This window comes from Arthrobacter sp. G119Y2, from assembly GCF_038069765.1.
Taxonomy (GTDB): domain Bacteria; phylum Actinomycetota; class Actinomycetes; order Actinomycetales; family Micrococcaceae; genus Arthrobacter_B.
The window spans coordinates 54,995-169,440 of sequence record NZ_JBBPFS010000007.1; the positions used below are offsets into that span (position 1 = coordinate 54,995).

Below are 114,446 nucleotides of genomic sequence, written 5' to 3' on the forward strand. Positions count from 1 at the left end.
GACCCGTCAAAGCCGTCGTTCGCTTCCCGTGTCTTGTCGGCGCGCACCTTCTCCATGGCGACGTCGTTGGCTGCTGCGTCCTTGCGGTTCGGGATGAAGGCGGCCATGCCGCCGATTGCGTGGGCGCCGCGCCGGTGGCAGGCCCGGACCAGCTGCTCGGTGTAGGAGCGCATGAACGGTGCCGTCATGGTGACCAGGTTCCGGTCCGGCAGGACAAACCGGGGGCCGCGGGTACGGAAGTTCTTGATCACGGAGAAGATGTAGTCCCAGCGGCCGGCGTTCAGTCCGGCGGCGTGGTCGCGCAGTTCGTAGAGGATTTCCTCCATCTCGAAAGCGGCGGTGATGGTTTCGATCAGCACCGTCGCGCGGATGGTGCCCTGCGGGATGCCGAGCAGGTCCTGGGCCAGGACAAAGATGTCATTCCACAGCCGGGCCTCGAGGTGGTTTTCGATCTTCGGCAGGTAGAAGTAGGGGCCGCGGCCCTGTGAGATCAGGCGCTGGGCGTTGTGGAAGAAGTACAGGCCGAAGTCCACGATGCCGCCGGCAATCGGAGTGTTGTCCACCAGCATGTGCTTTTCCGGCAGGTGCCAGCCGCGGGGACGCACCACGATGGTGGGCAGGTCGGTGAGCGAGGTGCCCTGCAGCTTGTAGTCCTTGCCCTCGGGAGAGGTGAAGTCAATGCGGCGGTCCAGTGCATCGCGCAGGTTCAGCTGGCCGTTGATCACATTGGCCCACGACGGCGTGGAGGAGTCCTCCATGTCAGCCAGCCACACCTTCGCGCCGGAGTTCAGCGCGTTGATGGTCATCTTGCGGTCCACCGGACCGGTGATTTCCACACGGCGGTCTTCCAGCCCGGGCGCGGTGGGAGCTACACGCCAGGAATCGTCTTCGCGGATGCTGCGGGTTTCGGGCAGGAACGTCGGGTCGGCACCGTTGGAGATCTGCGTCCGGCGGGCCTGGCGCTGCTGCAGGAGTTCCTGCCGGCGGCTGGCCGTGGCCCGGTGCAGCGCCTTGACGAAGTCCAACGCCTGCGGGGTGAGGATTTCCTCCTGCCGCCGCACAGCGGAAGCGGTGAGGGATATACCGTTCAGGGTGATGGGGTCGTTCATGGCGTTCTCCTTCGGGGTCTTTCGAGGCTGGGGGATGGTGCTGCTGCTAAGAATCCGCCGAGATGGCAGAAAGTGCTCTTCTCAGGGCTGGTACGGGAACTTTCTGCCATCTCGCGGGATGGGTTGTGCCGGGGTGTTAGTGGAACTGGGCGGATTCGGTGGAACCGGCCAGCGCCAGGGTGCTGCCGTTCGGGTTCAGCGCGGTGGCGATGGCGTCGAAGTATCCGGTGCCGACCTCGCGCTGGTGCTTGGTGGCCGTGTAGCCGCGGGACTCGGAAGCGAATTCCTTCTCCTGCAGTTCCACATAGGCGCTCATGCCGTTGCGGGCGTAGCCGTGGGCCAGGTCGAACATCGAGTAGTTCAGGGCATGGAAGCCGGCCAGGGTGATGAACTGGAACTTGAAGCCCATGGCGCCCAGTTCGCGCTGGAACTTGGCAATGGTGTCGTCGTCCAGGTGCTTCTTCCAGTTGAACGACGGCGAGCAGTTGTAGGCCAGCATCTGGTCGGGGAACTCAGAGCGGACAGCCTCGGAGAACTTGCGGGCCAGCTCCAGGTCCGGAGTGCCGGTCTCCATCCAGATGAGGTCGGAGTACGGTGCGTAGGCCTTGGCCCGGGCGATGCAGGGTTCAATGCCGTTGCGGACCTTGTAGAAGCCTTCCGCGGTGCGGACGGGCTGTCCGTCTTCACGGAGGATGAATTCGGAGTCACGCTCGTCGACGTCGGACGTGATCAGCGTGGCTGCCTCGGCGTCGGTGCGGGCAATAACGACGGTGGGCGTGCCGGCGACGTCGGCCGCGAGACGGGCGGCGTTCAGGGTGCGGACGTGCTGTGCGGTGGGGATGAGTACCTTGCCGCCCAGGTGGCCGCACTTTTTCTCCGACGCGAGCTGGTCTTCCCAATGAACACCGGCGGCACCGGCCTGGATCATGGACTTCATTAGCTCGTAGGCATTCAGCGGCCCGCCAAAGCCGGCTTCGGCGTCGGCGACGATCGGCACCAAGTAGTCATCAACGCTCTGGATGCCTTCGGCGAATTCGATCTGGTCGGCGCGCATCAGGGCGTTGTTGATGCGGCGCACCACGGTGGGAACCGAGTTGGCCGGGTAAAGGGACTGGTCAGGGTAGGTGTGGCCGGAGTTGTTGGCGTCGGCTGCCACCTGCCAGCCGGAGAGGTAAATGGCCTTCAGCCCGGCCTTGACCTGCTGCACGGCCTGGTTTCCGGTCAGCGCGCCAAGGGCGTTGGTGTAACCGTCGTCGCCGGCGTTGCGCACCTGGTCCCACAGCTTTTCAGCACCGCGGCGGGCCAGCGTGTGCTCCTCGGAGACCCGTCCGCGGAGGCGAACGACGTCGTCGGCCGTGTAGTCGCGCTGGATTCCTTCCCAGCGCGGGTTGGTGGCCCAGTCGGAAGCGAGCTGCTCGGCCGTGGGGGCGGTGTTCTGGTCCTGGGTCATTCGAACGTCTCCTTGAAGGGTTTTCCTGCAACCGCCTGCCGTTTTACCGGGGCGGTTCTTGCTGTGAAACCAACACTGCGGCAAGAACAACCCCCTTTCCAGAGGTTTCCTCTGGCAAGAAACGCACTTCTTCGCATAATCTAAAAATGTGACTGACACAACATGGCACCGGCCCGCTCCGGCACCCCGAAAACCCGTCCCGGGCTCCGACGTCGAGCGGACCGTGGACGTGATCAGCATGGGCCGCCGCATCCGGCACCTGCGCAAAACCAAGGGAATGACGCTGGATGATCTCGGTGCCGCGGTGGGCACGGTGGCCTCCCAGTTGTCACTGATCGAAAACGGCAAGCGTGAGCCCAAGCTGGGCATGATGCAGTCGCTGGCCGCCGCGCTGGACGTGAGCATCGACCAGCTGCTGGGGTCGGAGCCGCCCAGCCGGCGTGCAGCGCTGGAGATCGAGCTCGAGCGGGCCCAGCGCGGACCGCTGTACGCGTCCCTTGGGCTGCCCACGGTTCGGATCAGCTCCCGGCTGCCCACTGACGTGCTCGAATCCCTGGTGGGGCTGCAGTCGGAGCTGGAGCGCCGGCTGAACGAGCAGGTGGCCACCCCCGAAGAGGCCCGCAGGGCCAACGGTGAACTGCGGAAAATGATGCGCGAACGCGACAATTACTTTCCGGAATACGAGGAGGCCGCGCAGCAGGTGCTGGACTCCGTGGGCCATACCTCCGGGCCCCTCTCGCAGCACGTGATCGCCGATATCGCGGCCCACCTGGGCTTTGCCCTGCATCATGTTGCCGACCTGCCGCACTCCACGCGGTCCGTGACCGACCTGAAGAACCGGCGGATCTACCTCACCCAGTCCCAGCGCTCGGACCACGATCCGCGGTCGGTGCTGCTGCAGGCGCTGGGCCACTATGTTTTGGGCCATCAGACGCCGCGCAGCTACGGGGAGTTCCTGAGCCAGCGGGTGGCGACCAACTACTTTGCCGCAGCGCTGCTGCTGCCGCAGAACGCCACCGTCGAGTTCCTGCAGCGGGCCAAGGCAGCCAAGGAGATTGCGGTGGAGGACATCCGCGACGCCTTTGCGGTGTCCTACGAGACGGCCGCCCACCGGTTTACCAATCTGGCCACCCGCCATCTGGGCATCCCCACCCATTTCCAGAAGGTCCACGAGTCCGGCATTGTCTACAAGGCCTATGAGAACGACGGCGTGACGTTTCCGGCCGACCACACCGGCGCCATTGAGGGCCAGCCGATCTGCCGGTACTGGACGTCGCGGGAAGTGTTTGCGGTGCCGGACAAGTTCAGCGCCTTCAACCAGTACACGGACACTCCGGCCGGCACCTATTGGTGCACCGCCCGCACTGAGCGGAGTTCCGGCGGCCTGTTTTCGCTCAGCATCGGCGTGCCGTACGCCCATGTGAAGTGGTTCCGCGGGCGTGACACCACTGCCCGATCCAAGTCCCGCTGCCCGGACCCGGACTGCTGCCGCACGCCTCCCGGCGAGCTGGCTTCGGAATGGTCCGGATTCGCCTGGCCCAGCGCCCGGGCGCACTCGCACCTGCTGGCAGCCCTGCCGCCGGGGGCGTTCCCCGGGGTGGATGAGACCGAGGTGTATTCGTTCCTGCAGTCACATTCCGGGGACTGACCCGGGGGACTGAATCCGGGGACTGACCGAACTCCGGCCAACCGTTAGGGTAGGTCCATGCCAGAGATGCCCGAAGTGCAGGGTCTCGTCGACTTCCTGCGGGAAAAGCTCCTACCGTCCGGCGCTCCGCCGGCTGTCATCTCCGAGGTGGAGGTGTTGTCCTTCGCTGTCCTGAAGACCGCGGACGTGCCGCTGGATGCGCTGCAGTCCGCGCCGGTGTCCGCCGTCGAACGCCGCGGCAAGTTCATTGTCCTCAGTGCCGGCGGGGTGCACCTGGTGATGCATCTGGCCAAGGCAGGCTGGCTGCGGTGGTCCGAAGCGCTGAAACCGGGGCGGCTGCGCCCCGGCAAAGGGCGGATGGCGCTGCGGGTGCGGTTCGCTCCGCGGGAGGGTCCGGACAAAGCAGGGGATGAACCGGGGTTCGACCTCACGGAAGCCGGCACGAAGAAGGCGCTCGCGGTTTATCTGGTGCGGGATCCCTCCGATGTTCCGGGGATCGCCCGGCTGGGGCCGGAGGCGTTCGACGTCGACTTTGACACCTTCGCGGCCCTGGTCGCCGCACACCGGGGCCAGATTAAGGGCCTGCTGCGGGACCAGTCGGTGATTGCCGGGATCGGCAACGCCTACAGCGACGAAATCCTGCACGCCGCCCACCTGTCGCCGTTCGCCACCGCCGCAAAACTGAAACCTGAAGAAGTCTCGCGGCTCTACCAGGCGCTGCGGGCCGTTCTCGAGTCCGCGAACGCCAACGCGGCCGGCCGGCCGGCGGCCGAGCTGAAGGACTCCAAGCGGCGGGCCATGCGGGTTCATGCCCGCACGGGAGAGCCCTGCCCCGTCTGCGGGGACACGGTCCGTGAAGTCTCCTTCGCCGATTCATCGCTGCAGTACTGTCCCACCTGCCAGACGGGCGGGAAACTCCTTGCGGACCGGAGGCTGTCCAGGCTCCTGAAGTAAGGATTACGGCGGGAGACGCCGCCGGTCTCCACACAGAAGAGCAGGCCACACAGAAGAGCAGGTCCCGGATTCCTCCGGGACCTGCTCTTTGCCGTGCTGGTGGTTACTGCGTTTCGGAACTAGGTCCTTTCGGAACTAGAAGGAATTGCAGCCGCCGTTGTCCTTGTTGTAGGTGTCCAGGCGGTGGATGAACGCCGCCATGGCTTCACGGGACACATTCTCGTACGGGTGGAAGCTGGCATCCGGGTAACCGGTGGAAACACCGGAATCCTTCATCCACGAGATTTCCTTGTGGAACTGGTTGTCCGCAGGAACGTCGGTGAACGATGCCGTACTCGGTGCCTGGTAACCCATGGCACCTTCAATGGAGCACTGCTCGGCGGCGAACCGGTTCATGAAGGCGGCCATTGCATCACGGGCCACCGGGGCGACCGGGCGGAACGTTCCGTCCGGGTAGCCGGTGGAGATTTCCGTTGACGCGAGCCAGGAGATTTCCTTGTAGAACTGGGCATCCGGTGCAATGTCCGTGAAGGGGGATACATCCGGTGCGTCGAATGCCGGGGAGCCGGCCAGTCGGTACAGGAATGCAGCCATGGCGTCACGGTTGACGGAACCGGCGGGGCGGTACGTGCCGTCGGGGTAACCGGTGGTCAGGTCCTCGTCAGCCATCCAGTTGATGTCATCTTCGAACATGCTGCCCGGAACGTCTTGGAAGCGCTTCGGGCCGATTTCAATCTCGGCCACCTGGTCCTTGACGCCTTCGGCGTTGTGGTGGTGCAGGAACAGCGCCTTTACCACCCCCATGCCTCGTCCATACCAGTTGACCGCCAGGCTGGCGGCGTCGGCGCTTACGAAGGTGCTGGCCGATTCGGTGCCCGGGGCGCCCTGGAACCAAATGGCCGGATCCGCGACGTTGAAGCCAATCCAGCGGGTGGAATCCACCGGAACGCTCTGGCCGCTTTCATCGACGCTGAAGGCGTTGGAGGTGGTCACCCTGTAGTCGACAATAGACAGGTTGGGGTCGGTCAGGTCCAAGCCGAGGAGCGCTACCGGGATCGGCAGGGTCAGCACGTTGGTGTCGAAGTTGTTGGTATCCACATCTCCAAGCCGGCCGTTCACCGGAAAGATGCCCATCGATTTTCCAACTTCTCCGTTGACCACCGGGTAGAGCGCGAAAACCAGCTGATCCAGCCCGGAGGCCATACTCGTGGCTGCCAGGAAATCGGCCATCCCGTCCATGTTGGTGTCCAGTTCAACGGCAACTTCGCTATTGCTGTTCAGCGACGCCCAGTTCTCCCAGGTGCTGATTCCAATAGTCAGGGTGGAGTCCTTCAGATCACCCTTGGCGGCAACGAGTGCCGGAACATTGGTGGAAGCGCCCACGTTCCGCAGGTCCAGGGAGTACAGGGACTCAAGCGCCAAACCAGTCCGGCGCTCGCTCTCTTCACCAAGTACCAGCGGGGTCACCAATGAACGGTAGGCTTCACTGTCCTTGCCCTGGTCAAGGCCACGGCCGCTGAAGGTGGTCAGCGTGGAGAATGTTGAGTGATCGGCGAAGGTGATCTTGGAGCTGGCCTTGATGTTGGCGGTCGGCTTGGGAGCGGAGTACACCGGTACCCGGAGCGTCTCGGACGTCTCGCTCATCAGCTGCAGCCGCCCGGAGGCCTCTGCAATGTACTGGCGCGCGTTGCCGCCCTGCATCTTCTCGGCTGCCGGGTCGATCGTCTTGGTCAGCGCCGCTGGATCGGCGATGCTGAGCGTTACGGGGACCTTGGCCGTGCCGTTGGCGGGAACAGAGAAGGCTGCAGTGTCAGTACTGATGACTACGCCGGGAATCTTGGTGGCGGCCAGGTATTCAGCGGTGAACGTCTGCGGGGAATCTCCCTTGTTCTCCACTGTGACTGAGCGGGTGACCTCGATCGGCTTGGCGCCGAGTTCCAGGACACCGAAGTTCACCGAAGTGAGGCGCGGGTTCTCGGAATCGTAGGCCAGGACCGAGGTCTCCAGGGCATCGAGGGCGTCAACACGTCCCGAACCAACACGGTTCGGGCCGTAGACAACGCCGTCAGCCGTCAGAAGATCATGGGTGGCCGTGTTCATGATGATCGACTTGACCTCATAAGGGTTGTAGTCGGTTGCAGCAATCACCAGGGCCGCAATGCCGGCAACATTCGGAGCCGCCATTGACGTTCCGCTCTTGATGGAAGCGCCGGTTCCGGTGCCCACCTGTGCGGACTTGATCTGCGTACCCGGAGCAGCAACGTCAGGCTTGATGACGCCGTTGGAGCCGTGGACGCCGCGCGAAGAGCTGGCGTTCAGGGTGTCCAGTGCGCCGGACTGGCCGGTCACTGTGCCCACGAGCGCGGGGGACAGCTCGAGTTCGAGCGTTCCTGCCTCGGCAGCGGAGCGCAGTTCCTCGGAGGAATCAGCCGTCAGCTGGATGCCGGGGATCAGCGCGTTGCCGCCCACGCCGGCATCAAAGCCGTTGAGGGTGGAATCGACGACGACGCCGGCGTAGCCGGCCTTCTCGGCGTTGTCCCAGCGGACCTTGGAACCGCATTCGCGGGTGCTGGAGTCATCATCCCAGGTGAGCCACACCCACTTGCCGGCATTGTCGCCGGCGTCAAGGGGAGCACATCCGTCGGAGTTGTCCCCGTCCGGGCCCATGACAACGGTGCCGGTGAGGGCGTCCGCCGGGGCGGCGGCATAGTTGAAGCTGGCCGTGTACTGGCCGGACGCGGTTCCTGCCGTGGGGGCAAGGACGTTGGCGGCGTCCAGCGTGGTCTGCGAGCCGACACTGTTGGCTACGGTCAGTGCTGTTTCAGCGCTGCCCGGCGAGCCGCCGATGTCGTAGATGTCGCCGGAGTTGCCCGAGGAAACGACAGACAGGATGCCCTGCGCGGTCAGCGCGTTGACAATGTCGTTTTCCGGGTCGTCGTAAGCGGGAAAGCTGGAACCCAGCGACATGTTGACCACCTGGGCGCGGTCGCTGAAGTCGCCGTCGCCGTTCGGGTCCAGGACGTAGTCCAGTGCCTGGCCGACAACCTCGGAGGAGCCTTCGCAGCCGAAAACGCGGACGCTGACGATCTTGGCTTTGGGAGCGGTGCCCGGGCCGATGCCCATGGCATTTACAGTGTCTGCGGTAAGGGTCGAGTAGTCGCCCCTGAACGTGGTGCCGTCGGCGTTGGTGCCGTAGCCCGCGGCGGTGCCGGCTACGTGCGAGCCGTGGCTCTGGCAGTCCAGCGGGTTCGCGTCGGGCTTCGGGATGGGGTTGTACAGCTCCGGGTCGGAGGGGTCGGCGTTGTAGTCGTCGCCCACCAGGTCCCAGCCGCCGGCAAACTTCTCCGGGTCGTAGAGACCTGAATCCGGCGCCGGCATGGAATCCGAAGCCTGCGCCTGGGCGAAGGCTTCCAGGGTGCCCGGACCGCCGAAGTCGGCGTGCGTGTAATCCAGTCCGGTGTCCAGGACGGCGATAGTGACGCCCTCACCGGTCTGGTTCCTCTGAACCCACGAATCGAGGGCGCGGACATCAATGTCCCCGCCCTTGTTTTCATGGGTCTTTGGCACGATGCCGGTGATCTTAGCTACGTCGCCGCGGGATGCCAGGGCCCTGATGGCCTCTGCATCACCGTTGATGGCAACACCGGGAATGGTGTTGGTGGTGGTGTAAAGGATGCTGGAGGAAGCCTGTGCGGCAACTTCCCCAGCCTGTGCTTCAATCGAGGCGCGGATCTGCTGCACCTCGGCCGACTTGTTCTGCGGTGCGGCAAGCCCGTCACGGACTTCCTGCGGCTGAGTCTGTTCAAAGGCGCCTTTGCCGGTGAACTGAACGAACACTGAGACCGGGCCCTGCTTTGTGGACAAGTCAGTGGAGACCTTGAGATCAGGCGTCACGCGGGCAAGGCCCTGTGCCGTCGGATCACCCTGCGTGTTCCCCTCCACGGCCGAAGCCGGGGTCCACATACTGGAGACCAAGGCCAGGCCGGCAAGTGTTGCCAGCGTGGCCCTTCCTGATCTCCGATGGTTTGGATTGTTCATACTTCTCCTTATTTAAAAGAGGATGCCGGAGCCTGGGGCCGGAATCTTTGATCCCGAATCCCACCGACCGAGACTGGGCAATGAGGTATTGACTAAAGACGAGCTGGGTAGTTCCGCGATTTTTTGGTCAGGAACAATCGGGGCGCTACCTGTACCTTTGTTCCTTCATAAACAGATGTCAACAGTAAAGACGAATCGTTTTATTGGGCAGGTGCAGCGCAGTGCGGCGGCACCTGCCGGCACGGTAATAAGGGCACCATGGACTCCCGGTATCGTGGGAACTGAAGCGGAGCCAACCCCGGGAGCCAAGTGTCAGCGCCAGTACCACCGTCCGTAGCCGTCATCGTGAGGACCAAGGACCGTCCAAAACTCCTGCAGCGAGCACTCAGGGACATCTTTGCCCAGACCTACAGCGACTTTCGGGTAGTTGTCGTCAATGACGGGGGCCGCCCCGAAGAGGTCCGCTCAGTGCTTGATCTGCTTCCGGAAGCCTCCCGGGCATTGGTCGCGGTGGTGGACCACGAGCAGAGCCGCGGAATGGAAGCAGCGTCCAACGCCGGCATCCGCAGCTGTGACTCCAAGTACATTGCCATTCATGACGACGACGACCTCTGGCACCCTGAATTTCTCCAGCGGACAGTCCACTATTTGGAAAACTGCTCCGACGCGGGGGTTGTCGTCCGGACGAACATACGCTATGAAGAAATCGTCGGGGATGAAATCCGGGAGACCGGTTCTGAACCTTTCTGGGGGGATATTCAGCAAATATCGCTCGGCGAGATGCTGCAGATTAATCGGGCCGTCCCCATTTCCTTCCTCTACCGCCGTTCCCTGCATGAGGAGCTTGGTTACTACGACGAAAGAATGGACGTCTGCGGCGATTGGGAATTCAACATCCGGGTCCTGTCTCGCCAGCCGATCGGGTTCCTCGACGGGGAACCGCTTGCGTTCTGGAGCCAGCGCCCTGCCGCCAGCGGTGCCGACGCGAACAGCATCTTTGACAAGTCGGAGGATCACCGGCGTTTTGACCGCCGTGTTCGGGACGAGTACCTGCGGCAGGACCTGGCCAAGGGCGGTCTGGGAATCCTGTTGGAAGTGAGCCGCCTGATGGAGGACCAGAAAGAGCTGCTGCTGGAGAACCAGCGGCGCATGGACGCGATGCAGGCGCAGCTCAATGATGCCATTGCGCGGTTGGAGGACACGGTTACGCACAGAACGAGTTTCAGCAGCATCCTGCGGCGGGGGAGCGCGGCAGCGTCAGCCCTCCGGGCGGCCCGGCGCGGGAAGCGCCGCGAATGACCGCCCGTCTTGCCGTCCTGGCGGACCTTGGACAGGACGTCTACCACGCAGGCGACGAGGCGATGGGGCATGCCGCTGCGGACGAACTGCGCTGCAGGGGGCTGGAAGTGCTGCTGCTTTCCCGGAACCCGGAACAGACGGAGCTGTTGTTTGGCTGCGCTGCAGCAGCAACGCTGCCCTTTCCCTGGCCGCCGGTTGAACGCGAGGCTTACCTGCAGCAGATCCGCAGCCATCTGGACGGCACGGCCGAGCTGCCTGCCGGGGATCCGGCCCGAGCCCTGATCGGCGTGCTGTCCGAGTGCGACGGCGTGGTGGTTGCCGGAGGCGGCAACCTGAACTCGCGGTACGGCTGGCTGCTGTATGAGCGGGCTGCTGTCGTGGCGGTTGCCCGGGCGCTCGGAAAACCGGTGGTCATTTCGGGTCAGACACTCGGCCCGCAGCTGACGGCTCCGGACACCATCGCGTTGGCCGGGATGCTTGAATCGGCGGAGCTGAATTCCATGCGGGAGCCGGCATCCCTGCAGCTGGCCCGCAGCCTGGGCGTGGCTGCCGTTGCCGGTTTGGACGATGCTTCCTTCCTGGCGGCTGAAGAACCGGCGATCCACGAACCGGCGATCCACAATCCGACGCTTCATGAACCCGAGCCCGTCGCACCGGCGCGAGCCCGGGCGGAGGCCCTGGCTGAAAGGTTGCCGGAAAACGGCTATGTGGCCGTGACCGTCTCACCTTCGTCCGAGGTGCCCGATGATTTCGGAGCCCGGCTCGGCGAACAGCTGGACGTCCTGTACCGGCAGACCGGATTACCGGCAGTTTTTATCCCCCATATGGGCATCGGCGCGGACCGCGGCTGGGACATCGACTCGCATGCCGGAATCGCCGCTGCCATGACCACACCGTCCCTGCAGCTGCCGGTCCTCCCGGCGCGGCAGGTTGCTGCGCTGACAGCCGGCGCCTCCCTGGTCTTCACCTCCCGCTACCACCCGGCGGTCTTCGCACTGTCAGCGGGAGTTCCCGTCCTGGGGCTGGCCACGGACACCTATAGCGGAGTCCGGCTTGCCGGGGCTATGGAAAACTGGGGTCTGGCGGACTATGTCCTGCCGCTTCCCGCGCTGCGCGAGGGACTGCTGGGCCCGGCCCTGGCAGAAATCTGGCAGCGCCGCACTGATATTTCCGCCCATTTGGCAGCGGTACTGCCGTCCCGGTCTGCCTGGAGCAGTTCCTGGTGGGACGCTGTGGCAGCCGTTTTTTCGGCGCAGCCGCCGGCACACGGGTCCGTTGCGGACCTGCCGGGGGCACCGCCGTTTGGTGCAAGCGGGCTGTGGCTGGCCGCAGCGCAGCGGTGTGCGGCAGCTTTTTATCCGCGGTCGCGGATGGAGGCACAGGCCGACGTGGAAGAGGACAGGATTCGGTCGTATACGGAACGACAGGGCCATGAACTTGCGGACCTGCAGTCCGAGCACCGGCGCCTGCTCTCCTCACGGACGGTCACGGGCGCCTTGTCCCTGCAACGGGCGTACGCACGGCTCTTTCGGCGCTAGGACACCTGAGGCTTAGCCCGGTGCGCGGCTATCCGGGACTGGCTTGCGTTCAACACGTCAACCCAGCCGCACTGCCGGCCGTACCCAGCCGGCCGGTCAGCCGCACTGCCGGCCGTACCCAGCCGGCCGGTCAGCGGCACCGCCGCACGATCAGCCGCACCGCCGCACGGTCAGCCGTACCCGCCGCACGGTCAGCGGCGGCGGGTACGGGTCCCGGACCCACGGGTCCCGGAACGAGAGGGATCCCGCAGTGGAAGGTTCCCGGACTAGAGGGCGGGGCCGTTGCCGGCGTTGCCCTGCCACAGGGCGTCGAAGGGTGTGTGCGAGGAGACCCGGTTGCGGATGCCTTCGGTGACGAAGGCCTTGGCGGTCCGGGCAGCAGCCAGCGGGGTGGCGCCCTTGGCGAGTTCCGCGGTGATCGCGGCGGCAAGAGTGCAGCCGGCGCCGCTGACGGCGACGTCGCCTACCTTGGGCGCCCGGAGCACCTCCATGGTCTCGCCGTCGTAGAACACATCCACGGCGTCATCGCCTTCAAGCCGGACTCCGCCCTTGGCGAGAACCACGGCACCGGAAGCTTCGTGGATGCGGCGGGCAGCTTCCTGGAGGTCCTCCACACTTTCAATGGCGTCCATTCCAGCCAGCGACATGGACTCGAAGTGGTTGGGGGTAACGAAGGTTGCCAGCGGAAGGATCTGTGCCTTCAGCGCCTGATCGGTGTCCAGTGCAGCGCCGGGTTCCTGGCCCTTGCAGATGAGGACCGGGTCCAGGACGATATTCGTCCACGCCTGGCTCTGGAGCGCCTTGGCTACGGTGTCAATGGTGGCAGGGGTGCCCAGCATGCCCAGCTTGACCGTCGTCAGGTCATAAGCGGTCTGGATTGCCTCAAGCTGGTCGCTGATTACCTGGGACTCGACGGGTACGAAACGGTGGTTCCAGTTGTCCTTCGGATCAAATGACACGATGCACGTCAGTGCGGCGATCCCGTAGGTTCCCAGTTCCTGGAACGTTTTCAGGTCGGCCTGGGCGCCGGCACCGCCGGTGGCTTCGGAGCCGGCGATGGTCAGGGTGATTGCCGGAGCAGGGGTTCCGGCGGAGTGTGTGTTAACAGACATGACTCCATCTTCCACCCAAAGCGTTCACCGGTGCCAGCGGAACACCGGCACACCCGGCACACCGTTTCCGGCCGCGTGAAGGCGCACCCTCTGCGGGCCGGTCAGGGATAGGCGCGCGCAAGGGGCCAAATGGCAGCCCGGCCGGCAGCCATGGACAGGCCAACAGCTGCACCCATGAGCAGCGGCACCATGGCGGACTGCACGATGAGGCCAATGATGAGCCATGCGATCAGCGTCGGCACCAGGAAGAACGCGAGGACGTGGATGCCCTGGTTCATGACCCGGCGAAGAGACCACCCGAGGATAACGGCAACGGGCAGAGCAGTGAACAGGCCGAGCCCCGCGGCATAAAAAGCGGCGACGATGACGGTCCAGACGTAGCCCCAAAAGTCCCGCGCCGTGCCCCACCCCACTACCGCTGTGGCTATGGAAGCGAGAACCAGGCAGGCAACGGCATAACCGAGGGCGGCAGCCAGCGGCCCGGGAAGCACCCGGCGGGCAGCGCTGCCGGTGTCCGTCGCGGGCAGCGGAAGTGCGACGCCGTCGTCGGCTTTGTCAGTCATCGCGTCTGGCTCCCTGGAATAGGTGGACAACATCTTCCACGATATTGCGCACCACGGGCAGGCGGGAGAGGATGACGAGCTTTGCCGTCAGGGGAGCGACACTGTGTGCGAGCCTGCGGGAACGGGTCTGTCCGGGTGAGCGGTCGTAGATCCAAAACAGGGTAATGCCCATGTGGACCAGCCACAGCAGTTCGGGCAGGTCATCCCGGATGGCCAGCGGGGGCTGCGGACGCGACACGGTGACGGCCTGCCGGAACAGCGCGATTGATTTCGCCCGCCCGACGCCGTCGTCCGCCGTGTTCCGGCGGCTCCGGCGGTCGGCAGCCGACGACGGCGACGGCGGCATTGCCAGCCGAAGGAAATGCGCCCCAAAGTCGTGATAGGGCTCCAGGATGTCCAAGTGGGCCAGCAGGATGAGCTTGAGGTGTTCGCCCAGGTTGTGTCCTTCGCGCAGCAGCGGCAGGGCACGGCTGCGGTGCTCGTCCTGAAGCTGCCGGTACAGCTCGGCCACGAGTTCATCCTTGGACCGGAAATAGTAATAGGCGTTGCCCACCGATACGCCGGCAGCTTCAGCGATGCTTCGCATGGTGGTTTTGGCGTAGCCCTGCGTGCGGAAGAGCTCGAGCGCTGAATCGATCAGTTGCCGCCTGGTCTGTTCGCTCTTGACCGTGGCGGCCATCAACACTCCTTGTGTTCAGTTGTATGCCCTCAATCTGCCCGGCACGCCCGCAAGTACATCACATTTTTGAACGTGTTCAAAAAGATGATGGTGCAGAGCGGTGGTGATCCCGCAAAGGGGCCGCGGCGGTGTTGCGCTCCGGAACGTGGCAGAATTGACGGCGGCCCTGACAGGCCGCCCGGTGCAGCGGGCACAGTGCTAATACAGCCGGAGACAGCTCAGGCGAACCACTACGAAACGGAACTCTCCATGCACACCTCCACCGGCGTCGATCCGGCGCCCGCCCCGGCCTTTGCGGCCCGTGGCAGCTCGCATTACGACATCATCCTGACGCTCATGTGCGTGGTGATTGTTATTTCCAACATCGGGGCAACCAAAGGTGTGGTGCTCGGGCCGATCTTCGGCGACTTCAGCATCGTCACCGACGGCGGCTTCTTCCTCTTTCCGCTGGCGTACATCCTCGGGGACGTCATCAGCGAGGTATACGGCTTCAAGGCCGCACGCCGGGCAATCTTCACCGGATTCGCCGTGTCCGCGGCGGCTGCCCTCAGTTTCGCCGTGATTATTGCGCTGCCCGGATTCGATGATGAGTACGGGCAGGCCAAGCAGGCGGCACTGGAACTGGCGCTGGGGCCGGTCTGGCAAATCGTGGCGGCCAGCCTGCTGGGCTTCCTGGCCGGCCAGACACTGAATTCCTGGGTGCTGGTGAAGATGAAGGAGCGGTTCCGTGAACGGGCCTTGATCGGCCGGCTCATGGCATCCACCGGTGTCGGAGAGTTCGCGGACACCCTGATTTTCTGTGCCATCGCTGCGCCCGTCATTGGCATAACCGATGCCGGCGGGTTCATTAACTACGTGATCTTCGGATTCGTTTACAAGACCCTCATCGAGTTCTTGTTTGTTCCGGTGACCGCTGTGGTTATCAAGGCCATCAAGAAGCGCGAGCCGAGTTACCAGGCCGCTGCAGCTTCTGCTCCGCCTGCCGGGTAAGGGCCCTGCGGTGGGGCGTTAGGCCTCCTGCCGCCTCTAGCGCCTTTGCCGGCTGTACCGGCTGCTGGCTGTACCGCCTGCCGGCTGTACCGGCTGCTGGCTGTACCGCCTGCTGGCTGTACGGCCTGCTGACTGTACCGTCTGCTGCGGCCTGCTGGCTGTACCGGCTGCTGCGGCCTGCTGGACGGCAGCGTTCCTGTCCGGCAGCGGGAGTGGCTCGCCCGGCACGCGATCTTCCCCGTGCCCTTTTGCACCTGCCCTTTTTGCTCTAGCGTCACATCCATCGCCGTGCGGGCGGCAGGATGCTGCTCAGAGTTGGGCAGGGGCACGGCTGTCGGGAAAGACGCGGTTGAGCGACACGCCCCACGACATAGTTGAGGGGCGCGATTGAGCGCCGCGATTGAGGAGGAACGGCATGCAGGACAACGACAACAGCAGCAATGACGGCACCCGGAACGATCCCGCGGCGGAAAAACAGAACAATCCCGCGGTAAAAGATCCTGGACAGGACACCGCCGGACGCGATGCCGCTGGCGCGGCAGGTGCCGGGGAAGCTGCCGACAACGAAGGCTTCCATGCCGGTCCTTCAGCTGACGAGGAATCGGCACCCGGCAGCGGTACCGGTGCTGCCTCCGGCGGGCCGGAAGATCCGCCCGAAACGGAACAGAGTCCGGTCGAAGAACAGGATCCGGACCAGAATCCGCCGCTGCCCCGAACTTGGAACTAGGGGCCCGGCCCCGAAGCTGGAGCTATGGCCCGTCCCCGAAGCTGGAACTAGGGCCCGGCCCCGAAGCCGAACAACCCGAGCACATCAGAACGCACGGCCAAGCCCGGCCAGCCCGGGCACATCAGAACGCACGGCCAAGTCCGGCAAGCCCGGCAAGCCCGAGCACATCAGTACGCCCGGCGCCGGCGTCCGGCTCGCTCTGCTACGCCTTCGCGCTGTAGTACTTCCCGAGGGTCTCGGCCTTGAAGTCGAAGAACGTGCCGTTCTCGATGGCGAGCCGGGCATCGTCAACCAGCTTCACGGTGAACCGCTCGTTGTGGATCGACACCAGAGTGGAGGCCACCATTTCCTTCGCGCGGAACAGGTGGTGGATGTAGGCCTTGGTGTAGTGCGCGCAGGCATAGCAGTCGCACCCCTCCACCAGCGGAGTGAAGTCCTTCTTGAACCGCGCGTTGGACAGGTTCAGCCGCCCGTACGGCGTGTAGAACGCCGAGGTCCGGGCAACCCGGGTGGGGGAGACGCAGTCGAAGGTGTCGGCACCGTTTTCGATCGCGGTGAAGATGTCATCCGGCTCGGAAATGCCGAGCAGGTGGCGGGGCTTGTCCTCGGGCAGTTCCTCCGTGCACCAGCGCACGATGGTTCCGAGGTTCTCCTTCTCCAGCGCTCCGCCTATGCCGAAGCCGTCAAAGTCCATTGATCCCAGATCGCGGGAGGCCTTCCGGCGCAGATCCTCGTACTGTGCGCCCTGCAGCACCCCGAACAGTGCCTGGTACGGCTTGCCGACCCGTTCTTCGGTAAGCCTGCGGTGCTCCGCGATGCAGCGTTCCGCCCACAGACGCGTCCGTTCCAGCGACATCTCCTGGTAGGCGCGCGAGTTCATCAGCGTGGTCAGCTCGTCGAAGGCGAACATGATGTCCGCGCCGATCTGGTGCTGGACCTGCATGGACACCTCGGGAGTGAAGCGGTGCTTGTCGCCGTTCAGGTGGGACTTGAACCACACGCCGTCGTCGTCAATATGCGCGAGGCGTTCCTTGCCGGGCGCGACGGCGTCATCCGCACCGGTGGCGTGGGTGGTGCCGTCCGCGTTCATGTTGATGACCTTCTTAAAACCGGCACCCAGGCTCATGACCTGGAATCCGCCGGAGTCCGTGAAGGTGGGGCCGGACCAGTTCATGAACTTGCCCAGGCCGCCGGCCGCGTCCAGGACGTCGGGACCCGGCTGGAGGTACAGGTGGTACGCGTTGGCCAGCAGCGCCTGCGCACCCAGGTCAGCCATCGACTCGGGCAGCACGGCCTTTACCGTGGCCTTGGTTCCTACGGCAATAAAGGCCGGCGTCGCGATCTCTCCGTGCGGCGTGGTGATGGTGCCGGTGCGGCCCTGGAACTCACCGCCGTTGGCCTGCGTCTGCTCAGCTGTTGGGGCAGTGGTTTCGCGCAGGCGCTTACCGAGGGCAAAGGAGAACGTTGAGGAGGACACCCCTCCATTTTGCCTTACCCGCCGACGAGGGAGGTGCGCTGCCGGATTCAGTGCCCGACGTCGTCGGGCGCTGGGATGCGTGCCACATTTTTCCGGAGGCGGTTATCCACGGGAGTACGGTGGAAAGTGCGGTTTTCGGCCGCAGCCTCCTACTGACCTGAAAGGCCGAGCAGCCTGCCTTGAATCACCTGCGCGATATGTTCCGGATCGCACCTGCCCACAATGACCACCAAGTGGCCATCCGGTGCGGACTCGGCGTTGGCGTTCCCCTGCTCCTGCTGCTGGCGTTCGGCCGGGTAGATCTGGCCATTTTCGCCAGCTTCGGCGCCTTCACCGGCATCTACGGCCGCAACGAGCCGCACCGCCAGCGCTTCGGCCACCAATTGCGGGCGGCAGCGCTCATGCTGGCTGTGATTCTTGCCGGCGCCCTGACCTCACGGCTGGACCCCGGCGCCTGGGACATTGTGGCGGGAACGACGGCGGTGGCCGGGCTCGGGACTCTGGCGACCGGATTCTGGCGGCTGCGCCCGGCGGGATCCCTGTTCCACATCTTTGCCTATGCCGCCATTTCGTCAGTACCGAACCAGCCGCCTCTCTGGCAGGCAATGCTGGTAGCTGCAGGCACTGTGCTCTTTTCCCTGGTGCTGGGACTCTCCGGCTGGTTCCTGCGCCGGTACCGCACGCCCTGGGAAAAGCCCGAGCGCCCCCGTTTCACCTCCGCCCAGCGCAGAGCCATTTATGCCGACGCCGGACAGTACGCTCTGGTGGCTGCGATCGCCGGATCCATTGCAACGGCAATGGGCATTGGCCACAACTACTGGGCCATGGTTGCAGCTACCGTGCCGCTGGTGGGGCTGACCGTGCGCAACCGGATTCACCGGGGGCTGCAGCGCATCCTCGGCACCTTCGGGGGACTGCTCCTCACGGCGCTGATCCTGCTGCCGGGGCTGGAGCCGTGGCAGATGGCGGTGGTCATTGCGCTGCTGCAGTTCGGTGCGGAGATGCTCATCGCCCGGCAGTATGCCCTTGCACAGGTTGTGGTCACACCGCTGGCCCTGGTGAGCACCGAACTGGCGCATCCCGGCGACCCGCTGCTGCTGGTTTCCGACCGGGCCGTGGAAACTGTTATCGGTGCGGCGGTCGGCATGACCATGGTTCTGGCTGTTCACCTGCATAACCGGCGCCTCCGCCGGCGCGCAGCTCCGGATCAGTCCGGAGCTGCTGACTAGAGGTCCGGCCTAGGGCCTGACTAGAGGTCCGGCCTGGGGCCAGCCTCAAGACCCGGCCTTCCTACAGGTCCAGGTTGAGTCCGCGAACGGCAATAAGTTCATTGCGGATGCGGCGGTCCAGTTCACTTTCCGACAGCGTCTGGGAACCGCCGTGGGCCCGCAGGTACAGCAGTGCATCGAGGCGCAGGACGCGCCAGTCGCGTTCGCTGTGTTCATCGCCCGCCTCGGCGGAGCGGTGAATCTCGCGGTCGTAGAGGTTGGGTTCGTTTAACTGCCGCTGCAGCATCTCCGCTGCCAGCTTGGCCTTGAGCGGGTCGCTTTCCGCAGCGTCACCAGCCCGGACTGCCTGGGCGTACGCCGCGGAGGTTTCTTCATCTCCTGACTCGTGCGTGATGTGGGCGGCCAGCGACAGGGCCGCCTGAATCCAGTTCCACCGGCCGAAGTTTCCGTCGAACGGCAGTCCGGTGATGATGTTGCAGACCTGGAGGGCGTTCTCGGAGTCGTCCAGATCCACATACAGCGTGTGCGCCAGATCGCAGACGTCCCGCAGGTTGCTTCCGGATTTCACGTTCAGTCCGCGGCTCAGGCGGGCCGAAATTTCCTGGACCTGGCTGTCCCGCGGGTGTGCGGCGGCAGCGGCGGCAACAACCGCTGCGTAGTTTTCCTCTTCAGCCGGAACCACGCGTACAGCATCGGCCGGCGCGCCGGCCGGGGCCGGAGCCTTCACGCGGACGGACGAACCATACGCCAGCCGCAGCGTCATTCCGTCCTCCAGGACCAGATGGACCAGCGCCGGTACACCGAAGTCGTCGTTCTCCACCGAGCTGTCCCGGACCGGAGCCAGCGAGGTGCTTTCGTGCACCGGAATCTGTCCGGGCGCGAGCAGCTCGGCATTGACCCGGAATGTATAAGACTCCGGTTGGCTCTCTGGCATGGCAGGTTCCTTCTCTTCGGACAATCGGCACCCAGTATATAAAGAAGCGGTAACGGGCGTTTAGCGTCCCCAGCTGGCCGAGGCCAGCGCCTGCCGCAGAAGGTCTCCGCGGCCGCCGGCAAACTCGGCGTAGATTTCCGGGCTCAGGGCCTCTTCCGGCGTCAGCCAGGACAGTTCGAGGGCATCCTGCCGGGGATCGCATTCTCCGGTGACAGGGATGAGATAGGCCAGGGCGACGGCGTGCTGGCGTTCGTCGGTCAGCCCGGACTGGGAGGGCGACGGGAAATACTCGGCAACGGCAAACGGCGTCAGCGCCGGCGGCAGCTGCGGAAAGGCCATGGGACCCAGGTCCTTTTCGAGGTGCCGCAGCAGTGCGGCACGGATGGTTTCCCGGTACATGACCCGTCCGGAGACAAAGGTCCGGACCATCTTGCCTTCGTCGGTGGCCTGCAGCAGCAGGCCCACCTCGGTTACGTAGCCCAGCGGGTCGCATCGGACCGGCACCGCTTCCACGTAGACCATGGGTAGGCGCTGCCTCGCCTCACGCAGGTCATCTTCGGAGAGCCAGCCGGGATAGGGATCAGGGGTACGAACACTCATAGCAGTGTTTTACCGCAAAGCGGCGGGGGCACTGAGCCGACGCGCGGCGCTTTGGCCCTCGGCTGAACTGGCCAACCCCTTTCCGGGGCATGTGCCGGGGGTTTCTGAAGCAGGTGCCGGAGGCATACTCTCTGGACATGGCCGGTACCTCGAAGAAGCCTGCAGGGTCCCGGACGGGACCGAAGGCGCCCCTGCCCGAATTGCTGCTCCCGGATGCCGCAGCCTGGCGGAGCTGGCTGGAATCCCACCACGCCGACTCGCCGGGGGTCCTGCTGGTCCTGGGGCGCAAGGGCGGGACCGTCACCGCGTTGTCGTACAACGGGGCGCTGCAGGAGGCCCTGTGCTTCGGCTGGATTGACGGGCAGGCCAACCGCCGTGATGAGGAAAGCTATCTGCAGCGGTTCACCCCGCGGCGTCCGCGCAGTATCTGGAGCCAGCGGAACGTTGGGTTTGTGGCACGGCTGGAAGCGGAAGGGCGGATGCAGCCGGCGGGGCGTGCCGCCGTCGAGCAGGCGAAAGCGGACGGGCGGTGGGACGCTGCCTATGCGGGCCCGGCAGCAGCGCAGGTTCCCGAGGATCTGCTGGCGGCCATCGCGGAAGTGCCCGCAGCGCAGGCCACATACAGCGTCCTGAACGCGCAGAACCGGTACGCCCTGTACTTCCGCCTCAACGCCCTGCGAACCGCTGCGGCCCGGGAACGGAAAATCGCGGACCTGGTCCGGATGTTGGCGGAAGGCCGGACGCCCTATCCTTAGCCTCCGCTGCCGTCGGGGTGACGGAGCCGTACCCTTGCCTTTGCCCGGGAGCCGCGGGACTCTTGAAGGAGTCTGCAGAGTCAGGGAAACCCGCGGCGGGACTGTGGGCCCGCGGCAAATCCGGGAGGTTCAGTATGTGTCGGCTCTTCGGTATGCACGCCGGGCATCATCCCGTTAAGGCCACCTTCTGGCTCCTCACGGCACCGGACAGCCTGGCGCAGCAGAGCCGGCGGGAAGCAGACGGATTCGGGATAGGCGTGTATGACCGCGAGGGCAGGCCCTCAGTGGTGAAGGCACCCATTGCAGCGTATGAGGACAAGGCATTTGCGGCCGAGGCCAGGGACGTCGAGAGCATCACGTTCATCGCCCATGTGCGGTACGCCAGTACCGGCGGCGACGTGAAAACCAACACCCACCCTTTTGAGCAGGATAACCGCCTTCTGGCCCACAACGGCGTGGTGGAGGATCTGGATTTGCTCGACTCCCGCCTGCAGCAGCTGGGCGTGATGGACCTGGTGAAGGGCGACACGGATTCCGAGCGGGTTTTTGCGCTGATTACTGCAGAAATCCGCACCAACGGCGGTGACGTTGGTGCAGCCATAGCCTCCGCACTGGGGTGGGTTGCTGAGAATTGCCGGCTGTTCGCGGTCAACATCATCCTGACCGATGCTGCCAATCTGTGGGCAGTGCGGTACCCGGACACCCATCCCCTCTACGTGCTGGAGCTCGGCGAGGAGGATCAGCACAGCGGGATGAAGACTCAGCGGATCAGTGTCACGAGCCAGCAGTTGAGTGATGAGCGGCGGGCCGCGGTGCTGCTGGCCACCGAAAGAATGGACGACAATCCGAACTGGCGGCTAATGGATCCCGGAGAAATCCTGCACGTGACTCCCGCGCTGGAAGTTAAGAGCAGCCACCCCCTGCCGCCGTCGCCGCGCCATCGGCTCACTCTCGCTGACCTCGACGAGCGTGCCGCGAGCTCGCAAAGCCCCCAAAGCGCCGGCAGCACGGCCTAGGCAGCACCGCCTAGCAGCGCGGCCCAGCAGCACGGCCTAGGCGCAGAGCGCGTCACTGCAGCCTGAGCAAGCCTGGTGTCAGCCGAGCCCGCGCCGGACCCGGGCCGCCGCTTCCAGAATCATCCACGCCGAAAGCTGGGTGGAGAGGCCGACGCCGGTGCCCGCCGGGTAATGCTGTTCCGCCGGTTCCAGTGGATGCGGGGAAAAGACGGTCCGCTCTCCGCGCTTGGTTCTTCCGGCCCACAGTTCCCGGGCCGTTGCGCCGACGAGTTCTGCTGCCTCCTCGCGCTGCGGCGGGGCAAGGGTTGGTGAGACTGCAGCCAAGGCCAAGTAGCGGCAGAGGATGCCCGTGAACAGCCCTGCGTCGCCGGTGCCGTGCGTGATCAGCACAGCAGTGCCCGGATGGGTCAGCTCCGTCCGGACAGCTCCCACCAGCTCTGCCGCCCGGGCCAGGTTCGCCGGCCCGCCAAGTTCCAGCAGGGCGCCGAGGACGGGACCCTGGTTATAGGTGAAGACGGCTCGTTCCATGACCGGTTCCCCGGAAACTGCCGGCTTGATGCCGTCTAGGTAGAGGCCGCTGTCGGGGTCAAGGAGTACGGAGTTCAACCAATCAACCAGTGACTGGGCCCGCTCACGCTCGCCGCTTCGTGCGAAGTGCAGGGCGGCCGGTGCCGTGGCGGGAGTGTTCTTGAAGGAGCGCCGCCGGTTCCAGTACACCCCGCCGCCCAGGTCCATGGTGTGTGCGGACCTCAGGGCATCCGTGAGTGATGCCAGCATCCGCGGATGCGGCCGCGGTTTCACCGGCCCGGCAGGGTCCTCCTGGTTTTGGTTCCGGACGGGGCGGACGGGCACGAGGGTGTCTAGCCGCCCCACTGCCAGCGCCAGCCAGGCCATGTCGTCGAAGTACCAGTTGGTGGCCCGCAGCCCGTTCCGCAGCCGAATGCTGCGCACCAGCCGATGGGCCTGGCCGAGCGCGTCGGGAGCACCGCGCAGTGCGGCATCCACCAGCGCATCCACGTAGTGCGCCTGCCACCAGTAGTGCCAGGGGCCGGGCAGCAGACTCGGGCGCCGTGGACTCTCGACGGCTGCCAGGGCAGTGCCCGGAAGGCCGAGCAGCGGACGGGTGAAGGCCGCCGTAACGGAAGCGGCGGCGTCGTCGGCGCGGGCCTGGATCTCGTGCAGCGGTTCCTCGGGAAGCATGCGCACCACCCTAGACCTCTCCGTGCCGTCATTACAGCGGCGGTGTTGTGTTCGGGCCAGGAAGCGGGGCCGGCACCCTTCTTCCGGCAGGGAGGGTGCGGGGTGCCGGGCGAAGATGCAGTGTGCGACGGATCACAGTAGGCTCGTCATGCCGCCGCAGGGGCGGCAGCAACTTTACGCAGGAGAATGCAGTGGATATTTCAGGGGCATCGGCACTCGTTACCGGAGGTGCCTCCGGGCTCGGGCGGGCTACTGCCCGCAGACTGTACGACGCCGGCGCATCAGTGATCCTTGTGGATCTTCCGTCTTCCGGCGGGCTGGCTTACGCCGCCGAACTGGGAGACAACGCGCATTTTGTTCCCGGTGATGTCACCGACGCAGATCAAATGGCTGCAGCGGTGGAGGCGGCAATGAATGCGGGCCCGCTGCGCGTGGCCGTGAACTGTGCGGGCATCGCCACCCCCGGGAAGGTGCTGGGCCGCAACGGAGTGCTGCCGCTGGAGGACTTTGCCCGGGTCATTCAGGTGAATCTCATCGGTACCTTCAACGTCAGCCGGCTGGCGGCGCAGGCCATGGCCGAGACGGAGCCGGTGGAAACCGGCGGAACTTCCGAACGCGGAGTCATCATCAATACCGCGTCCGTCGCCGCTTTCGACGGCCAGATCGGGCAGCCTGCCTACTCGGCATCCAAGGGCGGCGTCGCTTCGATGACGCTGCCGCTGGCCCGGGAGCTGGCGCGGCACCTGATCCGCGTGGTGACCATCGCGCCCGGAATCTTCGAAACACCCATGATGGCCGGTCTTCCGCAGGATGCCCAGGACTCACTGGCCAGCCAGGTGCCCCATCCCTCCCGGCTGGGACGGCCGGACGAGTACGCCGCTCTGGCCGTGCACATCATCGAAAACCAGATGCTCAACGGCGAAACCATCCGGCTGGACGGCGCTATCCGGATGGGACCGCGCTGACGTGGCTTCCGATCTTTCGGAGGCTCCTGGCACGCCGGCAGCTCCTGGCACGCCGGCGGCCCCTGACACGCCGGCGGCCCCGGGGCCTACCGCACCCCCGGCCGCCGCTGCATCCCCTGAGGCTGCCCTGAACCTGCCGGATGCCGACTTTTATGCCTTCGAAGACCTGCTCAGCGCCCGGGAACAGCAGAAGCTTGCCGAGCTGCGGACTTTTCTGGCGGAAGAAGTCGCCCCGCATGCCGCCCAGTGGTGGCGGGACGCGTACTTCCCGTCCGAAATCCTGCCCAAGCTGGCCGCACTGGAGCTGTCCACGCCCGTGCAGCAGGGTTACAGCCCGCTGTTTGCCGGGCTGGTCATCGCCGAGATGACCCGGACCGATACGTCCATTGCAACGTTCTTCATGGTCCACCATGACCTCTTCGTGGAAGCCCTGCACGCGTTCGGGTCGGAGGACCAGAAGGACCGCCTGCTCGCCGATGCGCTGTCGCTGCGGATTACCGGCGCCTTCGCTTTGACCGAGCCGGAGCACGGTTCCGACGTCGCCGGGGGCATGGAAACCACGGCTGTCCGGGACGGGAATTCCTGGCTCCTCAACGGCAGCAAGCGGTGGATCGGCAACGGGACGTTCTGCGACTACATGCTGCTGTGGGCCCGTGAACCGGAGAGCGGGAAGGTCCGCGGGTTCCTTCTGGACGCCTCGCTGCCGGGTGTGCAGCGGCGCAGGATCGAAAATAAAACGGCATTGCGCACCGTGCAGAACGCAGACATCACCCTGACGGATGTCCGCGTTTCCGAAGCGGACCGGCTCGCCGGCATCGACAGCTTCGAGGACATCAAGCACCTGCTCCGCGGATCCCGGATCATGGTGGGCTGGCAGGCGGTTGGCGCCCAGCTGGCCGCCGTCGACATCGCCCGTGCCTACGCTGTGGAACGGCAGCAGTTTGGCCGTCCTTTGGCATCGTTCCAGCTCATTACGGAACAGTTGGTGCGGATGCTGGGCAACACCGTGGCGAGCACGGGCATGCTCGCCAGGGTCGCGGAGCTGGAACGCGGCGGTTATCCCTCGGCAGTCGGCCGACGTTCCTCGGACGGAATGGCCCAGGCCGCCCTGGCCAAGTCTTATGCGAGCCGCAAGATGCGCGAGACAGTGGCTTTGGGCCGCAGCATCCTGGGCGGCAACGGAATCGTGACCGATTACCGCATGGCCAAGGTTTTTGCCGATGCCGAAGCCATCTACACCTATGAGGGCTCGTACGAAATCAATTCCCTCATTGTCGGCCGGGACATTACCGGAATTTCGGCGCTGCGTTAGGTCCGCGGTACCCGCCCTCACCGTGAAGCGCCGCCCCGCGACGGCGCCTTCCCGGAAAGCCGCCGCCCTCCCGCGCGGGAGGGCGGCGGCGGTGGCGTCAGCGCCGGAACTGCGCCAGCGGATTGGCAAGGCGGCCGGAGAACTGAAGTCCGCCGGAGGGGTCGCTCAGGTCCAGCATCTGCTGGTTGTTGCGCAGCTGCAGGCGGTTCAGGCAGGACAGTACAAAATCTCCGGCGAACAGGTCGTGGGCGGCGAACTCGTCAGCCAGTTCCGGATGGGCGTCCTGGTATCGGTGCACCACCGACGCCACCGTTTCCCAGAACTGCCGGGTTTCCAGCTGCCCGTCTTCCTCCAGCAACGCCGCCAGGAACCGGAAGATGCAGTCGAACACATCGGTGAAAATGGACAGGATCTTGTCCTCCTGAGGGATTTCGATCCGCACCCTCGCACAGTTCTCGGGCAGCGGGGTGCGGTCACCCATCACCACTATTTCCTCGGCGATGTCCTTCATGATCGTCCGCTGCACCGCTCCGTCCCGGAGCACCAGGATCAGGTTCTCACCGTGCGGCATATAGGCAAGTTCGTAGGCGTAAAAGCAGTGCAGCAGCGGCACGAGGTACGCCTGAAGGTACTGTTCGAGCCAGGCCCGGGCACTGAGACCGGACTGCTCGATGAGTGCTGAAACCAACGGCCGGCCGGCCGAATCGGTGTGCAGCAGCGACGCCATGGTTGCCAGCTGTTCACCGCTGTCCAGCCGGGGGAGCGGGCTTTCCCTCCACAGGGCGGAGAGCATCTTGCGGTAGGGCGATCCCTTGGGTGCGCCGGCTTCAAAGTAACGGTTGGTGTAGCCGACGGCGGCGCTTTCCCGCAGGATGCTGAATCCGGCTGTCTGCAGGGTTTCATCGCTGCGGACCAGTTTGTCCAGCCAGTCGTTGATGTCCGGGGTGGCGAGCATGTATTCGGGGGAGAGTCCGCGCATGAAACCCATGTTGACCACGGACAGGGCTGTTTTCACATAGCAGCGGTCGGGATGGGCCCGGTTGAAGAATGTCCGGATGGACTGCTGCGCCTGATACACATCGGATCCGGTACCCAGCCGGATCAGATGCCCCTGGGCAATCTCTGCGGCAAAGGTGACGGCGAGCTTGTTGGTCCACTGCCACGGGTGCACAGGCATGTAGAGGTAGTCAGCGGGGCTGGCTCCGCGGTCCGCGAGTGCGGCATCGAAGCCGGCGAGGACAGCTGCTCCCAGCTCGCCCTCGAGATGGATGCGGTAGTCCAGTCCGGGCAGGGAAGTGAAGACGGCACGGTCGCGGCGGACGGCTATCCATTCCAGGTGCACCGGCGCTCCGGCTTCCGGCGCGTAGGCCAAATAGTCATCCGAACCGAAGCCCAGGCGTCCGTTGTTGGCGACGAAGCAGGGATGGCCCTCGGTCATGGACTGTTCCACGGCCTGGAAGTCTGCGGCCGGGTCTGCGCCTTCGGTTACGCCGCGGGCCAGAGTCGCCGACGACGGCGCGGCGGGCGAGTTCTTGAAGGCGTGCGAGGCCAGTGTGCTGCTGATCTCCTCCAAATAGACGGGAAGCATCTGCTCGTTGATTCCCAGTGTTTCCGAGAACTCGGTGACGAATACCAGGGCGTCCAGTGCGGTTTCGGTTCCGCCGGCAAACCGGTGAATGCTCGTGCCGGGAATGGACCAGTGATCCAGTTCGAGCAGCCGGGCGCTGAAACGGTACTCGGCTGCGCCGTCGTCGGACACCAGACGGTAATCAGCGGTTTCCTTTGCCGTTGCAGCCGTTGCAGCCGCAGCTGCAGTGATCGGTTCCGGAGTGAAGATGCGTTCATGGGAAAACTCAGCCAGGGCCTTGCGGATCACGTGCCGGTTTGCAGCTTCCCACCGGTCCGGTGTCAGGTGGGCGGTCGTTGCACGGTCCGGCGCAGCGGAGGCGGCGGCCGGGGAAGGAACGGCGCTTGAAGGAACGGTGTCTGAAGAAACGGTGTCTGAAGGAACTGCGCTGGAAGGAACGGCATCTGAACCAGCGGTAGGGGAAAAGATCATGGTCACGGGATTACTCCTGAATGGTGGCGGCGGACGGCGAAGAAGCGGGAGCATCCGGCATGCCGCCGGTTCGCACGTAGTCGGCCCTGGTGCAGAAACTCAGCAGGGCGTCCTTGTCCGGAAGGGAAATGATGCCGGCGGGCACGAAACCCATTCGGGCATTCAGCGCGGCGATCTTGGTGTTGCGGACGTCCGGTTCCACGACAATCCGCTCGGTGTGTTGATCTGCGAAGAGGAAGTCCAGGACGGACCGGAACACGGCAGTGGTGAATCCGGACCGGGGCCGTTCAGCAGGGCCCACGAGCAGGTGCATTCCGGTGTCGCCGGGCTGCACGGAGTAGTGGCCCGCCAGCGGCGAGTGCTCCGGCGCGTAGGACTCGGTTAGAAACGCCGGAGTGCCGTCCTCCAGACCCAGCCAGGCATGGTGGTGCGGATCGGCGGCTATGCGCGCGTATTCGGTTTCCACATCGGACCGGGAAGCGTTGAGCATGCCCCAGAAACGGGCATAGTCGCGGCTCATCCAGCCGTGCAGCAGCGGGGAATCGCGGACGGCGTCCACGGGAACGATGGTGAAGTTCATGCTGATATCCGATCGCCGTCGGGCAGCAGTGACTCGGGGAGGGCGCCCGCAGGTGCCGCGTCCCGGGCAGTGGGCGGTGCTGAGGTCCGGGCCGGGCCGGTCACCGCAGCGTCCTCCGGCTCAACACCGAACTCCTGGAACGCAATGGCGCGTTCCACCCGGTAGTGCTCGCGGCCCAGCATTTCGCGGATGATCACCGAATTGCGGTAGGCCGCCATGCCCAGATCAGGGGTGACGAAACCGTGGGTGTGCAGTTCCGCGTTCTGGACGAAGATCTCACCGTGCGTGGTGCCGATCCCGTAGTTTCGGTCCACATCGAACCGGCCGGCCCGGTCGCGGCGGATGCGCTCGCCGATTCCGGCCAGGAACTCCGGCTCCCGGTAGGCATACCCGGTCCCGAGGACCACGGCGTCGGTCTCCAGGAGGAGTGTCCGGTCCTGCTCGTCGTGATGCAGTGCCAGGGTGTGCCGGCCGGCTTCCGGATCGTACCGTGCTTCCTGCAGCTCCATGTGGGTCAACAGCCGGGTTCGGGGTTTCCCGTCCAGGCTCTGCGCGTACAGGGTGTCATAGATGTGGTTGATCAGCTCCGAATCGATGCCCTTGTACAGGTTCTTTTGGCCGGCCACGAGAGTGTCACGGGTAGTTTCGGGCAGGGCATGGAAATAGTCCACGTACTCGGGAGATGTCATCTCGAGGGTCAGCTTGGTGTATTCCAGCGGGAAGAAACGGCCGGAACGCGTGACCCAGTTCAGCTCATACCCGTGTGCCGGCAGATCCTGCAGGAGATCAAGGTAAATCTCTGCAGCGCTTTGGCCGCTGCCGACCACAGTGATGCTGGAGCTGGACTGCAGCTCGGCTTTGCGGGCCAAGTAGTCCGAGTTGTGCAGCACCAGGCCGCCGGCCCCCATGATTTCCCGGGCTGCCGCAGGCACATGCGGCGAGGTGCCGGTGCCCAGGACCAGACGGCGGCCCAACCGCACCTGTTTGCCGCCGGGGCCGTCGGTTAGCACGGAGTACACGCCGTCGTCGTACCGCACCTCCGTGACGCGCTCGCCGAAGTGCACGTTGGGCAGTGCGTCTGCGACCCACTGGCAGTAGGCGTTGAACTCGGCCCGCAGCGGATAGAAATTCTCCCGGATGTAGAAGCGGTAGAGCCGGCCCGTCTCCTTCAGGAAGTTCAGGAAGGAGTAGGGGGAGGTGGGGTCGGCCAGTGTCACCAGATCCGCCATAAACGGGACCTGAAGATGCGCGGAGTCCAGCATCATGCCCGGGTGCCAGTCGAAGCCCGGGCGCTGGTCAACAAACACGAGGTCAAGATCGGGAATGGGCTCGGCGAGTGCGGCGAGACCGAGGTTAAAGGGCCCGACGCCGATGCCCACGGCGTCATGCACGTGTCCCGGCCGCGGAGGGCCGGCGGCATCGGATGCGGCAACGGCATCGGATGCGGCAACGGTGTCGGTCGCGGCATCGGTCGCGGCAGGAGCGCCGGAGGCGGCGGGACGGCCGGACGCAGCGGCACCGTCGCCGGCGCCGTTGCGGTTTTCGGTCACAGGGGAGGGCTTCATGCGGCTGCTCCTGCCAGGTAGGCGTCTCCGGCAGAGCGGATCAGGGTGAGGATTTCCCGAACATCGTCCACAGTGGTTTCGGCGTTCAGCAGCGTGAATTTAAGGTAGTGGCGGCCGGCCACCGTAGTTCCTGCAATCACTGCCTCTCCCGAGGCAAAGATTTCCTTCCTGATATGCCGGTTGAGGGCGTCGGACCTATCGTCATCCACGCCGGGGGGAAGGTAGCGGAAGACCAGCGTGCTGAGCTGAGCAGGTGCGGCAAGGTCGAAGTCTGGATCATCGGCGAGCACGGCGGAAACCTCGGCAGCCAGATCCACGGCGGCGTCGAGAAGGAGCCCGATGCCGTCGGCGCCCATGAGCCGCAGTGTGAGCCAGAGCTTGAGTGCGTCGAAACGCCGGGTGGTCTGAAGGCTCTTGTCGACTTGGTTCGGAACCCGTTCCCGCGCTGCACTTTCCGGGTTGAGGTAGTCCGAGTAGAGGGTCACGTGTCCAAGCGAGGCCGCGTTCCGAACCAGCAGTGCACTGGAAGAGACCGGCTGGAAAAAGGTCTTGTGGTAATCGACGGTGACTGAATCCGCGGCCTCGATTCCCTCCAGCAGATGCCGGTATCGCAGTGAGGTGATGAGCCCTCCGCCGTACGCGGCATCCACATGCAGCCAGGCCCCGTGCTCACGGGCCAGGGCGGCAACGGCGGCAAGCGGATCAATGCTGCCGAAGTCTGTGGTTCCGGCAGTGGCAACGATGGCCATGGGCGTTTCGCCGCGGCCGGTGCTTTCCGCCAGGGCTGTGCGAAGAGCGGCCGGATCCATCCTTCGGTGAGAATCGCAGGGAATGGGCACGACGGCGTCGTACCCAAGTCCCAGGAGTGACGCGGACTTGGAAATGCTGAAGTGGCTGGCTTCCGAGGTGAAGATGCGCAGGCCGTCCAGCAGTGCCGGGAGCCGCCGGCCGTCATGCCGCGGGTCGAGCCGCAGCTCCTCGACCGCGTGGTTGCGTGCAATCAGCAGGCCCTGCAGGTTGGAGGCGGTGCCGCCGCTGGTGAAAACGCCGTCGGCGCCTGCGCCGAGTCCGAGCCGCTCTGCCGTCCAGTTGATGAGCCGGCGTTCGATCAGTGTGGCCCCGGCGCTTTGGTCCCAGGTGTCGAGGGAAGAATTGACTGCGGAGAGGATCGCTTCGCCGACCAGCGCCGGGATCACCACCGGGCAATTCAGATGGGCGGCGTACTTCGTGTCGTGGAAGTACACCGCATCACGCAGATACACGCCCGCCAGTTCCTCCAGCGCTGCAGCGGTATCCGGCAGCGGCGACTCAAGGTCAACACTGTCCACGGCCGGCAGCAGCCGGGCCGGCGGAATTCCGGTGAATGGCCGGGTGGTCCCGGCAACCGTCTTCGCTACCAGGTCCACGCCCTGCATGACGTCGGCCCTGTAGCGTCCGGTGGTATGAGCGTTGAACAGCTGGCTCGCGGCTGCCATTTCCAGTTCTGCCTGTGAGGCCAGGTCAGAGCGCTCTTCAGTGTGGTGCAGCAAGGTCACTGCGACTCCCTCGGTTTATTCCAAATGGGTAACTCAGGTAACCCTTACTTAGGGTGACCTTTACGTCAAACTAATGTGACGTAATTGGGTCAGCCCCCGACATGCCGCGGAATTTGGCTACAATTGTGCGCGCCGCGCGAGGCGCTTAATCCTCAGGTGGTGCCGGGAAGGGGATATCAGTAGGCTTACTAAAGAGGGTCTGCTGGACCTCCCGGTCTTAAACCCCGGGAACCGGCAGGCAAACGCAGACGGAAAGGCAGAGTTGATGGACGAGCAGAGCATTCCCGATCCCGAGCTGGGCAGCGACCCCGCACTGGCCGACGACATTGCCGACGTAGCGACTCCTGACGAGGTAGCCGCTGTTCCGTTGGAGGATCTGACGGATGCGGATGACCTGAGTAACGTCGACGAGCTGATTGACCCCGAAGACCTGAACTACCCGGGGGCGGCGGAGGATAATCCGGACCGCTGGCAGGAGGACCCGCTGGTGAAGGAAGATCCACTGCTCAACGAACCCGGTGTCCTATCCGACCAGACGCTGCGGGATGAAACCGCCGAAGAACGCTTTGAAGACGGACAGTCCCAGGTTCCTCCGGAAGTGCCCACCATCGGAGAAGCGGCAAGCGATGTCGATTTCGACGACCCAGTCGCTGCGGATGAAGAAGATGGCAGCGACGATCCGGCCCACCTGGGCGGTGACCCTCTGGCTGACTTCAGCCCGGAGGATAACGAGCTCTAATCGGTTGGGCTCCGGTCAAAGCCGTTGGAGCAGCCGTTGAGGCAGGTGCTGTCCGTGAAAGCGGTGACGTACAGCCGCGACGGCTGTCCCGACGGCGTGGTTTGCGGGAGGTGCCGGAGCCCAAAACAGGTCCGGATTCCGTCCTGGTGCAGGTTTTGGTCCTTCCGGCTGAGCACGAAGGGGCACGCAGGCGGGAAAACCGCGGGACCGCGGTAACCGTCTAACCTGTTTTTATGCCTTCTTTCCGAGCCCAGCTGAATATTACGGGGCTGAAACCCGGCACACCCCCTGAAGCAGTGATGGAGACTGCCGTGGCCGCTCTGGCAGCCAGCCACCATGTTGAAGCCAACCAGCTCGACATTGTCAGTGGCATACCGCGCATCACCCTGCGTTTCATGGTGCCGGACAATGAATGGTCGCTGGAGAACTCCCAGGCGAAGCGGGCGGCAGCCAATATGCGTCATGCAGTGGACGGCGTGGCTGAGGCGGAACGCCTGCGCGTCCTGCGCCGGCAGCGGGGACGGTGGGTTCCGCTCTGAGAGGCTCTGTTCCGTGCGACTAGAAGAGCAGCACCAAACGTCCCCGGACTCCACCGGCTTCGAGCCTGCGGTGCGCTTCTGCGGCGTCGTCTGCTGACAGCCGGTCAGCAACCCGGAGAGTCAGTGTGCCGTCTTCCACCAAACGGCGCAGTGCCTCCAGCTTTTGGCCTGAATGGTATTCGTCCCGGACTGCAACCGGATGAACCGTAACTCCGCGGCCGGGGTTTTCCTGCCACCAGCGGAACGTTGCGAAGCCGCCGCCGTCCTTCACTGCCGGCACAGCCTTTTCATTCATGACGGCGGCATCGGCGAGCGCATCAACTCCGTCAGGGAAGAACTCTCTGATGTGCTGTGCGGCATCGTCACCGCGCTCCACCATGTAATCCGGCCCCAGATCGGCAACCAGCGCGCGGTCTTTGCCGGCGGCGTCGGCCACCACCACCAGACCTGCCTGCTTGGCCAGCTGCACCAGATAATTGCCCAGCGTTCCCGCCGCACCCGTTACCGCAAGAGACTGTCCGGGCTGCAGGTTGAGCTTTTCCAGGGTCTGCACTGCAGTCAAGCCGTTCATGGGAAGAGTGGAAGCCTCGGCGAAATCCGTACCATCCGGAATATGTGCCAGAGAGTCTGCCGGCGCAACCAGATATTCGGCATAGGCACCGCCGTGGGCGCCCAGGGGCAGGGCAATAGTCATGACTCTGTCACCGACCTGCCATCCGTCGGCGCCGTTCACCTCGTCAATAATCCCTGCCGCGTCCATTCCGGGAACGGCCGGCATTCCGATATCTCCTTTGCCCTGTCCTCCGGCCCGAAGGACGGTATCCGTCGGACTCACGGCTGCTGCCTTGACGCGAATGCGCACTTCTCCCGGCCCAGCGTGCGGCTCCGGAACCTCCATCGCCGTCAGGGCCTCGGGGCCGCCGAACTTTTCCACACCGATGATCTTCATACCCGGCGGCAACCACTGCCGTCTGCTGGGTATTCCTGCAGGGCGGCTGGCGGGTTGGGGCGGGGAGGGTAAGCCGGGCCGGAGACGGGTAAACCGGGCGGATAAATCGAGGGTGGGTAAATCGAGGGCGGGTAAGCCAGAGCTGGGAGAAGGGACGGGTAAGCCAGGGCTGGGAGAAGGAACAGAACGACACGTCCAAGGCAGGTGGCCGGCTACTGAAGGCGGCGCTCGTTCCTCCGCCGTTCATGGTCCACCTGATGCCGGCGTGAACCAGCCGAGACGAGCACGAGGAAAGCTGCTGCTGCTGCCGCTGCCCCGACAACAGACGATTCCGGTGCCGCGCTAAACCGTTCAACGGCCACGCACCCCAGTGCCCAAACCGCTGCCAACGCCAGGGACAAGTGTCCCCGGTCCGTCATGCATACGATGTTTATTCCCACGGTCACGGTGATCAGCGCGACCGATGCCCAGGTGTTGCCGCCCCATCCGGCCAGATCTGCATCCGAGCGCGTCAGGAGGAACGCAAGGGAAGTGCTGAGTGTGAAGACACCTGCGGCAAGGAACATGCCAAGGGGCACATCGGTCAGGATGCCCTCAGTCCACGTGGGTGCCGGTCTGGCGTTGATGCGGGCAATGCTGAACAGCCCCAGAGCGGTTTGAGCCGCACCGACAATCAGCATGCCGCCGGTTGCTGCCCCGGCAACGGCAGCCAGCAGCCAGCCCAGCGCCAGGATCTCCGCTGCCAGGATCAGCCAGCCGAACCAGGTATGCCGGGGATTCGTACGGTGCCGGGGAAGCCACTGGTACACCGCATACAGGAACCATCCGGCAACCATCGGCAGCCACAGCCACCACACCATGGCGGCCGGTGCCACCAGGGATCCGGCCGGGTTAAGAGCACCCTCGGGATCAAGCGCCGGAAACCGATTGCCTGCGTCAGCTGAAACGATGGCGGAAACGGTGCACGCCACAACCGCTGCAGTCGCTGCGGTAACTGCCGTCCTGCGGATGAGGTCAACCGATGGGGTCGTCCGGTCCGCCGGCTGCGATCCGGGTATTTTGCTCTGCACCGGAGAAGGTGCACCCGATGCTGCGCGCCTCGTCTGTTTGCCGTTCCCCAGCTCGGGAGGCTCCACGGGAGGAGAATGTTGTTGCCGGAGCAGGGAGCGGGGGGAGTTGCCCGCCGCGGGTGCGGAGGCGTGGGGAACCAATGCGGGCTGTTCGGACGGATGAGGCCGGTGCTCGGGTGCTGAGGGCTGAACAACCCTTTTACGGACCGGGTTTGCCCCGGATACGTTCAGGGGCGGAGAGGGGTCCGGACCGTCCTGCAGATCGGGAAACGGCTGGTTGAGATCTGGAGACAGCTGTTTTTCAGCATCTCGCTGCGTTTCCGGAGCATGCTGTTCTCTCGGCCCGCGCTGCGGTCCGGACGGCGTCGTCGGCGGAATCATCAGGGTCCTTCCCCTGCCGGAGACAGCAGGAGCTGCCCGGAAGTTTTCACTCACCCTACCCATAGTCAAGACCGATGGGCAGAAAAACTTTCCCGGGCAGGATTCCGCGACGTGCCGGTTGGTATCGAGTGAGTATTGAATGAGTCGGTTGAATCCGGGTCCGGCTGCTTCCGGTTTAGCTGTTTCCGGGTCAGCCTTCCTGGGGCAAACGGATGTCCCGCGGCTGCGGCGCGCAGGCCAGCGTCAGTCCGCTTCGGTACTGCACGGGTTGCCTCGTCAGCGGGTCGACAAACTCAACAGAACGGGCGAGCAGCTGCAGCGGCCGGGTGTAGTCGTCAGGTGCCTGCGGCAAGAGCTCCGGGTAGAACGAATCGTTCAGGATGCCGATTCCCAGTGAAGCCATATGCACACGCAACTGATGGGTTTTTCCGGTGTGCGGCTGCAGGCGGTACCTGCCCACGCCGTCGTGCGCTTCCAGGAGCTCGACGCGTGTTTCCGCATTCGGTTCGCCCTCCACCTCCTGCGCCAGCAGGTAGGTACGTGACTTGATCATGCGGCTGCGGACGATGCGCGGGAGTTCAAGGTCGGTGCGCACCGGAGCGACAGCCTCGTACTCCTTGGAAATCCGCCGTTTTTCGAAAAGTGTTTGGTACTTTCCACGGGTTTCCGGGTTGGTTGAAAACAGCAGGACTCCGGCCGTCATCCGGTCCAGTCGGTGCATCGGAATGAGGTCCGGAATGTCCAGCTGCACCCGAAGCCGCACCAGCGTGGATTCGGCCACATACATCCCTCCGGGTGTGGTGGGCAGAAAATGCGGTTTGTCGACAACCAGCAGGTTCTCGTCCTGGTGCAGGATGTTGATTTCCACCGGCAGCCGCTTCTCCCGAGGAAGCTCACGGTAATACCAGATGAAGGTGTGCTCGTTCAGGGGTGTGCGTTGCGTCAGCGGAATTCCGCCCACACCTACCACTTCGCCACGGGCAAACCGGTCCACGATTCCGTCCGGATCGACATGGCCGAAGCGGGACAGAACGTACTCCATGGCAGTGTCCCACGGGCCCTCAACCGGCAATCGCAAGCGGGTGGCGTTCACGCCGTTGCGCACGGGGAGCGGAGATTGCATCACCCTTCCAGAGTACCCAGTGCTGGGGGTTGCCTCTGAATGACGACGGCGAGGGCCCAGTTAGCGAACGCTTTGGCCGCTATCGAAGCCGTGGGCGTCAACGGAACCCGAAGGCCTTAGCGAAAGCCGTGGGCGTCAACCAAAACCGAAGCTAGGAGGGGGCGGAGCCGTCGCCGGTGTTCTCTGCGGCTGCTGGTTTTTCATCGACCACATCGGTGAGCCGTTGAAGGAAGCCTGCAACGATCTCCGCTTCATCTGTCGAGAGGGACGCCGCCACGGCCATCATGCGGTGGTGCATCGGACCAAGGAGCTCACGCATTTCGCGGCTCGAGTTTTCCGTGGGAACGAGTTCAAGAGCTCGGCGGTCGGTGGGATGGAGCTGTCGCCGAATGTGTCCGCTGCTCACCAGCCGGTCGATCAGGGCGGTGGTCGACGCGGTGGAAATGGCGAGCAGACGGCTCACCTCTGTGGGTCCCAAGCTGTTTCCCTGCTCGTGTGCCCGCATCAGGTACCGAAGAGCCTGCATGTCCTTCTCATTGATGCCCAGTGAATCGCGTGCCCGCCGGCGCATTTCCTGTTCGGCGGCGCGGTAGTCCCGCAGGGCCTTGAGCACGGTTCTGCCGGGCTCCTGGTCCGGGTCTCCCGAATACCAGAAGCCCGGCACTCCTGAAGAGGCGGTCGGACACATACCGCATATAGTACGGCGAGACCCTAGGCGTCTCCGGTTGTGGCGCGGACATGACACGGACGGGTTTGCCGTGGCGGATGAGGTCGCGCCAGAGGCGCCGGTATGTGCCGGCACGGTTGGGTGGGGGTCGCTTACGCCTGACGGAGCTTTTGATTTACCGGCCGGAGAGCTGTAACGATCTCTACCTGGGCTGCTAAGAGGAAGCCATATGGACAGCGGGCTGGCAGTGCGGACAGTAATAGAGGTCCCGCAGCTCCAGTTCGTTGTCCCCGATCAGTTGGTGCATCACTTTTGTTCCGCAGCGCAGGCACCCCCGGGTATCGCGGTTGTAGACCCACAACGGATCCCGGCCTCTGTTTCCGGTGGTTATCCGGCGGCTGCGCGTTTTATTGGCTTCGAGCAGTCGCTTGGAAAGATCGATGATCCGCGGAAGGTTCTGCACTTCTCCCACCGGTGTCAGCGGATGCACGCCCGCCAGGAAACAGATCTCGCAGCGGTACACGTTTCCGATTCCCGCGAGATTGCGCTGGTCCAGCAGCGCCAGGCCGATAGGCCGTTCGGGAACTGCCCGGATCCGCCGCAGTGCTTCGGTCGCATCCCAGTCCGGCCCGAGCAGATCGGGACCAAGGTATCCCACGGCGTCGTCCTCTTCCGCGCGCGGAAGAACGCGCAGGAAACCAAGATCGAAGCCCACCACCTGTTTTTGAGCCGTTTCGAGGATGCAGCGGGCCTTGAAGGCCGGGCGGCGCCACCGCTCACCGCGGTCGTAAACGTGCCAGAGCCCCTCCATTTTGAGATGGGAATGCAGCAGCCAGCCCGTCTCGGAATTACCCAGCCGGATCAACAGGTGTTTGCCGCGGGAAACAACGTCGGCAACTGTGTGGCCGGAAAAGTCGGTGGTCGCGAACTTCGGTACCCGGATATCGCACCGGGTGACGGTCTGGCCCGCCAGCGCTGCGTTCAGTTCGCGAGCGGCACGCCATACGGTATCTCCTTCAGGCACCGGTACCTCCCGGGTGTGGAACGGTGGGGTGCAGCCAGACCGGGTCAGACACGGTACCGCAGCCCCTTTGGAGTGGTGTAGAAACCGGCGTGAGTCAGCGCCTTGGCGGCGTCCGTATCCAGGATGTCCTGCCCGTTGACCTTCTCGATGGCCATCTTTTCCGCGGCACCGCGCCGGATGATCCCGACCAGTGCTTCGGCGGAGAGTTCAAGCACTGCCGGATCTTCGGTGAAAGAGAGCAGAGTCTTGCCGCCGCGTTCGGCATAAAGCGCCAGGTTTCCGTCCACCAGGACCACCAGCGCACCGGCCTTTCGTCCGGGGCGGTGTCCGCCGTCGAGCGCCGGCCACGGCAGCGCCGCACCGTACGGATTTGCCGGGTCGGTGGCAGCCAGCGCCACTGCTGCGGGCTCCGGCTTCCGAAGTTGTGCGTCCTCGGAGAAGGACCGCAGCCGGTCAACGGTTGCGGGTACGGCGAACTGTGCCGCACCGAGCTGTTCAATGAAGTAACCGCGGCGGCAGCGCCCCATCTCTTCGAGCCGTGCAAGCACCCGGTACAGCAGGCCAAACCCGCCGGGAGTCCCTTCGCTGGCAACAGAGCCGCGGGTCAGGATTCCGTATCGGTCCATGAGCAGCTCTGCCGTTGCGTGTGCGTGGACGGTGGTGTCGGTTTCAACCGCAGGAAGCATGCTCCAGCGTCCGGCGACGAGCTGCGGTGCGTTGCGCAGAGCGGCTTGCTGGTTTCCCGCGGCGAGACGCATGGAACTTCCGGTGAGGGATGCGCCGGGAGCACGGCCGAGCCTGCCAAGCCGGGCGGTACGGGCACGGGGAGTTGCAGCGCGTTGTTTGTGTGCTGTTTTCCCGCCGGACAGCAGGGACCGGACGGGTGTGAAGGTGTCGTTGCTGATCCGGCCGGACCAGACCAAATCCCAGAGGGCACTGATGACATTGGCATCGGACGTTTCAGCGCCCTGCGCGGCCAGCGCATCAACCAGCTGGCGGAAGAAGTAGGCTCCTCCTCCGGACAGGAGGTTCATCAGCTGCAGCTGCAGCTCGGAGGGATCAAAATCATCAGCCGGGTTTAGCGTCAGAGGCGCGTTCTCCGCGAGATGCAGGGCAATCCAGCCGTCATTGCCGGGCAGGGAACCGGTTCCTGACCAGAGGACCTCTCCCGTGGCCGTCAGCTCATCCAGCATTGACGGTGCATAGTTGCGCACCCGGGAGGCCAGAATAAGCGGTTCCCAGGCCGACGCCGGAATAGGAACTCCGGAAAGCTGGTCGATGACGGTAACCACGCCGTCGAGTCCGCGCAGCGAGGATCCGACATTCTGCCAGACGGGCAGGAACCGGGCGAAGGTGGCCGGATCGACCGGCTCCACCTCCGACCGCAGCGCCGCAAGCGAACGTCGGCGCAGGCGGCGCAGGACATCGGCGTCGCACCATTCAGTTCCTCCCGGCGTTCCCGGAACGGTGATAACGGCGCCTGGTGTGGTGTCGACTCCGGCTGAGGCATCCAGAATGGTGGTCTCTGCGGGGCGGAACTCACCTTCAACCACCCGGCCTTCACCGGCGAGCCGCTGCAGGGTGCCGGTGACGACGGCGACACCCAGTCCCAGCCGTGCAGCAGCTTCTGCTGCCGTGAACGGGCCGTGGGTTCGGGCATACCGGCTAACCAGGTCGCCCAGCGGGTCAGCCACCGGCTCAATAAAGGCCAGCGGAACCCCCATCGGGAGCGGAACACCCAGGGCATCGCGCAGACGGGCAGCATCTTCAATCGCCGCATAGCGGGAAAGTCCGGCGACGCCCACCTTCAAAGCACGGTTGCTGCGGACGAGGTCTTCGAGGAGTTCGGCGGCGTACTCCGGGGTGGCGTGCTCTGAAGATGCGGCCGGTCCGGCGCCGTCGTCGGTCTCAATGCCATTGCCGGTCTCAGCCGTGTTGCTGTCGGCCGGCTGCAGGCGAACCGCGGTTTCGGACACCGTAAGCGGTCCCAGCAGCCGGAGCAGGTCCGCCGCGCCCTCGACGCCCCGGACGCGGCGGTCCGCAGCCAGCCGCTGCAGCTCGCGTTCAATCTGCGTGATGATGCGTGCGTCGAGAAGTTCGCGCAGTTCTGCTCTGCCGAGCAGCTCATTGAGCAGTGTCGGATCCAGCGAGAGTGCTGCTGCACGGCGTTCGGCCAGCGGCGAATCACCCTCGTACAGGAACGCGCCGACGTATCCAAAGAGGAGGGACCGCGCGAACGGCGACGGCGAAGGCGTGGTGGTCTCCACGAGCCGAATTTCGCGGCGCTCTATACCGGCGGCGATGTCCTTCAGCGCCGGAAGGTCGTAGACATCCTGCAGGCATTCACGCACGGTCTCGAGCACGATCGGGAAAGTGGGGTACTTTTTGGCCACGTCCAGCAACTGCGCTGATCTCTGCCGCTGCTGCCACAGCGGGCTGCGCTTTCCGGGATTTTGCCTTGGCAGGAGCAAGGCCCGGGCTGCGCATTCCCGGAACCGGGAAGCGAACAGGGCGGATCCGCCCACCTCTGCCGTGACAATGGATTCGAGCTCGTCTGCTTCAAAGATGAACAGTTCGGCACCCGGCGGTTCGTCTTCCATGAGCGGCACCCGCAGTACGATGCCGTCGTCGGACGCCATGGCCGAGCCGTCCAGTCCGTAACGCTGATGCAGGCGGGCTCCGACTGCCAGAGCCCAGGGAGCATGAACCGGCATTCCGTACGGGCTGTGCAGGACAACCCGCCAGTCTCCGAGCTCATCATGGAAACGCTCAACCACCAGCGAGCGGTCGTTCGGCACCACGTCCGTTGCCTGCTGCTGATCACGCAGATACGTGATGAGGTTGTCTGCCGCCCACTCATCGAGCCCGACGGCGGCCAGGCGTTCCCGGGCTTTCGCATCATCGCTTCCGGACATTTCCCGGACGAAAGCCCCGAGCGCACGGCCCAGTTCCACCGGCCGGCCCAGCGAGTCTCCGCGCCAGAAAGGCAGTTTCCCGGGCTGTCCAAAGGCGGGGGAGACCAGCACCCGGTCATGGGTAATGTCCTCAATGCGCCAACTGGTGGCGCCCAGGGCGAATACATCGCCTACCCGGGACTCGTAAACCATTTCCTCGTCGAGTTCACCGACACGCCTGCTGTTTTTGCCTTCGGAATCACCCACGAGGTAAACGCCAAAGAGCCCGCGGTCCGGGATGGTTCCTCCGGAAGTCACTGCAAGGCGCTGCGCACCGGGGCGTCCGGTAATGGTGCCGTCGGTCCGATCCCAGACGATCCGCGGGCGAAGTTCCGCAAACTCGTCGGAAGGGTAGCGGCCTGCCAGCAGATCCAAGGTGGCGTCGAAGGCCGAACGCGGCAGTCCCGCAAATGGTGCGGAGCGGCGGACGACGTCGAACCATTCCTCCACGTCGATCGAACCCAGTGCTGCTGCCGCAACTGTCTGCTGGGCCAGGATGTCCAGCGGATTGGCGGGTATGAAAAGGGGTTCGATTTGTCCGGCAAGCATGCGCTCGGCAACGACGGTGGAATTGAGCAGGTCTCCGCGGTGCTTCGGGAACATGACGCCCTGCGAGGTCTCTCCCACTTGGTGCCCGGCACGTCCGACACGCTGCAGGCCGCTGGCCACTGACGGCGGGGATTCGACCTGGATCACCAGATCCACGGCGCCCATGTCGATACCGAGTTCGAGGGAGCTGGTAGCCACCACGCAGCGCAGGCGTCCGGATTTGAGGTCGTCCTCGATCAGTGCGCGCTGGTCTTTGGACACGGACCCGTGGTGGGCGCGGGCCAGCAAAGTCTCGCTGTCTGCTGGTGAAGGTTCCGTATCTCGGTACCGGATGGAAACTCCGGCTTGTGCCATCAGTTGCGCGGGAGGTCGGGCGGTCGGTATCCCTGCAATTGGGGCCCCATTAGCCGTGCTGCTGCTGGTTCGATTGCCGGTATCGGTATCGGTACCGGTGTCGCTGGAGTCGCGCATACCGGTGCTGACGGTGGTGCCATCCGCGAATGGTGCCCCTGCGGAGTCGTCGGTTCCCGTGGCAGCAGCGGCAGCTGCTTCCGACGCTATCGCCGCCTCTTTCCGGTAGGCATGAATTTCATTTAGCCTGGCAGTCAGCCGTTCCGCCAACCGTCGGGAATTGGCAAACACTATGGTGGAGCGGTTGGCCTCGATGAGGTCGACGATCTTTTCCTCGACGTGCGGCCAGATGCTCGCCTGAGGGGCGTATCCGCCTTCCACCGTGTCTTCAGCAGGAGGTGTGCCGCCCAAGTCCGACATGTCCTCCACCGGAACCGTCACGGTAAGGTTCCAAGATTTAGTGGAAGACGGCGCGACGATCGTGACCGGAGCATTTCCGCCGAGGAACCGGGCAACCGTTTCATGCGGTTCCACCGTTGCAGACAGGCCAATGCGCTGGACGGGTTTGTCCAGCATTGCGTCCAGTCGGGCAAGGGTTACGGCGAGGTGTGCGCCTCTTTTGGTTCCTGCAACGGCGTGCACCTCATCGACGATGACCGTTTCCACTTCCGCGAGAGTTTCCCGTGCCCGTGATGTCAGCATGAGGAACAGTGACTCGGGTGTGGTGATCAGGATGTCCGGGGGCCGGGTCAGCAGTGCCCGGCGTTCATTTTGAGGTGTATCTCCGGAGCGGACCCCAACTGTGATGGCCGGTGTCGACAGGCCCAGGCGTTTTGCCGTTTGGGTGATCCCGATGAGGGGAGAACGCAGGTTCCGTTCGACATCGACGCCGAGTGCCTTCAGCGGTGAAATGTACAGAACCTTGGTTTTGCGTTTCGGTTCCGTGTTTCGTTTACGGCCGGCGGTCTTGGCAGTTTTGCCGGGATTGATCGTGGAAGACGCGTCATTGGAGACAGCCGGAGTCGCTTGGGATGCCGGAGCTGATGCAGATTCCGACGCTGGAGCCGTTTCGAAAGCTGCATCTGTTTCAGAAGTTATGGCCGCGGTAGTGCCGGCGGCTGAGGCAATAAAACTGTCCAGCGCCCACAGGAAGGCCGCGAGCGTTTTACCGGAACCGGTGGGTGCAACCACCAGCGCATTCGATCCTTCAGAGATGGCTTCCCATGCTCCGGTTTGAGCAGGTGTTGGCACATCAAAGGCACCCTCGAACCACTCTCTGGTGGCGGGGGTGAACTTCTGCAGCACCGAAGCTCCCGATGTCATGCGACCTATTCTTCCGCACTGCCCTGACACTTTTGACCCTTGAAGGGGCGGTTTGGCTGGAGGCCGAATCCGGGACTGCAGATCCGTTCACGACACCCGGATCGTTGCGGATGCCTGACCGGAGTATCCAGAGCTCAGCCCGGCACGGAAGAAGGTGTTCCGTAGCGGATTTCGATCGGGATCCACATATGCCGGCGGAACAAACCACGGCACGCCTGACCTCACATCGATGTGCCAGTTTTCCTTATGTACTTCGTGGTGGTGATGCGAACAGAGCAGTACTCCGTTGTCCGTAGAGGTCGGTCCGCCGTGGTTCCAGTGCCGAATGTGGTGGGCTTCAGTCCAAGGTCCTGGAATCGTGCACCCGGGAAAAGCACAGCCGCCGTCTCGGGCATGGAGGGCTTTGCGAAGATGCGGCGGGAATATTCGTTGGGCACGGCCTATGTCCAGAATTCTGCCCTCACCGGAGAGTACGACGGGCAACAGCTCGGCGTCACAGGCGAGCCTGCGAACTGTTGCCGCGCTAACAGGACCGGAGAAGGCAAAGGTTCCGGGTCTGACTGCGTTTCCATGCTCTGCTGGCTGTCCGTAGCCTGCTGTGTGCCCGGGCCCTGCTGGCTGTCCGGGCCCTGCTGTGTGCCCGTATCCCGCTGTGTGCCCGGGCCCTGCTGTCTGTCCGTATCCCGCTGCGGATCCGGATACCGGTGTGTTTTCCGGTCCTGCAGGGGCCTTCGGCTGCGGCTCCGGGCCGTCCATCGGCTTGAGGAGGGAGCCGTAATCGAAGGACTGCAGCAGAGATGCCGAATCGATCGTCACCAGCACCTGCGGACGGAGACCGCCTGAAGCAGGGACGCCGCCTGTCGCGAGGGCGGTTTTCGCTGCATCAACGAGTCCGCCGAGCAGTCGCTGGGGCCGCGTGCGGACATCTGAACGGGAGAAGGTGTCGGGATTAGCTGGTGTGCCGTCTCTGCCCTCGACACCAGCCGGACTGTTGGTGACCCTTCCTTCAGCAGCCATGACATCGCCGCCTTCGCCGCTGTGGGCCGGTCCCTCGCCGTCCCGCCCCGGTGCGGGCGCTTGCTGTATCCGAGGCCCTGCAGCTGCGTTCATCACCGTCAGCAGTGTCTCGTGCTGGTCATCGGTGCAATAGATGCTCAGATGATTGAGGCCGTTCTTTTTTCGGCCGGGAAACACTCCCTGAAAGCGGCGCAGCTCCTCAACCGTTGGCTCCGCTCCGTCCTGGTCAACCAGCAGCACCCATCGGCGGGCTGCTCTGACGAGGAAGTCCGTGTCCTGACGGACAGCAAGGGAAGCGAGATCAGCCTCAACGGTTGAACCCGTCGCGGCATCTGTACGGTGCCGGATTTCATCAACGGCATTGGCGACAATAGCTGCTGCTGCGGAGGACACCAGTCCGCTTGCGGAAGCGTCCGCGAGGACCGGCAGATCGGGCGGGAGAATCTGTCCGCTGGTGCTGCTGGAGGGCACCAGGTATGCGGCCAGCCGAAGACGCCGCTGCGCTTCGGCGCGGCTGATCCGGAGACGGCAGCGCATGTAATCTGCCGTGCTCCGGAATTCAGCACGGACTTTTTCACTATTCCCAAGCTCGCAGGACGGCTCTGATTGTCCCCACGTATTGTTCCATCCGGATAGATCGGCAGAGTGTGCAGACGACGCTTGGCTGTCCGAACCGGAACTGGCCACACCGGCAACTCCTGTACCTGGACGCTCTGCACCCGAAGCCTCCGCGGGGAGACAGTCCGAACAGGAACTGGCCACACCGGTAACTACCGCATCCGAACCTTCTGCACCGAGGGCTTCTCCTCCTGAACCTACCGCGCCGAAGCTGTCGATAACCCGGTGTCTCTCCAGGGCCCCTGCGCAGACTACCTGGAGGTATTCCACCCGCCGTGAAATGGCTTCGATGTCCGCCGCGAGGACCGCTGCTTCTCCCGGGGCCATCATTGCGCTGGCTTGCACGGCGTGACGGCTCAGGTGCTGGACTCTCTCGGACGCTTCTCCCACGGACGCCAGGAAGGTAAGCACTCCCGAAAAGTCGGGATCCTTCATTTCAGCCGCTGTCTGCATGAATCAATTCTTCAGGAAACAGGCGACCATGGCTGGAAGAACTTTTCTATGTGGACAATTCCTTGGGGCAGCCGAGACAAAGGATCCTGTGGAGGAGTACCGCGAATGCCTCGCCCGCAGAACCTACCGCTTCTGGACGGGGCCGACGCTGAGCAGCTCAACGTTCGGGTTGGCGCAGGCAAGAATCTGGTGGTCGATGTTCAGCGACTCAAGGTCGTCCGGCGGATACACGACCAGCTGGGTTGCCTGTTCGGAAACACAATCTTCGCCGTAGTTTTCCGCGCGGGTTTCCTTCAGCTCAGAAACCACGGATTGGTTCGGTTCCAGAAGAAGCGGTTCCCCGGTGACCGGTCCGCCTGAGCGGACAGCGGCTGCTCCCAGCGGCTGGCCGGCGGCATTGATATAGGAAACGCCCGGATAGCCCTGTGCTGCGGCGCAGGGCGCCGCTGAAACGTTGGTGAGGACCAGAGTCCGATAGACGCTGCCGGCAGCACCGCCGCCAATGTTCTCCTCTACCGACCCCGCGAGATCGGCGGCTGAACAGGAAGCGGCCCCGGCTGGTGGAACCGGAGCTGCGGCAGTCTGCGTCGGCACCGCCGTCCCGGGATCAGAAGCTGCGGGGCTGGCCGGTGCGCTCGCACTCGGAGAGACGCTGGACGACGACGACGACGACGACGACGGCGACTCGGACGACGCTGCCTCCCCTCCGCCCGATCCGCAACCGGCGAGAGCTAAAACGGCACCAATGGCCACAGCTGATACTGACGAAGACTTCCACAACCGCATATTCATAGCCTTACCCTGTCCTCAGGGAGGGGGAGCGTCAATTACGAAGCGCCGGAGGCACCGTAAATGACGCCGCAACCGTTACGGTTTCCGCGTCCGGTACAGTGCTGTGGCTCCCAGGACCAGTCCGAGGACGCCGGCACCCAGACCCGCGTAACCGGCAACTGCGGCGGCCTCAATGTCATCCTCGTCCACGGCATCATTGCGGTCCTGGCCGTCTTCCCTGTCCCCGGTGCCGTCTTCCCTATCTCCCGCATCGTCGTGGGACTCTCCGTCATGGGAAGCATCCGAGTCTCCGGAACCTTCCGAGACGGTGAACGCCGGGGCCGGAGACTCAAGATCGGCATCCGGCTGGCCCTCCGCCGGGAGCTGTGCCCAGTCGGTTTCACCCTCGGAACAGGACTGGAGAACGGGGAATGCCAAAGTCTCTCCTGCTGCATCGGGGAGCCGCACGCTGAGCTGGAAGGTGTCCCGGACGCCGTCGGGCAGCGGTTCAACAGCCGTAAAAACCACCTGGCTCGTCCGCGACGCAATGCTCGTTCCGTTCTCCAGCACCCGCGGTTCTGCGAATTCCTCGGTAACTTTGCTGATCGTCCAGCCGGGGTGGGCGGTGGGAGTGGCATCGGTGATCTGTTCCGGCAGAGTGACCGTGACCGCCGTCGTCGGCGAACCCGAGCAGCCGTGGGAGGTCTCAAAGGTGAGGAGCGTTGACTCTCCTGCCTCCGTGGAATCCGGGTGAACATGCACATGTGCAGAGGCAGCACCCATGCCGACAGCCATGAGAACGGCTGCTGCTCCGGCGGACGTCAGGGAACGAAGAACAAGCGAACGCATGGAGAACCTTTCAGAGCGCGGGGCGCGCAGGGCGAAGAGCGACGGCGGAACTTCGCCGCGCGGTGGTGTTTGGGGGCGATTCCACTGTACCGGGAGGGGTATGCAGGGCCCTGGAGGGAAACCATCAGCTATTCGTGGTGGTACGGACGGCCGCCGGCGATCTCCTGCGCGCGGTACACCTGCTCGGCGAGGATGAGGCGAACGAGCTGATGCGGGAAAACCAGAGGTGACAGGGACCAGATGAAATCCGCGCGGGCATGAACGCTTTCATCCACTCCGTACGCTCCACCGATAATCAGCGTGACATTGCGGGAATTGTCGAGGGGCTTCTGCAGCGTCTTCGCCAGAGCCGGAGAGGTGATGGCCTTGCCCCGCTCATCGAGCAGGATGACGTAGTCGTTGCCAAGCTTGGACAACAGGCGCTCCGATTCCTCCTTGCGTGCGGCGTCGCCCTCGCGCGCAGAATGGGGAATGGAGACCCAGGTGAGGTCAAAAGGCTTCTTCAGCCTTTTTTCGTAGCGGCGGATACCGTCCACAACCCAGTCTTCGTGTTTCCGGCCAACCATCAATACACGCAATGCCATGTCTCCATTGAATACCCCGGCACCGTGACACGGAAAAGTTGTGGCGAGCATCACGGGGTGCACGTCTAGACTGCCCGCATGACTAATAAGCATGAGACGCGCGCGGTGGTTCTTGGTGGCGGGGGAGTGGCGGGAATTGCCTGGGAGATGGGTGTTCTGGCTGCCCTGCTGGAGCACGGCATCGAACTGAACGACGCTGACTTGGTGGTGGGCACATCCGCAGGCTCCGTTGTCGGCGCTGCCCTGCGGTTCGGAGTGGTGCGTCAGGTGCTGGCGGCGCAGCTCCGGGAGGACGATTCGGCGGAAACGGCTATGGAGCAGGGGGAGCTGGCGCACTTCAGCACCGACGGGTTTCTGAACATGATGGCCGACGCCGCGCGCGGCCCGGGAGGCGAGCAGGAAGCTCGGGCGCGGCTGGGTGCCCTGGCGCGGGCAGCCGCCAAGGGGCTTTCAGAGGATGCCTGGGTACGCACCATCCGGTCGCTTCTGCCGCAACCGACCTGGCCGCCCAAGCTGCTGAAGGTGACGGCGGTAAATGCCGACGACGGCGCCTTCACAGTTTTCGATGCATCGTCCGGTGTTGAACTGGCCCTCGCGGTGGCCGCCAGCTGCACCGTTCCCGGAGCGTGGCCGCCCGTGTCCATCAACGGCCACCCGTATATGGATGGCGGGATGCGGTCAGCTGTTAATGCAGATGTGGCAACCGGGTGTGACAAGGGTTTGGTCCTCTCCTGTGGGCCGGAAGCTCCTGAGAGTCCCTTTGGCCCCACACTGCCCCAGAGCATGGAGCATCTGTCGGGCCGGGCCGGCACCTTCCTGATAGAGGCCAATGAAGCAAGCCTGGCTGCCTTCGGAACGAACATGCTGCTCGAATCAACGAGACGCCCTTCGGCCGCCGCGGGCTTGGAACAGGGAAAGGCGGTGGCTGACGCGGTAAAGCATTTCTGGGGTGCCTGACTGTTCGGTGCCCGGCCCCCCTTGGCTGCCCCCCTTTGGCCGCCCGCCCCTTGCTCGGCCCCCCTGGCCGCCCGCCCCCCTTGGCCGCCCGCCCTTGGCCGCCCGCACTCCGTTCTGCACCCGTATTCCGAGGGGCGCAGCGGATTCTCGACAACGTGTTGACACGCCGAGCTTTTCCGACATGCTAGTAAGCATGCTTAGTATATTGGGTGATGGTAGGCGAAAGCCTAAGAACCCAGGCTGCAGCAGGCTGCGGCCCCACTCGGAGAGGGGTTAGGCCCCGCCTCGTTGATAACGGCAGATAGGAGAAGCTTAATGGCAACATCGGACCGTACCGGAGTAAGTACCGGGCGCACCAGGGTGCAGACCGCGTCCATGGTCGTGGGTGCAGTTTTCCTGCTGGTCGGGATTTTGGGATTTATCCCGGGCATTACCACCAATTATGATCAACTGACCTTTGCCGGACACCACTCTGAAGCATTGCTGATGGGTGTTTTCCAGGTCTCGATTCTTCATAACATTGTGCATCTGCTCTTTGGGATCTCCGGATTCCTTTTTGCCCGTTCTGTCTCCGGAGCACGGAATTACCTCATCTTTGGGGGCGTCATTTATTTGTTGCTTTGGCTCTATGGCCTGTTTATCGGACATGACTCCAGCGCAAATTTCCTGCCGCTGAACAACGCCGACAACTGGCTGCACCTGGTGCTCGGCCTGGGCATGGTGGCGCTCGGCTACTTCTTGTCCCGCAACCGAAAGTCTCCCCGGACTTCGCAGCCGAGGTAGACCGCAACCGCAGGACTATGTGGACTATAACCAGCACCCTCCGAAGGCAGGCGCGGTTCCCCGCGTCTGCCTTCGGCTGTCTGTGCCCAACATTCAGGGGCCGGTCTCCGGTTGCACGAGTCAGAAGCCCGCTACGGTGCTTTAATCGGAAAGAACAGGCATTTTGCGGTTCCACCCCTCAACGGAAATCGGTGATATGACGAACTACAAGAGCACTTCGACGGACGTGACGGAGTTGGAACCAAGCACGCAGGAGCACAATGAGAGGGACTACTCCGGGCTGCTGCAGGACATGGTCCTGGAAACCGAAGACGTCGAGAGCTTCCTCGAAGATCTGACCCGGCTGACCGTCGACACCCTTTCCGCATCCGGGAAGGAAGTGTTCTGCGGGGTGACCCTGCTGCGGCCAAACCGCGCGGGAACCGTGGCAAGCAGCAGCCCGGAAGCGCTGCAGATGGACGAAGTCCAGTACGAATACGACGACGGCCCGTGCCTGGAAGCCGCCCGCACCAACCACACAGTGCTGGTGCGGGACATGAGCCGGAATCCCCGGTGGCCCCAATACACCCAGGCGATTTCTGAATTTGGGCTGAAATCCGTTCTGGGAGTGCCAATCCCCCTCGACGGAGAAGCGCAGTGCGGCTTGAACATGTATGCGCGGGAAGCCAACGCCTTCACCGACGAAATGGTCCGCGAAGCCGAGGAATTTGCCCGTGGCGCCTCAAAGTCCCTCCGGCTTGCCGTGCGCATAGCGCATCTGACGGAGAGCCGTGACAACCTCAAGGCTGCCATGACGTCCCGAACCACAATCGACCTTGCCGCCGGCATCATCATGGCGCAGAACAGGTGCAGCCAAGACGCCGCGGTGGGCATTCTCAGAGCTGCCTCAAGCGCGAGGAACATGAAGCTACGGGATGTGGCTGCCGCCGTCGTCGCTTCCGTCAGCGGAGCGGAACCGAAGACCCACTTTGTGGATTAGCACTGCGAATTACCGCTGCTAAACGCGCTGGGGAGGAAGTTTAGTCTTGGGTCGTCCCTCGGCCTTGCCGCCTTCAACTCCGCCCACGATGCCGGTCTCGCCAATGTAGCGCCGGCCGGAAACCTCGTTCCAGCGCGAGGCCGAGATTTCCTTTCGGACCAGCCACCGTCCCTCGTCCGCTGCTTCGAGAATGACGAGGGTCCCTCCCCGCGTTACTTGGTATGAGAACTTCAGCTCTTCGGTGTCCTCAAGTTCTTCAGCAGGTCCATCTGCTCTGAGGATGCGCACAGACATTGCGGCCTCCATTGGTTATGCCGGCAATCCGGGGTTGCCGGTCTGCGGCCAAGAATATGTCCCCGTAGTAGTCCTGGGAACAGGTTTTCTTAGGGAAAAGAGCTTTTCGGGCATCAGGCCGCGCGGGCATGCAGGCCGCCGCTGATGCTTCGGGTCCATAATCTTCGGAACTATAATCGGCGTGCGTTACATATCCGGTTCGGGGGAGGCCAAACGATGTCAGCAGCGCAATTTCTGGAGATCAGCATCACCACTGGCATAACCCTGGCAATTGCAGCGGTTGCCTGGTGGGCGCGGAAGTATCCCAACCGGTCCAAGACCCACCCGGAACGTGTCCGGATCCCCAAGGCGGTGCCGATTGTTGGCTGGCTCTTCGTCTCTGTGGGACTCCTGATGGGTCTGTGGGCTTTCACCTCCGCCGACGGCCCTCTCGGTGCCCGGATTGGTTCGACGGCAATAATTATCGGCGGACTGGCCTTCCTCGCTGCGTACCGGAACTTTTACGTGGTTCCGGGTGCCTACGGAATTGCCTTCCGCAGTGTCCTCGGGAATGAGCATGAGCACCTGTACAGCGACATCGTCCACTATTCGGCGGGCGTAACGAAAGGGCAGCGGTTCCTCACCGTAAAGTTCGTTGACGGCGTCAAGCTCAGCCTGAACATCACTGCCTACGACGTGACACCCATGCTCCGGGCCATAGATTTCCACCACGCCACCGGCCGATGGCCTGTCCGCACCGAAGCCCCTCAGCAAGACATCGATCAGCAAGACCTCGATCAGCAACGGGCCAGCTAACGACCAGGCTGGTGCAGTGCGGTTTGCCGAGCCGCACGTCATTATGAGGCGAAGTTCTGCCACCTGTTTCCAGGGCCCGTCCCGCGGGGCACAACAAAAAACCCCGGTTCCCTTTGTTTACAAGGGAACCGGGGTCTTTCTCAATGGCGGTGACGGTGGGATTTGAACCCACGTTGGCTTTCACCAAACAACATTTCGAGTGTTGCACCTTCGGCCGCTCGGACACGTCACCAACGCGTCAACCTTACCGGCTAAAACGCCCTGCCCCAAAACGGCCGGTTGCGAGCCTCGGAGGCCGCGGCGGAACTAGAGGTCGACGACGTCGTTCTTGCCAACATTGGGGGTGCTCCCGGTGACGGCGCTCTTCGCGATCTTGAAGATGCTGGCCACACGGGGCTCGTCGGACGCCCAGTATTCGGCCGTATCCGTGTCGACCTTGATCAGGGCGACCGAGGGATCTTCCCGGCCCTCCTCGAACCACGCAGCTGCAGACGACTTCCACAGCTCGTCAATCTTGCCTTCATCCTTGGTGATCGACGCCGTGCCGCTGATGGAGAGGTAACCCTTGGAATCATGGATGGAGACGTTCACATTGGGGTTGGTCCGGATCTCGTCAGCCTTGGGGGAGGGGTCCTGCGTGAAGAACCAGAGGTTGCCGTCGGAATCCGTCTCCTGCAGCTCCAGTGGACGGCTCACAAGGTGGCCGCTTGCATCCACGGTGGTCAGCTGCGCAATTTTGGCGTGTTCGAGGATTTTGACGACTGTGTCCAGTCCGTCCTGATCTGCACTCATTGAGAAACTCCTTGGGATAACGGGTTCTGAATTAGTAAGCCTACGTAGGGAATTGGCCCGTGTCAGCCTGATCGCCGAGAGCCGAAAAAATCGGTGAGCAGCTTTGCGCACTCCGCTTCCCGTACTTCGGGGAAAACCTCCACCCAATGGTTCAGGCGCCGCTCCCGGAGGATGTCAAAAACCGATCCGGAGGCTCCGGCCTTCTCATCCCAGGCCCCAAACACCACCTTCGGTATCCGTGCCAGCACAATCGCTCCGGCACACATGGCACAGGGCTCAAGGGTGACCACCAGAGTGCATCCTTCGAGACGCCACTCACCTGCAGCGGCTGCAGCTTGGCGGATTGCCACCACTTCGGCGTGGGCCGTGGGGTCGCCACTGGCCTCCCGTTCGTTGCGTCCGGTACCAATTACGGTCCCATCAGGACCGATGACGACGGCGCCGATGGGCACGTCGTCGGTGGAAAGGGCTCCGCGGGCCTCGGCAAGGGCAAGATCCATCCACGCCTCATGCTGCGCTGTTGGGGGCATCATGCTCCCATCTTCCCGCAGAACACGCAGTTCTCCGCAGTCGCCGCCGCCGGGCGGGCAGTTGCTCAGCAGGGGTATCTGTCCCTGCGAATGGTAGTTTTGAAGCATGCGCGTACTTGTAGTGGATCACCCCCTTGTTGCCCACAAACTCACCGTTCTCCGCGATAAAAGCACCCCTTCACCGGTGTTTCGACAGCTCACGGAAGAACTCGTCACCCTTTTGGCTTACGAAGCCACCCGCAACGTTCGCGTTGAGCCCGTCCAGATCGAGACTCCGGTCACGACGGCGGTAGGCACCGGGCTGGTCAAGCCCACCCCGCTGGTGGTGCCGATCCTCCGTGCCGGACTGGGCATGCTTGAGGGCATGACCCGCCTGGTTCCCACCGCCGAGGTCGGATTCCTGGGGATGGCCCGCAACGAGGAAACCCTCGAAGCGATCACTTATGCCGAGAGGCTTCCGGATGACCTCACCGGACGCCAGGTCTTTGTCCTGGACCCCATGCTGGCCACCGGCGGAACCCTCCGCGAAGCCATCAAGTTCCTGTTCAAGCGCGGCGCTGCGGACATCACGTGCATCTGCCTGCTGGCCGCTCCGGAGGGACTGGAAATCCTGCAGCAGGAACTGGCCGACGCGAACGTCACCATTGTGCTGGCTTCGATTGACGAGCGGCTGGACGAAAAGTCCTACATCGTTCCCGGCCTGGGCGACGCCGGTGACCGACTGTACGGCGTCGTCGACTAAAAGCTCCCGGAAGACAAGAGAGGTGTCCAGTATGTGGACACCTCTCGGAGTGCTTGACTCGCACCCGTTTATAAGATCATTTATGGACGGGTGCTTTTTTATGCCCGGCGGCCGTCCTGCGAGCACTCATGGGGGCCCGGCACTGTGGGCCACGCCCCGGAAATGCCTGTTCCCGGGGTGCTGACTGTGAGGTGGGTCAAAAGAGCGCTTTCCACGCCCAATAGTGTGAGGTGTATCACTTTTAGGCCCGAACCGTCCACATGGTGAGACGATCACCGCATTATTACTTGCGCGTACTCCTTTGTTACATGCAATAATCCGTAATGTGAACATCCACACGGCAGCACCTGTCGCAGTCCTTCCCGCCGGCCCCGCCGGCGAGAAGCCGTGCTGTTGTCGAATGCACGCCTGAGTTACCCACCCCCATATCTCAGGCACCACTCAGGCCCAATGACGGGCGAAAACTGCGCCATCTCGACCCGGGCACACCCCCAGCATTCGAGCGTGATGACGGTCATTCACATTGAGGTTGCAACATGTCAGTAGCATCAGGGTACGTACACATTTCACTGCGCAATGCGCAGAACCGGGCCGGCGCGGCCCGGCAGGGCGCAGCAGGGGACTTTCCCCGCCAGTACGGCGGAGCGACGTACGGAGCCCAATATGGAATCCAAGGTTTCGGCCAGCAGCCGCCACGCCCGCTGCAGCCCGTATCTCCGGCCAGCGATGCGGCACCCATGACGGCCCCAACAGCAGTCGTCACGCCCAACGGAATCCCCGGCCCCCAGTCCGTCAGCAACGACACGGTAGCCCGCGGGTTTGTCATCTACGTCGGCCTCGACGAAGACACGGCAGCTGCCAACGGAACATCGCTGACGAAGCTCGCCCAGGAAGTGCGCGCCTACATCCAGACCCTCTGCCCCGGAGCGCAGAGCCATGCCGCAGTGGCGCTGGCACCGGCAGAGGCTCCCGGAGCCGATATCGACGTCGTACGCCAGGCACTCGGTGATCCCACCGCCCAGCGCCGTCCCCGTCCGGAAGCCGCACCGCCCGTGCAGGCGCAGAGCGCCCCGCGTCCGTCCGGAGTCCTGATTGACCTTTCCCGCCGGGAAGTGCACCTTGACGGCGACACCCTGAACCTGACGTTCAAGGAATTCGAACTGCTCAACTACCTGGTGGAGAACGCCACCCGGACCGTGGGCCGCGAGGAACTGCTGGCCGGCCTGTGGCGCAACGCCGAGGAAGTGCCGAACGAGCGGACCATTGACGTGCACATCCGCCGGCTCCGTTCAAAGCTCGGCCGGTTGGCGAACACCGTCCGGACGGTCCGCGGCCAGGGTTACCGCTTCTACGAGCACCCTGAAGTTGTTGTCTGGGCAGCACCCGAATACAGCATCTGACGGGTCGGCGGTGCCGGTGCCGGAATTCCGGCGCCGGCACCGCCGATAGACTGGGCCAATGAGCGGCCACCACCTAAAAAAGCTGATGCTCCTGCGGCACGCGAAGGCGGCTTGGCCCCGGGACGTTTCCGACCATGAACGGCCGCTGTCCAGCCGCGGACACCGGGACGCCCCGCTGGCCGGACGCTGGATGGTGGAAAACGACTCCATTCCGGATTTCATTCTGTGTTCCTCCGCACTGCGCACCCGGCAAACCTGCACCTGGATCTGCGAGGAGCTGGGGGACAAAGGACCAACCCCGAAGCTCGAGGACAGTCTTTACAGCGCCACAGCAGCACAGATCCTCAGTGTCATTAACAATGTTCCGGAGACGGTTACCAGCCTGCTGGTAATTACCCACCTTCCCGGAGTCCAGGACCTCGCCATGCGGCTGGCCTCAGTGGAGTCGAACGAGGACGCGGTCATGGAAATGGCCACCGACTATCCCACATCAGGCCTGACCGTCATGGAATCGGCCAAACCGTGGGCAGAGCTCGACGGGCGTGACGCCCGAATCTCCGACTTCATCGTCCGCCGGGCCTGACGGCAGAAACCCCTACAGCCCGTACTTTTCCAGCAGCCGGAGCCAGATCTCGCTGATGGTGGGATACGAGGGCACCGCGTGCCACAACCGCTCCAGCGGCACTTCGCCCGTAATGGCAATGGTGGCCGCATGCAGGAGTTCGGAGACGCCCGGCCCGGCAAAGGTCATTCCCACGACTACCCTGCGGTCTTCGTCCACCACCATCTGCGCCCATCCCCGGTAGTCGTCGGCGAACAGGGCTGAACCGGCCACCGACAGCTCAAGCGAGGTCTCTGAAGCATTGATGCCGTCCGCCCGGGCCTGTTCCGCGGTCCGGCCGACCATGGCGATCTCCGGATCCGTAAAAACCACCTGCGGTACGGCAACATGATTAGCCGTAGACGCTTCCCGGCTCCACGCCCGCGGAGCCGCGGTGGGCGCTAACTCGCCGCGGGCACGTGCTGCAATGGCCGCCCCGGCGGCACGGGCTTCGTATTTGCCCTGATGCGTCAGCAGCACCTTGCCGGCGGCGTCCCCCACCACATAGAGCCAGTCAGTGCCGTTCACCAGGCCCGTGTCATCCGAAGTCAGCCTGCCCGCGTCGAACTGGTCCGCGTCCAAACCCAGATCCTCCAGGCCCAGCTGCTCCAGCGCCGGAGACCGTCCGGTGGAGACGAGCAGCCGGTCGGCAGATAGGACGGAACCGTCCTCCAGCCCCATCTCCACACCGCCGTCCGCCGTGCTGCGCACAAACTCGGTGGCGGCAAACGTGCGGAGCTCCACGCCGTCGGCCTCCAGCCCCGCCTTGACCAGTTCGCGTGCCGGGTCCGGATACATGTCCAGAACGTCGTGCCGCGCCACCAATGTGACCCGGGACCCGAGCCGGGCCCACGCCTGCGACAGCTCAGTGCCCGAAACTCCGCCGCCGAGGACGATCAACCGGGCAGGAACCTCCCGGGCCGAGGTCGCTTCCCGCGTGCCCCAGTACTGGACCTGGTCCAGCCCCTTCAGTGGAGGTGCGATGGGCAGGGAGCCGGTGGCGAGCACGACGGCGCGGCGCGCGACAAGGGTGGAGGTGCCGCCGTCGTCGTAGTGGACCTGCACCTCCCGCGGACCGGTTATCCGCCCCCGTCCGCGCACCAGCCCGATTCCGGCGCCCTTCACCCAGTCCTCCTGGCTCGAATCGTCCCAGTGCGACGTGAAGCTGTCGCGGCGGTCAAGCACGGCCTGCGGATCCAGGGTTCCGGTCACGGCCTCCCGGGATCCGGCAACGGCTTTCGCGGAGGCGAGGGCGGTTCCCGGGCGCAGCAGCGCCTTCGAGGGCATGCAGGCCCAGTAGGAGCACTCGCCGCCGATCAGGGCGGGCTCCACGAGGACGGCTTCCAGCCCGGCCTGCGCCACCCGGCCCGCTGCATTTTCTCCCACCGCCCCGCCGCCGAGGACGACGACGTCGGTCTCCATCCGCTGCGGCCGCTGCCCGGAGGCGCCCGCCTGTCCGGTGCGTTCCTGTCCCGATCCGTCGTATTCGGTGCCGCTGCGTTCAGTCATGCACTAGAGCTTGGCACGCGGCGCGGCCCTTGCGAAAGCCCCGGGCGCCGGACGCCGGGCGGGCAGCGGCGCAGGAAATCGGGAGGCCTGCGCCTAGGCTGGTAGAACGGCTCAACGCAACAGCAAGGAAAACCAATGGCCCTTGAATCCGTCATCATTGCAGGCGGAGGCATGGCAGGATTCGCCACGGCCCGCGAGCTGCGCTCCCGCGGCTTCACCGGACAACTGACCCTCATCGATCCTGAGGGTCTGCCCTATGACCGGCCGCCGCTGAGCAAGGACTACCTGCTCGGCACCCGCACCAGAGATCAGATCCTGCTGGCCGGAGAGGACTGGTTCCGGGACCGGCGGATTGAGGTCCTGGCCGGAAGGGCAGCTGCCCTGAAGCCGGACGAGGGCGTGGTGCTGCTGGAGGACGGCCGGGAGCTGGCCGCTGACAGAATCGTCCTGGCCACCGGTGCCGCCGCCCGTAAACTCGACGTGCCCGGCAGTGACCTGGAAACAGTGCTGGAGTTGAGGAACCGGGCGGACGCAGACAAACTGCGGGATGTGCTCCGTCCCGGCGTGCGGCTGGCCATTGTCGGTGCTGGACTGATTGGAGCCGAGACGGCATCGGCAGCGCTGGCGCTCGGGGCGGAGGTCACACTGGTTGACCCGGTTGACCCGCCGCTCGTGCCGGCCGTCGGGACGACGCTCGCGCGGCGGCTGCACCGCATGCATGAAGAGCGGGGGATCCGCGTCCTTACCGGAATTCCTGCGGCCATCACGGTTCAGGGGCAGGAGCACCGCCTGGCGCTGGCGGACGGCGCCGCCGTGTACGCGGACGCGGTGCTGGTGGGTATCGGCGTTGTACCGGAAACGGGGCTGGCCGTTTCAGCCGGGCTGGATACCGACAACGGCATCCTGGTGGATGAGCACCAGCGCACCAGCCATCCGAAGATCTATGCAGTGGGTGACGCCGCACGTGTCCGGCTGCCCGACGGAACACTGCTGCGCCGGGCTGAACATTGGGAACACGCGAGGAATACGGGCATAACCGCCGGTGCTGCTCTGCTGGGCCAGGAGCTGCCAAACCACGGTGCCCCGTGGTTCTGGTCGGACCGGCACGGGGTGCATGTCGAGGGGGTTGGGTCGATGGCGGGGGAGGGCCGCGTAGTGATCCGGGAAAAAGAGGGCCTGCCCGCAGCTGCCTTCCGGCTCGATGCTGACGGCCGGCTGGAAGGGTGTGCCGCCATCGACGGCGGTTTCACGGTGCGGGCGGCCCGCCGCATCATCGACCGCCGAATTCCGGTGGATCCCGCCCAACTGGCGGACTCCGCCGTTGACCTCCGAAAACTGGCCCGCTGACTGGAGGTGGCAGCGGGGAGGCAGCGGGGCGGCTTCCGGGACAGGACCCCCGGCACGCTCCCCGGGCAAAGAAAAAACCCGGTTCAACCAGTATTTCTACTGGTCGAACCGGGTTTCGCTGGTGCGCGCGAAGGGATTCGAACCCCCAACCTTCTGATCCGTAGTCAGATGCTCTATCCGTTGAGCTACGCACGCATTTGGATTATTTTTGAACTACCGGCCCCGTTGAGGCTTTCCTTCAAAGTTTGTCCGTGGCTGTTTGGCCGTAAATAACTATAGCCCAGTTTCTGAGAGCTGCCTAATCGCTGGACGTGACGTCCGTCAACTAGACCGGTCTATATGACGTTCGTCACATCCGAGTAGGCTGGGCCACAAAAGTTCGTTGAATTCTAGGGAAACACTTCATGGCCGCCATTATAGGTACTACCTTTTTCGCCGGGGCGCTCGGCTCGCCGACAACTAGCATCACAATCACACCACTGACCCAACGAAGGGAAGAGTCATGGGCGATGACGCGCGTCAGCTAGTTCTCAATGAGAGCGGCGAAAACGCTGCTCCGAGCCATTTGGACAGCACCACACCGGAGGCCTCTGCGGAGGCCCCAACCACCCACCGGGCCCTGCTGGCCTGGGTTCAGCAAGTAGCCGAGCTGACGCAGCCGGACCGCGTGTACTGGGTCGATGGATCCGAAGCGGAAAACAAGACACTGACCGATGAACTGGTTGAAGCCGGAACCCTGGTTCGGCTGAACCCGGAGGAATTCCCGAATTCCTTTGCTGCGTTTTCCGATCCCAAGGACGTGGCACGCGTCGAGGAGCAGACGTTCATCTGCTCCGAGAAGAAGCAGGATGCAGGCTTCACCAACAATTGGATGGAACCGTCGCAAATGCGGGCCAAGCTGGACGGCCTGTTCTCCGGCTCCATGCGCGGACGCACCATGTATGTCATTCCCTTCGTGATGGGTCACCTCGAAGCGGAGGACCCCAAGTTCGGCGTCGAAATCACCGACAGCGCCTACGTCGTTGCCTCGATGCGGATCATGGCCCGCATCGGCACGGATGTACTGCGCAAAATGGAAGAACTGGACGCGTTCTTTGTGCCGGCGCTGCATTCCGTCGGAGCTCCGCTGGCTGAGGGCGACACCGACGTCGCCTGGCCCTGCAGCGACGAAAAATGGATTGTGCATTTCCCCGAAGACCGCTCCATCTGGTCCTACGGCTCCGGCTACGGCGGCAACGCCCTGCTGGGCAAGAAATGCTACGCCCTGCGCATCGCGTCGATCATGGCCCGGGATGAGGGCTGGCTCGCCGAGCACATGCTGATCCTGAAGCTCACCAGCCCGGAAAAGAAGGACTACTTCGTCGCCGCGGCCTTTCCGTCCGCCTGCGGTAAAACGAACCTCGCCCTGCTGGATCCGACCATCGAGGGGTGGAAAGTCGAGACACTCGGCGACGACATCACGTGGATGCGTTTCGGGCACAACGGCGAACTGCGCGCCACCAACCCGGAAGCAGGCCTGTTCGGCGTCGCTCCCGGCACCGGCTGGAGCACCAACCCCAACGCTATGCGCGCCATCGCCAAGGGCAACTCCATCTTCACCAACGTGGCGCTCACCGACACCGGCGGTGTCTGGTGGGAAGGCATGACGGACGAGGCCCCCGCGCATCTGACTGACTGGCTCGGAAACGACTGGACGCCGGAGGCCGGCCACCCCGCTGCGCACCCGAACTCCCGTTTCTGCACTCCGATCGACCAGATCGACATGCTGGCGGAGGAATACCATTCCCCGAACGGCGTACCGGTTTCTGCCATTCTCTTCGGCGGCCGACGCAAAACCACGGTGCCCCTGGTGACTCAGTCCCGCGACTGGACCAACGGCATCTTCATGGGTTCCACCCTCTCCTCGGAAACCACCGCGGCCGCAGCGGGCCAGGTGGGAGTGGTCCGCCGCGATCCCATGGCGATGCTGCCGTTCATGGGTTACGACGCCGGAGACTACCTGCGCCACTGGATCACCCTCAGCGGTAAGGCGAACCAGGAGACCCTGCCCAAGATCTTCCTGGTCAACTGGTTCCGGCGCACTGCCGAAGGCGGCTTCGCCTGGCCCGGTTTCGGCGACAACGCCCGGGTGCTGAAGTGGGTCATCGAGCGGATCGAAGGCACCGCCGACGCCGTCGAAACTCCGATCGGGTACGTGCCCACCGGGGAATCCCTGGACCTGAGCGGCCTGGACATGACCCCCGCGGACGTCGAGGCCGCCGTCCGCGTCGACCCCGAGGAATGGAAGAAGGAACTCGCCGGCATCGAGGAGTGGTACGCCCGCTTCGGAGAATCCCTGCCCGAGGACCTGGTCGCCGAGCTGGAGACGCTCAAGGAGCGCTTCGCGGCTGTCTAGCCCCGGCGGCTGTTTAGCCGTGGCGTAAATACTGATGGAAGGGCCCTTTCCGGTGACGGAAGGGGCCCTTCACCTTGTGGCGGCACGTCTTGGGGCGGCGTTCTGACGGGCAACAAAAAACCGGCGGCACCGTGCGTTGTGCACGGTGCCGCCGGCAGGTGGTGAAGCTGCGGTTAGGCCTCGTCAGCGCCTGCGGGGAGCTCTTCAGTTCCCCAGACCAGGCGGTCGCCCGACTCCCACTGCGGTTCGTTGAAGGTCCAGGAGCCGTCGGTCTCGGAGTAGGTCTGGATGGCCGAGATGCAGACACCCTCGGAGTGTTCAGCCACTACGTGAATGGCATCCGTCGCCTCATCCGGCAGGTGGATGTCGGAGAACACGGCAGCGGCCCGGTTGTCCGCCTTCTGCTCGGTCAGCACCTGGTAGATGTCATCGATCATCGCATCGGCGTCGAGGTCTTCGTCGCTTTCCTCGGGCGCCACGGCAATCATCCGCAGCTCGCCGTCGTTCTGCACAACCAGTGCGGCCGGCAGGAAGGCACCCTGTGCCTCAAGCTGCTCCTGGGCCACGCCGAGCGCGGTCCCGAGCAGGGAATTCAGGTCCTCCTGGACCTGGGCGGAGGGCTCTTCGCCGTTCAGTTCAACATCAGCCATTGGTTCAGTTCCTAACTAGTTCAAGTACGCGGTCGCGGACCCGCACCATGGTGGGGAGGTCTTCGGCTTCGGCGTTCAGCCGAAGGAAGGGTTCGGTGTTCGACGCGCGGAGGTTGAACCACCACTGTCCGTCATCTGAGGTGAAAGTCAAACCGTCGAGGGCGTCCACGGTGACGCCGTCGCGCTCGAATTCATTCCGGACGCGGGCAACCGCCGCCGGAACGTCCGAGAGCTCCGAGTTGATCTCTCCGGAGGAGAAATACGGCTCGTATTCGCGGGCGAGATCCGAAAGCGGCAGAGTCTGTTCACCCAGCGCGGCAAGCACGTGCATGGCTGCCAGCATGCCGGTGTCGGCGTTGTAGAAGTCGCGGAAGTAATAGTGCGCGGAGTGCTCGCCGCCGAAGACAGCGCCTTCCTCGGCCATCTGCGCCTTGATGAAGGAATGGCCGACGCGGGTGCGGACGGCACGGCCGCCGTCGGCCTCCACCAGCTCCGGAACCGCACGGGAGGTGATGAGGTTATGGATGATGACCGGGGTCGCTTCACCGGCGGCCTTGGCGCGTGCAATTTCACGGCGGGCCACGAGGGCGGTGATTGCCGATGGGCTGACCGGGTCGCCCTTTTCATCAATCACGAAGCAGCGGTCGGCGTCGCCGTCGAAGGCCAGGCCCAGGTCCGCGCCGTGCTCGACGACGGCGGCCTGCAGGTCGCGCAGGTTTTCCGGCTCGAGCGGGTTGGCCGGATGGTTCGGGAAGGACCCGTCCAGCTCAAAGTAGAGGTCGACGATTTCCAGCGGAAGGGCGGACAGCATCGTGTCGCCCAGAACGGCCGGGGTGGTCAGGCCGGCCATGCCGTTGCCGGCATCCACCACAACCTTCAGCGGACGGATACCGCCCAGATCCACCAGGCTGCGGAGGTACTCGGAGTAATCCTTCAGGATGTCCCGGACGCTGATGCGGCCCGGCGCCTCGACGGCGGGGATTGTGCCCTCGTTCAGGTACTGCTCTGCCTTTGCCTGAATGTCGTAGAGGCCGGTTTCGGAGGAGATGGGCACGGCTCCGGCCTTGGACATCTTGATGCCGTTGTACTGGGCGGGATTGTGGCTGGCCGTGAAGGTGGCACCCGCAGCATTGAGGGCTCCGCAGGCGTAGTAGAGCTCATCGGTGGAGATGAGGTCCAGCAGCAGGACATCTGCGCCGCGCATGGTGGCTCCGGCGGCGAAGTCCTTGATGAATTCAGGGGAGGACGGGCGCATGTCGCCGCCCACCAGCACGGTCTGACCGGCAAGGTCGAGCACGTCCACAAAAGCGGCGCCGACAGCCTTGACGATCTGCGGGGTGATGGTCTCTCCTACGACGCCGCGGACATCGTAGGCCTTAAAGGACGCGGAAAGATCGAATGCACTAGTCACCCCGACAGTCTATAGGCCAGCTTTCCCTCCTCCGGCTTTCGCCCTCCCGGTTTTTCGGCGATCTGCGCGGTTCTTGGCCGGTATCCACAGGCCCGCTGCGCAGCCGGCGGTGTCCACAGGCGTTTCCCGGGCTGGAGGAAATCGTCAGCCGCGGCTGGAATAGTGGAAGGTATGGAATCCCAGCAAGACACTCAAAATCCTTCGTCCGCCGAGCAGGAAACAGTGCCCCGCAACGACGGCGGCCTGCACGGAGGCCCGGCAGGGACGGACCCCGTACTTCGGGCCGAAGCAACCGGTCTGCTGAGGGCGCTGGTCGGCAACGACGCCGCCGAGTTTCATGAGGGGCAGTACGAAGCCATCGAGGCACTGGTCTCGGGCGGCCGGCGGGCGCTGGTGGTCCAGCGCACCGGGTGGGGCAAGTCCGCGGTGTACTTTGTGGCGAGCCTGCTGCTGCGTGCCCGCGGAGCCGGGCCAACGCTGATCGTATCGCCGCTGCTGGCGCTCATGCGCGACCAGGTGGCGGCCGCAGCCCGCGCAGGAGTCCGCGCCGTGGCGATCAACTCAGCCAACCAGCTGGAATGGCAGGACATTTCCGCCAAGCTCCAGGCGGACGAGGTGGACGTGCTGCTGGTCTCGCCGGAACGCCTGAACAATCCCGGTTTCCGGGAAACCCACCTGCCGGAACTGATTCGCCGTTCCGGGCTGCTGGTGATTGATGAAGCACACTGCATCTCGGACTGGGGACATGATTTTCGGCCTGACTACCGGCGCATCCGCAGCCTGATCGAACAGCTGCCGGCCTCCGTGCCGGTATTGGCCACCACGGCCACAGCAAATTCCCGGGTCGTTAAGGACGTCGAGGAGCAGCTGGCTTCCGGCGGCGAGGACGTTTTCACCATCCGCGGAGCGCTGGCCCGCCGCTCCCTGCGACTCGGAGTGCTGCGGCTGCCCACGCCGAAGGCGCGGCTGGGCTGGCTCCTGACACACATCGACGAGCTTCCCGGATCCGGCATCATCTATGCCCTGACGGTGTCCGCGGCCGAAGACACCGCCAAGCTCCTGCAGAAGGCCGGGCACCCGGTTCTGGCCTACACGGGACGCACGGACCCTGCAGACCGGGAGCAGGCGGAAGCGGCGTTGAAAAACAACGAGGTGAAAGCCCTGGTGGCCACCAGTGCACTGGGCATGGGCTTCGACAAGCCCGACTTGGGGTTTGTGGTCCACCTTGGAGCACCCTCCTCGCCGGTGGCGTACTACCAGCAGGTGGGCCGTGCCGGCCGCGGCACCCCCAGCGCCGATGTACTGCTGCTGCCGGGGACCGAGGACAAGGACATTTGGGAGTACTTTGCCACCTCCTCCATGCCTGCGGAGGGCCCGGCCAGCGCCGTACTGGCGGAGCTTGCATCGGGGTCGGTCATGTCCACCGGCGCCCTGGAAACCCGGGTAAACCTCAAGCGCTCGCCACTGGAACTGCTGCTGAAGGTCCTGGCCGTGGACGGTGCCGTGGAACGGGTGTCCGGCGGCTGGCGCGGCACCGGACAGCCCTGGAGCTATGACCGGGAGCGGTACGAGCGTATTTCAGCGGCGCGCGTCAAGGAACAGCAGGCCATGCTCGATTACGAGAGCACCACGGCATGCCGGATGGAATTCCTGTCCCTGCAGCTCGATGACCCGGCCGCAGCCCCGTGCGGACGCTGCGACAACTGTGCCGGCCGCTGGTTCTCCGGCGACGTTGCCGCCGAGGCCACCGATCATGCGGACCAGGCACTGAGCCGGGTAGGCGTGGATGTTGACCCGCGGGGAATGTACCCCTCGGGCATGGACCGCTTGGGCGTGCCGGTGAAGGGAAAGATCAAGCCTGAAGCAGCGCTGTCCACCGGACGCGCGCTGGCCCGCCTGACGGATCTCGGCTGGGGCGGACGGCTGCGGGAGATCTTCGCCCCGGACGCCGGAGACACAACGGCAGATGAAGCACTGCTCAAGGGCTGTGTGCAGGTGCTCGCCCAATGGGGCTGGGAAGAACGGCCGGTAGCAGTGGTCAGCATTCCGTCGCGGTCGCGTCCGCAGCTGGTCGGCTCGCTCGCACAGGGCATCTCATCCCTTGGCCGCATCCCGTATCTCGGGGCGCTGCAGCTCCCGCACGGCGGGCCGACGGGAGGCTCCGGAGGAAACAGTGCGTTCCGCCTGGCTTCGGTCTGGGACCAGTTTGCGGTTCCCGAAGAAGGAGCCGCCTGGTTTGCTGCCAATCCCGGTCCGGTTCTGCTGGTGGATGACTTTGCTGACAGCCGCTGGACCCTCACCGAAGCAGGCCGGGTGCTCAGGCAGGCCGGCGCGGCTTCCGTGCTGCCTTTTGTGCTGGCGCTGAAGGCATAGCGAACAGCTCGTACAGGGCGGGCTCGGGGGCGATCCGGGCAATCTGCGGCGCCGGTCGGCGGGTCGGCGCCGCGGGGGGAGCCTGCTCCGGGGCTGGGGCCGGCTGCGGGGACGAGAGTTGTTGCGGGGGCGGGAGCTTGTCCGGGGCGGAGGGCTGGCGCGGGGCGGAGCGCTGCTGCGGAGGCGGGGTTTGCTGCGGGGGCGGGGTTTGTTGCGGGGACGAGGGCTGGTGCGGGGCGGCGCTCTCTGCCCGGAAGCTGCGCGGCGCCGGGGAGCTGCCTGCTGTCAGGGGCCGTTTGAGAACCTTGGTGCGCTTCAGCGCGGGCTTCGGGGACCGCTCCGCCGCTGCCTCCGGTGCCGGTGCCGGAGTCGGGGCCGGAATCTCAGGCAGCGCCTGACCCTCCAGCGCCTGATCCTCAACAAGTACCGGAATCTCAGCCGCAGCCGCAGCAGATTTCCGTGCCGGAACAACTTCCCCAGCCGGGGCCTGAGCCCTCGCTGCAGGAGGGTCAGGAAGGCGCATCGGAACGGGCCGGAAAACAGGCGGCTGCGCTGCCGGAGCTTCTGCCGGCGGCCGCCGCAGCCAGCGCTCAGCGGATGCAACGTGGACCGTCATCAGGGAGCGGGCCAGGTCCGCATCACCGAGCGTCAGGGCCTCGAGGATGGCTGCATGTTCGCCCAGGACGGCGGAGACCGCTCCGGCTTCGACGATCCGCTGCCAGGTTCGCAGCCGCAGGGCACTGCCGGTGAGGGAATCCAGCATCCCCGCCAGGTAAGGATTACCGGAAGCCCGGGCTATCTGCGAGTGGAAGGCGAAGTCATGGGCGGCCAGCTGGACTGCCGATGCCTGCGCAGGAACCGAGTCCAGGCAGGTCCGCAGCGCAGCCAGACCGCGGGCGTTGATGCGCGCGGCAGCATGGGCGGCAGCCCCGGGCTCGAGAATGCGCCGCACTTCCAGAAGTTCCGGCGCTGAAGATTCCTGATGGATCTCCACCATGAAACCCATGGTTTCGGTCAGCAGTCCCGGCTCCAGGCTTGTCACATAGGTGCCGTCGCCGCGCCGGACGTCGAGAACCCGGATCAGTTCGAGTGCTTTGACGGCCTCGCGCAGCGAGCTTCGGGACAGGCCCAGCTGATCGCTCAGCTCATTTTCCGGCGGCAGCCGGTCACCGGCCTTCAGCTGCCCGCTGATGAGCATTTCCTTGATCTTGGTTATTGCTTCATCGGTAACAGCCACCCGACTATCTTAAGCGCCCGGGGCGGCAGCCCCGGACACGTGCGCGGACACCGGAATCGGGCCGGAGCAGGCCCCTCTGCCGGAGTCAGTTTCCGGTGAAGGCCGCGGGCCGGCGTTCGGCGAAGGCCGTGGCTGCTTCCCTAAAGTCGCGGCTGGCCAGGAACGCAGTGTTCCACAGCTGGACATAGTCCAGGCCGGACTGCACTGAGGCTTCCTGCCCGTGGTTCATCACGTGCTTTACGCCCTGGACAACGAGCGGAGGGTTCGCGGCAACGGCGGCGGCCAGCTCGCGGCCCCGGCCGACGACGTCGTCGGCCACTTCGGTGACGAGGCCCAAGCTGTAGGCGCGGTCGGCGTCGAAGTCTTCCCCGGTCAGCGCGAGGTGCCGGGCTGCGCCTTCCCCAATGATGCCGGGAAGCCGCTGGAGGGACCCCAGGTCCGCGACGATGGCGACCTTGACTTCGCGCACGCTGAAGGTGGCGGCGGGGGAAGCAATGCGGATGTCAGCGGCAGTGATCACGTCCACTGCGCCGCCAATGCACCAGCCGTCCACTGCGGCGATCACCGGCTTGGAACATTTCGACAGGGAGCTGACCGCTTCCTGCAGATCCCTGATCCGGCGTCGGAAATCTTCCCGGAGCCGTGCATCCATCCCGCCGGCGGCAAGCATCGGAGCGAAAACAGGCGCCATGGCCGGCAGATCAAGTCCGTAGCTGAAGTTTCCGCCGGAGCCGAAGAGCAGGACGGCGCGCACGCTGTCATCATCACTGAGGGCAGCAAAAACCTCGGGCAGTTCCTTCCAAAAATCAGGCCCCATGGCGTTGCCCTTGGAGGGGCCGGTGAGCTCGACTTCAGCGATGCCGCCGGATATGTGCACCCGCAGTGAACGCAGGGAAGTGTTCGGGCTCATGTCGTCTCCGTTGTTCGGCGGCCGGGGCTGCACGTCAATATACCGGGCGGAAGGCGCGGGCACCGTGAGCGAAGCTAGGATCAAGGTATGGAGTTTCTGGTGATTGTTCTGTTTGTCGTGGCCATTGTCGTGGTGAATTTCGTGGTGGTTCGGGCTCAGCGCCGGAAAAGCTCCGCTTCCGGAGAGGCAGCCGTAACAGACGGCGGCCAGGAAGACCGGCAGCGCACAGTGAAGCCGCAAAAGACACCCCGAAAGCCGGCAGGAGCCAAGGCGGCACCGGCCGGAACGCGGACGTCGGCTGAAGCGGCCCGCGAGGCCAACGCCAGGCTCAACGCCGTCCAGCACCAGCAGGTGTATGCCGCGATTGCCCAGGGGCACCCCATCGCCGCCGTCAAACTTTATGCACAGTTCACCGGTCTGGGGGTCCGTGCCTCCGCTGCAGCGGTGGAGAACCTGGCCATGCATCCTCAGCCGTTCCAGCCGCCGCGTCCGGCCGGAACCGCGGCTGATGCGCCCGCTCCCGCCGGGGCGGGCCCGGAGGGGCCGGAACAGGGAACTCCCGCAGCCCGGAGCGACAGCACGGATGCGCCCGGCGCCAACGACGGCGACAAAGCGTTCGGAGCATCCGAAGCGTCCGGCCCGTCCGGGACAGCGGCTGCGGGTCCTGCCGGCTCCGCAGGGGCGGGAACGGCAGGGGGCAGCGCCTCCGGCTCAGCCAAAGCCTCCGATGCCGGACCGGGCGGTGCCTCCGGTTCCGAAAGCGCCGCTGCACCTGCAGGTCAGCAGGGCGGGGCTGCAGGCAAGAAGCCGGCCACCCCGGAAGAGGATGAAATCAGCAAGTGGGTTAAGAACCTGAGGCCGGAAGACTTCTAGTACTGCCGTGAGCGTTGGTTGAGCCCATCGGCCCCGTAGGGGTAGTTGCCCACCGCCGGACGGCTGAGGTCGGTAAGCCGCTGCAGCTCCGCGTCGGAGAGCCGGAGTGAGGCCGCGCCAAGGTTGTCGGCGAGCTGTTCGACGGTGCGGGCGCCGAGGATCACCGAGGTCACACCCGGCTGTGCCGCGAGCCAGGCGAGGGCAACCTGGGCGGGAGTGGCTTGGTGGGCTGCGGCAACGGCCTTGAGCGCATCAAGGATCTGCCATGTACGGTCGTTGTTGCTGCGCAGGTCCCATCCCTGGAACTGGCGGGTGGGATTGTCTCCCACCCGGGTTTTGCCCGCCGGAACCGATTCCCTGCGGTACTTTCCGGTGAGCCAGCCGCCGGCAAGCGGTGACCAGGGCAAGAGGCCCAGTCCGGCGTCGAGCGCTGCAGGAACTACTTCGGCCTCGATTTCGCGTTCCAGCAGGTTGTACTGCGGCTGCAGGGTCACCGGTTCATTCCAGCCGTGTGCCCGCGCGGTGAACACTGCCTTGGTGAGCTGCCAGCCGGTGAAGTTGGAGAGCCCGTAGTAGCTGATCTTGCCGGCGGTCACTGCGTCCTGCAGGAAGCCGAGGCTTTCCTCCAGCGGGGTCAGCGGATCCCAGGCATGCAGCTGGTACAGGTCAATGTGCTCCACTCCCAAGCGTTTGAGCGATGCGTCGAGTGCCTGGCGCAGGTGCCGGCGGGAATTCCCGAGGTCGTTGGGGCCTGCGCCCATGGGAAACCTGCCCTTGGTGGCAAGAACTACATTCCGGGCGGCCTCGGGCCGGGCCTGCAGCCAGTGGCCAATGATTTCCTCGGAGGTGCCGGCGGTGTAGACATCTGCCGTGTCAATGAAGTTGCCGCCGGCTTCCACGTAGGAGTTCAGCAGGTCATGCGAGACCCGCTGGTCGGATTCATTGCCGAACGTCATGGTTCCGAGGGCGTAGGTACTGACGACGGTGCCGCTGCGGCCCAGTAAGCGCATTTCCATGGAACATCCTTCAGGTTGGCGGAGCAGCAGCGAAGGAGCTGTCTGCTGACTGGCCTAAACATAGTTCGGGAAACAACATAGTCCGGAAAGCAGTCCGGGGGACAGGAGCACGGCCGCCTCAGGGCATAAAAATCCGGGCACAAAAAAACCCCCGGTTGCCCGGGGGTCTTAGCGCGGAGACGGGGAGATTTGAACTCCCGGTGGGCTTTAGGCCCACACTTCATTAGCAGTGAAGCCCATTCGGCCGCTCTGGCACGTCTCCAAATGCTCTCTGGTAGCTTCCGCTGCCAGCCTGACAAGACTACCCATAAGGGACGGGTAAGAGCAAAACGTCAGGGAACGGCCGGATGGGCCCTCCGCCTTACGTCCGTCCGAGGCGGCGTGCAGCCACCGCGGCATGGGGGCGCCGGCCGGTGTCGGCCCGTCGATGGGTTTCGAGCACTTCAAACCCTGCTGCCGTCACTTTTGAGACCAGCTCGTCCACCGGCCAGTAGTACGCCGGCATCATTGCATGAGGGAAACGTTCAACCTCAGGACCTTCAAAGAATCCGGTCAGCAGGGCCCCGCCCGGACGCAGGCAACGGGCGAATTCCGCCAGGACAGCCGGGAGCTCGGCGGGCTCCAGATGAATCATTGAATACCAGGCGAAGATCCCGCCGAGCGAGCTGTCCTCCACCCCCAGATCCTCCAGCGAGCCGACACGAAACGGAAACCCCGGAGACAGTTCCGCGGCCAGCGCCACAAACTCGGAAACCACGTCCAGGCCCTCAACCCGGGCGCCGTGTTCGGCCAGGAACCGAGTCCAGTGACCGGGGCCGCACCCGGCGTCGACAACCGGCCCCTTCAGCCCGGCTGCCCAGGCCGCAACCAGCTCGCGGTCCGCGGGATGGGTGTGTTCGATGCTGCCGACTGCCGTCCGGTACTCCAGCGCCCTCGGGCCGTACGCGGAGCGCACGGCGTCATGGTTCACGCAGATCTCCGTCGGCGGGCATCCCGGAAGCAGCCGGAGTTTCGGAAACGGGTGCCGCGTTTCCGGGCTCCGAAACGCCGGCGCGGTACATGGCGGAGAAGAATCCATATTTCTGCACACCTTCGCCGTGCCGGGTGCCGGCATACTCGCTGATCAGGGCAGAGAGCCTGCCCTGGAAGTCGGAGCGCTGGGCGTCGGAGAGGTACAGCGTCACGCTGGTTTCGGAGTGCCGCCCCGACTCCGGTGCCAGCCGGTAGTTCTCCAACGCCGACTCGAGGATCGCCGGACCCACCAGCGCGGATTCGGGCAGCGCAGGATTGAAGGTCAGCCCGAGTGTCTTGCCCGTTGCCCGGTAGGGGATTTCCCTCGCGTTCCGGGCTCCGGCACGCACCGGCTCCGCAGCGGTGAACCCGTGTTCGGTCAGCAGCTGCAGATGATGAAGTGTCGCCCCGGGCGTGGAGCCCAGGCGCTCGGCGATTTCCTTGTTGGTCAGGGTCTCCCCGCGCAGGACCTGGAGGATCCGAATCCGCAGCGGATGGGCCACCGCCTTGGCCTCGTCCGCCGTCGCTTCCCTCCGCTGCACCGGTTCACTGTCCACCGTGCCGAGTATAGGCCGCAGGAGCTAGCCCAACCGGCCGGTCAGGGCCTCCCACAGGAACTCGTAGGACATGGCGTACATGCGGGCCGCCTGGCGGTTGTCCGAGGCTCCGGCGTGGCCGCCCTCAAGGGCCTCATGGAACCAGACGTTCTGCACCCCCATGGCCTTCATGCGCGCGGCCATTTTCCGGGCCTGCACCGGGCCGACGCGGTCGTCGCTGGTGGCCGTCCAAATCAGCGTGGGAGGGTAGTCGGCGTCCTCCTTGAGCAGGTGATAGGGGGAGAAGGTCTTCACGAACTCCCACTGCTTCGGATCATCCGGATCGCCGTATTCGGCAATCCACGAGTATCCGGCGGAGAGCTTGGTATAGCGGCGCATGTCCAGCAGCGGCACGCCGCAGGACACGGCGCCGAACAGGTGCGGATAGGTGGTGAGCATGTTGCCCACCAGCAGTCCGCCGTTGCTGCGGCCCGTGCAGCCCAAGTGCTTCCGCGAGGTGACGCCGCGGTCCGTCAGATCCCGGGCAACGGCGGCAAAATCCTCATAGGCGCGGTGCCTGTTTTCCTGCAGTGCTGCGCGGTGCCAGTCGGGTCCGTATTCACCGCCCCCGCGGATATTCGCCAGCACGTACACGCCCGAACGCTTCACCCCGCCGTCATCGGTGAAGCTGCGCTCCAGCCAGCCGCGACCCACCACGCCGCTGTAGGTAGGCGTCAGCGCCTGTTCAAAACCGCCGTAGCCGTTCAGCAGCGTGGGGTTGCCGCCGTCGAGCACCAGGTCCTTCGGTCCCACCTGGAAGTACGGCACCCGGGTGCCGTCGGCTGACACGGCAAAGTGCTGTTCCACGGTGCAGGCGGAGGAGTCAAAAAACGACGGCGACTCCTTCACGACTGCAGCGGAACCGCCGGCGCTGCCCAGGGTTCCGCGGGACAGAGTGGACGGCGTCAGGAACCCGGTGCTGACCAGCCAGTAGTCGTTGCCGGCTTCCTCGTCTTCGTCGTCGACGCCGTATGCGTCCACGGTGTGCAGCGGCGGGCAGGCGTCCAGGACCTTCGCCTTCCAGCCGTTGGCCGGGTCCAGCACCGAAATCTCGGAGGACACATCGCGCAGCAGGTTCAGCAGCAGCTGGTCCCGTGTCCAGCTCCATGACTGGAGGGACGTTGCAGGATCAGGCGTAAACAAAGTGGCCAGCTTCCGGTTGCCCGAAAGGAAATCTTCCAAATCCGCGGCCAGCAGTGAACCGGCGGAATGCACGACGCCGTCGAGCTCCCAGTCCTTGCGGGGGCGCAGCACCAGCCACTGCCGGTGCACATCAACATTCACATCCAGGGGAACATCCAGGCGCACCCACTGCCCGTTCCGCCGCAGGAACGTGGAGCTGTTGTAGAAGTCGACGATGTCCACGGCGAGGTCCCGTTCAAAACCGGGCGTTTGGTCGCGGGCCACCACTGCCATCATGTGGTCCTCGGGAACTTCGAAATACGGCTCGGCATCGGCCAGGGCCATGCCGCGGCGCAGGATCCGGCTGGTGCGCGGGTAGGAGGAGGAAGTCATGGAACCGGGACCGAAATCGGTGCCTACGTACAACACGTCCGGCCCGGCCCAGCTGATCCGGTTCTTGGCGGCCGGAATGTCGAATCCGTCCGGCACAAACCCGCGGTCGACGACGTCGAACTCACGGTAGCGGGCGGCGTCGCCGCCGTCGGGGGAGAGGACCACCAGGGCACGCCGGTACGTTGATCCGTCTGACGGGCGCAGGAATGCGGATCCGCCCCAGACCCACTCCGTGCCCTCGGTGCGGCTGAGTTCGTCCACGTCCAGCAGGATTTCCCACTGCGGATCCTCGGAGCAGTAACTTTCCCAGATGGTGCGCCGCCACAGGCCCTTGGGATGCTCGGCATCGCGCCAGAAGTTGTAGTAGTACTCGCCCCGCTTGGCCACCATGGGAATGCGGTCCGTGGAATCGAGGACTTCGAGCAGCCGCTTTTCCGTCTGCTCGAATCCGGTTTCCGCCAACAGATCCTCGGTGACTTTGTTTTCACCGCGAACCCAGTCCAGCTGCCTGTGCCCGTAAATATCCTCAAGCCACAGGAATTCGTCATCAGCGGAGGGGCCTGCGGACAGATCGGAAGTCGAGGAAGTCATGTGCCCATCCTAGGACGCCCGTCACGCCGGCCGCCCGGACTTCGAAAACGGCGTCGGGACGTGTCTCAGGCAGGGATGCTGCGGACGTAGAGAAGTGCTTCCCGGGCAAAAGCCGTCCAGGCCGTGAGCGTCGCATCGGAGTCGGTCCCCGCCGGCACCTCGACCCATTCCCGCATGGTCCGCTTGCCGATCGTCACCGGGCCGGCAATGCCTTCGGCCTGCAGAGCTGCGGCGCGTGCCCGGGGGAGTTTGAGGATCAGGCTGTCCCCGGAACTCGAACCGAGGAACGCGAGAACCTTCTTTCCGGTCCGCAGCGCCGGACTCCGGAACATTGTCCCGACCGCTACCGGCCCGTCGTCCTGCAGGGCGCGCTCAATGTCGTGCAGTAAATCCTGTACATCCCGCGAAACCGGCATGAGGGCGTTTCCTCCAAACGGGAGTCCGGCCAAGGTGATGCGATGGTACGCCAATGCCCGGACGGGCAACAGCGCCGGGCGACGCGGCTGACTGTTCCGGCATGGTGGCCCCGCGGTACGGGCCGGATACTCTTGAGGCATGACGAATACACAGAGCTTTCAGGTGGCCGTGATAGGAGCGGGTCCGCGTGGAATCTCTGTAGTGGAGCGGACACTGGCGGGATATCTTGCGCTGGCGCCGCAGGACAGGCCAGAGCTGGGCATCACCGTCATCGATCCGTTCAACCCGGGCCCGGGCCACGTGTGGCGCACCGGGCAGTCACGCCTGTTCCTGATGAACACCCCCTCTCTTTTTCCCACGGTCGTTCCGGCCGGAGCTACGGCCGCGGAGCTGGCAGCCTCTCCCACCGGGCTCTCCTTTGACCAGTGGCGAATCCTGATGGCCGATCCGGACACCGGCGTCCACTCCGGTCTGTCTGCCGGGGACCGGGAAGAACTGGCCGCACTCACTGCCGGCGCGTTTCCCAGCCGGGCGCTTTACGGGCGGTACCTGGAGTGGACCTACGCCCGCCTCGAGGAGGCGGCTGCTGCTGCGGGAGTACAGCTGCAGCACGTACGGGCCGAAGTCCTCAGCCTGGCCAGGCGTGGGTCCGGCCCGGGCTGGACGCTGGAGGCGGCAGGGGAAGGCACCCTGGCCGCAGACGCCGTCGTCCTCGCCCTGGGCCACCTGCCCGCCGCCCTCAGTGCCGAACAGGACCGGCTGCGCGACGCCGCCGACCGGCACAACCTGCGCTACCTTCCCCCTGCTGTGCCCTCGGATGTGGATTTCTCCGTGCTTCCGGCCGGCGAACCGGTGCTGGTGCGCGGTCTGGGCCTCAACTTTTTCGACATCATGATCCAGGTAACCGTGGGCCGCGGAGGACGTTTTGTGCCCAGCGGACAGCCGGCCGGCCGTGCGCTGCGGTACGAAGCCGGCGGGCGCGAGCCCATTCTGGTGGCAGCCTCGCGCCGCGGGACGCCGTACCGGGCGAAAGCCCGCCTGGACACGTATGTGCCGCGCAGTGTGAAGCTGCGCTATTTCACCGAAGAGGCCGCGGCCGTGTTTCGGAACGAGGGCATCCTGCCCGGCTTCGACCATGACCTGTGGCCCCTGCTGCACCGGGATGCCGTCTGGGCGTATTACTCCACCCTGGCACGGGTGGCTCCGGATGAGCTGTCGGCTCCGGCCGCCGTATTCCTGGACGAGCTGCGTGCCGCCCTGGACCTGCCCGGTCCGGAGTGGGATGCGGCGAAGGAAAAAGTCCTGGACCGGTTTGTCCCCGCCCACCGGCGCACCAATCTGGAAGCGCTGGCCCAGCCGCTCGGCCGGCGCCCCTATGCCGGGGCAAAGGACCTCGACGACGCCGTCCTCGCCTATCTGGAGGCTGACGCCGCCGGTTCCGCCGCGGGCGAGGACGACCCGCTGAAGATGGCTATCGGTGCGCTCAACGCCGGACGCACCGTGCTGAAAACCATTGTGGCCGACGGCGGACTCGCCGAAGCGTCCTGGCTTACCGAACTGCGCGGCTGGTTTGAGCCGCTCGTGGAAGGCCTGGCGAGCGGACCGCCGCCGGAGCGGATCGAACAGCTGGCAGCCCTGGTGCGTGCCGGCCTCGTGCACTTTGTCGGTCCCGATCCGCGCTTTGACGTGGATGAAGCCCGCGGAGTGTTCACCGGAGCTTCACCGTGGACGGGCACTGAATATGCGGCAAAAACCCTGGTGGAAGCAATGATGCCCGCCAACCGGGTGGACCGGAACATTTCGCCGCTGCTCGGGGGCATGCTCCGGGACGGACTTGCCCGCCCCAAGGTGATGATGGCCGCCGACGGCACGGCAGTGGTGACGCCCGGACTCGATGTGACGCTGCCGCCGTACCGGCCGGTGGGCATCAGCGGCGATCCGCAGGAAGACCTCTACGTGCTGGGGCTGCAGCTGTCATCGGTCCAGTGGGGGACAGCCATTGCCGCAGAGGCAGGATCTCCTGCCCGGGCCGGGGCGCGTACGGTCCGCGATGCGGATGACATCGCCGCCGCACTGCTGGCTTCGGCGGCCCGCGGAGGCGGCAGCAGCGGTGCCGGCACGGCGGACGGCCGGCAGCTGGCGGCCACCCTTCCCGGCGGAACACCCCGGGGCTAAGTTCGCCCAGCGCGGCTCGCACATTTTCCGGCCGGCAGCGTCATACTGGGGCGATGTCTACTGGTGCGGTGTCCCGGGGAACTGAAAAGGCGAAACGCCGTCATGGGGCAGCGCTGCTTGCCGCCGGTTTCACCAACGGCCCGGCTGCCCTGATCGATTTCCTGATCCCGCTCTGGGCAGGCCTGGCCCTCGGAGCGGAAGCGGCGCAGATTGGGCTGCTGGTCGCCGCGGAACTGCTGGTCTCCGTGGTTGTGCGTCCGGTTGCGGGCCGGCTGGCCGACACCCGGGAGCGGCGGACGCTCGCCGGCGTTGGCGCCCTCATCTACGGCTTGTCCTGCTGCGGATACGCGGTTGCCGACAGCCTTGCCGCAGCTTACGCCGCGGCGGGGCTCGGCGGTGTCGGCGGAGCCCTGCTGTGGGTCTCGCTGCGCGCGATCGTGAGTGAACGCCTGGCAGTGGACTCCGGAGCGTTCGCCCGCCTGATGTCGGTGCAGGAAACGGGAACGTGGGTGGCGTTCGTCGCCGGGTTGACGCTGCTGGGACGAACCGACCTTTTTGAGCCGGTCCTCCTGGCCTGCGCCGGTGCGTGCCTGATCGGCGCCGTGATGCTCTTCGCCAGTCCGTCCCGCACCGCTCCCAAAGACGCCGGCCGCAGTGGCCGCGAGATGACTACCCGTGCAGTAACCCGGCGGGTGCGGCCGATGCTGATCGCGTCCGGGGCTACTGCGGCGGCTGAAGCGGCCGTGTCCATCCTGTTGCTGCTCCACCTGCAGCGCGGATTCGGGCTCGGGGTCATTGAGACGGCCTATGTGTTCCTGCCCGGCGCCGTCGCCCTGGCCGTGCTGCCTCCGCTGCTGCACAAAGTCGTTGTACGGACCGGACGCCGGCGCGCCGTCATAGCTGCTTCCGTAGCCAGCGCGGCCTTTGCCGCTTCCCTGGCCTGGGCGTCCAGTCCGGTGATGATCGCGGCCCTGTGGATCCTGAGCGGGCTGGCCTGGGCCGTGCTGATGCCCATCGAACAGGCGGTTGTGGCCGAAGCGGTGCCGGACAGTGTGGGCAGCGCGATGGGCGTCTACACGGCGGTGGGGCTGCTGAGCGCCGCGGCGGGCGCACTGGCGGCGGGTTTCGTCTATGACTACGTGTCCTGGCAGGCAGCCTGCCTGGTTTCGGCGGCCATGATCCTGTCCGGTGCAGTACTGGGCCCGTGGGCACTCCGCCGCCTGGGCGTTGACGATATTCCCATGGAAGACACGGTCCCGGCCCCGCCCGGGTAGGAAAAACTCCTCAGGGGTTGGGGACGTTTATGCCCATTGAGCGCAGCGAATCGGCCTGCCCGCCCGACGGATCCAGTGCCCGGCCGGCAGTGAAGATGACCCGCGTGTTCTCCGGCGTGGTGATCTCCAGGTCCGCGGTGTTCCACGGGGTGAAACGCGGACCGTCAACGCATCCGGGCACGAGTTCGGTGCACGCCGCGGCAATGCCCTCGATCTCGCTTTCCACGCAGGCGAAACTCACCGTCAGCGAGGGGCGGCCGGCTACGCCGTCGGCCGGGACAAGCAGCGCGTCCTGAAACGCCCACCGGCGCAGGTGGGTCAGCTGGCCGGGAATGGTAAACAGGTCGATAAAACCCAGACCGTGAATCCAAAAGTCCACCGATGCCGCCAGGTCCTCGGTGGGCACGGTGACGAACATGGGCATGCCGTAAATGCCGCGGTATACCGGCGGCGGAACCGCGTCGGGTCCCGGTGCGGGGACGGGGCTGATGTCAAAGGAGTTGAAGTTTTTGCTCATGCCCCACAGTCTGCAGGTTGACGCAGCGTCAGGGTCAAGCGCTACTGGGCCGGACCGCCGCCGGTGAACCGCCGGAGCATCCGGCAGAACGCCACGCTGTTTTCGGTGGGCCACCAGTGTCCGCCGTCGACCGGGCTGATCCGCAGGTCCCGGACTTCCGTGCCGAGTCCGTCCGTCAGCCGCGGCGAGAGGAACGGATCATGCAGCGGCACCAGCACATGCACGGGAACCTCGACGCGCGGCAGCGGTGACCGGCCCGAGACGCCCGATCCCAGCAGGTTGGCGCGGTAGAGCTGCAGGCCGCGGACCGCATTGTCCGTGGCGGTTTCCGCGGTGGTGCCGGCCCGCCGGGCATAGCGCGGTCCCAGCACGCGCCACAGGGCTTCCGGCAGGACCGGAAGCTGGAAGAAAGCGACATAAGTGCTCCGCAGCGCCTGCCCTGCGGCAAGAAGCCACCGGCGCGGATCGCGGACGCACTGCGAAAACCAGCGGTGCAGGTGCCCGATGTCCGGCCCGGAAATGCTGGTGAAGCTGAGGATCCTGCCGGCGGCGCGGGCATCCCGAACGGCGGCCCAGCACTGGATCGAACCCCAGTCGTGGCCGACCACGTGAACCGGTCCGCCGGCCTGCTCCAGTACGGCGTAGAAGTCCTCAACCAGCACCGGCAGCCGGTACGGCGCCAGCGGGCTGCCACCGTTCCCCGGCGGAACCTCGGCTGTTGGTGCGTCAGCGTCCGCGGCAAGCCGGGAAGCCCCTGCATTGCGGGTGTCGTAGGCGATCACATGATGATCGGCGGCCAGATCGTCGATGACGCTGCGGAAGATGGTGTGATCATCGGGATAGCCGTGGACCAGCAGGACCGTGGGTGTCCCCGGTTCCGCAGGCAGTCCGTACTCGAAGACGGCCAGCCGGGCGCCGTCGTTCTCCACCGTGTGTTGCCTGCTTGCCGGCATGTGGCTCTCCTCTTCCCGCTGGTGCTGGTGCAGCATCCTCTCAGATGTGAAGGCAGATGAGAACGGGTGCCCCCGGGTCCGCCGGCAGGGACGGCAACACGGTACGGCAACTCGGTACGGGCAACACGGTAACGACGACGGCGGCCCACACCTCAGAGGTGCGGGCCGCCGTCGTGCAAATCAGCTCGTTGCCGAGGCCGATACGCTACCGGATTAGAACGGGTACTGCCGGGGTTCGCGCTGCAGCGTGACGGTGTGGTCGGTGGTGAATTCCTCGATCGCCCATTCACCGTTGAAACGGCCCAGGCCGGAGTTCTTCTCGCCGCCGAAAGCCACGTGGGCCTCGTCCTGGACGGGAATGTCATTGACGTGGGTCATGCCTGCCTTGATACGGCGGGCAAACAGGACCCCGGCGTCCAGATTTGAGGTGAAGACCGAGCTGGCGAGCCCCAGGTCAGTGGCGTTGGCCAGCGAGAGGGCGTCTTCGGCATCGGCGGCGCGGATGATCCCGGCAATCGGACCGAAGATCTCTTCCTGGAAGAGTTCCATGTCCTTGGTGACGTCGGCGAAAACGTAGGGGGAGAGAACCTGTCCGTTGGTTTCACCCTCGACGACCAGGCGTGCGCCCTGCTCCTTGGCGAGCTCGATCTTCTTCTGCAGCCCTTCGAGCTGCTTCGCGTTGATGATCGGGCCCACGGTGTTCTGCGGGTCCCGGGGATCTCCGGATTTCAGCGTCTTGGCGTGTGCGGCGAACTTTTCCACAAATTCGTCGTACACGGCGTCTTCGACGATGATCCGGTTCACGGCCATGCAGATCTGGCCCTGGTGCAGGAACTTGCCCATGATGGCCGCCTTGACGGCCTGGTCCACGTCCGCATCCGCCAGGACCACGAACGGGCTGTTGCCGCCGAGCTCCAGTGCCACGTGCTTCAGGGTGGGGCCGCTGGCAGCCAGCGCGCCGAGGTTCTTGCCCACCGGAGTGGATCCGGTGAAGGAGATGAAGCCCGGAACCGGGTGCTCAACAAAAGCGTCGCCGATTTCGGAACCGGCGCCCACCACCACGCTGAGGACACCCGCAGGCAGGCCTGCCTCTTCGAAGATCTTGGCGAGCATGAGTCCGCCGGTCACCGGGGTATCGGATGCGGGCTTGAGCACGACGGCGTTGCCCAGTGCCAGCGCCGGGGCCACCGAGCGCTGGGAGAGGTGCAGGGGGAAGTTCCAGGGACTGATGACGCCAACAACGCCCAGCGGTCCGCGGTACACCCGGGATTCCTTGCCCGGCGTGTCCGACTCCAGGATTTTTCCGGAGACCCGGTGCGGGAAGGTGGCCGATTCCTTGGTGATGGCGCGTGCGGACTCCACCTCAATGGTGGCCTTGATGACGGTGCTGCCGGACTCGGCGGCGAGCCAGGCGATGATCTGCTCACGGCGCTCGTCGAAAATCTCAGCCGCACGTTCCATAACCGCACGGCGGGCAGAAGGCGTTTGTGCTGCCCACTCCTGCTGGGCCTTGGCCGCAGCGGTGTAGGCCTCGTCCAGGTCCTCGCGGGAAGCCTGGCGGATGCTCATCAGTTCCGTGCCGTCAAAGGGACTGGTGTCGGTGAGAACCCGTTCGGAGCTTCCGTCCCGCCACTGTCCGGCAATGTACTGCTGCGAGGGAATCCAGTCGGTGAGGGCGGGGGTGGTCGACTCAACCTGTGTTGTCATGAGCTCTCTCCTTGATGAAATCTCGACGTCTGTCCCGGGTGCAACCGGGTTCTGCGCCGTTTCATTCCCGCAGAGCCGGGTTGTGATGGCAGGCGGGCGGGGAGCCATCGCCTGTTGTCTCTGGACGGCAGGGAAAGAGGAGACCTACGATACAAGCCACGGCGGATTCCGGGGGGACGGCCGTGGGCACGATGATCTGGCCGGTGTACCCAAGGGGATGGCATCCAATGTCGACGCTCAAATACTCCACAGATGAATCCGGAACCTTTGTACCTCCGAGGGTGGTTCCCCTGTCCAAGGGGCGGGTCGTCGTCAACTGGATCACCTCCACCGACCACAAGACGATCGGTTACATGTACCTGATCGCGTCGTTCATGTTCTTCTGCGTGGGCGGTGTCATGGCGCTGATCATCCGCGCCGAACTCTTTGAACCGGGCATGCAGATTCTGCAGACGAAGGAGCAGTACAACCAGCTCTTCACCATGCACGGCACGATCATGCTCCTGATGTTCGCTACGCCGCTGTTCGCCGGATTCGCGAACGTCATCATGCCGCTGCAGATTGGTGCTCCCGACGTCGCATTTGCGCGCCTGAACGCCCTGGCCTTCTGGTTTTTCCTCTTCGGCAGCACCATCGCCGTTGCCGGCTTCATCACCCCGCAGGGGGCGGCGTCGTTCGGCTGGACGGCCTATGCGCCGTTGTCCAACACCACGTTTTCTCCCGGCATCGGCGGCGACCTCTGGGTCTTCGGGCTGGCCCTGTCCGGCTTCGGAACGATTCTTGGCGCGGTCAACTTTGTCACCACGATCATTTGCCTGCGCGCCCCGGGAATGACGATGTGGCGGATGCCCATTTTTACGTGGAACACCCTCGTCACCGCCATTCTGATCCTGATGGCTTTCCCGCCCCTGGCCGCGGCGCTGTTCGCCCTCGGAGCGGACCGCCGGTTCGGAGCGCAGATCTTTGACCCGGAGCGCGGAGGATCCATCCTGTGGCAGCACCTGTTCTGGTTCTTCGGCCACCCCGAGGTCTACATCATCGCGCTGCCGTTCTTCGGAATTGTCTCGGAGATTCTGCCGGTCTTCAGCCGTAAACCAATCTTCGGCTACAAGGGGCTGGTGTTTGCCACCCTGGCCATTGCAGCCCTCTCCGTGACCGTCTGGGCACACCACATGTACGTCACCGGCGCCGTCATGCAGTCCTTCTTCGCGCTCATGACCATGCTGATTGCAGTTCCAACCGGGGTGAAGTTCTTCAATTGGATCGGCACCATGTGGCGGGGTTCCATCACCTTTGAAACCCCGATGCTCTGGAGCATCGGGTTCCTCATCACGTTCCTTTTCGGCGGACTCACCGGCATCATCCTGGCCTCGCCGCCGCTGGACTACCAGGTTTCCGACACGTACTTTGTGGTTGCCCACTTCCACTACGTGGTCTTCGGCACCGTGGTGTTCGCCATGTTTGCCGGCTTCTACTTCTGGTGGCCGAAGTTCACCGGCAAGATGCTCAACGAGCGCCTGGGCAAGATCCACTTCTGGATGCTGTTCCTCGGTTTCCACGGGACCTTCATGATCCAGCACTGGCTGGGAGTGTCCGGCATGCCCCGGCGGTATGCGGACTATCTGGTGGAGGACCGGTTCACCGGCATGAACCAGCTGTCCACTATCGCGTCCATGCTCCTGGGTGCTTCACTGATTCCCTTCTTCTGGAACGTGTTCATCACCTGGCGGCGGGGGCGCAAGGTGGAAGTTGACGACCCGTGGGGCTTTGGCTGCTCGCTGGAATGGGCAACCTCCTGCCCGCCGCCGCGCCACAACTTCACGTCCCTGCCGAGGATCCGTTCGGAGCGCCCGGCGCTGGACCTGCACCACCCGGAGCTTCAGCCGCGGCCGAATGAAGAGACGGACAATCCGGCGGTGAAGCTGTTCGGTGCCGCTGACATGGGCAGCGAGTCGCCCAGGGATCCGGACCCCCGGCAGTAACGGTGCAGGTGCGTCCCCGCCCCTCGTCCTCCGCCAGTCAGCGCTGCCCGCGGCTCTTTCCGCCGAGCCGCCGGCTGAGGGTCTCGGGGAGCAGATGCCGTGCAGTGCCGGCCAGATAGGTGCCAATGGAGGATGCCTCAGGGAGCAGGGCGCGCTTGGCCACCGGCACGGCACGGAGGGTCTTTTCCCGCGGAACGTCCGACGCCGGTGCATGCGGCAGCGGGGTTGCCTGGCTGACCTGATGCGGGGTCCCGGCGGAAGGCCTGACATCGAAGTCAAAGATGGCCGTGGGGATGTAGACCGTGGCGCAGGCATTGGGGAAATCAACTACTCCCGAAAGCCTGCCTTCCACCGGGGCGGCGCCCAGCAACAGATAGGCCTGCTCGGGGGTGTAGCCGAAACTGGTCAGGTAGTTGATCGCGTGCAGGCAGGCCTGCTGGTAGGCCAGCCGGGCATCCAGGTACTTTTGGCGTCCGCGGCCGGTGACCGAGATGCCGGAGAAGGAGATCCATTCCTCGTAGCGGGGCTCGGGATCGCCGGGCAGAAACGCGGGACTGTCCTCCAAGTGGTAGGTGCGCATGCCGGAGGGGATGAGGTCAACGTGCAGGTCAATCCAGCCGCCCATCTCAATGGCCCCGCAGAGGGTGATCTCGCCGTCGCCCTGGCAGTAGTGCAGGTCACCGACCGAGAGCATGCCGCCGTCAACGTAGACCGGGTAAAAAATCCGGGTGCCGCGGGTGAGGTTCTTGATGTCCTGGTTTCCGCCGTTCTCCCGGGGCGGTGCGGTCTGCGCGGCCGTAACCGCGACTTCGGCGGCCCGGTCCTGCTCGACCCCGCCCAGCAGGGCTCCTTCGGCGAGCGGCGGCAGCGCAAGCGGCGGAACGCGCAGCGGGTTGCGCGCCGTCAGGGCGGCCTCGCGCCGGTTCCAGCGGCTCAGCAGTTTTGCGGAGGGCGCGGTCCCCATGACGCCGGGATGCACCTTGGATTTCAGCCGGACCTCAGGAATGTGCCTGGAGGTCGCGGTGCCCTCGTTGAAGTCCCAGATCGCTTTGTAAGCGTCGGGGAACCGGTGCGTCAGCAGGCCGCCGCCGTTGGTGCGCGGAAAGATTCCGGTGTAACCCCACCCTTCACCGGCCAGCGGTCCGGACGTCCCCTCGCTGATGGGCCCGACGTCGACAATGTCCACCACCAGCAGGTCACCGGGCTTCGCGCCGGCTATTTCAAACGGGCCGCTGAGCTGGTGCCCGGTGTGGAAGGGTGCCGTCAGGACGTCGCCGGCGGAATCGTCGTTGCGGATGTGGCCGTCAAACCATTCCCGGCAGTCCACCCGGAAGGTTTCGCCGGGACGGACGGTGGCGACCGGCGGGATGTCCGGGTGCCACCGGTTGTGGCCGGGTATGGCCTGATCCCGGAACGGCTTGGTGTTGTCGAGGGTAAACAGCGGCTCTGGCAAGGTCACTCCTGACTCACTCGGATTGTGTTCAATTTGAGGTCGGGATCGGTTGTGATCCGGCAGGGACCATTTCTCCGGACCCCGATATCCATAAGTTAGTAAGCATGCTTAGAATATCTGCGGGCGGGGGATTTACCAAGATCAGGGGAGCGTTTCCCGCAGTGCCCAGGCTCTGCCCGCCGACGTGGAGGAGCGTGGCCCCTCAACGAAAGACGCCGCCGGGAGCAGGACTCCCGGCGGCGCCGTTTCATGTCAGCGGAAGAACTACCGGCCGCTGAGGCAGATCAGATACCTTGCCCATTCCAGGGCGTACCGAATCCAGCCCCGGATATCCCACCAGCCGTGCGGCGGAACCGGAGCCACACACACCGGAGCGGGCGGCACCGGCGGTGCTTCCACTGTCACAGGAAGCGTGACCGTGGTTGCGGAGGGATCCGCGGTCAGTACGAGCGTGCCCGCACCGCTGGCCGTTGCCGGAACGGTGACGTTCACGGTCGCCGTACCCGAGGCCACCGCGGCGCTGCCCAGGGTAACGGCGGCACCGGCAGCATCAACCCAGCTGATTGCCAGCGAAGAATTCGCCGGGCTGCCCAGTGAGGTCAGGTCCAGGCCGGAGACGGTGAAGGACACTGCTGCGCCGGGAGCTGCAGCGGACGGAGCTCCCTGCACGGTTACGCCCTGGCGGGCGAAGTCCGGCGAGAGCGGGCTGTTCGCTTCGATGTAGCTGATCCACGCGTCACGGTCCACGAGCCCGGAGTCACGGGTATCGGTGCCGTCGGTGAAGACACTGAAGTTGTCACCGCCCTGCGCCAGGAAGCTGAACGTTCCCACGCGGTAGGCACGGTCCGGGTCCAGGGCTTCTCCGTTGACGGTGACCGTCTGGATCCGGGAGCCCGCGGCCTGGGCCGGGTCGTACGTGTAGGTGACGTTGTCGGAAAGCCCCAGCGCGAGGAAGGGACGTGAGCCGCCCTCCGGCTGCCACTGCTGCTCCAGCATCGTTTTCAGCTGGGTTCCGGTGAGGGTGGTCGTCCAGAGATTATTGACGAACGGCAGCACGGCGTTGGCTTCGGCGTACGTGATGACGCCATCGTCGCCGTAATACAGCTCGGCCCGCAGGCCGCCGGGATTGGTGACACCGATTTCGGCGCCGCCCCGCTCCGGTGCGGCCAGTGTGCTGAGCAGGGAGTCCGCCACCAGGTTGCCCAGAGTGGATTCCGAGCCGCGGTCGTCGCGGACGGTGCCGTTGAACGCCGTCGTAATATCGGCGGTGACAGATCCTACGGGCTCGTTGCCGACCTCCGCGGAATAGGCCAGCGCCGCGTCAACAATGGACTTGACCTCGGCCACCGCGGGGTAGGTGGCGACCAGCGCATCGGCGCTTTCCGTGGTGCGCGGAACGTTGGTTGCCGTGTAGGAGAGGACCTCGTCGGTTTCCGGGTTGTAGTCCAGTTGGATTTGTCCGATGAACTCTCCGTAGGAGCCGGTCTGCAGCACGGGACGGGTTTTGCCGTCGACGCCGGGAACGGGGGCATCCCAGGCGTACTGCTTGTGCGTGTGGCCGGTGTAGATGGCGTCCACCAGGGCGGACGTGCCGGTGACAATCTCGGTGAAGGCGCCGCCCGCGGCGAGCTCCTGTTCCAGGGTGGCGCCGTCCGGGGTGCCGCTGCCGGCGCCCTCGTGGTACTCGGCGATGATGACGTCAGCCAGACCCTCGGCCTGAAGCTGCTCGGCCACCCGGTTGACTGCCTCGACCGGATCGCCGAATTCCAGCTCGGCGATGCCGCCGGGGCTGACCAGCGTGGGTGTCTCACCGGTGACGGCGCCGATGACGGCTACGGAAACCCCGTTGACGTCCAGGAGGGTGTATTCATCCAGCGCGGGCGTGGTGGTGCCCTCGAGGTAGACGTTGGCGCCGAGGTACGGGAAATCGGCGGCGGCGTCCACCCGGCCTGTGAGGTCCTCGAAACCGGCGTCGAACTCGTGGTTGCCCACGGCAGAGGCCCGCAGGCCCAGCGCATTCAGGACATCCAGCGTGGGCGCATCCTGCTGTACGGACGACGCAAACAGGGAGGCGCCGATGTTGTCGCCGGCGGAAAGGAACACCGAGCTGCCGTCGGGGGCGGCGGCCTTGAGCTGTTCAACGGTTCCGGCGAAATTCACGGTGTTGGCGTCAATCCGGCCGTGGAAGTCATTGATGTTCAGCAGGTTCAGTTCTTCGGTCTCGGTACCGGCCAGGCTCAGGTCGAGTCCAACGAGGATCGGGTCGTGGTCCGAGGAGCGGTAGGGGTCCGGTGCGTAGTAGTTGGTGACGTTGGTGTTAAAGCGGCTGTATTCCAGCGCCACGGATTCCACGGAGTTGATGTTCCAGATGTCGGCTCCGGTGACGGTCTCGGCCGCCTCCGGGGATCCGAGCACGTGGTCGAGGGAGCCGACCAAACCGCTGAAGGCGTAGGAGTGCTTCCCGGTGGCTTTGCCCAGGTTCACGTAGCCGGCGTCGGCCAGCACCTTCATGGGATCCTCGGCGGCGTAGGAGTTGAAGTCGCCGAGCAGGAACACCTTGTCCGTGCCGGCGGATTCGGAAACCGTGTCGGCGAAGGCGGTCAGAGCCTGCGCCTGGCGCACGCGGTCGGCGTTCCAGCCGCCCTGCCCGGTGTCGGCGTTCTCGCCGGAGTCCGGCGCCGATCCCTTGGACTTGAAGTGGTTGCTGATGGCCAGGATGGCTGAGCCGTCCTCGCCTCCTGCGGGCTTGAAGGCCTGGGCCAGCGGCTCGCGGGCGTTGGAGAAGACCGTTTCGTCGTTGAGGATGACGGAGTCGCCCACGGGCTCGGCTGTTGCGGTGCGGAAGATGAAGGCGGTGCGGATCACGTCTTCGTCGTCGGGCAGGGCAGCGGGGGAGCGGACGTAGTCCCAGGTGCCCGGTGCCTGCTCGTTCAGTGCGGCCGTCAGGTTGGCGAGTGCATCATCGCGGTCCTTGCCGAAGACTGCGGAGTTTTCCACCTCCATGAGTGAAACGACGTCGGCGCCGAGGGCATTGATCGCGGCGACGATCTTGGCCTGCTGGCGCTCGAGGTTCTCCGCGTTGGCGGCACCCCTCGCATCGCAGCCGCCGCGCACGGTCAGCGGTGCGCCGGCGCGGTCGCTGTAGTAGGTGCAGCCGGGAATGCTGTCTCCGGTGGTGCTGAAGTAATTCAGCACGTTGAAGGAGGCCAGCTTCAGGTTGCCGCCCACGCTTTCTGGAGCCGTGGTGCGGGTGGCTTCGAACGACGCCGGTGTCGCCTCGGGGGCATTGGCTGCGGTAAGGGCGGTGAGCGGCTGGAACTTCCAGGCGCTGTTGCGGAAGTCCAGGATCACGCCGGTGGTGAAGGCGGCGGCGGCGCCGATGCGCACCGGGTTTTCCGGGGTCAGATACGGCAGGGGAATTCCCTGGTTGGCGGCGCTCAGAAAGTTGGTGCTGGCGCCGTCGTCGAGCTTCACTGCCCGTGCCGCATTGTCGGCGACGACGGCGGCATGCTCTGCAGTGCCCACGGCAGCCACAGCAGTGGGCTGGACCAGGGGAGAGTCACCGGCAGCCAGGCCGATTTCGGCGTACTGGTTCAGCGAGTAATTGTCCGTGACGGTGAAGCTTCCCTGCGGTGCCAGCAGCATGCCTTCCAGGGTTTCGCGCTCGGCATCGGAGGCGGGCCAGGCCACGCTGGCGGGCTTGACCTCCTCGGCCGGCTCGCTGAGCTGGGACATGTTGCCAGCTGCAACCGTGAGCTGGGTCAGCCCGTAGTACTCGCCGACGGTTCCGGTGACTTCCACGTAATCACCGGCAGCAACGGAGCCGACAGTATCCGCGGAAAAGACAAAGATGCCGTGCGACGCCGTGTGGCTGGCGGGATCGAGGGTTCCGCCGGTTCCCGGAGTCTGCAGGTAATAGCCGTTGAAGCCGCCGGTGGGATAGACACCGGTGACCTTGCCCCGGGTGGTGACGGTTTGGCCGATCAGCGGGCTGGCGTCCCCGGTGCCCTGAATCTCGGCAATGGCCACGGGGTCTGCCGGGTCAACGGGAGCCGTGGGGGTGGGGGAAGGCGTGGGGGTGGGGTCCGGTGTTGGAGTGGGGTCCGGTTCGCCCGGCACCGTTCCGCCGGTACCGGTGGGGGTGACAGCGGCACTGAGCGTGAAGTCAGCGGCGTTGTTGTTGGAGTCGGTGAATCCGGTCCGGTTCAGGGACTTCGGATCGGCGTTTCCGGCCGGTGCCGCGGCGGCAGCGGTTTCGAAGGTGTTGGAGCTGCCGTAGCCGAGCAGGTCCACCACTGAAGGCTGCCCGGTGACGGAGCCGGCGGGCAGGGGATCCACCCGGGTTGCCTGGTTGGACAGGATGAGGGTGCCGCCCGAGCCGCTGAAGCTGGCACCGACGCTCGCATCCGCGGCCGGCAGCGGGGCGCCTGCAGCGCCGTTCGAGGCTCCGGAGATCAGATAGTGGCCGCCGGCGGGAATGGTGCCGGCGAGGGCGCCGATTCCGGTGGGCGCCGCCGTCGAACCCGCGGAGCGGTACTGCAGGGACCAGCCCTCCAGGCTCACATCGGTATCCGTCGGGTTGTACAGTTCAACGAATTTGTTGGCGAAGGGTGCGTTGGCGCTGCCGCCGCTCAGGTATGCCTCGTTGATGATGATGCCGGGGACAGCTGCAGCGCTGTCCTCGGCGTAGGCCGGAAGCGCCGTCATCGGTGCCGCCAGCAGGCCGGCCGAGAGGGTTGCTCCCAGGGCCGCCTTCCAGGTTGAAGGTCTCATGCCTCATGCTCCTAGGTCAGCTGGAACCAGCCGACGGTAAATGCTGCCGTGCAGCCGGCAGCGAGGGGGGTAACGCGAGTGACGTGGGTAATACTATGTGGCGCAGGTTACGAATGGGTGACCTGAAGGTGTCCGGGCGTGAGGGTCGGACTTTCGGCTAGGCCGAGGGCGGCCAAAGCTCGGGCCGCGGGCGGTGTATTCAACGGCGTTCTGGAAACAATGCGGGAGGGTAATAGCCTCCGGGCATAAAAATAAGGCGTATCAGCTTCCGTTTCCGGAAGTTGATACGCCTTATCTTTTGGATGGAATACGGACTGCGGCGCCCCGGGGGACATTAGACACAAACCGTTTTCCGCCCCAATTGCGGAAGGTAAGGGATTCGAACCCTTGGTACGGGGTTACCGCACACTGGTTTTCAAGACCAGCTCCATCGGCCGCTCGGACAACCTTCCCCACTAGTAGTCTGGCAGAAAGGTGCAATTCACCAAAATCTGATCACACCCCGTGGAGGACAGAATGAGAGCAGTTGTCATCACTACGCCCGGAGGCCCGGACGCACTGCAGGTGCAGGATGTGCCCGCGCCGGTCCCGGGACCAGGGGAAGTGCTCATCGATGTGGCGGCTGCCGGATTGAACCGGGCAGACGTGCTGCAGCGGCAGGGGCACTACCCGGTGCCAGCGGGCGCTTCGGAGTACCCCGGTCTGGAGGTCTCGGGCCGGATCGCCGCCGTCGGAGACGGTGTGGAAGGGTTGTCGGTGGGGGCCGACGTCGTCGCCCTGCTGACGGGCGGCGGTTATGCCGAGCAGGTCAATGTTCCGGCAGGCCAGGTCCTTCCGGTTCCGGCAGGGCTGGACCTCATTTCCGCGGCGTCGCTGCCCGAGACAGCGGCCACCGTCTTCTCCAACCTGTTCATGGCAGCCGGAGTGACTGAGGGGGACCACGTCCTGATCCACGGCGGCGCAGGCGGCATCGGCACCATGGCGATCCAGATGGTGGCCGCCTTCGGTGCCGTGCCCATGGTGACGGCCGGCTCGGACGAAAAACTGGAACTGGCCCGGTCCCTCGGCGCACAGGTGCTCATCAACTACAAGGATGAGGACTTTGTCGAGCGGGTGCGTGAAGCCACAGGCGGCCGCGGCGCCGACGTCATTCTGGATGTCATGGGCGCAAAGTACCTGCAGCGCAATCTCGAAGCGCTGGCGGTCTCGGGACGGCTGGTCATTATCGGGCTGCAGGGCGGCACCAAGGCTGAAATCGATCTCAACTTGGTGATGCGCAAGCGGCTCGCGGTCATTGGAACCACGCTGCGGTCCCGGCCAGCTGAGGAGAAAGCCGCCATCATGCAGGCCGTCCGCAAATACGTCTGGCCCCTGGTGGAAGCAGGGAAAATCCGTCCCCTGGTGGACAAGACCTTCCCGCTGGCCGACGCCGGTGCGGCGCACGAGTACTTCGATTCAGGCCGCCACACGGGCAAGATCCTCCTGACCACCTGAGCCGGGCTGCCTGCCTGATCTGAACGCCGGAACCAACCGGCGGATACGCCGCCCGGGGTCCCGCGGGGCGGCATCCGCCGGTGCTGCGGCGCGCCCTGCGGGCACCGTGTCCGGACTTTGTGGAGCACATCACAGGTGCACTGCTAATCTCGGTGGCAAGAGTGCGGGTTTTCCGTCTCCTGGGCCGGTCTCACTGCCCGGCCTTTCCGAGTTCTTACCGCAAGCAAAGGGACCCCCATGAGTGAGAATCGCCGGCACCGGGCCGCCCCCGGACAGCCTGAGGACAGTGACGTCCTGGTGCAGGATCCCGATCTTCCGCCGGTTGCGCTGGACCCCGAAACGGCTGAGGCCGAAGACCGCCGCTGGACGCCGCTGAAGATCGCCGTCTGGTCCGGCATCGCCCTGCTGGGCGGGGTCAGCTGGTACATGCTGGCACTGGTCCGCGGGGAAACCGTCAATGCCATCTGGTTTGTCTTCGCCGCAGTCTGCACCTACTTCATCGCGTACCGCTTCTATTCCAAGTTCATTGAGCGCAAGCTCCTGCAGCCCAATGACAGGCGCGCCACCCCCGCCGAGTACAAGGCCGACGGCAAGGACTATGCCGCGACCGACCGCCGGGTGCTGTACGGACACCACTTTGCCGCCATCGCCGGAGCCGGCCCCCTGGTGGGCCCGGTCCTCGCCGCACAGATGGGGTATCTGCCCGGCACTATCTGGATCATCATCGGCGTAGTCCTGGCCGGCGCCGTCCAGGATTACCTGGTCATGTTCTTCTCCATGCGCCGCGGCGGCAGGTCCCTGGGCCAGATGGCCCGCGAGGAGCTGGGCCGGGTGGGCGGAACCGCGGCCCTGATCGCCACACTGACCATCATGATCATCATTGTCGCCATCCTGGCCCTGGTGGTCGTCAACGCCCTGGCGGAAAGCCCGTGGGGTGTCTTCTCCGTGGGCATGACCATTCCCATTGCACTGTTCATGGGCGTTTACCTGCGCTTCCTGCGCCCGGGCAAAGTCACCGAGGTGTCCGTCATCGGCTTTGTTCTGCTGCTGCTGGCCATCATCGGCGGCGGAATGATCGCGGACACCGCACTGGGTGACGCCCTGACCCTGGACAAGACCGTCATCGCCTGGGGGATCATCATCTACGGCTTCATCGCCGCTGTGCTTCCGGTCTGGCTGCTGCTCGCGCCGCGCGACTACCTCTCCACCTTCATGAAGGTGGGCACCATCGTGATGCTCGCGGTGGCCATCATCATCGTCCGCCCGGAAATCACCGTTCCGGCGATCAGCGAATTTGCCTCTGCCGACAACGGCCCGGTTGTGGCCGGTCCGCTGTTCCCGTTCCTGTTCGTGACCATTGCCTGCGGTGCCCTGTCCGGCTTCCATGCACTGATCGCCTCCGGCACCACGCCGAAAATGATCGAAAAGGAACGCCAGACCCGCTTCATCGGCTACGGCGGCATGCTGATGGAATCCTTCGTGGCCATCATGGCCCTGGTCGCCGCCATTTCCATTGACCGCGGCATTTACTTCGCCATGAACTCCTCCGCAGCCGCCACCGGCGGAACGGTGGAAGGCGCCGTCGCGTTCGTCAACAGCCTGGGACTTGCCGGCGTGAACCTCACCCCGGACATGCTCACCAACATGGCCTCAAACGTGGGGGAGGAATCCATCGTGTCGCGCACCGGCGGCGCACCAACCCTCGCCGTCGGCCTAGCCCAGATCATGCAGAGCCTCATCGGCGGTTCCTCGATGATGGCGTTCTGGTACCACTTCGCCATCATGTTTGAAGCCCTGTTCATCCTCACCGCCGTTGACGCCGGCACCCGCGTGGCCCGGTTTATGCTGCAGGACTCCATCGGCAACTTCATCCCGAAGTTCCGGGATACCGGCTGGCGCACGGGAGCCTGGATCTGTACGGCCGTCATGGTCGGAGGTTGGGGCTCGATCCTGATCATGGGGGTCACGGACCCGCTCGGCGGGATCAACACCCTGTTCCCGCTCTTCGGCATCGCCAACCAGCTGCTCGCGGCGATTGCGCTCGCCATCTGCCTGGCCATCCTCGCGAAGAAGAACGTATTCAAGTACATCTGGATTGTGGTGCTGCCGCTGGCCTTCGCGTCCGTGGTGACCATCACCGCCTCGATGTACAAGATCTTCAGCCCGGTTCCGGCTGTCGGCTACTGGGCGCAGCACAATGCCTTCAAGGGAGCTCTGGACCGGGGCGAGACCAGCTTCGGCACCGCGAAGACGGTGGAAGCCATGGAAGCCGTCGTCCGGAACACGTTCATCCAGGGCACGCTGTCCATTGTGTTTGTGACGCTGGCAATCATCGTCATCATCACCGCGGTCATTGCCAGCATCCGCTCGTTCCGCGCCGGCGGTTCTCCCAGCGCCGAAGATCCGGCCGTTCCCTCCCGGATGTTCGCCCCGGCGGGCTTCCTGGCGACGCCGGCGGAAAAGGAGCTCCAGGCGCAGTGGGACGCGCTGCCCGCGGACCGGAAGGTTGTCAGGAAGGCGCACTCATGAGCACCGGGACGGTAAAGGACGGACTGCGGGGTTTCGTGCGGTTCTTCCGGGATGTCATGGGGGAGGACGCGTACCGCAAATACGTCGCCTTCCATGAGTCCACCGGCTGCACCGGACCGCTGCTGAGTGAGCGGGAGTTCTGGAAGGACAAGATGGACCGTCAGGACTCCAGCCCCGAGGGCCGCTGCTGCTAGCGCACCTGAGGAGCCCGGCGCGGCGGGTGTTCCCGTGATCGAACACCCGCGGAAACGACGGCGGCACCTGCCCGGGTGCCGCCGTCGTCGTCTCTTGATGCAGGGCGCGGGGTTTGTGTCGTTTCGTAACTAGGCCTTGAGCGCAGCCGGGGCCGGTGCCTACGGTGGATCATGGGAAAGCACAAGAACTCGAATGACCTGCCGCAGGACGAGCACCTGCGGGAAGACATCAGCCTGCCCGCCCCGGAGCCGGTCGGCGAGGACGGGCATCTGGCTGACGACATCAACCTGCCGGAAGAAGAACATGCGGGCGGGCCGGAATTCGATGACCGGCACTACACGGCCGGCCAGCTCAACGCAGGGCAGCAGGTGGCGGGACTGAGTCCGGACGGCGAATACGCGAAAATGCGGACGGAGGAGCTGGAAAGCTGACCCGGCACCCGGCTTTGAACCCCAACCATGAGAGCATTAACGCATGACTGACGAGAACGGATCCGCCGCCCGGCCGGATGTAGCGCCTGCGCCCGGTTCCGACACTTCATCAAGCTCCAACGATTCCGGCGGCCGCCCCGATGACACGCCGTCAAGCAATCCGCCCGTTAAATCCCGGACTGCCGGTGACGGCTCTCCGGGGAGCTCTCGTGGGGACGGAGTTGCCGTACCCGACGGCGGCGGAGGCCCTGGCGGTCACGGGCACAGCGGAGAGGGCAGCTCCGGCCCGGCCAAGCTGCGCGATCTGGTGGATGAACCGGCCAAAGTCATGCGGATCGGCACCATGATCAAGCAGCTTCTCGAAGAAGTCCGTAATGCTCCGCTGGACGATGCCGCCCGCAACCGCCTCGCCGAAATCCATGAACGCTCACTGCGGGAACTGGAGGACGGGCTTGCCCCCGAACTGGTCGAGGAGCTCCACCGGGTGAATCTTCCGTTCCTGGATGAGACCGTGCCCACCGACGCCGAGCTGCGGATCGCGCAGGCCCAAATGGTCGGCTGGCTCGAAGGGCTGTTCCGCGGCATCCAAACCGCCATAGCCGCACAGCAGACGGCCAACCAGCAGATGGCGTCCCGGCTGCAGCTGCGACAGCTGCCGCCCGGCACGGTGCTGGCGCCCGGCGTCGTCATCGGTGACAACGGCGAGCCCCGGCGCGCCGATCCCGCCGGACAATCCCGTCCCTCTTCCGCCCATCCCGAGCCGCATGCCGGTCCCGGCCAGTACCTGTAGGACCAATGGCACTTTTTGCAGCCGCCCGTCAGGGGCGGAAGGACGACACCCAGCTCGGGAAAGGTGTGTGGCGCCGCGCCCATGACCGCTTCACCCGCGGCCTGGACCGCTACCACCAGATGCTGGAAGGCGTGGAAGACGACGCCGTGTACAACGAGCTGGTGACCGTCGCCAACGGACTGGCCGAGCTGCTGCCCCGGGTCCGGGAAGTCTGCGTCACCGCGCAGCGGCGCCTGCCGAGCGACGGCCAGGACATCCCCGGCTCCCTGATTGCAGTGCACCGGGCGCTCTCGCGCAGCGGCAACTCCCTGGCGGCCACCGCCGAGGCGGCGGCCATGTCCCGGCTGGAAGGCGAGCGGTGGGGGTTTGCGTCCGCCGGCCTGGAGAATGTTCACCGCCGCGCCCGGCTGGTGGCCGAAGACGTGCTGGAGGCCGAGCGGGCCCTGAAAGCCGCCGTCGGCGCACCGTAAAATACCTGAAGAATTTTCCGCAGATCGGGAATAGGGCGGACGTTTTTTTCGCGTCCAGCATAGAGGCGTCACGGAAAGCGGATTTCAGCCGGCGGTTTGCAAGGATAGGCGAATGACTACTTCACCGCTTGTGACTTTCAATGACGGCAACACCATTCCCCAGCTTGGCTACGGAGTGTGGCAGGTCGAGGATTCGGTGGCCGAGAAGGTTGTGGGGCAGGCCTTCGACGCCGGCTACCGCCACATCGATACCGCCAAGATCTACGGCAATGAAGCCGGCGTCGGCCGCGCCATCGCCGCCACCTCGGTTCCGCGCGAGGACATGTTCATCACCACGAAGGTCTGGAACGCGGACCAGGGCTACGAAGAAACTCTCAAGGCTTTCGACGCTTCCATGGAGCGCCTCGGTCTGGAAACCCTGGACCTTTACCTGATTCACTGGCTCCAGCCCAAGCAGAACAAGTACGTGGACACCTGGAAGGCCCTGATCGAACTGCAGAAGCAGGGCCGCGTAAAGTCCATCGGTGTCTGCAACTTCACGGTTGAAGCCCTGCAGGAAATCATCGACGCCACCGGCGTTGTCCCGGTCCTGAACCAGGTTGAGACGCACCCCTACCTCAACCAGGCCGAGCTGCGCGCCTTCGAGGCCAAGCACAACATCCTGCACGAGTCCTGGTCCCCGCTGGGCTCCGGCAAGGGCCTGCTCGAAGATCCGAAGCTGGCCGAAATTGCCGCCAAGTACGACGGCGCCACTCCGGCCCAGGTGGTCATCGCCTGGCACCTGGCACTGGGCAGCATTGTGATCCCCAAGTCCGTCACGGAGTCCCGGATCAAGGAAAACTGGGAGGCGCTGAACGTCAAGCTCTCCGATGAGGACATCGAAGCCATCAACGCGCTCGACAACGGAACCCGCTACGGAGCAGACCCGGCCACGGCCGACTTCGCCTAAGCCACTGGGTCCTCTAGGCCTGAGTCGGTCTCCGGGCCGGCCCAGGCCAGCTCCGCCCCGGTATCTGCCCGGCGCATAGCGGACCGGAGGAAAGGCGCATGTCCCGCCGGGCGGGACATGCGCCTTTCTGTGTTCAGGACGGGGGAATAGGCTGAGAGGACCGCAGACGGACGGAAACGGCAGGGAACAACCCGGGCTACCGCGCTGGCCGTGTTGGGCGCGTGTCTCCCTGCGAGTCATACCAGTGGCCCGGGTGGCCGGCTGCGGACGCAAAAAAGCCCTCGGAAATTGAATTCCGAGGGCTTTTCCTCTGGAGCCTCCTGCCAGAATCGAACTGGCGACCTTCTCATTACGAGTGAGACGCTCTACCAACTGAGCTAAGGAGGCGGGCTTCATCGGTCCGCTAACGGCCAGAATCCACAAGGAACAACTTTATATGCCATCGGGCGGCTGGTCAAAACGGGTGGGCCGGGGCACCGGAAGCAGCCGACGTAAAAGCTGGACCAGTTTCGTGCCGCCCCGGTCAAACCTGTCCTCCAGCAGGGACCGGCTGAACAAATACGCCAAAGGGCGGCGGCTGAAGGCGCTGCCGAAGAACCACGGGCCCGACAGCCCCGACAGCCCCGTCACCCAGGCATCGCGCCAGCAGAAAGCGGACGGCGCCTGGGGACAACGACGGCGGTGCCCGCAAAGGCAAACTGCCCGGCCGGAAAACCCGGCTGGGCAGTTTGGGGCAACAGTTCCTAGGAGCAGACCTTGTCCTCGGACGGAACCGTGCCGTCGATGAAGTAGTCGTCCACCGTGTCGGCGATGCACTCGTCTCCGCGGCCGTAGGCGGTATGCCCTTCGCCTTCCCAGGTGACGAGGGTAGCGGAATCCAGCTGTTCGGCGAGGGAGACGGACCACTCATAGGGTGTGGCCGGATCTCCGGTGGTTCCGATAACCAGCAGGTCATCGGCACCGGAAGCGTGAATCTCGTGCGGTTCGTTCACCGCGTCATAAGGCCAGGCCTCGCAGGTGATGCCGCCGTAGCCCAGATACTTCCCGAGGGTGGGGGATGCCTTTTCCAGTTCTTCGGCATCACTGCGCATCTGCTGATCGTCGCTGGTCATCGGATAGTCCAGGCAGTTGATGGCGCTGAAGACCACGGTGCTGTTGGACGCGTAGGTTCCGTCAGGATCCCGGTCGGCACTGAGGTCGGCCAGCCGCAGCATGAGCGACGGATCCCCCTGCAGGGCGGCCTCGAGGGCCTGGGTCAGCACGGGCCAGTTCTGGTCGTTGTACAGCGGCAGAATGAAGCCGCTGACGAAGGTGGAGACCGTTACCATCCGGCCGTCCTTCGCGGTCATCGGACTCGCTTCCACCGAGGCGATCAGCGCACGGATGGTCTCGATGGCCTGCTCCGGCGTGCCGGACAGGGGGCAGCTGCCGGAGGACAGGCAATCCTCGACATACGCCCGGATGGCCTTTTCGAAGCCTTCCGCCTGGCCCAGCGTGATTTCCTCGTTGCTCGCCGCCGGATCGAGTCCGCCGTCCAGCACCATTCGACCCACGGTCTCGGGGAACAGCTCGGCGTAGGTCGCTCCGAGGAAGGTTCCGTAGGAGAAGCCCAGGTAATTCAGTTTTTCATCACCGGCAACGGCACGCAGGATATCCATGTCCCGGGCCGCGCTCTCGGTGTCCACAAACCCCAAAACCGGTCCGGAGTTTTTGGCGCATTTGTCCGCGAGTTCCTGGGCGCTGGCCCGGGAAGCGGCAAGGCCGGCCGGGGTGGAGGGGTCCAGATACTCGGACCGCTCCTCATCCAGCTCTTCGTCGGTCAGGCACTGAACGGGTGTGGAACGGCCGACGCCGCGGGGATCGAAACCGAGAAAATTGAAGTTCTCCCGGAGCCGGTCGGTGGTGATTCCCTGCAGGTTCTCGCTGACGGCGTCATACCCTGAGCCGCCGGGGCCGCCGGGATTGACGAGGATGGTCCCCTGCGCGCTGCCGTCGGACTCGGCGAGGATGACAGCGAGGTCAATGCTCTCCCCGCCGGGATCCGCATAGTTCATCGGCACCTCCACCGTGGCGCACCGGAACTGGTCGGCGACGCCGGCTTCACATCCGCCCCAGCTAACCTCCTGGCTGTAGTAGGGCAGCAGGTCCTCGGGGACGTCGCCGATGACCTCCGCCGCGGCGGATGAGGTGGTGCCGGCTTGCGGCGCGGCACTGGTTTCCTCCGCCGGGTTCTCACCGGTGCAGGCGGTCATGCCGGCAAGCACGACGACGGCGGACGCTGCAGCCAGCGCGAGTCGGGGGAAGCGGCGGCTGGCTGGGGTCATCGTTGCTCCTGGTGGCAATGGGTGTTTTTGGGGAAGCGGCCGGGGCATGGCCGGACACCGTTATAACAGGCTAACCGCCATGGCCTCGATGGCCAGCAGCGGGGCCACGTTCGTGGAGACCAGACGCCGCCGGACCACGTTTATTTCTTCCATGCGCAGCAGCGTCTGTTCCGGTGAGCCGTGCGAGGCGTATTCGGTCAGTTCCCGGCGCAGGTTCTCGTTCACCAGGCTGTCCCCGCTGCCGAGCTGGAGCATCAGGACATCGCGGTAGAAGGACAGCAAGTCCGTGAGCGCCCGGTCAAAGTAGTCATTCTTGGACCGTTTCGCCCGGCGCACCTGGTCCTCTTCCAAGCGTTTCACCTGGCTGCGGATGGCCGGGGGAACGGTGCCGGTTTCGGGTGCACCGAGCGAGGCCAGCAGCGACCGGCGTTCAGCGGCGTCGCGCTGTTCAAAGGAACTGGTGGCTTCGGCTTCGGCCAGGGCCACCAGATCGGCGGCAGCCTTCATGGCTCCGCTGACGTTGCGCAGGGACAGCGGCAGCCGCACGATGGACTCGCGCCGGCTGCGGGCACCCTCGTCGGTGGCCAGCCGCTTGGCGATGCCGATGTGGCTCTGCGCGGCCCGGGCCGCGTCGCGGGCAACATCGGGGTCGATGCCGTCCCGGCGGACCAGGAGCTCGGCCACATCCTCCACCGGAGGCAGGCGCAGGCTGACCGCCCGGCAGCGCGAACGGATGGTGACCAGAACGTCACCGGGGCTGGGAGCGCACAGCAGCCAGATGGTCCGCGGCGGCGGTTCTTCGATGGCTTTGAGCAGCACGTTGGTGCTGCGTTCCTGCATGCGGTCGGCGTCTTCGACAATGATGACGCGCCAGCGGCCGGTGGAGGGCTTGTCCTGGGCTTTGCGCACCAGCTCGCGCGCCTCCACGATGCTGATCGTCACCTTTTCCGTGGTGACGGAGGTGACGTCGGCGTGGGAACCGGCCAGCGCCGTGCGGCAGGCCTTGCATTCTCCGCAGCCGCGTGCGGCCGGATCAGGCTGGTCACAGAGCAGCGCAGCGGCAAAAGCGCGGGCCGCGTTGGACCGGCCGGAGCCCGGCGGGCCGGTGAACAGCCAGGCATGGTTGGGGGTGGACTGCGCGGCTCCGCGCCGCAGCTGGTCCACTACCGGGTCCTGGCCCTGCAGGTCGTCCCAGACGCTCACGGCAGCAGCTCCTGAACCCGGGCCAGGATGGCCTCCGCCAGTTCGTCCACAGGCCGGCCGGCGTCGAGCACCAGGTAGCGCGCGGGATCGTTCCGGGCCTGTTCCAGGAAAGCCCTGCGGATGCGCAGGTGGAAGGTATCGGGTTCGGATTCGAGCCGGTCTTCCTGTGCCTGGTGAGCGGTGCGCCGCAGCCGGCCCTGTTCGGGATCGACATCCAGCAGCACGGTGAGGTCCGGCGAATAACCCTCGGTGGCCCAGACGTTCAGCTGCCGGACCTCGTCGGTGCCCAGGGAACGCCCCGAGCCCTGGTAGGCCACGGAACTGTCGATATAGCGGTCGCACACGACCACATCTCCGCGTTCCACGGCCGGCCGGATTACCTGCGCCACATGGGCGGCCCGGGACGCCGCGAAAATCAGGGCCTCGGTGCGGGCGTCAATCTCCCCGTTGCCGTGTTCCAGCACCAGCGAGCGCAGTTGCTCGCCCACCGGGGTTCCTCCCGGCTCGCGCGTGCGGACAACTGTCCGGCCCGCTGCTTCCAGCGCCGCAGTGAGCTCTTGGGCCTGGGTGGACTTGCCGGCTCCGTCGCCGCCTTCGAACGTAATGAACAGGCCGGCAGGGCGGGCGGGGGAATTGGAAATACTCACCCGCCTAGCCTACCTAGTTCGGCTGGGAAGCCGTTGCCGCCGGGGCCTGCTCCAAGGGCCCGGCGAGTTGGCTGAGGAGATCCGAAAGGGCTGCGCTGCGCCGGGCAGCCACGCGGGCATACTGATCCGCCACGGAAGTCAGCGAAGAGCCAAGGGCCCCGCCCAGCTCGGTCGAATTCACCCCGCGTGCGGCGTGGAATCAGTCCCCTGTGTGTACACACCCGCGAGCGCCCGCCTACCGTGAAGTAGGTGGGCTGACGGCAAAGCCGGAGCAGTGTCCGGTTCGTCCGGGCATCACACAAGCGGCCACAGCAGCGCGGGCGGCGAACGGGGCACTCGCCCGCCGGCCATCCTCTCCGGAAAGAAGCGAGCCCATGAGTGCTCCACCAACACCCCCTGCCGGCGTGCAGTATGTGTACAAGCATCCGGAGGTCATCCGGTTTCCGCTGATGGAACAGCCGTTCATCGGCTTCCTGCTCGCCTTCACCGCCGGGCTGCTCAACGCCTGGACGCTGGCCCATGCAGACACCTTCGCCACCGTCCAGTCCGGCAACGTGGTTTCCAGCGGCTTTTACCTGGTGGACGGAGACTGGGGAAGGTTCGTGCCGGCCATAGTCTCCGTGCTGTGTTTCGGGGTGGGATCCGCGCTGTCCGGGGTCCTGATGACGGCCTTCCTGCGCAGCGGCAGGTCTTTTACCCCCGGCATGCTGTTCTCCCTGTTTGCCCTCCTTGTCATCGGTACCCTGCTGGCGGCGCTGACCGACCTGGATCCACGGTTCATCGCGTACGGCGTGAGCTTCGTGGCCGGCGGCATGGGTAATTCCTTCCACAAGAACCACGGCATGCTCTACGGCGCCGTGGCCGTGACGTTTGTGGTGCAGATGGCCTTCAACTTCCTGATGCAGGCCGCATTCTCCAGGAAGGGGATCAACGGCGAACCCAATCTCTTCTGGTCGGGGCTCTTCTTCCTGGTGCTGCTCGGCTTTGCGGGAGGCGGCGGGATCGGGTTCGTGCTGGACCTGTGGTTCAACGGGGCGTCCATAGCTTTCGCTGCGGTGCTGATGCTGGTCCTGGCGATCGTCTCGCTCCGGCAGCCCGGCGACCCGGACCCGACGCCCGGCGGCAAGTTCGTCTAGAGCGCCGTGCAGGGAACCCGCGGGAACGACACAATGGCACGTGTTTCCGCCGCGCACTAGGCTGTTTCAATGACCCCTGAGCCGAACTCCCATTCCGCCAACCTCGCCCGTGAGACTGTCGCCGTATCGGCCGGCAGGCCGGAGCGGGGACCCGATGCTCCGGTCAATCCGCCGATCGTGCTTTCCTCCACTTTCCAGGGCGCGGGTACCCCCGCCAGCGGCGAGCGCGTGTACGGCCGCTTTTCCAACCCCACCTGGGATCCGTTTGAAGCGGCGCTGTCCGAGCTCGAAGGTGCCGCGCTTCCTGCGCTGGTCTATTCCTCCGGGCTGGCGGCGGTGGCGGCCGCTCTTTCCCTGATTCCCCTCGGCGGAATCCTGGTGATGCCGCGGCACAGCTACCAGGGCTCGCTGCTGCTGGCGGAGGAAGAGGCTGCCAACGGGCGGTTTACCGTCCGCACCGTGGACATCGCCGATACCGATGCAGTGACGGCCGCCCTGCGCGGGTCCGGCACAGAAGAGGCAGACTCCCGTCCGGCCAGCATGCTGTGGGTGGAGAGTCCCACCAACCCCATGCTCGAGGTTGCCGAAATCGAGACCCTGGCTTCCGCCGCCCACGACGTCGGTGCGCTGGTTGTCGCAGACAACACCTTCTCCACTCCCATGGTGACCCGCCCGCTGGAGCTCGGAGCCGACGTCGTCCTCCACTCGGTGACCAAGTATCTGGCCGGACATTCGGACGTGGTTCTCGGCGCACTGGCCACCTCCAGCGAGGAACTGCGGACCCGCCTGCACAGCTACCGGTCACTGCACGGGGCCGTGGGCGGTCCGTTTGAGGTGTGGCTGGCACTGCGCGGCCTGCGGACCCTGGCACTGCGCGTGGAGCGCTCGCAGGCCACGGCGGGAATCCTGGCGGAGCGGCTGCTTGTGCACCCGGCGGTGGAGGCCGTCCGCTATCCGGGGCTGCCCGGCGACCCGGGGCATGAGCGGGCCGCAAAGCAGATGGACGGCTTCGGGTCGATTCTCTGCATCGAAGTTGCCGGCGGGGCGGCTGCGGCGCAGGCCGTGGCCGAGAACGTGCGTCTGTGGCTGCCGGCCACGTCGCTGGGCGGAGTGGAATCACTGATCGAGCGCCGCCGCCGCCAGCCGGCGGAGCCGCAGTCCGTTCCGGAGAACCTGCTGCGGCTTTCGGTGGGCATCGAGCACGCCGAGGACCTCTGGGCCGACCTCGCCCAGGCCTTGGCACGGTAGGCTGAAACAGTGATTTACGTCTTCCTCCTCGAGCCGCTGTTCTACCGGGCCCTCGGCCTGGCCACGCTGGTGATTGCGCTCTGGGCGTTTTCCGATGCCGTACGGCGCAAGCCTGCGATTTTTGAGGCCACCGGCAAACGGACCAAGGGCTTCTGGATGGGCATGACCGGAGCTGCGACTGCCGTGGGCATCCTCGGTACGCTGAGCCCCGGCTCCCTGCTGCCGTTTACCCTAGCGGGACTCGTGGCGGCCTGCGTTTACCTGGCTGACGTCAAGCCCTCAGTCAGCGGCACCGGCCGGGGATCTTCCGGACCCTACGGCCGCTGGTAGCCGGTTCAGGCCGGTTCAGGCCGGTGCGACGGCGTCCCAGGCCACGGTGATCTCGCCCAGGCGCCACCGCGCGGGGCCGGTCAGCAGCGGCCACCCCGCAGCGCGCAGGGCCGCGCACATGGCCAGCCAGCGCTGCCGGTTGCCGTAGGAAGCCTGCGGAGCGGCCTGGATCCACGCGGTGTCCATGGCCTGAAGCAGGGCATGGACTTTTTCGCCCGGAACATTGCGGTGGATCAGCGCCTTGGGCAGCCGCTCGGCCACATCAGAGGGCAGCACAAACGCGCCGAACCGCAGTGAAATGCTCAGCGACAGCGGACCGCCGGAGTCCAGCTCCACCCACGTTGAGCGGCGGCCGATTTCATCACACGTCCCGTCAACGAAAATCCCGCCGTCAGCCAGCCGGGACCGAACCATATCCCAGTGAGCCCCGTACTCGTCCTCGGAATACTGCCGCAGCACATTGAACGCGCGGACCATGACCGGCCGGCGCCCGTCCACCGGCAGCTCGAAACCGCCCTGCCGGAAGGACAGCCCGTTCCGTTCCAGCGCCTTCGCCGAGCGGACGCGCACGGGGTCGATCTCGATGCCCACGACGTCGACATCCGGACGGATGCGGCCAAGCCTGGTGTGGAGTTCGACGGCGGTGGTGGGAGCGGCGCCGTAGCCAAGGTCAACGATGAGGGGATCTGCGGCTCGCCGCAGCCGCCAGCCCTGCGGACCGGCCAGCCAGCGGTCCACGCGCCGGAGCCTATTAGGGTTTGTAGTGCCCCTGGTCACATTTCCTACGGGTTTTTGCGGTTTTTGCACCAAACAATGTTACTGGCCGGGCGGTGTGCCTCAGGACGCGGACCTCGCGGGCTGCATGAGGGGCACCGCTGACGGACGTGCGCGGGACTGTTCTGCGGGAACGGCATGCAGGCATCCGCAGCGGGCCGCCGGCCTGCCCCGGCGCCGGGTCCTCCGTTACCATGACATATATGACTTACAAACTGATCCTTCTGCGCCACGGCCAGAGCGAATGGAATGAAAAGAACCTGTTCACCGGCTGGGTGGACGTGGATCTGACGGACCTTGGCCGGGCCGAGGCCCTCCGCGGCGGCGAGCTGCTGGTGGAAGCCGACATCCTGCCCGACATCCTGTACACCTCGCGTCTCCAGCGGGCCATCAATACGGCCAACATTGCCCTGGGGGCCGCGGACCGCATCTGGATCGACGTGAAGCGCAGCTGGCGCCTGAACGAGCGGCACTACGGTGCGCTCCAGGGCAAGGACAAGGCGCAGACCCTCGCGGAGTACGGCGAGGAGCAGTTCATGCTGTGGCGCCGTTCCTACGACACCCCGCCGCCGCCCCTGCCCGACGACAGCGACTTCTCCCAGGCGCACGATCCCCGGTATGCGGATCTGGCGCAGGATGAACTGCCCCGGACCGAGTGCCTCAAGGACGTCCTGGAGCGTTTCCTGCCGTACTGGGAATCCGACATTTCCCAGGACATCAAGTCCGGCAAGACGGTGATGATCGCAGCGCACGGCAACTCCCTGCGCGCGCTGGTCAAGCACCTGGACGGCATCAGCGACGCCGATATCGCCGCCGTGAACATCCCCACCGGCATTCCGCTGGTTTACGAACTGGATGAGGATCTCAAGCCCGTGAAGGCCGGCGGCACCTACCTGGATCCGGAAGCTGCAGCAGCGTCTATCCAGGCTGTGGCCAATCAGGGCAAAAAGAAGTAGCGTCCGTCCCGGTACGGTCGAGGCATAACAGGAAAGGGCGGCCCCGTGGGGCCGCCCTTTCCTGTTATGCCTGTTCCTTCCGCCGGGCGCCTACCGGCTGGACTCGGACAGTGGCTGCCATTCCCCGGTGACCAGGTAGTTCACCTTGCGCGTCACGGAAACCCCGTGGTCTGCAAAGCGTTCGAAGTAGCGGCTCGCCAAAGTCAGGTCCACCGTGCTGACCGCGGACACCTGCCAGTCAGGAGCGGCCACGGCCTTGAAAACACCCGCATGCAGCTCGTTGATGCGGGAATTGCAGGCGTAAATCTCGGTGCTCAGATCCAGGTTGCGCGTCTCCAGGAGTTCTGTCAGCAGCTCTGAAATACGGATATCCAGGCGCGCCATTTCGCTGAACGTGTCCACCATCGGTTCGGGAACAACCTGTTCGGGGTACCGCAGGCGTGCCAGCTGGGCAATATGGCGGGCGAGGTCGCCCATCCGTTCCAGCGATGCGCTCATTCGCAGTGATCCCACGATCATCCGCAGGTCGCTGGCGACGGGGCCCTGCAGCGCGAGGATGTCGATGGCACGCTCGTCGAGGTCATTCTGGAGGAAATCAATCCGCGCATCGGCGGCGATGACGTCCTGCGCCAGCTCGGTGTCCGCACCTTCGAAGGCGAGGGTGGCTTTCTGCATCGCTTCGGTGACGAGCTCGGAAATCTGGGTCAGCTCTTCGCCAATCTGATGAAGCTCGGCTTGAAAAACCTTACGCACTTCGGGTCCTTTCACTTGTACAGCACTCGTCCAACGTCCCTTAGCTGCCTGTCACAGCCGCATTGGCAGGATTTCAGCAGCGGGTTAACCGTTGGGCATCTTCAGATGAACGTTAGTTTAACGCGGGGACTTATGCCACCGCGGGTCACCCCGGGGCCCGGCCGTCAGCCTAAGCTAGGAGAGTGAATCCTGTATTGCTGGGCCTGGTTGCCGGAGTGCTCGGCCTGGCCGTGGGAGTGTTCGGCGTGCTTGGCTATGTGGTGTCCCGGCACCAGCGCCGGGAACTGGCGGCCGGCGACGAGCCGGCCATCCCCGACGGCGCGGCTGAGGTGCTGGCCGCAATCGGGCGGGCCTACATCGTGGTGGACGCCGTCGACGGCGTGGTCCGGGCAAGCCCGGGAGCCTATGCCTTCGGCCTTGTCCGCGGGCACACGCTGGTTCCGCCCGAACTGCTGGAGCTGACGGCGCGGGTGCGGCGTGACGGCGTCATTGAGGAACGGCAGCTGGAGCTGCAGCGCGGCCCGCTGGGGCAGGGAACCACCATCCTGCAGGTCCGGGTGTCCACGGTGGGAGAGGAATACATCCTGATCCTGGCTGACGACCACACGGAGATTGCCCGCACCGAAGAGGTGCGCAACGACTTCGTCGCCAACGTTTCGCATGAGCTGAAAACCCCCGTGGGTGCCATCTCGCTGCTCGCCGAAGCGCTGGACGATGCCGCCGGCGACGAAGAGGCCGTGCGTCGCTTCGCCGCGAGAATGAGCAAGGAGTCCTCCCGGCTGACCGCCCTGGTGCAGGACATCATTGAACTCTCACGCCTGCAGAGCACCGACATGGTGGACCGGGCCCGCGAGGTGGACATCAACCGGCTCGTCGCCGATGCGGTGGAGGCCAACCGTCTGCCCGCGGAGAACAGAAACACGACGGTCGTCGTCGGCGGCGCCGTTGAAGGGGCCGTTTACGGGGACGCGAAGATGCTGACCACCGCCTTCCGCAACCTGATCGACAATGCCATCCGGTACGCGCCGGAAGGGAGCCGGGTGGGGATAGGACTGCGCTCCCGTGACGGCATGGCACAGGTTGCCGTCACGGACCAGGGGCCGGGAATCCACCCCGACGACCAGGAGCGGATCTTCGAACGCTTTTACCGGATTGACAGTGCACGGTCCCGGCACACCGGGGGAACCGGCCTGGGCCTGAGCATCGTCAAACACGTGGTGGCTAACCACGGAGGAGAAATCACCCTCTGGTCCCAGCCGGGGCAGGGGTCCACCTTTACCGTTAGGCTGCCGGAAATGGAGTCTGCGGAAGTTGCGCCGGTGCGCCCGCAGGAACGTGCCGCGGCCACCCCCAGGGGCAGGGCGGCGCCGGCCGGCGGCAGCCAGGAACAAGGAGTCAGTGCTTGACCAGGATTCTGATAGTCGAAGACGAGGAGTCGTTCAGCGACCCCCTTTCCTACCTGCTCGGGCGGGAGGGATTCGAGGTCTGCGTGGTGGACAACGGCACCGACGCCGTGACCGAGTTTGACCGGCGCGGCGCAGACCTGATCCTGCTGGACCTGATGCTGCCGGGGCAGCCGGGCACGGAGGTCTGCCGGCAGATCCGCCAGCGCTCCGATGTGCCGGTCATTATGCTCACTGCCCTGGACGGGGAGATCGACAAGGTGGTCGGCCTCGAGATCGGCGCGGACGACTACGTCACCAAGCCGTACAGCTCCCGTGAACTGCTGGCCCGGATCCGGGCGGTCCTGCGCCGCCGGGGCGACGGCGGTGACGCGTCCGGTCCAACAGTGGAAGCAGGTCCGGTGCGCATGGACCTGGACCGGCACGTGGTCACGGTTAACGGAGCGGATATTCCGCTGCCGCTGAAGGAATTCGAACTGCTGGAGATGCTGCTGCGCAACTCCGGCCGGGTGATGACCAGGGGGCAGTTGATCGAACGGATTTGGGGTGCCGATTACGTGGGCGACACCAAAACCCTGGACGTACACGTAAAACGGCTGAGGGGAAAGATCGAGCCGGATCCCTCCCTTCCGCGGCACTTGGTGACGGTGCGGGGGCTGGGGTACAAGTTCGAAACCTGATCCCGGGAACCGGCACAGAGACCGCAAACAGAAGGGACCCGGCGTTCGGCCGGGTCCCTTCTGTTTGCGTTCGAGCTTCTCCGCGGGCTTCCGCGGCAGGGAGCTTACTGCGATTCGGCAGGTGCCGTGGGTTCCGTGGTGGCAGTGCCGGTGTCGATCCCGGTGTCCTGCTGGACGTCGGTGGCCTGGTCCGAGGGGACCATCGTGGCGGTGTCCATGGGTGTGGCGGAGGGCGTCGGCAGGTACTCGCGGTAGTCCTCCAGCGTGCCGTCAACGACGGGAACGTTCAGCTCCACGGTCTCAGCTCCGTCGCTGGCATCCGCGCGCAGCCCGGTGCCCGGAAGGACATCGACGTTGGGAACCGTTGTCTGGTCGGCAGCGGCGTCCTCGAAGATGACCTTGTCGCCGGACTCGATGGTCCACTCCAGCGTGGTTCCGCCCATGGCCAGGGAGAACTCGACGTCTTCGGGGGACGCGTTGACCACTGTGCCCAGCACGCGGCCGGCCTCGCCGTCACCGTTGCTGACCACCAGGAGGTTTCGCAGCTCCACCTCACCGACGTTTTCCACGATGCCGTCCGACGGTGAGTATTCGCGCACCGTTGCCTGCTCGTTCACTGCGCTGCAGCTGGAGACTCCCAGTACGGCCAGCGCAATTACACCGGCGGCAGCTGCGCGCTGCGCCCGGTTCTTGGGTGTGAATCTCACAGCACAAAACTCCTGGGGTATTGCGGTCTTGCGACCTGAGGCTATCTTTTGTGCCTAGCCTATCGGCAAACGGCCTAAATGTTGGATTTCCGGCGCTCAGCGGAGGACTCGAAACGGACCTTCGCCAAGCCATCGCCGCAGGTGGGAACACGGGGAGCGGGTCGGATAATACCTAGGCGGATCACGATCAGGTACCTGACCTGCGAAAACTCTTCTCGGCGTGTCGCACCCATGGTAAACTAGAGGCTGGGAAAGGGGAAAGTCCACATGGTTTTTGAGGTTGGCGAAACAGTTGTTTACCCTCACCACGGTGCCGCGAAGATCGAAGAGATCAAGATGCGGACCATCAAGGGCGAAGAGAAAATGTATCTCAAGCTTAAGGTGGCACAGGGTGATCTGACCATAGAAGTACCGGCTGAGAACGTTGACCTCGTTGGGGTGCGCGATGTGGTGGGCAAGGAAGGCTTGGAGCACGTGTTTGACGTGCTGCGCGCCGAGCTTACCGAAGAGCCCACCAACTGGTCGCGCCGGTACAAGGCAAACCTGGAGAAGCTTGCGTCCGGTGACGTGGTAAAGGTGGCAGAGGTCGTTCGTGACCTGTGGCGCCGCGACCATGACCGCGGACTTTCTGCAGGAGAGAAGCGAATGCTTGCGAAAGCCCGCCAGATTCTGATTTCGGAGCTGGCACTGGCTGAAAAGACGGACGAGGACCAGGCCGCAGTTGTCCTGGACAAGGTCCTGGCAAGCTAGTAGCACGGAACAAGAGCACAGCACGAAGGCACGCTGCCGGTCCTGAGGGACCGGCATTTTGTCTTTAAAGCATGAGGATCCCCGGCCCGGAAGCAGGCAGCGTGTGCCTTCGCAGGGCCTGTTTACCGTGCATCTTTACGGCGGTGCTGACGCGGAGCCCCGGCCGCCCTGCGGCTGCCCCGCCGGGCGGGCACTAGGCTGAAGGGGTGTCTTCAACAGTTTCCCGCGAACAGCGGATTGGTGTCATCCTCGTAGCAGGCGGTTCCGGGCAGCGGCTGGGCTACGGCATCCCCAAAGCCCAGGTGCCCCTGGCAGGAACTGCCCTCCTCGCCCATGCCTTGCAGGGAATTGAAGCCTCCGGGGTCGCTGCAGCGGTCAGCGTGGCCGTTCCCGCGGGGGATACCGTCATGCGGACCCTGTGCCGAGAATCAGCCGTCAGCTGTTCGCTGACCGTGGTCGACGGCGGCGCCACCCGCGCAGATTCCGTCCGCGCCGCCCTGCAGGCCCTACCCGGGGATCTCGACGCGGTCCTGGTCCACGATGCAGCCCGGGCGCTGACGCCGCCGGAGGTCTTCCGCCGGGTCGCAGACGCGCTGGCATCGGGAGCCGCCGCCGTAATTCCGGCAGTGGCTGTTACCGACACCGTCAAGACCACGGCGGTTACCGCGTCCGGACAGGCGGGCATCGCGCCGCGGATGGTCACCGGCACCCCCGACCGTTCCACTCTTCGCGCCGTGCAGACACCCCAGGGTTTTGAGGCCGCACTGCTGCGCCGTGCCCATGAGGCTGCCCGCGGGTTCACCGAGGCGCAGGCCGCCGCGGTGACCGATGATGCAATGCTCGCGGAGTCCCTGGGCACACCCGTGTTTGTCGTTGAGGGATCTGAACTGTCGCTGAAGATCACCACCCCGCTCGACCTGCTGCTGGCCGAAGCGGTGCTGGCCCGCAACCACGCCAACCCCAAGGACTGACTGATGCCTGCTGTAAATCTGCCCCGCACCGGAATCGGTGTTGACGTCCACGCTTTCGCTCCCGATGACGCGCCGCGCCCGCTGTGGGTTGCCGGGCTGCTGTGGGACGGCGAACGGGGCCTGGCCGGGCACTCCGACGGAGATCCCGTGGCCCACGCCGCGGCGGACGCCCTGTTCTCCGCTGCCGGGCTCGGCGATCTGGGAACGCATTTCGGCACCGACCGACCTGAGTATGCCGGCGCTTCGGGGCTCTCCCTGCTGGAGGAAGCGGCCCGGATCGTGCGCGCCGCCGGCTTTGAAATCGGCAATGTAGCAGTTCAGCTGATCGGCAACCGGCCCAAGTTCGCCCCCCGCCGGGCTGAAGCCGAAGTTATCCTCAGCGGTGCGGCCGGCGCCCCGGTCAGCGTCTCGGCGACCACCACCGACGGCCTGGGCTTTACCGGGAGGGGCGAGGGGATCGCCGCGGTGGCCACCGCCGTCGTCGTGCAGGTGCAAAACCCGCTGCTGCCCGCCGGTTGAGTTCGCATGCCCCGGCAGGCGATAGCCTAGAGCGGTGAGCTTGAGATTCTATGACACCGCAACTGCGCAGGTCCGTGACTTCGTTCCCCTCAAAACGGGCGAGGTGAGCCTGTACTACTGCGGTGCCACAGTGCAGGGCATGCCGCATGTGGGCCACATCCGCTCCGCCATCGTTTTTGACCAGCTGACCCGCTGGCTCCAGTTCCGCGGCTACCGGGTCACCACGGTCCGCAATGTGACTGACATTGACGACAAAATCCTGGCCAAGGCGGCGGACTCGGCGGGTGCCGAGGCATCGGCCGACGTCGTTCCCGACGAGCAGTGGTGGGCCCTTGCCTACCGCTTTGAGCAGGAATTCGCCAAGGCGTACGACATCCTTGGCGTCCAGCGGCCCACCTACGAGCCGCGCGCCACGGGGCATATTCCGGAAATGCACGCGCTCATTTCCCGGCTTATCGAGGCCGGCCACGCCTATCCCGCCCTGGATGACTCCGGGGACGTGTACTTCGACGTCCGGTCCTGGGACAGGTACGGGTCGCTGACCCGCCAGAACATCGATGACATGCAGGCAGCGCCCGACGCCGGCCCCCGGGGCAAGCGCGACCCGCGCGATTTCGCGCTGTGGAAGGGGCACAAGGAAGGCGAGCCGGAAACTGCCGCCTGGGACAGCCCCTGGGGCAAGGGCCGGCCGGGCTGGCACCTGGAATGCTCGGCCATGGTCACCAAGTACCTCGGGCCGCGGTTCGACATCCACGGCGGCGGCCTGGACCTGCGCTTCCCGCACCACGAAAACGAGATGGCGCAGTCGCAGGCAGCCGGAGACGGCTTTGCCAACTTCTGGATGCACAACGGCATGGTCACCTTCGAGGGCGAGAAGATGTCCAAGTCCATCGGCAACACGGTCAGTCCTTCACAGATGCTGGCCGACGCCTCGCCGCGGGTGGTGCGCTACTACCTGGGCCAGGCACATTACCGGTCCGTGCTGGACTACCGGCCGACGTCGCTGCAGGAAGCCGCAGCCGCTGTTGAACGTATTGACGGGTTCATCAATAAAGCCCACGCGAAGGTTTATGGAACCGGGGATCAGGGCTTTGTCCTGAGCTCCAGGTCCATGCCGGCTGCCTTTGCCGAGGCGATGGACGATGACCTCAACGTTCCCCAGGCTCTGGCCGTGCTGCACGATACGGTCCGCACCGGGAATACCGCGCTGGCGGAGGGAAACACCGAAGCAGTCCGGGACGCCCTGCACGCAGTGCTCACCATGACCATGGCCCTGGGTCTGGACGCGGTGCAGCAACCGGCCGCCGGCAACTCGGCGGAGCACGCTGCCCTGGACACCCTCATCCAGGGACAGCTCCGCGAGCGGAATGCGGCCCGGGCCGCCAAGGACTGGGCCCGCGCCGACGCCATCCGGGATGCCCTCACCGCTGCCGGCATCGCAGTGGAAGACACGCCGGACGGAGCGCGCTGGACGCTCACCGACGGCTGATCCGCCCGCCGCCGGGGCGGCGGTCGGGGCGTGTATTTAGCTTTGGGAGTACACTTCCGCAGTGTGGACAGCGGCCGCCCGGGAGCCTGCGTAAACTAGAAGTAATGCTTTCTTCTAGGTTTAAGGTGTAATCGATGGCCAACAACGGACGTCCCGGCGCAATGCGTAAAGCCAAAAAGGGCCCCAGCGGGGGCACCGGTGGATTGGGCCGCAAGGCTCTTGAGGGTAAAGGACCCACACCCAAGGCTGAAGAGCGCCCCTACCACAAGGCGTACAAGAACAAGCAGCTCGCAGAACGCTCGGCAGCCAAGCGCGGCGCCGGCGACACCCGGGCCGCCGGCGGGCGCAGCGGAACCAATGTCCGCGGCAAGGTGGCGGAGGAAGTAGTCACCGGCCGCAACTCCGTGGTCGAGGCCCTGCGCGCCGGCATCCCCGCCAAAGCACTGCATGTGGCGGTACGGATCGACATGGATGACCGCGTCCGTGAATCGCTGAAGATGGCGGCTGACCGCGGCCTGCCCGTGATGGAAACGCACAAGCCCGAGCTGGACCGCATGACCAACGAGGCCGTGCACCAGGGCCTTGTCCTGCAGATCCCGCCGTACGACTACGCGGACCCGATGGACCTCGCCCAGGAAACCATTGAGGCCTGGAAAAAGGGCCACATCCGCAACGCCCCGCTGTTCGTGGCGCTGGACGGCATCACCGACCCGCGCAACCTTGGTGCGATCATCCGCTCCGCCTCCGCATTCAGCGCCCACGGCGTCATTGTGCCGGAACGGCGTGCCGTGGGCATGACCGCTTCGGCGTGGAAGACCAGTGCCGGTGCCGCTGTCCGCGTGCCCGTGGCCCGCGCCGGAAACCTGAACAGCGCCCTGAAGGCTTTCAAGAAGATGGGCATCTTTGTTCTGGGCCTGGACGGCGACGGCGACGTGTCGCTGCCGAATATCGTCCTGGCCAAGGATCCGATCTGCATTGTGGTGGGTTCCGAGGGCAAGGGCCTGTCCCGTCTGGTTCGCGAGAACTGCGACCAGATCGTTTCCATCCCCATTGACTCGGCTATGGAATCCCTGAACGCCTCCATGGCCGTCGGCATCAGCTTGTACGAGATATCACGGCAGCGTTCCGCCTGATCCGCGGCGGAGTCATCCGAGAGGCAGCATGGCAGACCTGATTGGTGATCCACAGGGCCAGGCCGCCGCACGGCGGGTATCCCGGCCCTTCCCCCTTGGCGTACGGAACACGGTTCCCGGCATCGAGGAGGTGCCGGGAACCGTCAACGTGTCCGTTTATGCTCCCGGCCTGCCCGCAGTGGAAATCCACTTCGAGAAAGCGCCGGGAGTCTGGGCCTCCGAGCCCCTGGGCGAATCAGTGGCGGGGATCCACCACGGCCGGGTTGCCGGGCTCGCCTACGGCGCCCGCTACGGGTTCTGGCCCCAGGGCCGGGAGCTGCCCGGTGAGCCGGGCAGCTTCCAGCTGCTGCTGGACCCGTACGGGCGGGGGATTGACGAGGTGCCCGGCGAGGGGGATGTGCCGCTGTTCTTCTCGGTGCATGTTGATTCGGCCTTTGACTGGGGCTCCTCACGGCAGCCGCACACTCCCTGGCGGGACACCGTCATCTACGAAGCGCACGTCCGCGGGCAGACCATGCTCCACCCGGACATCCCGGAAGACCTCCGCGGCACCTACGCCGGCTTCGGGCACCCGGTCATGGTGGACTATCTCCGGCGCCTCGGCGTGACCGCCGTGGAACTGCTGCCGGTCCATTTCCACACCGACGAAGAACACCTGCGGGCCCTTGGCCTCACCAACTACTGGGGTTACAACACACTGGGCTTCTTCGCTCCGCATACGGAATACGCCACCCGCGCCGCACGTGATGCCGGCGCCAAGGCTGTTCAGGACGAGCTCAAAGGAATGATCAGGTCCCTGCACGAGGGCGGCCTCGAGGTCATCCTCGACGTGGTGTACAACCACACGGCCGAGGGCAAAAAGGACCAGCCGGCACTGAGCTGGCGCGGTCTGGGCGATGAGCGGTACTACCGGCACGACGGCGAGGGCCGCTACGTGGACACCACCGGCTGCGGAAACACCCTGGACTTCAGTGAACCGCGGGTGATCCAGCTGGCCCTGGACTCGCTGCGCTACTGGGTTCAGGAGTACCAGGTGGACGGATTCCGCTTCGATCTGGCTCCTGCCCTCTGCCGCGACGCGGACGGCCGGTTTGACCGCAGGCACCCCTTTCTCATTGCGCTTGCGGCGGACCCCACTCTCAACGGGATCAAACTCATTGCCGAGCCGTGGGATATAGGCCCGGACGGATGGCAGACCGGCAACTTTCCTCCGGGCTGGGCTGACTGGAACGACCGGTTCCGGGACACCACCAGGGACTTCTGGCTCCGTGACCAGGCCGAGCTTGCCGCCGGCGGAACGGGCGGCTCCGTGGCCCGGCTCGCCGGTTCGCTGGCCGGTTCCGCCGACCTGTTTGCCGGCTCCGGCCGGACGGCGCTCTCCTCGATCAACCTCGTTACTGCCCACGACGGTTTCACCCTGGCAGACCTGACCTCCTACGAGCGCAAGCACAATGAGGCCAACGGTGAAGACAACAGGGACGGCAGCAACGACAACCGCAGCTACAACCACGGAGTGGAGGGTCCCACCGACGACGAGCGCATCAACGCCCGCCGGGCGCAGAGCGCCCGCAACGTCATGACCACGCTGCTGATGTCGCTGGGGGTTCCCATGCTCACCGCGGGCGACGAGCTGGGGCGGACCCAGCACGGAAACAACAATGCCTATTGCCAGGATTCCCCGCTGGCCTGGGTGCACTGGAATCTGGACGCTGACGCTGAGCAGATGCTCGCTTTCACCCGCACCCTGCTGAGCCTGCGGCGGTACTTCCTTGCCTCGCAGCCGTACCGTTTCCCCGCCGACGCGCGCGGAACCTCGCTGCTCTGGTTTGACGCCGACGGCCAGCCAATGCCGCAGGACAAATGGCAGGATCCCGGCACCCGCGTGGTCCAGCTGCTGGTGGGCTCCTCAGCGGGGGAACTGAGCGGACTGCTGGTCCTGAACGGATCGCTGGAAGATGCCGAAATTGTCCTGCCGGATGCTGAAGCGCTCCGCGGCTCCGGCGCTGTCCGCGACGGAGACCACTCCTATGAGCTGCTCCTGAGCACGGCTGCCGGCGGGCAGGCAGGCGCGGGCGGGCAGCGCCGAGGCGGGGACAAGGACATCCTTCCGGCCAACTCCGTCAGCTTGTACCGCGCCTAGGTTTCCGGCCGAAGCGCGGCAGCTGCCCCAACCGCCTAGGCGTTTGCCACCAGCCCCAGCTCAGCCTTGGAAGCCAAGCCGGAGTGCACCGGGAGCACGCGGACCGTATAGCCGAACGGGCCGGCCTGCTCGATGCCGATCGTCCCCGAGAACAGGTGGCGTCCGGACCCCAGATCCTCCGTCTGCTCCAGTTCCGCGCTCCGCGGGTCGCTCAGGTGGTCATTTTCCAGCGCCTTGCCGTAGGCAACCTCCACGCTGACGTCCTCCGGGCGGAGTGATCCCAGCGAAATGTAGGCCTGCACCGTCAGCTGGTCGCCAATCTGCGGATCATCGGTGATGCCGATGGAGTCCACGTGTTCCACGGACACACCGGACCATCCGTCGCGGATCCGCGTGATCCAGGCTGCCAGGTCCTTGGCCGCTGCGAAACCGTCGGCGGAAGCCGCGCGGCCGGACTGTCCGGCGGGCCGGTACAACCGGTTGACGTACTCCTTCAGCATGCGGTTCGCGGACACCGCCGGGCCAAGATCGGCCAGCGTGTGCTTGACCATTTCCAGCCACTCGCCGGGCAG

96 protein-coding genes and 5 tRNA genes (2 of these 101 running past the window's edge) are annotated in these 114,446 nt (G+C 65.1%); 46 read left to right on the top strand and 55 right to left on the bottom strand.

Translation table 11 applies throughout. The features are described from left to right. Together aceB and aceA are read right to left on the bottom strand one after the other, a co-directional pair. Positions 1–1,109, bottom strand: partial view of a malate synthase A gene (aceB, locus tag WKB88_RS15090; protein WP_341395375.1) — the 5' portion only. 523 nt of this gene lie to the left of the window's left edge; only the first 1,109 of its 1,632 coding nucleotides appear in the window; it begins with the start codon at positions 1,107–1,109; its stop codon lies beyond the left edge, outside the window. Between the two features lie 136 nt (positions 1,110–1,245). Next, a complete protein-coding gene (gene aceA, locus WKB88_RS15095) occupies positions 1,246–2,559 on the bottom strand; it encodes an isocitrate lyase (RefSeq protein ID WP_341395376.1) in 1,314 nt (437 codons plus the stop codon). Positions 2,560–2,707: 148 nt separating this feature from the next. Here aceA and WKB88_RS15100 point away from each other — a divergent pair, with 148 nt between their 5' ends. Both WKB88_RS15100 and WKB88_RS15105 read left to right on the top strand, forming a co-directional pair. After that, the gene (locus WKB88_RS15100; protein ID WP_341395377.1) at positions 2,708–4,207 is read left to right on the top strand and encodes a helix-turn-helix domain-containing protein; all 1,500 of its coding nucleotides are present in this window, start codon (positions 2,708–2,710) and stop codon (positions 4,205–4,207) included. Positions 4,208–4,264: 57 nt separating this feature from the next. Beyond that, on the top strand, positions 4,265–5,161 hold the full coding sequence (locus tag WKB88_RS15105) for a DNA-formamidopyrimidine glycosylase family protein (RefSeq protein WP_341395378.1): 897 nt from the start codon (positions 4,265–4,267) through the stop codon (positions 5,159–5,161). 135 nt (positions 5,162–5,296) lie between these two features. Here the strand turns inward: WKB88_RS15105 and WKB88_RS15110 are convergent, their stop codons facing one another. Next, complete coding sequence (locus WKB88_RS15110; RefSeq protein ID WP_341395379.1) at positions 5,297–9,199, bottom strand: S8 family serine peptidase; 3,903 nt, start codon at positions 9,197–9,199, stop codon at positions 5,297–5,299. Positions 9,200–9,508: 309 nt separating this feature from the next. Here WKB88_RS15110 and WKB88_RS15115 point away from each other — a divergent pair, with 309 nt between their 5' ends. Together WKB88_RS15115 and WKB88_RS15120 are read left to right on the top strand one after the other, a co-directional pair. Beyond that, a complete protein-coding gene (locus WKB88_RS15115; RefSeq protein WP_341395380.1) occupies positions 9,509–10,498 on the top strand; it encodes a glycosyltransferase family 2 protein in 990 nt (329 codons plus the stop codon). After that, on the top strand, positions 10,495–12,036 hold the full coding sequence (locus WKB88_RS15120) for a polysaccharide pyruvyl transferase family protein (RefSeq protein WP_341395381.1): 1,542 nt from the start codon (positions 10,495–10,497) through the stop codon (positions 12,034–12,036). Before WKB88_RS15115 ends, WKB88_RS15120 begins: the two co-directional genes overlap by 4 nt. A 266-nt stretch (positions 12,037–12,302) precedes the next feature. Here the strand turns inward: WKB88_RS15120 and WKB88_RS15125 are convergent, their stop codons facing one another. The 3 genes from WKB88_RS15125 to WKB88_RS15135 all read right to left on the bottom strand — a co-directional run bounded on the left by WKB88_RS15125 (position 12,303) and on the right by WKB88_RS15135 (position 14,390). Beyond that, positions 12,303–13,148: a hydroxymethylpyrimidine/phosphomethylpyrimidine kinase gene (locus WKB88_RS15125; protein WP_341395382.1), complete on the bottom strand. Its 846-nt coding sequence runs from the start codon at positions 13,146–13,148 to the stop codon at positions 12,303–12,305. 101 nt (positions 13,149–13,249) lie between these two features. Beyond that, positions 13,250–13,711: a hypothetical protein gene (locus tag WKB88_RS15130; RefSeq protein WP_341395383.1), complete on the bottom strand. Its 462-nt coding sequence runs from the start codon at positions 13,709–13,711 to the stop codon at positions 13,250–13,252. Continuing rightward, positions 13,704–14,390, bottom strand: coding sequence for a TetR/AcrR family transcriptional regulator (locus WKB88_RS15135; protein ID WP_341395384.1), 687 nt, complete (start codon positions 14,388–14,390; stop codon positions 13,704–13,706). The genes WKB88_RS15130 and WKB88_RS15135 overlap by 8 nt, the downstream gene beginning before the upstream one ends. Positions 14,391–14,639: 249 nt before the next feature. Here WKB88_RS15135 and WKB88_RS15140 point away from each other — a divergent pair, with 249 nt between their 5' ends. Together WKB88_RS15140 and WKB88_RS15145 are read left to right on the top strand one after the other, a co-directional pair. After that, complete coding sequence (locus tag WKB88_RS15140; RefSeq protein ID WP_341395385.1) at positions 14,640–15,380, top strand: queuosine precursor transporter; 741 nt, start codon at positions 14,640–14,642, stop codon at positions 15,378–15,380. A 415-nt stretch (positions 15,381–15,795) separates the two neighbouring features. Beyond that, positions 15,796–16,107, top strand: coding sequence for a hypothetical protein (locus WKB88_RS15145; protein WP_341395386.1), 312 nt, complete (start codon positions 15,796–15,798; stop codon positions 16,105–16,107). A gap of 202 nt (positions 16,108–16,309) precedes the next feature. Here the strand turns inward: WKB88_RS15145 and tgt are convergent, their stop codons facing one another. Beyond that, on the bottom strand, positions 16,310–17,584 hold the full coding sequence (gene tgt / locus WKB88_RS15150; RefSeq protein ID WP_341395387.1) for a tRNA guanosine(34) transglycosylase Tgt: 1,275 nt from the start codon (positions 17,582–17,584) through the stop codon (positions 16,310–16,312). Positions 17,585–17,781: 197 nt separating this feature from the next. On the opposite strand from tgt, the gene WKB88_RS15155 reads away from it, so the two are divergent. Continuing rightward, positions 17,782–18,813: an FUSC family protein gene (locus WKB88_RS15155; RefSeq protein WP_341395388.1), complete on the top strand. Its 1,032-nt coding sequence runs from the start codon at positions 17,782–17,784 to the stop codon at positions 18,811–18,813. A 61-nt stretch (positions 18,814–18,874) separates the two neighbouring features. Here the strand turns inward: WKB88_RS15155 and WKB88_RS15160 are convergent, their stop codons facing one another. Together WKB88_RS15160 and WKB88_RS15165 are read right to left on the bottom strand one after the other, a co-directional pair. Beyond that, complete coding sequence (locus WKB88_RS15160; protein WP_341395389.1) at positions 18,875–19,747, bottom strand: DUF6707 family protein; 873 nt, start codon at positions 19,745–19,747, stop codon at positions 18,875–18,877. 60 nt (positions 19,748–19,807) lie between these two features. Beyond that, positions 19,808–20,347, bottom strand: coding sequence for an NUDIX hydrolase family protein (locus WKB88_RS15165; RefSeq protein WP_341395390.1), 540 nt, complete (start codon positions 20,345–20,347; stop codon positions 19,808–19,810). A gap of 137 nt (positions 20,348–20,484) precedes the next feature. Between WKB88_RS15165 and WKB88_RS15170 the strand changes: the two genes are divergently transcribed. Together WKB88_RS15170 and WKB88_RS15175 are read left to right on the top strand one after the other, a co-directional pair. Further along, a complete protein-coding gene (locus WKB88_RS15170; RefSeq protein ID WP_341395391.1) occupies positions 20,485–21,102 on the top strand; it encodes a YdeI/OmpD-associated family protein in 618 nt (205 codons plus the stop codon). A 134-nt stretch (positions 21,103–21,236) separates the two neighbouring features. Further along, positions 21,237–22,118 (top strand): class II glutamine amidotransferase, encoded by an 882-nt coding sequence (locus WKB88_RS15175; protein ID WP_341395392.1) that lies wholly within the window; start codon positions 21,237–21,239, stop codon positions 22,116–22,118. Positions 22,119–22,196: 78 nt separating this feature from the next. Here the strand turns inward: WKB88_RS15175 and WKB88_RS15180 are convergent, their stop codons facing one another. After that, complete coding sequence (locus WKB88_RS15180) at positions 22,197–23,318, bottom strand: glycoside hydrolase family 76 protein (protein ID WP_341395393.1); 1,122 nt, start codon at positions 23,316–23,318, stop codon at positions 22,197–22,199. A gap of 191 nt (positions 23,319–23,509) precedes the next feature. On the opposite strand from WKB88_RS15180, the gene WKB88_RS15185 reads away from it, so the two are divergent. Continuing rightward, positions 23,510–24,283 carry a 3-hydroxyacyl-CoA dehydrogenase gene (locus WKB88_RS15185; RefSeq protein WP_341395394.1) on the top strand — a complete coding sequence of 258 codons (774 nt, stop codon included), beginning with the start codon at positions 23,510–23,512 and terminating at the stop codon, positions 24,281–24,283. A 127-nt stretch (positions 24,284–24,410) separates the two neighbouring features. Continuing rightward, on the top strand, positions 24,411–25,595 hold the full coding sequence (locus WKB88_RS15190) for an acyl-CoA dehydrogenase family protein (protein WP_341395466.1): 1,185 nt from the start codon (positions 24,411–24,413) through the stop codon (positions 25,593–25,595). 97 nt (positions 25,596–25,692) lie between these two features. Here the strand turns inward: WKB88_RS15190 and WKB88_RS15195 are convergent, their stop codons facing one another. From WKB88_RS15195 to WKB88_RS15210, 4 genes are read right to left on the bottom strand one after another with little or no spacing between them, the layout of a single operon-like run. Next, complete coding sequence (locus WKB88_RS15195; RefSeq protein ID WP_341395395.1) at positions 25,693–27,654, bottom strand: IucA/IucC family protein; 1,962 nt, start codon at positions 27,652–27,654, stop codon at positions 25,693–25,695. A 10-nt stretch (positions 27,655–27,664) separates the two neighbouring features. Continuing rightward, the gene (locus WKB88_RS15200) at positions 27,665–28,234 is read right to left on the bottom strand and encodes a GNAT family N-acetyltransferase (RefSeq protein WP_341395396.1); all 570 of its coding nucleotides are present in this window, start codon (positions 28,232–28,234) and stop codon (positions 27,665–27,667) included. Next, complete coding sequence (locus WKB88_RS15205; RefSeq protein ID WP_341395397.1) at positions 28,231–29,799, bottom strand: lysine N(6)-hydroxylase/L-ornithine N(5)-oxygenase family protein; 1,569 nt, start codon at positions 29,797–29,799, stop codon at positions 28,231–28,233. Before WKB88_RS15205 ends, WKB88_RS15200 begins: the two co-directional genes overlap by 4 nt. Beyond that, entirely contained in the window at positions 29,796–31,274 is a 1,479-nt protein-coding gene (locus tag WKB88_RS15210) for a pyridoxal phosphate-dependent decarboxylase family protein (protein WP_341395467.1), read from the bottom strand. Before WKB88_RS15210 ends, WKB88_RS15205 begins: the two co-directional genes overlap by 4 nt. 325 nt (positions 31,275–31,599) lie before the next feature. Here WKB88_RS15210 and WKB88_RS15215 point away from each other — a divergent pair, with 325 nt between their 5' ends. After that, a complete protein-coding gene (locus tag WKB88_RS15215; RefSeq protein WP_341395398.1) occupies positions 31,600–32,073 on the top strand; it encodes a hypothetical protein in 474 nt (157 codons plus the stop codon). Between the two features lie 233 nt (positions 32,074–32,306). Continuing rightward, positions 32,307–32,612 (top strand): hypothetical protein, encoded by a 306-nt coding sequence (locus tag WKB88_RS15220; protein WP_341395399.1) that lies wholly within the window; start codon positions 32,307–32,309, stop codon positions 32,610–32,612. A 19-nt stretch (positions 32,613–32,631) separates the two neighbouring features. Here WKB88_RS15220 and WKB88_RS15225 read toward each other — a convergent pair whose 3' ends face one another. The 10 genes from WKB88_RS15225 to WKB88_RS15275 form a co-directional block, all read right to left on the bottom strand. After that, a complete protein-coding gene (locus WKB88_RS15225; protein WP_341395400.1) occupies positions 32,632–33,561 on the bottom strand; it encodes an NADP-dependent oxidoreductase in 930 nt (309 codons plus the stop codon). Between the two features lie 212 nt (positions 33,562–33,773). After that, positions 33,774–34,532, bottom strand: coding sequence for a hypothetical protein (locus WKB88_RS15230; RefSeq protein WP_341395401.1), 759 nt, complete (start codon positions 34,530–34,532; stop codon positions 33,774–33,776). Positions 34,533–35,202: 670 nt separating this feature from the next. Continuing rightward, positions 35,203–36,135 (bottom strand): RluA family pseudouridine synthase, encoded by a 933-nt coding sequence (locus WKB88_RS15235; RefSeq protein ID WP_341395468.1) that lies wholly within the window; start codon positions 36,133–36,135, stop codon positions 35,203–35,205. A 151-nt stretch (positions 36,136–36,286) separates the two neighbouring features. Then, the gene (locus WKB88_RS15240; RefSeq protein WP_341395402.1) at positions 36,287–36,823 is read right to left on the bottom strand and encodes a MarR family winged helix-turn-helix transcriptional regulator; all 537 of its coding nucleotides are present in this window, start codon (positions 36,821–36,823) and stop codon (positions 36,287–36,289) included. A gap of 193 nt (positions 36,824–37,016) precedes the next feature. Next, positions 37,017–37,826, bottom strand: a complete 810-nt coding sequence (locus WKB88_RS15245; RefSeq protein WP_341395403.1) for an Fpg/Nei family DNA glycosylase — start codon at positions 37,824–37,826, stop codon at positions 37,017–37,019. A gap of 44 nt (positions 37,827–37,870) precedes the next feature. Further along, positions 37,871–43,003, bottom strand: coding sequence for a DNA glycosylase AlkZ-like family protein (locus tag WKB88_RS15250; protein ID WP_341395404.1), 5,133 nt, complete (start codon positions 43,001–43,003; stop codon positions 37,871–37,873). Positions 43,004–43,090: 87 nt separating this feature from the next. Further along, on the bottom strand, positions 43,091–45,091 hold the full coding sequence (locus WKB88_RS18255) for a DUF222 domain-containing protein (protein WP_445818938.1): 2,001 nt from the start codon (positions 45,089–45,091) through the stop codon (positions 43,091–43,093). A gap of 123 nt (positions 45,092–45,214) precedes the next feature. Then, the gene (locus WKB88_RS15265; protein WP_341395405.1) at positions 45,215–45,877 is read right to left on the bottom strand and encodes a DUF4232 domain-containing protein; all 663 of its coding nucleotides are present in this window, start codon (positions 45,875–45,877) and stop codon (positions 45,215–45,217) included. Positions 45,878–45,958: 81 nt separating this feature from the next. Then, positions 45,959–46,711, bottom strand: coding sequence for a YcnI family copper-binding membrane protein (locus tag WKB88_RS15270; RefSeq protein WP_341395406.1), 753 nt, complete (start codon positions 46,709–46,711; stop codon positions 45,959–45,961). A gap of 128 nt (positions 46,712–46,839) precedes the next feature. Further along, positions 46,840–47,295 carry a 23S rRNA (pseudouridine(1915)-N(3))-methyltransferase RlmH gene (locus WKB88_RS15275; protein WP_341395407.1) on the bottom strand — a complete coding sequence of 152 codons (456 nt, stop codon included), beginning with the start codon at positions 47,293–47,295 and terminating at the stop codon, positions 46,840–46,842. 78 nt (positions 47,296–47,373) lie between these two features. Here WKB88_RS15275 and WKB88_RS15280 point away from each other — a divergent pair, with 78 nt between their 5' ends. From WKB88_RS15280 to WKB88_RS15290, 3 genes are all read left to right on the top strand, one after another. Then, positions 47,374–48,252 carry a patatin-like phospholipase family protein gene (locus tag WKB88_RS15280; RefSeq protein ID WP_341395408.1) on the top strand — a complete coding sequence of 293 codons (879 nt, stop codon included), beginning with the start codon at positions 47,374–47,376 and terminating at the stop codon, positions 48,250–48,252. A gap of 315 nt (positions 48,253–48,567) precedes the next feature. After that, a complete protein-coding gene (locus tag WKB88_RS15285; RefSeq protein ID WP_341395409.1) occupies positions 48,568–49,035 on the top strand; it encodes a DUF4383 domain-containing protein in 468 nt (155 codons plus the stop codon). 196 nt (positions 49,036–49,231) lie between these two features. After that, positions 49,232–50,014, top strand: a complete 783-nt coding sequence (locus WKB88_RS15290) for a GAF and ANTAR domain-containing protein (RefSeq protein WP_341395410.1) — start codon at positions 49,232–49,234, stop codon at positions 50,012–50,014. Positions 50,015–50,032: 18 nt separating this feature from the next. Here the strand turns inward: WKB88_RS15290 and WKB88_RS15295 are convergent, their stop codons facing one another. Next, complete coding sequence (locus WKB88_RS15295; protein ID WP_341395411.1) at positions 50,033–50,308, bottom strand: hypothetical protein; 276 nt, start codon at positions 50,306–50,308, stop codon at positions 50,033–50,035. Positions 50,309–50,524: 216 nt separating this feature from the next. Between WKB88_RS15295 and WKB88_RS15300 the strand changes: the two genes are divergently transcribed. Further along, a complete protein-coding gene (locus WKB88_RS15300; protein ID WP_341395412.1) occupies positions 50,525–51,103 on the top strand; it encodes a hypothetical protein in 579 nt (192 codons plus the stop codon). A gap of 144 nt (positions 51,104–51,247) precedes the next feature. On the opposite strand, the gene WKB88_RS15305 is transcribed toward WKB88_RS15300, so the two are convergent. The 3 genes from WKB88_RS15305 to tadA all read right to left on the bottom strand — a co-directional run bounded on the left by WKB88_RS15305 (position 51,248) and on the right by tadA (position 52,428). Continuing rightward, positions 51,248–51,335, bottom strand: a tRNA-Ser gene (locus tag WKB88_RS15305). Between the two features lie 74 nt (positions 51,336–51,409). Further along, positions 51,410–51,895, bottom strand: coding sequence for a pyridoxamine 5'-phosphate oxidase family protein (locus tag WKB88_RS15310; RefSeq protein ID WP_341395413.1), 486 nt, complete (start codon positions 51,893–51,895; stop codon positions 51,410–51,412). Between the two features lie 62 nt (positions 51,896–51,957). After that, on the bottom strand, positions 51,958–52,428 hold the full coding sequence (tadA, locus tag WKB88_RS15315; RefSeq protein ID WP_445818939.1) for a tRNA adenosine(34) deaminase TadA: 471 nt from the start codon (positions 52,426–52,428) through the stop codon (positions 51,958–51,960). Between the two features lie 103 nt (positions 52,429–52,531). Between tadA and upp the strand changes: the two genes are divergently transcribed. From upp to WKB88_RS15330, 3 genes are all read left to right on the top strand, one after another. Beyond that, complete coding sequence (gene upp / locus WKB88_RS15320; RefSeq protein ID WP_341395414.1) at positions 52,532–53,167, top strand: uracil phosphoribosyltransferase; 636 nt, start codon at positions 52,532–52,534, stop codon at positions 53,165–53,167. A 536-nt stretch (positions 53,168–53,703) separates the two neighbouring features. Continuing rightward, entirely contained in the window at positions 53,704–54,567 is an 864-nt protein-coding gene (locus WKB88_RS15325; protein ID WP_341395415.1) for a winged helix-turn-helix domain-containing protein, read from the top strand. A gap of 58 nt (positions 54,568–54,625) precedes the next feature. After that, positions 54,626–55,150, top strand: a complete 525-nt coding sequence (locus WKB88_RS15330) for a SixA phosphatase family protein (RefSeq protein WP_341395416.1) — start codon at positions 54,626–54,628, stop codon at positions 55,148–55,150. Between the two features lie 12 nt (positions 55,151–55,162). Here WKB88_RS15330 and WKB88_RS15335 read toward each other — a convergent pair whose 3' ends face one another. Beyond that, positions 55,163–56,590: a dihydrolipoyl dehydrogenase family protein gene (locus WKB88_RS15335; RefSeq protein ID WP_341395471.1), complete on the bottom strand. Its 1,428-nt coding sequence runs from the start codon at positions 56,588–56,590 to the stop codon at positions 55,163–55,165. A gap of 222 nt (positions 56,591–56,812) precedes the next feature. Between WKB88_RS15335 and WKB88_RS15340 the strand changes: the two genes are divergently transcribed. Beyond that, the gene (locus WKB88_RS15340; protein ID WP_341395417.1) at positions 56,813–58,024 is read left to right on the top strand and encodes an NAD(P)/FAD-dependent oxidoreductase; all 1,212 of its coding nucleotides are present in this window, start codon (positions 56,813–56,815) and stop codon (positions 58,022–58,024) included. 119 nt (positions 58,025–58,143) lie between these two features. Here the strand turns inward: WKB88_RS15340 and WKB88_RS15345 are convergent. Then, positions 58,144–58,219, bottom strand: a tRNA-Arg gene (locus WKB88_RS15345). 307 nt (positions 58,220–58,526) lie between these two features. Between WKB88_RS15345 and WKB88_RS15350 the strand changes: the two genes are divergently transcribed. Beyond that, positions 58,527–60,419: a phosphoenolpyruvate carboxykinase (GTP) gene (locus WKB88_RS15350; RefSeq protein ID WP_341395418.1), complete on the top strand. Its 1,893-nt coding sequence runs from the start codon at positions 58,527–58,529 to the stop codon at positions 60,417–60,419. A gap of 173 nt (positions 60,420–60,592) precedes the next feature. Here WKB88_RS15350 and WKB88_RS15355 read toward each other — a convergent pair whose 3' ends face one another. Next, on the bottom strand, positions 60,593–61,069 hold the full coding sequence (locus tag WKB88_RS15355; protein WP_341395419.1) for a hypothetical protein: 477 nt from the start codon (positions 61,067–61,069) through the stop codon (positions 60,593–60,595). Between the two features lie 4 nt (positions 61,070–61,073). Beyond that, positions 61,074–62,480, bottom strand: a complete 1,407-nt coding sequence (locus WKB88_RS15360; RefSeq protein ID WP_341395420.1) for a phosphomannomutase/phosphoglucomutase — start codon at positions 62,478–62,480, stop codon at positions 61,074–61,076. Positions 62,481–62,651: 171 nt separating this feature from the next. Here WKB88_RS15360 and WKB88_RS15365 point away from each other — a divergent pair, with 171 nt between their 5' ends. Continuing rightward, positions 62,652–64,853: a RecQ family ATP-dependent DNA helicase gene (locus tag WKB88_RS15365; protein WP_341395421.1), complete on the top strand. Its 2,202-nt coding sequence runs from the start codon at positions 62,652–62,654 to the stop codon at positions 64,851–64,853. Here the strand turns inward: WKB88_RS15365 and WKB88_RS15370 are convergent. Both WKB88_RS15370 and WKB88_RS15375 read right to left on the bottom strand, forming a co-directional pair. Continuing rightward, positions 64,798–66,090 (bottom strand): FadR/GntR family transcriptional regulator, encoded by a 1,293-nt coding sequence (locus WKB88_RS15370; protein ID WP_341395422.1) that lies wholly within the window; start codon positions 66,088–66,090, stop codon positions 64,798–64,800. The genes WKB88_RS15365 and WKB88_RS15370 overlap by 56 nt on opposite strands. An 85-nt stretch (positions 66,091–66,175) precedes the next feature. Then, entirely contained in the window at positions 66,176–67,000 is an 825-nt protein-coding gene (locus WKB88_RS15375; RefSeq protein WP_341395423.1) for a crotonase/enoyl-CoA hydratase family protein, read from the bottom strand. A gap of 87 nt (positions 67,001–67,087) precedes the next feature. Here WKB88_RS15375 and WKB88_RS15380 point away from each other — a divergent pair, with 87 nt between their 5' ends. Further along, positions 67,088–67,873 carry a hypothetical protein gene (locus WKB88_RS15380; protein ID WP_341395424.1) on the top strand — a complete coding sequence of 262 codons (786 nt, stop codon included), beginning with the start codon at positions 67,088–67,090 and terminating at the stop codon, positions 67,871–67,873. On the opposite strand, the gene WKB88_RS15385 is transcribed toward WKB88_RS15380, so the two are convergent. The 6 genes from WKB88_RS15385 to WKB88_RS15410 form a co-directional block, all read right to left on the bottom strand. Next, positions 67,870–68,889 (bottom strand): aldo/keto reductase, encoded by a 1,020-nt coding sequence (locus WKB88_RS15385; RefSeq protein WP_341395425.1) that lies wholly within the window; start codon positions 68,887–68,889, stop codon positions 67,870–67,872. The two genes, WKB88_RS15380 and WKB88_RS15385, sit on opposite strands and share 4 nt — an antisense overlap. A 174-nt stretch (positions 68,890–69,063) precedes the next feature. Further along, positions 69,064–69,151, bottom strand: a tRNA-Ser gene (locus WKB88_RS15390). 99 nt (positions 69,152–69,250) lie between these two features. Continuing rightward, on the bottom strand, positions 69,251–69,859 hold the full coding sequence (locus WKB88_RS15395; protein WP_341395426.1) for a class I SAM-dependent methyltransferase: 609 nt from the start codon (positions 69,857–69,859) through the stop codon (positions 69,251–69,253). Continuing rightward, on the bottom strand, positions 69,849–70,457 hold the full coding sequence (locus WKB88_RS15400) for an ArsR/SmtB family transcription factor (protein ID WP_341395427.1): 609 nt from the start codon (positions 70,455–70,457) through the stop codon (positions 69,849–69,851). Before WKB88_RS15400 ends, WKB88_RS15395 begins: the two co-directional genes overlap by 11 nt. 24 nt (positions 70,458–70,481) lie before the next feature. Beyond that, positions 70,482–72,602: a prolyl oligopeptidase family serine peptidase gene (locus WKB88_RS15405; RefSeq protein WP_341395428.1), complete on the bottom strand. Its 2,121-nt coding sequence runs from the start codon at positions 72,600–72,602 to the stop codon at positions 70,482–70,484. A 65-nt stretch (positions 72,603–72,667) separates the two neighbouring features. Further along, on the bottom strand, positions 72,668–73,018 hold the full coding sequence (locus WKB88_RS15410) for a hypothetical protein (protein ID WP_341395429.1): 351 nt from the start codon (positions 73,016–73,018) through the stop codon (positions 72,668–72,670). Between the two features lie 139 nt (positions 73,019–73,157). Here WKB88_RS15410 and WKB88_RS15415 point away from each other — a divergent pair, with 139 nt between their 5' ends. Further along, a complete protein-coding gene (locus WKB88_RS15415; RefSeq protein WP_341395430.1) occupies positions 73,158–75,194 on the top strand; it encodes an FAD/NAD(P)-binding protein in 2,037 nt (678 codons plus the stop codon). Between the two features lie 53 nt (positions 75,195–75,247). Further along, a complete protein-coding gene (locus tag WKB88_RS15420) occupies positions 75,248–76,468 on the top strand; it encodes an MFS transporter (RefSeq protein WP_341395431.1) in 1,221 nt (406 codons plus the stop codon). A gap of 10 nt (positions 76,469–76,478) precedes the next feature. On the opposite strand, the gene WKB88_RS15425 is transcribed toward WKB88_RS15420, so the two are convergent. The 3 genes from WKB88_RS15425 to WKB88_RS15435 form a co-directional block, all read right to left on the bottom strand. After that, complete coding sequence (locus tag WKB88_RS15425; protein ID WP_341395432.1) at positions 76,479–76,985, bottom strand: VOC family protein; 507 nt, start codon at positions 76,983–76,985, stop codon at positions 76,479–76,481. A gap of 41 nt (positions 76,986–77,026) precedes the next feature. Then, on the bottom strand, positions 77,027–77,938 hold the full coding sequence (locus tag WKB88_RS15430; protein WP_341395433.1) for an alpha/beta fold hydrolase: 912 nt from the start codon (positions 77,936–77,938) through the stop codon (positions 77,027–77,029). A gap of 213 nt (positions 77,939–78,151) precedes the next feature. Next, positions 78,152–79,645: an aldehyde dehydrogenase family protein gene (locus tag WKB88_RS15435; RefSeq protein WP_341395434.1), complete on the bottom strand. Its 1,494-nt coding sequence runs from the start codon at positions 79,643–79,645 to the stop codon at positions 78,152–78,154. A gap of 227 nt (positions 79,646–79,872) precedes the next feature. Between WKB88_RS15435 and ctaD the strand changes: the two genes are divergently transcribed. Continuing rightward, positions 79,873–81,627: an aa3-type cytochrome oxidase subunit I gene (gene ctaD / locus WKB88_RS15440; protein WP_341395435.1), complete on the top strand. Its 1,755-nt coding sequence runs from the start codon at positions 79,873–79,875 to the stop codon at positions 81,625–81,627. A 37-nt stretch (positions 81,628–81,664) separates the two neighbouring features. Here the strand turns inward: ctaD and fmdA are convergent, their stop codons facing one another. The 3 genes from fmdA to WKB88_RS15455 form a co-directional block, all read right to left on the bottom strand. After that, positions 81,665–83,080 (bottom strand): formamidase, encoded by a 1,416-nt coding sequence (fmdA, locus tag WKB88_RS15445; protein WP_341395472.1) that lies wholly within the window; start codon positions 83,078–83,080, stop codon positions 81,665–81,667. Positions 83,081–83,344: 264 nt separating this feature from the next. Beyond that, positions 83,345–87,853 carry an ExeM/NucH family extracellular endonuclease gene (locus tag WKB88_RS15450; RefSeq protein ID WP_341395436.1) on the bottom strand — a complete coding sequence of 1,503 codons (4,509 nt, stop codon included), beginning with the start codon at positions 87,851–87,853 and terminating at the stop codon, positions 83,345–83,347. A 364-nt stretch (positions 87,854–88,217) separates the two neighbouring features. Then, a tRNA-Ser gene (locus WKB88_RS15455) sits at positions 88,218–88,305 on the bottom strand. 64 nt (positions 88,306–88,369) lie between these two features. On the opposite strand from WKB88_RS15455, the gene WKB88_RS15460 reads away from it, so the two are divergent. From WKB88_RS15460 to WKB88_RS15490, 7 genes are all read left to right on the top strand, one after another. After that, positions 88,370–89,347, top strand: coding sequence for an NAD(P)H-quinone oxidoreductase (locus WKB88_RS15460; protein WP_341395437.1), 978 nt, complete (start codon positions 88,370–88,372; stop codon positions 89,345–89,347). A 237-nt stretch (positions 89,348–89,584) separates the two neighbouring features. Then, on the top strand, positions 89,585–91,876 hold the full coding sequence (locus WKB88_RS15465; RefSeq protein WP_341395438.1) for a carbon starvation CstA family protein: 2,292 nt from the start codon (positions 89,585–89,587) through the stop codon (positions 91,874–91,876). Continuing rightward, a complete protein-coding gene (locus tag WKB88_RS15470) occupies positions 91,873–92,070 on the top strand; it encodes a YbdD/YjiX family protein (RefSeq protein ID WP_341395439.1) in 198 nt (65 codons plus the stop codon). Before WKB88_RS15465 ends, WKB88_RS15470 begins: the two co-directional genes overlap by 4 nt. A gap of 171 nt (positions 92,071–92,241) precedes the next feature. Further along, complete coding sequence (locus tag WKB88_RS15475) at positions 92,242–92,502, top strand: hypothetical protein (RefSeq protein WP_341395440.1); 261 nt, start codon at positions 92,242–92,244, stop codon at positions 92,500–92,502. 43 nt (positions 92,503–92,545) lie between these two features. Continuing rightward, a complete protein-coding gene (locus WKB88_RS15480; protein ID WP_341395441.1) occupies positions 92,546–93,292 on the top strand; it encodes a bacterial proteasome activator family protein in 747 nt (248 codons plus the stop codon). A 5-nt stretch (positions 93,293–93,297) separates the two neighbouring features. Further along, positions 93,298–93,762: a hypothetical protein gene (locus WKB88_RS15485; RefSeq protein WP_341395442.1), complete on the top strand. Its 465-nt coding sequence runs from the start codon at positions 93,298–93,300 to the stop codon at positions 93,760–93,762. Positions 93,763–93,874: 112 nt separating this feature from the next. Next, positions 93,875–94,711, top strand: a complete 837-nt coding sequence (locus WKB88_RS15490; protein WP_341395443.1) for an aldo/keto reductase — start codon at positions 93,875–93,877, stop codon at positions 94,709–94,711. Positions 94,712–95,022: 311 nt separating this feature from the next. Here WKB88_RS15490 and WKB88_RS15495 read toward each other — a convergent pair. From WKB88_RS15495 to WKB88_RS15515, 5 genes are all read right to left on the bottom strand, one after another. Further along, positions 95,023–95,098: transfer RNA gene (locus WKB88_RS15495), tRNA-Thr, on the bottom strand. 356 nt (positions 95,099–95,454) lie between these two features. Then, positions 95,455–97,035, bottom strand: a complete 1,581-nt coding sequence (locus tag WKB88_RS15500; RefSeq protein WP_341395444.1) for an alpha/beta hydrolase — start codon at positions 97,033–97,035, stop codon at positions 95,455–95,457. Between the two features lie 60 nt (positions 97,036–97,095). Beyond that, complete coding sequence (locus tag WKB88_RS15505) at positions 97,096–98,238, bottom strand: DNA polymerase III subunit delta' (RefSeq protein ID WP_341395445.1); 1,143 nt, start codon at positions 98,236–98,238, stop codon at positions 97,096–97,098. Further along, positions 98,235–98,885: a dTMP kinase gene (gene tmk, locus WKB88_RS15510; protein ID WP_341395446.1), complete on the bottom strand. Its 651-nt coding sequence runs from the start codon at positions 98,883–98,885 to the stop codon at positions 98,235–98,237. Before tmk ends, WKB88_RS15505 begins: the two co-directional genes overlap by 4 nt. A 13-nt stretch (positions 98,886–98,898) precedes the next feature. Further along, positions 98,899–99,066, bottom strand: a complete 168-nt coding sequence (locus tag WKB88_RS15515) for a hypothetical protein (RefSeq protein ID WP_341395447.1) — start codon at positions 99,064–99,066, stop codon at positions 98,899–98,901. A 193-nt stretch (positions 99,067–99,259) separates the two neighbouring features. Here WKB88_RS15515 and WKB88_RS15520 point away from each other — a divergent pair, with 193 nt between their 5' ends. From WKB88_RS15520 to WKB88_RS15530, 3 genes are all read left to right on the top strand, one after another. Continuing rightward, the gene (locus WKB88_RS15520; RefSeq protein WP_341395448.1) at positions 99,260–100,021 is read left to right on the top strand and encodes a YoaK family protein; all 762 of its coding nucleotides are present in this window, start codon (positions 99,260–99,262) and stop codon (positions 100,019–100,021) included. 69 nt (positions 100,022–100,090) lie between these two features. Further along, on the top strand, positions 100,091–101,269 hold the full coding sequence (locus tag WKB88_RS15525; protein WP_341395449.1) for a trans-sulfuration enzyme family protein: 1,179 nt from the start codon (positions 100,091–100,093) through the stop codon (positions 101,267–101,269). 9 nt (positions 101,270–101,278) lie between these two features. Beyond that, positions 101,279–101,599, top strand: coding sequence for a DUF2516 family protein (locus tag WKB88_RS15530; protein WP_341395450.1), 321 nt, complete (start codon positions 101,279–101,281; stop codon positions 101,597–101,599). A gap of 15 nt (positions 101,600–101,614) precedes the next feature. Here the strand turns inward: WKB88_RS15530 and WKB88_RS15535 are convergent, their stop codons facing one another. Next, on the bottom strand, positions 101,615–102,337 hold the full coding sequence (locus WKB88_RS15535) for a class I SAM-dependent methyltransferase (RefSeq protein WP_341395451.1): 723 nt from the start codon (positions 102,335–102,337) through the stop codon (positions 101,615–101,617). A 239-nt stretch (positions 102,338–102,576) separates the two neighbouring features. Between WKB88_RS15535 and WKB88_RS15540 the strand changes: the two genes are divergently transcribed. Further along, entirely contained in the window at positions 102,577–103,329 is a 753-nt protein-coding gene (locus WKB88_RS15540; RefSeq protein WP_341395452.1) for a phosphoglyceromutase, read from the top strand. 90 nt (positions 103,330–103,419) lie between these two features. On the opposite strand, the gene phoU is transcribed toward WKB88_RS15540, so the two are convergent. Further along, positions 103,420–104,082: a phosphate signaling complex protein PhoU gene (phoU, locus tag WKB88_RS15545; protein WP_268910053.1), complete on the bottom strand. Its 663-nt coding sequence runs from the start codon at positions 104,080–104,082 to the stop codon at positions 103,420–103,422. A 182-nt stretch (positions 104,083–104,264) separates the two neighbouring features. On the opposite strand from phoU, the gene WKB88_RS15550 reads away from it, so the two are divergent. Together WKB88_RS15550 and WKB88_RS15555 are read left to right on the top strand one after the other, a co-directional pair. Then, entirely contained in the window at positions 104,265–105,488 is a 1,224-nt protein-coding gene (locus tag WKB88_RS15550) for a sensor histidine kinase (protein WP_341395453.1), read from the top strand. Next, the gene (locus WKB88_RS15555; RefSeq protein ID WP_341395454.1) at positions 105,485–106,165 is read left to right on the top strand and encodes a response regulator transcription factor; all 681 of its coding nucleotides are present in this window, start codon (positions 105,485–105,487) and stop codon (positions 106,163–106,165) included. Before WKB88_RS15550 ends, WKB88_RS15555 begins: the two co-directional genes overlap by 4 nt. Positions 106,166–106,269: 104 nt before the next feature. On the opposite strand, the gene WKB88_RS15560 is transcribed toward WKB88_RS15555, so the two are convergent. After that, the gene (locus tag WKB88_RS15560) at positions 106,270–106,872 is read right to left on the bottom strand and encodes a hypothetical protein (RefSeq protein WP_341395455.1); all 603 of its coding nucleotides are present in this window, start codon (positions 106,870–106,872) and stop codon (positions 106,270–106,272) included. Positions 106,873–107,139: 267 nt separating this feature from the next. Between WKB88_RS15560 and WKB88_RS15565 the strand changes: the two genes are divergently transcribed. The 6 genes from WKB88_RS15565 to glgX all read left to right on the top strand — a co-directional run bounded on the left by WKB88_RS15565 (position 107,140) and on the right by glgX (position 113,874). After that, positions 107,140–107,622 carry a CarD family transcriptional regulator gene (locus WKB88_RS15565; RefSeq protein ID WP_104055910.1) on the top strand — a complete coding sequence of 161 codons (483 nt, stop codon included), beginning with the start codon at positions 107,140–107,142 and terminating at the stop codon, positions 107,620–107,622. A 206-nt stretch (positions 107,623–107,828) separates the two neighbouring features. After that, positions 107,829–108,593, top strand: coding sequence for a 2-C-methyl-D-erythritol 4-phosphate cytidylyltransferase (gene ispD, locus WKB88_RS15570; protein WP_341395456.1), 765 nt, complete (start codon positions 107,829–107,831; stop codon positions 108,591–108,593). Positions 108,594–108,596: 3 nt separating this feature from the next. Then, a complete protein-coding gene (ispF, locus tag WKB88_RS15575) occupies positions 108,597–109,112 on the top strand; it encodes a 2-C-methyl-D-erythritol 2,4-cyclodiphosphate synthase (RefSeq protein ID WP_341395457.1) in 516 nt (171 codons plus the stop codon). A 34-nt stretch (positions 109,113–109,146) separates the two neighbouring features. Next, positions 109,147–110,601, top strand: coding sequence for a cysteine--tRNA ligase (cysS, locus tag WKB88_RS15580; protein WP_341395458.1), 1,455 nt, complete (start codon positions 109,147–109,149; stop codon positions 110,599–110,601). A 134-nt stretch (positions 110,602–110,735) separates the two neighbouring features. Continuing rightward, positions 110,736–111,734, top strand: coding sequence for a 23S rRNA (guanosine(2251)-2'-O)-methyltransferase RlmB (gene rlmB / locus WKB88_RS15585; RefSeq protein ID WP_341395459.1), 999 nt, complete (start codon positions 110,736–110,738; stop codon positions 111,732–111,734). Positions 111,735–111,762: 28 nt separating this feature from the next. Next, a complete protein-coding gene (glgX, locus tag WKB88_RS15590) occupies positions 111,763–113,874 on the top strand; it encodes a glycogen debranching protein GlgX (RefSeq protein ID WP_341395460.1) in 2,112 nt (703 codons plus the stop codon). A gap of 35 nt (positions 113,875–113,909) precedes the next feature. On the opposite strand, the gene glgP is transcribed toward glgX, so the two are convergent. After that, positions 113,910–114,446, bottom strand: partial view of an alpha-glucan family phosphorylase gene (gene glgP / locus WKB88_RS15595; RefSeq protein WP_341395461.1) — the end only. Its footprint extends 2,088 nt past the window's final position; 537 of the gene's 2,625 nt are visible here — the last part of the coding sequence; the start codon falls outside the window, past its right edge; its stop codon occupies positions 113,910–113,912.

Coding starts and splice junctions, on each gene's coding strand:
- aceA (WP_341395376.1), bottom strand. CDS start 2,559: ATGACCCAGGACCAGAACACCGCCCCCACGGCCGAGCAGCTCGCTTCC.
- WKB88_RS15105 (WP_341395378.1), top strand. CDS start 4,265: ATGCCAGAGATGCCCGAAGTGCAGGGTCTCGTCGACTTCCTGCGGGAA.
- WKB88_RS15110 (WP_341395379.1), bottom strand. CDS start 9,199: ATGAACAATCCAAACCATCGGAGATCAGGAAGGGCCACGCTGGCAACA.
- WKB88_RS15120 (WP_341395381.1), top strand. CDS start 10,495: ATGACCGCCCGTCTTGCCGTCCTGGCGGACCTTGGACAGGACGTCTAC.
- WKB88_RS15125 (WP_341395382.1), bottom strand. CDS start 13,148: ATGTCTGTTAACACACACTCCGCCGGAACCCCTGCTCCGGCAATCACC.
- WKB88_RS15130 (WP_341395383.1), bottom strand. CDS start 13,711: ATGACTGACAAAGCCGACGACGGCGTCGCACTTCCGCTGCCCGCGACG.
- WKB88_RS15135 (WP_341395384.1), bottom strand. CDS start 14,390: ATGGCCGCCACGGTCAAGAGCGAACAGACCAGGCGGCAACTGATCGAT.
- WKB88_RS15140 (WP_341395385.1), top strand. CDS start 14,640: ATGCACACCTCCACCGGCGTCGATCCGGCGCCCGCCCCGGCCTTTGCG.
- WKB88_RS15145 (WP_341395386.1), top strand. CDS start 15,796: ATGCAGGACAACGACAACAGCAGCAATGACGGCACCCGGAACGATCCC.
- WKB88_RS15155 (WP_341395388.1), top strand. CDS start 17,782: ATGTTCCGGATCGCACCTGCCCACAATGACCACCAAGTGGCCATCCGG.
- WKB88_RS15160 (WP_341395389.1), bottom strand. CDS start 19,747: ATGCCAGAGAGCCAACCGGAGTCTTATACATTCCGGGTCAATGCCGAG.
- WKB88_RS15165 (WP_341395390.1), bottom strand. CDS start 20,347: ATGAGTGTTCGTACCCCTGATCCCTATCCCGGCTGGCTCTCCGAAGAT.
- WKB88_RS15170 (WP_341395391.1), top strand. CDS start 20,485: ATGGCCGGTACCTCGAAGAAGCCTGCAGGGTCCCGGACGGGACCGAAG.
- WKB88_RS15175 (WP_341395392.1), top strand. CDS start 21,237: ATGTGTCGGCTCTTCGGTATGCACGCCGGGCATCATCCCGTTAAGGCC.
- WKB88_RS15180 (WP_341395393.1), bottom strand. CDS start 23,318: ATGCTTCCCGAGGAACCGCTGCACGAGATCCAGGCCCGCGCCGACGAC.
- WKB88_RS15195 (WP_341395395.1), bottom strand. CDS start 27,654: ATGATCTTTTCCCCTACCGCTGGTTCAGATGCCGTTCCTTCCAGCGCA.
- WKB88_RS15200 (WP_341395396.1), bottom strand. CDS start 28,234: ATGAACTTCACCATCGTTCCCGTGGACGCCGTCCGCGATTCCCCGCTG.
- WKB88_RS15205 (WP_341395397.1), bottom strand. CDS start 29,799: ATGAAGCCCTCCCCTGTGACCGAAAACCGCAACGGCGCCGGCGACGGT.
- WKB88_RS15210 (WP_341395467.1), bottom strand. CDS start 31,274: ATGGCAGCCGCGAGCCAGCTGTTCAACGCTCATACCACCGGACGCTAC.
- WKB88_RS15215 (WP_341395398.1), top strand. CDS start 31,600: ATGGACGAGCAGAGCATTCCCGATCCCGAGCTGGGCAGCGACCCCGCA.
- WKB88_RS15220 (WP_341395399.1), top strand. CDS start 32,307: ATGCCTTCTTTCCGAGCCCAGCTGAATATTACGGGGCTGAAACCCGGC.
- WKB88_RS15225 (WP_341395400.1), bottom strand. CDS start 33,561: ATGAAGATCATCGGTGTGGAAAAGTTCGGCGGCCCCGAGGCCCTGACG.
- WKB88_RS15235 (WP_341395468.1), bottom strand. CDS start 36,135: ATGCAATCTCCGCTCCCCGTGCGCAACGGCGTGAACGCCACCCGCTTG.
- WKB88_RS15240 (WP_341395402.1), bottom strand. CDS start 36,823: ATGTGTCCGACCGCCTCTTCAGGAGTGCCGGGCTTCTGGTATTCGGGA.
- WKB88_RS15250 (WP_341395404.1), bottom strand. CDS start 43,003: ATGACATCGGGAGCTTCGGTGCTGCAGAAGTTCACCCCCGCCACCAGA.
- WKB88_RS18255 (WP_445818938.1), bottom strand. CDS start 45,091: ATGCAGACAGCGGCTGAAATGAAGGATCCCGACTTTTCGGGAGTGCTT.
- WKB88_RS15265 (WP_341395405.1), bottom strand. CDS start 45,877: ATGCGGTTGTGGAAGTCTTCGTCAGTATCAGCTGTGGCCATTGGTGCC.
- WKB88_RS15270 (WP_341395406.1), bottom strand. CDS start 46,711: ATGCGTTCGCTTGTTCTTCGTTCCCTGACGTCCGCCGGAGCAGCAGCC.
- WKB88_RS15275 (WP_341395407.1), bottom strand. CDS start 47,295: ATGGCATTGCGTGTATTGATGGTTGGCCGGAAACACGAAGACTGGGTT.
- WKB88_RS15280 (WP_341395408.1), top strand. CDS start 47,374: ATGACTAATAAGCATGAGACGCGCGCGGTGGTTCTTGGTGGCGGGGGA.
- WKB88_RS15285 (WP_341395409.1), top strand. CDS start 48,568: ATGGCAACATCGGACCGTACCGGAGTAAGTACCGGGCGCACCAGGGTG.
- WKB88_RS15290 (WP_341395410.1), top strand. CDS start 49,232: ATGACGAACTACAAGAGCACTTCGACGGACGTGACGGAGTTGGAACCA.
- WKB88_RS15295 (WP_341395411.1), bottom strand. CDS start 50,308: ATGTCTGTGCGCATCCTCAGAGCAGATGGACCTGCTGAAGAACTTGAG.
- WKB88_RS15300 (WP_341395412.1), top strand. CDS start 50,525: ATGTCAGCAGCGCAATTTCTGGAGATCAGCATCACCACTGGCATAACC.
- WKB88_RS15310 (WP_341395413.1), bottom strand. CDS start 51,895: ATGAGTGCAGATCAGGACGGACTGGACACAGTCGTCAAAATCCTCGAA.
- tadA (WP_445818939.1), bottom strand. CDS start 52,428: ATGATGCCCCCAACAGCGCAGCATGAGGCGTGGATGGATCTTGCCCTT.
- upp (WP_341395414.1), top strand. CDS start 52,532: ATGCGCGTACTTGTAGTGGATCACCCCCTTGTTGCCCACAAACTCACC.
- WKB88_RS15325 (WP_341395415.1), top strand. CDS start 53,704: ATGTCAGTAGCATCAGGGTACGTACACATTTCACTGCGCAATGCGCAG.
- WKB88_RS15330 (WP_341395416.1), top strand. CDS start 54,626: ATGAGCGGCCACCACCTAAAAAAGCTGATGCTCCTGCGGCACGCGAAG.
- WKB88_RS15335 (WP_341395471.1), bottom strand. CDS start 56,590: ATGGAGACCGACGTCGTCGTCCTCGGCGGCGGGGCGGTGGGAGAAAAT.
- WKB88_RS15340 (WP_341395417.1), top strand. CDS start 56,813: ATGGCCCTTGAATCCGTCATCATTGCAGGCGGAGGCATGGCAGGATTC.
- WKB88_RS15350 (WP_341395418.1), top strand. CDS start 58,527: ATGGGCGATGACGCGCGTCAGCTAGTTCTCAATGAGAGCGGCGAAAAC.
- WKB88_RS15355 (WP_341395419.1), bottom strand. CDS start 61,069: ATGGCTGATGTTGAACTGAACGGCGAAGAGCCCTCCGCCCAGGTCCAG.
- WKB88_RS15365 (WP_341395421.1), top strand. CDS start 62,652: ATGGAATCCCAGCAAGACACTCAAAATCCTTCGTCCGCCGAGCAGGAA.
- WKB88_RS15375 (WP_341395423.1), bottom strand. CDS start 67,000: ATGAGCCCGAACACTTCCCTGCGTTCACTGCGGGTGCACATATCCGGC.
- WKB88_RS15380 (WP_341395424.1), top strand. CDS start 67,088: ATGGAGTTTCTGGTGATTGTTCTGTTTGTCGTGGCCATTGTCGTGGTG.
- WKB88_RS15385 (WP_341395425.1), bottom strand. CDS start 68,889: ATGGAAATGCGCTTACTGGGCCGCAGCGGCACCGTCGTCAGTACCTAC.
- WKB88_RS15405 (WP_341395428.1), bottom strand. CDS start 72,602: ATGACTTCCTCGACTTCCGATCTGTCCGCAGGCCCCTCCGCTGATGAC.
- WKB88_RS15410 (WP_341395429.1), bottom strand. CDS start 73,018: ATGCCGGTTTCGCGGGATGTACAGGATTTACTGCACGACATTGAGCGC.
- WKB88_RS15415 (WP_341395430.1), top strand. CDS start 73,158: ATGACGAATACACAGAGCTTTCAGGTGGCCGTGATAGGAGCGGGTCCG.
- WKB88_RS15420 (WP_341395431.1), top strand. CDS start 75,248: ATGTCTACTGGTGCGGTGTCCCGGGGAACTGAAAAGGCGAAACGCCGT.
- WKB88_RS15425 (WP_341395432.1), bottom strand. CDS start 76,985: ATGAGCAAAAACTTCAACTCCTTTGACATCAGCCCCGTCCCCGCACCG.
- WKB88_RS15430 (WP_341395433.1), bottom strand. CDS start 77,938: ATGCCGGCAAGCAGGCAACACACGGTGGAGAACGACGGCGCCCGGCTG.
- WKB88_RS15435 (WP_341395434.1), bottom strand. CDS start 79,645: ATGACAACACAGGTTGAGTCGACCACCCCCGCCCTCACCGACTGGATT.
- ctaD (WP_341395435.1), top strand. CDS start 79,873: ATGTCGACGCTCAAATACTCCACAGATGAATCCGGAACCTTTGTACCT.
- WKB88_RS15450 (WP_341395436.1), bottom strand. CDS start 87,853: ATGAGACCTTCAACCTGGAAGGCGGCCCTGGGAGCAACCCTCTCGGCC.
- WKB88_RS15460 (WP_341395437.1), top strand. CDS start 88,370: ATGAGAGCAGTTGTCATCACTACGCCCGGAGGCCCGGACGCACTGCAG.
- WKB88_RS15465 (WP_341395438.1), top strand. CDS start 89,585: ATGAGTGAGAATCGCCGGCACCGGGCCGCCCCCGGACAGCCTGAGGAC.
- WKB88_RS15470 (WP_341395439.1), top strand. CDS start 91,873: ATGAGCACCGGGACGGTAAAGGACGGACTGCGGGGTTTCGTGCGGTTC.
- WKB88_RS15475 (WP_341395440.1), top strand. CDS start 92,242: ATGGGAAAGCACAAGAACTCGAATGACCTGCCGCAGGACGAGCACCTG.
- WKB88_RS15480 (WP_341395441.1), top strand. CDS start 92,546: ATGACTGACGAGAACGGATCCGCCGCCCGGCCGGATGTAGCGCCTGCG.
- WKB88_RS15485 (WP_341395442.1), top strand. CDS start 93,298: ATGGCACTTTTTGCAGCCGCCCGTCAGGGGCGGAAGGACGACACCCAG.
- WKB88_RS15490 (WP_341395443.1), top strand. CDS start 93,875: ATGACTACTTCACCGCTTGTGACTTTCAATGACGGCAACACCATTCCC.
- WKB88_RS15500 (WP_341395444.1), bottom strand. CDS start 97,035: ATGACCCCAGCCAGCCGCCGCTTCCCCCGACTCGCGCTGGCTGCAGCG.
- WKB88_RS15520 (WP_341395448.1), top strand. CDS start 99,260: ATGAGTGCTCCACCAACACCCCCTGCCGGCGTGCAGTATGTGTACAAG.
- WKB88_RS15525 (WP_341395449.1), top strand. CDS start 100,091: ATGACCCCTGAGCCGAACTCCCATTCCGCCAACCTCGCCCGTGAGACT.
- WKB88_RS15540 (WP_341395452.1), top strand. CDS start 102,577: ATGACTTACAAACTGATCCTTCTGCGCCACGGCCAGAGCGAATGGAAT.
- WKB88_RS15565 (WP_104055910.1), top strand. CDS start 107,140: ATGGTTTTTGAGGTTGGCGAAACAGTTGTTTACCCTCACCACGGTGCC.
- ispF (WP_341395457.1), top strand. CDS start 108,597: ATGCCTGCTGTAAATCTGCCCCGCACCGGAATCGGTGTTGACGTCCAC.
- rlmB (WP_341395459.1), top strand. CDS start 110,736: ATGGCCAACAACGGACGTCCCGGCGCAATGCGTAAAGCCAAAAAGGGC.
- glgX (WP_341395460.1), top strand. CDS start 111,763: ATGGCAGACCTGATTGGTGATCCACAGGGCCAGGCCGCCGCACGGCGG.